Source organism: Hoyosella subflava DQS3-9A1, assembly GCF_000214175.1.
Lineage (GTDB): Bacteria > Actinomycetota > Actinomycetes > Mycobacteriales > Mycobacteriaceae > Hoyosella > Hoyosella subflava.
The window spans coordinates 1,842,394-1,957,736 of record NC_015564.1 but is presented as its reverse complement, the minus strand read 5'-3'; the positions used below and the strand labels follow the sequence as shown (position 1 = coordinate 1,957,736).

The 115,343-nt window shown below is 62.5% G+C and carries 115 protein-coding genes, 4 tRNA genes and 1 pseudogene (2 of these 120 only partly in view); 34 read left to right on the top strand and 86 right to left on the bottom strand.

Annotated features, from left to right (window positions below; all coding sequences use genetic code 11):
* The 11 genes from gap to rpe form a co-directional block, all read right to left on the bottom strand.
* Nucleotides 1–376 carry the start of a type I glyceraldehyde-3-phosphate dehydrogenase gene (gene gap / locus AS9A_RS09130; protein ID WP_013806686.1) on the bottom strand. Its footprint begins 641 nt before the window's first position, so 376 of the gene's 1,017 nt are visible here — the first part of the coding sequence; the start codon lies at nt 374–376; the stop codon falls past the left edge of the window.
* Between the two features lie 143 nt (nt 377–519).
* Nucleotides 520–1,503 carry a DNA-binding protein WhiA gene (gene whiA, locus AS9A_RS09125; RefSeq protein WP_013806685.1) on the bottom strand — a complete coding sequence of 328 codons (984 nt, stop codon included), beginning with the start codon at nt 1,501–1,503 and terminating at the stop codon, nt 520–522.
* Nucleotides 1,494–2,540 (bottom strand): gluconeogenesis factor YvcK family protein, encoded by a 1,047-nt coding sequence (locus AS9A_RS09120; RefSeq protein ID WP_013806684.1) that lies wholly within the window; start codon nt 2,538–2,540, stop codon nt 1,494–1,496. The genes whiA and AS9A_RS09120 overlap by 10 nt, the downstream gene beginning before the upstream one ends.
* Nucleotides 2,537–3,421 (bottom strand): RNase adapter RapZ, encoded by an 885-nt coding sequence (rapZ, locus tag AS9A_RS09115; RefSeq protein ID WP_013806683.1) that lies wholly within the window; start codon nt 3,419–3,421, stop codon nt 2,537–2,539. The genes AS9A_RS09120 and rapZ overlap by 4 nt, the downstream gene beginning before the upstream one ends.
* Before the next feature lie 62 nt (nt 3,422–3,483).
* Entirely contained in the window at nt 3,484–5,478 is a 1,995-nt protein-coding gene (uvrC, locus tag AS9A_RS09110) for an excinuclease ABC subunit UvrC (RefSeq protein WP_013806682.1), read from the bottom strand.
* A 59-nt stretch (nt 5,479–5,537) separates the two neighbouring features.
* The gene (locus tag AS9A_RS09105; protein WP_013806681.1) at nt 5,538–6,005 is read right to left on the bottom strand and encodes a PH domain-containing protein; all 468 of its coding nucleotides are present in this window, start codon (nt 6,003–6,005) and stop codon (nt 5,538–5,540) included.
* Nucleotides 6,002–6,493, bottom strand: coding sequence for a 6,7-dimethyl-8-ribityllumazine synthase (gene ribH / locus AS9A_RS09100; protein ID WP_013806680.1), 492 nt, complete (start codon nt 6,491–6,493; stop codon nt 6,002–6,004). Before ribH ends, AS9A_RS09105 begins: the two co-directional genes overlap by 4 nt.
* The gene (locus tag AS9A_RS09095; protein ID WP_013806679.1) at nt 6,490–7,758 is read right to left on the bottom strand and encodes a bifunctional 3,4-dihydroxy-2-butanone-4-phosphate synthase/GTP cyclohydrolase II; all 1,269 of its coding nucleotides are present in this window, start codon (nt 7,756–7,758) and stop codon (nt 6,490–6,492) included. The genes ribH and AS9A_RS09095 overlap by 4 nt, the downstream gene beginning before the upstream one ends.
* Before the next feature lie 5 nt (nt 7,759–7,763).
* The gene (locus tag AS9A_RS09090) at nt 7,764–8,447 is read right to left on the bottom strand and encodes a riboflavin synthase (RefSeq protein WP_013806678.1); all 684 of its coding nucleotides are present in this window, start codon (nt 8,445–8,447) and stop codon (nt 7,764–7,766) included.
* Between the two features lie 35 nt (nt 8,448–8,482).
* On the bottom strand, nt 8,483–9,487 hold the full coding sequence (gene ribD, locus AS9A_RS09085; RefSeq protein ID WP_013806677.1) for a bifunctional diaminohydroxyphosphoribosylaminopyrimidine deaminase/5-amino-6-(5-phosphoribosylamino)uracil reductase RibD: 1,005 nt from the start codon (nt 9,485–9,487) through the stop codon (nt 8,483–8,485).
* A 10-nt stretch (nt 9,488–9,497) separates the two neighbouring features.
* The gene (rpe, locus tag AS9A_RS09080) at nt 9,498–10,187 is read right to left on the bottom strand and encodes a ribulose-phosphate 3-epimerase (RefSeq protein WP_083826503.1); all 690 of its coding nucleotides are present in this window, start codon (nt 10,185–10,187) and stop codon (nt 9,498–9,500) included.
* 41 nt (nt 10,188–10,228) lie between these two features.
* On the opposite strand from rpe, the gene AS9A_RS09075 reads away from it, so the two are divergent.
* The 3 genes from AS9A_RS09075 to AS9A_RS09065 all read left to right on the top strand — a co-directional run bounded on the left by AS9A_RS09075 (nt 10,229) and on the right by AS9A_RS09065 (nt 11,400).
* Complete coding sequence (locus tag AS9A_RS09075; protein WP_013806675.1) at nt 10,229–10,609, top strand: hypothetical protein; 381 nt, start codon at nt 10,229–10,231, stop codon at nt 10,607–10,609.
* The gene (locus tag AS9A_RS09070; protein WP_013806674.1) at nt 10,606–11,031 is read left to right on the top strand and encodes a hypothetical protein; all 426 of its coding nucleotides are present in this window, start codon (nt 10,606–10,608) and stop codon (nt 11,029–11,031) included. Before AS9A_RS09075 ends, AS9A_RS09070 begins: the two co-directional genes overlap by 4 nt.
* 156 nt (nt 11,032–11,187) lie before the next feature.
* Entirely contained in the window at nt 11,188–11,400 is a 213-nt protein-coding gene (locus AS9A_RS09065) for a hypervirulence associated TUDOR domain-containing protein (protein ID WP_013806673.1), read from the top strand.
* A gap of 2 nt (nt 11,401–11,402) precedes the next feature.
* On the opposite strand, the gene AS9A_RS09060 is transcribed toward AS9A_RS09065, so the two are convergent.
* The 6 genes from AS9A_RS09060 to AS9A_RS09040 all read right to left on the bottom strand — a co-directional run bounded on the left by AS9A_RS09060 (nt 11,403) and on the right by AS9A_RS09040 (nt 17,021).
* Nucleotides 11,403–12,845, bottom strand: a complete 1,443-nt coding sequence (locus AS9A_RS09060) for an amidase (RefSeq protein WP_013806672.1) — start codon at nt 12,843–12,845, stop codon at nt 11,403–11,405.
* Between the two features lie 21 nt (nt 12,846–12,866).
* Complete coding sequence (locus AS9A_RS09055) at nt 12,867–14,210, bottom strand: RsmB/NOP family class I SAM-dependent RNA methyltransferase (protein ID WP_013806671.1); 1,344 nt, start codon at nt 14,208–14,210, stop codon at nt 12,867–12,869.
* Nucleotides 14,210–14,344 carry a hypothetical protein gene (locus AS9A_RS24960; RefSeq protein WP_013806670.1) on the bottom strand — a complete coding sequence of 45 codons (135 nt, stop codon included), beginning with the start codon at nt 14,342–14,344 and terminating at the stop codon, nt 14,210–14,212. Before AS9A_RS24960 ends, AS9A_RS09055 begins: the two co-directional genes overlap by 1 nt.
* A gap of 53 nt (nt 14,345–14,397) precedes the next feature.
* A complete protein-coding gene (gene fmt / locus AS9A_RS09050) occupies nt 14,398–15,333 on the bottom strand; it encodes a methionyl-tRNA formyltransferase (protein ID WP_013806669.1) in 936 nt (311 codons plus the stop codon).
* An 88-nt stretch (nt 15,334–15,421) separates the two neighbouring features.
* Nucleotides 15,422–16,402, bottom strand: coding sequence for a lipase family alpha/beta hydrolase (locus AS9A_RS09045; RefSeq protein ID WP_013806668.1), 981 nt, complete (start codon nt 16,400–16,402; stop codon nt 15,422–15,424).
* 217 nt (nt 16,403–16,619) lie between these two features.
* On the bottom strand, nt 16,620–17,021 hold the full coding sequence (locus tag AS9A_RS09040) for an alpha/beta fold hydrolase (RefSeq protein ID WP_013806667.1): 402 nt from the start codon (nt 17,019–17,021) through the stop codon (nt 16,620–16,622).
* 17 nt (nt 17,022–17,038) lie between these two features.
* Here AS9A_RS09040 and AS9A_RS09035 point away from each other — a divergent pair, with 17 nt between their 5' ends.
* On the top strand, nt 17,039–17,371 hold the full coding sequence (locus AS9A_RS09035; protein WP_083826502.1) for a LysR substrate-binding domain-containing protein: 333 nt from the start codon (nt 17,039–17,041) through the stop codon (nt 17,369–17,371).
* Nucleotides 17,372–17,406: 35 nt separating this feature from the next.
* Here the strand turns inward: AS9A_RS09035 and AS9A_RS09030 are convergent, their stop codons facing one another.
* The 18 genes from AS9A_RS09030 to AS9A_RS08945 form a co-directional block, all read right to left on the bottom strand.
* Nucleotides 17,407–17,787, bottom strand: coding sequence for a nitroreductase family deazaflavin-dependent oxidoreductase (locus AS9A_RS09030; RefSeq protein ID WP_013806665.1), 381 nt, complete (start codon nt 17,785–17,787; stop codon nt 17,407–17,409).
* Between the two features lie 24 nt (nt 17,788–17,811).
* Complete coding sequence (locus AS9A_RS09025; RefSeq protein ID WP_013806664.1) at nt 17,812–18,423, bottom strand: PadR family transcriptional regulator; 612 nt, start codon at nt 18,421–18,423, stop codon at nt 17,812–17,814.
* Between the two features lie 74 nt (nt 18,424–18,497).
* Nucleotides 18,498–20,453 (bottom strand): primosomal protein N', encoded by a 1,956-nt coding sequence (locus AS9A_RS09020; RefSeq protein WP_192808182.1) that lies wholly within the window; start codon nt 20,451–20,453, stop codon nt 18,498–18,500.
* Nucleotides 20,454–20,512: 59 nt separating this feature from the next.
* Nucleotides 20,513–21,727: a methionine adenosyltransferase gene (metK, locus tag AS9A_RS09015; protein WP_013806662.1), complete on the bottom strand. Its 1,215-nt coding sequence runs from the start codon at nt 21,725–21,727 to the stop codon at nt 20,513–20,515.
* Nucleotides 21,728–21,825: 98 nt separating this feature from the next.
* Nucleotides 21,826–23,097 carry a bifunctional phosphopantothenoylcysteine decarboxylase/phosphopantothenate--cysteine ligase CoaBC gene (coaBC, locus tag AS9A_RS09010; RefSeq protein ID WP_013806661.1) on the bottom strand — a complete coding sequence of 424 codons (1,272 nt, stop codon included), beginning with the start codon at nt 23,095–23,097 and terminating at the stop codon, nt 21,826–21,828.
* Between the two features lie 12 nt (nt 23,098–23,109).
* Nucleotides 23,110–23,403, bottom strand: coding sequence for a DNA-directed RNA polymerase subunit omega (rpoZ, locus tag AS9A_RS09005; RefSeq protein ID WP_013806660.1), 294 nt, complete (start codon nt 23,401–23,403; stop codon nt 23,110–23,112).
* Nucleotides 23,404–23,470: 67 nt separating this feature from the next.
* On the bottom strand, nt 23,471–24,055 hold the full coding sequence (gmk, locus tag AS9A_RS09000) for a guanylate kinase (protein ID WP_148262575.1): 585 nt from the start codon (nt 24,053–24,055) through the stop codon (nt 23,471–23,473).
* Nucleotides 24,056–24,098: 43 nt separating this feature from the next.
* Nucleotides 24,099–24,419, bottom strand: a complete 321-nt coding sequence (mihF, locus tag AS9A_RS08995; RefSeq protein WP_013806658.1) for an integration host factor, actinobacterial type — start codon at nt 24,417–24,419, stop codon at nt 24,099–24,101.
* A gap of 315 nt (nt 24,420–24,734) precedes the next feature.
* Nucleotides 24,735–25,571, bottom strand: a complete 837-nt coding sequence (pyrF, locus tag AS9A_RS08990) for an orotidine-5'-phosphate decarboxylase (RefSeq protein ID WP_013806657.1) — start codon at nt 25,569–25,571, stop codon at nt 24,735–24,737.
* Between the two features lie 4 nt (nt 25,572–25,575).
* A complete protein-coding gene (gene carB / locus AS9A_RS08985; RefSeq protein ID WP_013806656.1) occupies nt 25,576–28,902 on the bottom strand; it encodes a carbamoyl-phosphate synthase large subunit in 3,327 nt (1,108 codons plus the stop codon).
* Nucleotides 28,902–30,068: a glutamine-hydrolyzing carbamoyl-phosphate synthase small subunit gene (carA, locus tag AS9A_RS08980; RefSeq protein ID WP_013806655.1), complete on the bottom strand. Its 1,167-nt coding sequence runs from the start codon at nt 30,066–30,068 to the stop codon at nt 28,902–28,904. Before carA ends, carB begins: the two co-directional genes overlap by 1 nt.
* Nucleotides 30,065–30,628, bottom strand: coding sequence for a PH-like domain-containing protein (locus AS9A_RS08975; protein ID WP_013806654.1), 564 nt, complete (start codon nt 30,626–30,628; stop codon nt 30,065–30,067). The genes carA and AS9A_RS08975 overlap by 4 nt, the downstream gene beginning before the upstream one ends.
* Complete coding sequence (locus AS9A_RS08970; protein ID WP_013806653.1) at nt 30,625–31,941, bottom strand: dihydroorotase; 1,317 nt, start codon at nt 31,939–31,941, stop codon at nt 30,625–30,627. The genes AS9A_RS08975 and AS9A_RS08970 overlap by 4 nt, the downstream gene beginning before the upstream one ends.
* Nucleotides 31,938–32,888 carry an aspartate carbamoyltransferase catalytic subunit gene (locus tag AS9A_RS08965; protein ID WP_013806652.1) on the bottom strand — a complete coding sequence of 317 codons (951 nt, stop codon included), beginning with the start codon at nt 32,886–32,888 and terminating at the stop codon, nt 31,938–31,940. The genes AS9A_RS08970 and AS9A_RS08965 overlap by 4 nt, the downstream gene beginning before the upstream one ends.
* Nucleotides 32,885–33,526 (bottom strand): bifunctional pyr operon transcriptional regulator/uracil phosphoribosyltransferase PyrR, encoded by a 642-nt coding sequence (pyrR, locus tag AS9A_RS08960; RefSeq protein WP_013806651.1) that lies wholly within the window; start codon nt 33,524–33,526, stop codon nt 32,885–32,887. The genes AS9A_RS08965 and pyrR overlap by 4 nt, the downstream gene beginning before the upstream one ends.
* A 66-nt stretch (nt 33,527–33,592) precedes the next feature.
* Entirely contained in the window at nt 33,593–34,195 is a 603-nt protein-coding gene (nusB, locus tag AS9A_RS08955) for a transcription antitermination factor NusB (RefSeq protein WP_013806650.1), read from the bottom strand.
* A complete protein-coding gene (gene efp / locus AS9A_RS08950; protein ID WP_013806649.1) occupies nt 34,192–34,749 on the bottom strand; it encodes an elongation factor P in 558 nt (185 codons plus the stop codon). Before efp ends, nusB begins: the two co-directional genes overlap by 4 nt.
* 68 nt (nt 34,750–34,817) lie before the next feature.
* Nucleotides 34,818–35,963 (bottom strand): M24 family metallopeptidase, encoded by a 1,146-nt coding sequence (locus tag AS9A_RS08945; protein WP_013806648.1) that lies wholly within the window; start codon nt 35,961–35,963, stop codon nt 34,818–34,820.
* A gap of 221 nt (nt 35,964–36,184) precedes the next feature.
* Here AS9A_RS08945 and AS9A_RS22670 point away from each other — a divergent pair, with 221 nt between their 5' ends.
* A complete protein-coding gene (locus AS9A_RS22670; protein WP_013806647.1) occupies nt 36,185–36,838 on the top strand; it encodes a B-4DMT family transporter in 654 nt (217 codons plus the stop codon).
* Between the two features lie 4 nt (nt 36,839–36,842).
* Here the strand turns inward: AS9A_RS22670 and aroB are convergent, their stop codons facing one another.
* From aroB to AS9A_RS08895, 9 genes are all read right to left on the bottom strand, one after another.
* Nucleotides 36,843–37,955, bottom strand: a complete 1,113-nt coding sequence (aroB, locus tag AS9A_RS08935) for a 3-dehydroquinate synthase (protein ID WP_013806646.1) — start codon at nt 37,953–37,955, stop codon at nt 36,843–36,845.
* Nucleotides 37,952–38,563, bottom strand: coding sequence for a shikimate kinase (locus tag AS9A_RS08930; RefSeq protein ID WP_013806645.1), 612 nt, complete (start codon nt 38,561–38,563; stop codon nt 37,952–37,954). The genes aroB and AS9A_RS08930 overlap by 4 nt, the downstream gene beginning before the upstream one ends.
* Nucleotides 38,564–39,799 (bottom strand): chorismate synthase, encoded by a 1,236-nt coding sequence (gene aroC / locus AS9A_RS08925; protein ID WP_192808172.1) that lies wholly within the window; start codon nt 39,797–39,799, stop codon nt 38,564–38,566.
* A gap of 63 nt (nt 39,800–39,862) precedes the next feature.
* Nucleotides 39,863–40,324, bottom strand: a complete 462-nt coding sequence (locus AS9A_RS08920; RefSeq protein ID WP_013806643.1) for a prepilin peptidase — start codon at nt 40,322–40,324, stop codon at nt 39,863–39,865.
* Nucleotides 40,325–40,330: 6 nt separating this feature from the next.
* Nucleotides 40,331–41,161, bottom strand: a complete 831-nt coding sequence (locus tag AS9A_RS08915; RefSeq protein WP_013806642.1) for a shikimate dehydrogenase — start codon at nt 41,159–41,161, stop codon at nt 40,331–40,333.
* Nucleotides 41,151–42,485: an endolytic transglycosylase MltG gene (locus AS9A_RS08910; protein ID WP_013806641.1), complete on the bottom strand. Its 1,335-nt coding sequence runs from the start codon at nt 42,483–42,485 to the stop codon at nt 41,151–41,153. Before AS9A_RS08910 ends, AS9A_RS08915 begins: the two co-directional genes overlap by 11 nt.
* Complete coding sequence (ruvX, locus tag AS9A_RS08905; protein ID WP_013806640.1) at nt 42,482–42,994, bottom strand: Holliday junction resolvase RuvX; 513 nt, start codon at nt 42,992–42,994, stop codon at nt 42,482–42,484. Before ruvX ends, AS9A_RS08910 begins: the two co-directional genes overlap by 4 nt.
* Nucleotides 42,994–45,669 carry an alanine--tRNA ligase gene (gene alaS, locus AS9A_RS08900; protein WP_013806639.1) on the bottom strand — a complete coding sequence of 892 codons (2,676 nt, stop codon included), beginning with the start codon at nt 45,667–45,669 and terminating at the stop codon, nt 42,994–42,996. The genes ruvX and alaS overlap by 1 nt, the downstream gene beginning before the upstream one ends.
* 115 nt (nt 45,670–45,784) lie before the next feature.
* Nucleotides 45,785–47,170, bottom strand: a complete 1,386-nt coding sequence (locus AS9A_RS08895; protein ID WP_013806638.1) for a replication-associated recombination protein A — start codon at nt 47,168–47,170, stop codon at nt 45,785–45,787.
* Between the two features lie 123 nt (nt 47,171–47,293).
* On the opposite strand from AS9A_RS08895, the gene AS9A_RS08890 reads away from it, so the two are divergent.
* Together AS9A_RS08890 and AS9A_RS08885 are read left to right on the top strand one after the other, a co-directional pair.
* Entirely contained in the window at nt 47,294–48,964 is a 1,671-nt protein-coding gene (locus tag AS9A_RS08890; protein ID WP_013806637.1) for an alkaline phosphatase D family protein, read from the top strand.
* 7 nt (nt 48,965–48,971) lie between these two features.
* Nucleotides 48,972–50,234 carry an alkaline phosphatase family protein gene (locus AS9A_RS08885; RefSeq protein ID WP_013806636.1) on the top strand — a complete coding sequence of 421 codons (1,263 nt, stop codon included), beginning with the start codon at nt 48,972–48,974 and terminating at the stop codon, nt 50,232–50,234.
* Nucleotide 50,235: 1 nt separating this feature from the next.
* Here AS9A_RS08885 and AS9A_RS08880 read toward each other — a convergent pair whose 3' ends face one another.
* Genes AS9A_RS08880 through aspS form a run of 4 tightly spaced genes read right to left on the bottom strand, consistent with a single transcriptional unit; the run spans nt 50,236 to nt 56,684 of the window.
* Entirely contained in the window at nt 50,236–51,375 is a 1,140-nt protein-coding gene (locus AS9A_RS08880) for a phosphotransferase family protein (protein ID WP_013806635.1), read from the bottom strand.
* Between the two features lie 53 nt (nt 51,376–51,428).
* The gene (locus AS9A_RS08875; RefSeq protein ID WP_013806634.1) at nt 51,429–52,325 is read right to left on the bottom strand and encodes a transglutaminase family protein; all 897 of its coding nucleotides are present in this window, start codon (nt 52,323–52,325) and stop codon (nt 51,429–51,431) included.
* Entirely contained in the window at nt 52,322–54,862 is a 2,541-nt protein-coding gene (locus AS9A_RS08870) for a circularly permuted type 2 ATP-grasp protein (protein ID WP_013806633.1), read from the bottom strand. The genes AS9A_RS08875 and AS9A_RS08870 overlap by 4 nt, the downstream gene beginning before the upstream one ends.
* A gap of 52 nt (nt 54,863–54,914) precedes the next feature.
* Nucleotides 54,915–56,684 carry an aspartate--tRNA ligase gene (gene aspS / locus AS9A_RS08865; protein WP_013806632.1) on the bottom strand — a complete coding sequence of 590 codons (1,770 nt, stop codon included), beginning with the start codon at nt 56,682–56,684 and terminating at the stop codon, nt 54,915–54,917.
* 144 nt (nt 56,685–56,828) lie between these two features.
* Between aspS and ypfJ the strand changes: the two genes are divergently transcribed.
* The gene (ypfJ, locus tag AS9A_RS08860; RefSeq protein ID WP_013806631.1) at nt 56,829–57,722 is read left to right on the top strand and encodes a KPN_02809 family neutral zinc metallopeptidase; all 894 of its coding nucleotides are present in this window, start codon (nt 56,829–56,831) and stop codon (nt 57,720–57,722) included.
* Nucleotides 57,723–57,742: 20 nt separating this feature from the next.
* Here the strand turns inward: ypfJ and AS9A_RS08855 are convergent, their stop codons facing one another.
* Entirely contained in the window at nt 57,743–58,612 is an 870-nt protein-coding gene (locus AS9A_RS08855; RefSeq protein ID WP_013806630.1) for an Fpg/Nei family DNA glycosylase, read from the bottom strand.
* Between the two features lie 252 nt (nt 58,613–58,864).
* Here AS9A_RS08855 and AS9A_RS08850 point away from each other — a divergent pair, with 252 nt between their 5' ends.
* The gene (locus AS9A_RS08850; RefSeq protein ID WP_041450977.1) at nt 58,865–59,272 is read left to right on the top strand and encodes a hypothetical protein; all 408 of its coding nucleotides are present in this window, start codon (nt 58,865–58,867) and stop codon (nt 59,270–59,272) included.
* A gap of 7 nt (nt 59,273–59,279) precedes the next feature.
* Here AS9A_RS08850 and AS9A_RS08845 read toward each other — a convergent pair whose 3' ends face one another.
* The 6 genes from AS9A_RS08845 to AS9A_RS08820 all read right to left on the bottom strand — a co-directional run bounded on the left by AS9A_RS08845 (nt 59,280) and on the right by AS9A_RS08820 (nt 65,602).
* On the bottom strand, nt 59,280–60,572 hold the full coding sequence (locus AS9A_RS08845) for an MFS transporter (protein ID WP_013806628.1): 1,293 nt from the start codon (nt 60,570–60,572) through the stop codon (nt 59,280–59,282).
* Nucleotides 60,573–60,651: 79 nt separating this feature from the next.
* Nucleotides 60,652–61,890, bottom strand: coding sequence for a hypothetical protein (locus AS9A_RS08840; protein ID WP_013806627.1), 1,239 nt, complete (start codon nt 61,888–61,890; stop codon nt 60,652–60,654).
* Nucleotides 61,891–61,959: 69 nt separating this feature from the next.
* On the bottom strand, nt 61,960–62,985 hold the full coding sequence (locus tag AS9A_RS08835) for an Rv2578c family radical SAM protein (protein WP_041450976.1): 1,026 nt from the start codon (nt 62,983–62,985) through the stop codon (nt 61,960–61,962).
* 21 nt (nt 62,986–63,006) lie between these two features.
* Nucleotides 63,007–63,651, bottom strand: a complete 645-nt coding sequence (locus AS9A_RS08830; protein WP_013806625.1) for a hypothetical protein — start codon at nt 63,649–63,651, stop codon at nt 63,007–63,009.
* Nucleotides 63,644–64,906 carry a histidine--tRNA ligase gene (gene hisS, locus AS9A_RS08825; protein WP_041450975.1) on the bottom strand — a complete coding sequence of 421 codons (1,263 nt, stop codon included), beginning with the start codon at nt 64,904–64,906 and terminating at the stop codon, nt 63,644–63,646. Before hisS ends, AS9A_RS08830 begins: the two co-directional genes overlap by 8 nt.
* Before the next feature lie 24 nt (nt 64,907–64,930).
* Nucleotides 64,931–65,602, bottom strand: a complete 672-nt coding sequence (locus AS9A_RS08820; protein WP_013806623.1) for an MBL fold metallo-hydrolase — start codon at nt 65,600–65,602, stop codon at nt 64,931–64,933.
* 119 nt (nt 65,603–65,721) lie between these two features.
* Between AS9A_RS08820 and AS9A_RS24335 the strand changes: the two genes are divergently transcribed.
* Entirely contained in the window at nt 65,722–66,600 is an 879-nt protein-coding gene (locus tag AS9A_RS24335; RefSeq protein ID WP_013806622.1) for a peptidylprolyl isomerase, read from the top strand.
* A gap of 7 nt (nt 66,601–66,607) precedes the next feature.
* A complete protein-coding gene (locus AS9A_RS08810) occupies nt 66,608–67,399 on the top strand; it encodes a peptidylprolyl isomerase (protein WP_013806621.1) in 792 nt (263 codons plus the stop codon).
* An 88-nt stretch (nt 67,400–67,487) separates the two neighbouring features.
* On the opposite strand, the gene AS9A_RS08805 is transcribed toward AS9A_RS08810, so the two are convergent.
* From AS9A_RS08805 to AS9A_RS08710, 20 genes are all read right to left on the bottom strand, one after another.
* Nucleotides 67,488–69,842, bottom strand: a complete 2,355-nt coding sequence (locus tag AS9A_RS08805; protein WP_041451725.1) for a RelA/SpoT family protein — start codon at nt 69,840–69,842, stop codon at nt 67,488–67,490.
* Nucleotides 69,843–69,988: 146 nt separating this feature from the next.
* Nucleotides 69,989–70,537 carry an adenine phosphoribosyltransferase gene (locus tag AS9A_RS08800; RefSeq protein ID WP_013806619.1) on the bottom strand — a complete coding sequence of 183 codons (549 nt, stop codon included), beginning with the start codon at nt 70,535–70,537 and terminating at the stop codon, nt 69,989–69,991.
* A gap of 24 nt (nt 70,538–70,561) precedes the next feature.
* Complete coding sequence (locus tag AS9A_RS08795; RefSeq protein WP_013806618.1) at nt 70,562–72,298, bottom strand: ABC transporter substrate-binding protein; 1,737 nt, start codon at nt 72,296–72,298, stop codon at nt 70,562–70,564.
* A 28-nt stretch (nt 72,299–72,326) separates the two neighbouring features.
* A complete protein-coding gene (gene secF / locus AS9A_RS08790; RefSeq protein ID WP_013806617.1) occupies nt 72,327–73,589 on the bottom strand; it encodes a protein translocase subunit SecF in 1,263 nt (420 codons plus the stop codon).
* Entirely contained in the window at nt 73,586–75,178 is a 1,593-nt protein-coding gene (gene secD / locus AS9A_RS08785; RefSeq protein ID WP_041450974.1) for a protein translocase subunit SecD, read from the bottom strand. Before secD ends, secF begins: the two co-directional genes overlap by 4 nt.
* Nucleotides 75,179–75,230: 52 nt before the next feature.
* Nucleotides 75,231–75,608, bottom strand: a complete 378-nt coding sequence (yajC, locus tag AS9A_RS08780; RefSeq protein ID WP_013806615.1) for a preprotein translocase subunit YajC — start codon at nt 75,606–75,608, stop codon at nt 75,231–75,233.
* A 103-nt stretch (nt 75,609–75,711) separates the two neighbouring features.
* Nucleotides 75,712–76,800, bottom strand: a complete 1,089-nt coding sequence (gene ruvB, locus AS9A_RS08775; protein WP_013806614.1) for a Holliday junction branch migration DNA helicase RuvB — start codon at nt 76,798–76,800, stop codon at nt 75,712–75,714.
* Nucleotides 76,797–77,402: a Holliday junction branch migration protein RuvA gene (gene ruvA / locus AS9A_RS08770; RefSeq protein ID WP_013806613.1), complete on the bottom strand. Its 606-nt coding sequence runs from the start codon at nt 77,400–77,402 to the stop codon at nt 76,797–76,799. Before ruvA ends, ruvB begins: the two co-directional genes overlap by 4 nt.
* Complete coding sequence (gene ruvC / locus AS9A_RS08765) at nt 77,399–77,998, bottom strand: crossover junction endodeoxyribonuclease RuvC (RefSeq protein WP_013806612.1); 600 nt, start codon at nt 77,996–77,998, stop codon at nt 77,399–77,401. Before ruvC ends, ruvA begins: the two co-directional genes overlap by 4 nt.
* Before the next feature lie 107 nt (nt 77,999–78,105).
* On the bottom strand, nt 78,106–78,858 hold the full coding sequence (locus AS9A_RS08760; protein ID WP_013806611.1) for a YebC/PmpR family DNA-binding transcriptional regulator: 753 nt from the start codon (nt 78,856–78,858) through the stop codon (nt 78,106–78,108).
* Between the two features lie 85 nt (nt 78,859–78,943).
* The gene (pdxT, locus tag AS9A_RS08755) at nt 78,944–79,561 is read right to left on the bottom strand and encodes a pyridoxal 5'-phosphate synthase glutaminase subunit PdxT (protein WP_041450973.1); all 618 of its coding nucleotides are present in this window, start codon (nt 79,559–79,561) and stop codon (nt 78,944–78,946) included.
* Between the two features lie 170 nt (nt 79,562–79,731).
* Nucleotides 79,732–80,556, bottom strand: coding sequence for an acyl-CoA thioesterase (locus tag AS9A_RS08750; protein ID WP_013806609.1), 825 nt, complete (start codon nt 80,554–80,556; stop codon nt 79,732–79,734).
* Between the two features lie 59 nt (nt 80,557–80,615).
* Nucleotides 80,616–81,536 carry a pyridoxal 5'-phosphate synthase lyase subunit PdxS gene (gene pdxS / locus AS9A_RS08745; RefSeq protein WP_013806608.1) on the bottom strand — a complete coding sequence of 307 codons (921 nt, stop codon included), beginning with the start codon at nt 81,534–81,536 and terminating at the stop codon, nt 80,616–80,618.
* A 110-nt stretch (nt 81,537–81,646) separates the two neighbouring features.
* Nucleotides 81,647–82,684 (bottom strand): NUDIX hydrolase, encoded by a 1,038-nt coding sequence (locus AS9A_RS08740; RefSeq protein ID WP_013806607.1) that lies wholly within the window; start codon nt 82,682–82,684, stop codon nt 81,647–81,649.
* Between the two features lie 16 nt (nt 82,685–82,700).
* Entirely contained in the window at nt 82,701–83,834 is a 1,134-nt protein-coding gene (locus tag AS9A_RS08735; RefSeq protein ID WP_041450972.1) for a glycosyltransferase family 4 protein, read from the bottom strand.
* A 107-nt stretch (nt 83,835–83,941) separates the two neighbouring features.
* Entirely contained in the window at nt 83,942–84,868 is a 927-nt protein-coding gene (locus tag AS9A_RS08730; protein ID WP_013806605.1) for a phosphatidylinositol mannoside acyltransferase, read from the bottom strand.
* Nucleotides 84,865–85,515, bottom strand: coding sequence for a phosphatidylinositol phosphate synthase (pgsA, locus tag AS9A_RS08725; protein ID WP_013806604.1), 651 nt, complete (start codon nt 85,513–85,515; stop codon nt 84,865–84,867). The genes AS9A_RS08730 and pgsA overlap by 4 nt, the downstream gene beginning before the upstream one ends.
* A gap of 103 nt (nt 85,516–85,618) precedes the next feature.
* Complete coding sequence (locus AS9A_RS08720) at nt 85,619–86,173, bottom strand: HIT family protein (RefSeq protein ID WP_041451721.1); 555 nt, start codon at nt 86,171–86,173, stop codon at nt 85,619–85,621.
* A complete protein-coding gene (gene thrS / locus AS9A_RS08715) occupies nt 86,173–88,230 on the bottom strand; it encodes a threonine--tRNA ligase (protein ID WP_013806602.1) in 2,058 nt (685 codons plus the stop codon). The genes AS9A_RS08720 and thrS overlap by 1 nt, the downstream gene beginning before the upstream one ends.
* 92 nt (nt 88,231–88,322) lie before the next feature.
* On the bottom strand, nt 88,323–88,781 hold the full coding sequence (locus tag AS9A_RS08710) for a TIGR02611 family protein (protein ID WP_083826501.1): 459 nt from the start codon (nt 88,779–88,781) through the stop codon (nt 88,323–88,325).
* 242 nt (nt 88,782–89,023) lie between these two features.
* Here AS9A_RS08710 and AS9A_RS08705 point away from each other — a divergent pair, with 242 nt between their 5' ends.
* The 7 genes from AS9A_RS08705 to AS9A_RS08670 all read left to right on the top strand — a co-directional run bounded on the left by AS9A_RS08705 (nt 89,024) and on the right by AS9A_RS08670 (nt 93,954).
* Nucleotides 89,024–89,221: a CsbD family protein gene (locus AS9A_RS08705; RefSeq protein WP_013806600.1), complete on the top strand. Its 198-nt coding sequence runs from the start codon at nt 89,024–89,026 to the stop codon at nt 89,219–89,221.
* A gap of 294 nt (nt 89,222–89,515) precedes the next feature.
* Nucleotides 89,516–89,791, top strand: coding sequence for a hypothetical protein (locus AS9A_RS08700; RefSeq protein WP_013806599.1), 276 nt, complete (start codon nt 89,516–89,518; stop codon nt 89,789–89,791).
* A gap of 560 nt (nt 89,792–90,351) precedes the next feature.
* Nucleotides 90,352–91,452 (top strand): hypothetical protein, encoded by a 1,101-nt coding sequence (locus AS9A_RS08690; RefSeq protein WP_013806597.1) that lies wholly within the window; start codon nt 90,352–90,354, stop codon nt 91,450–91,452.
* 221 nt (nt 91,453–91,673) lie between these two features.
* Nucleotides 91,674–92,210: a hypothetical protein gene (locus tag AS9A_RS08685; RefSeq protein ID WP_148262430.1), complete on the top strand. Its 537-nt coding sequence runs from the start codon at nt 91,674–91,676 to the stop codon at nt 92,208–92,210.
* The gene (locus tag AS9A_RS08680) at nt 92,182–92,715 is read left to right on the top strand and encodes a hypothetical protein (RefSeq protein WP_013806595.1); all 534 of its coding nucleotides are present in this window, start codon (nt 92,182–92,184) and stop codon (nt 92,713–92,715) included. The genes AS9A_RS08685 and AS9A_RS08680 overlap by 29 nt, the downstream gene beginning before the upstream one ends.
* Nucleotides 92,715–93,278, top strand: a complete 564-nt coding sequence (locus AS9A_RS08675; protein ID WP_013806594.1) for a hypothetical protein — start codon at nt 92,715–92,717, stop codon at nt 93,276–93,278. The genes AS9A_RS08680 and AS9A_RS08675 overlap by 1 nt, the downstream gene beginning before the upstream one ends.
* 208 nt (nt 93,279–93,486) lie before the next feature.
* Nucleotides 93,487–93,954, top strand: a complete 468-nt coding sequence (locus AS9A_RS08670) for a hypothetical protein (protein ID WP_013806593.1) — start codon at nt 93,487–93,489, stop codon at nt 93,952–93,954.
* A 316-nt stretch (nt 93,955–94,270) separates the two neighbouring features.
* Here the strand turns inward: AS9A_RS08670 and AS9A_RS08665 are convergent, their stop codons facing one another.
* The 3 genes from AS9A_RS08665 to AS9A_RS24785 all read right to left on the bottom strand — a co-directional run bounded on the left by AS9A_RS08665 (nt 94,271) and on the right by AS9A_RS24785 (nt 95,964).
* Nucleotides 94,271–95,119 carry a hypothetical protein gene (locus tag AS9A_RS08665; RefSeq protein ID WP_013806591.1) on the bottom strand — a complete coding sequence of 283 codons (849 nt, stop codon included), beginning with the start codon at nt 95,117–95,119 and terminating at the stop codon, nt 94,271–94,273.
* Nucleotides 95,120–95,573: 454 nt separating this feature from the next.
* Complete coding sequence (locus AS9A_RS23815) at nt 95,574–95,825, bottom strand: hypothetical protein (protein ID WP_148262429.1); 252 nt, start codon at nt 95,823–95,825, stop codon at nt 95,574–95,576.
* Between the two features lie 4 nt (nt 95,826–95,829).
* Nucleotides 95,830–95,964 (bottom strand): hypothetical protein, encoded by a 135-nt coding sequence (locus AS9A_RS24785; RefSeq protein ID WP_013806590.1) that lies wholly within the window; start codon nt 95,962–95,964, stop codon nt 95,830–95,832.
* A 170-nt stretch (nt 95,965–96,134) separates the two neighbouring features.
* Between AS9A_RS24785 and AS9A_RS08660 the strand changes: the two genes are divergently transcribed.
* From AS9A_RS08660 to AS9A_RS25050, 4 genes and pseudogenes are all read left to right on the top strand, one after another.
* Nucleotides 96,135–96,509, top strand: a complete 375-nt coding sequence (locus tag AS9A_RS08660) for a hypothetical protein (RefSeq protein WP_013806589.1) — start codon at nt 96,135–96,137, stop codon at nt 96,507–96,509.
* A gap of 227 nt (nt 96,510–96,736) precedes the next feature.
* A complete protein-coding gene (locus tag AS9A_RS08655; protein ID WP_148262428.1) occupies nt 96,737–97,168 on the top strand; it encodes a hypothetical protein in 432 nt (143 codons plus the stop codon).
* A 233-nt stretch (nt 97,169–97,401) separates the two neighbouring features.
* The gene (locus AS9A_RS08650; protein WP_041450966.1) at nt 97,402–97,671 is read left to right on the top strand and encodes a hypothetical protein; all 270 of its coding nucleotides are present in this window, start codon (nt 97,402–97,404) and stop codon (nt 97,669–97,671) included.
* 375 nt (nt 97,672–98,046) lie between these two features.
* A pseudogene (locus AS9A_RS25050) lies at nt 98,047–98,201 on the top strand (site-specific integrase); the annotation flags it as partial.
* A 173-nt stretch (nt 98,202–98,374) separates the two neighbouring features.
* Here the strand turns inward: AS9A_RS25050 and AS9A_RS08640 are convergent.
* Nucleotides 98,375–98,446 (bottom strand) — tRNA-Val (locus tag AS9A_RS08640).
* 233 nt (nt 98,447–98,679) lie between these two features.
* Here AS9A_RS08640 and AS9A_RS08635 point away from each other — a divergent pair.
* The 4 genes from AS9A_RS08635 (at nt 98,680) to AS9A_RS08620 (ending at nt 99,972) form a co-directional block, all read left to right on the top strand.
* A tRNA-Gly gene (locus tag AS9A_RS08635) sits at nt 98,680–98,752 on the top strand.
* 25 nt (nt 98,753–98,777) lie between these two features.
* Nucleotides 98,778–98,848 (top strand) — tRNA-Cys (locus tag AS9A_RS08630).
* A gap of 15 nt (nt 98,849–98,863) precedes the next feature.
* Nucleotides 98,864–98,938, top strand: a tRNA-Val gene (locus AS9A_RS08625).
* 452 nt (nt 98,939–99,390) lie between these two features.
* Entirely contained in the window at nt 99,391–99,972 is a 582-nt protein-coding gene (locus AS9A_RS08620; RefSeq protein WP_013806587.1) for a GNAT family N-acetyltransferase, read from the top strand.
* Here the strand turns inward: AS9A_RS08620 and zapE are convergent.
* Entirely contained in the window at nt 99,969–100,994 is a 1,026-nt protein-coding gene (zapE, locus tag AS9A_RS08615; protein WP_013806586.1) for a cell division protein ZapE, read from the bottom strand. The genes AS9A_RS08620 and zapE overlap by 4 nt on opposite strands.
* Nucleotides 100,995–101,028: 34 nt before the next feature.
* Here zapE and AS9A_RS08610 point away from each other — a divergent pair, with 34 nt between their 5' ends.
* The 5 genes from AS9A_RS08610 (at nt 101,029) to msrB (ending at nt 106,244) form a co-directional block, all read left to right on the top strand.
* Nucleotides 101,029–101,796, top strand: coding sequence for a pyrimidine reductase family protein (locus tag AS9A_RS08610; protein WP_013806585.1), 768 nt, complete (start codon nt 101,029–101,031; stop codon nt 101,794–101,796).
* Between the two features lie 63 nt (nt 101,797–101,859).
* Nucleotides 101,860–103,416, top strand: a complete 1,557-nt coding sequence (locus AS9A_RS08605) for an alpha/beta hydrolase (RefSeq protein WP_049793697.1) — start codon at nt 101,860–101,862, stop codon at nt 103,414–103,416.
* A 57-nt stretch (nt 103,417–103,473) separates the two neighbouring features.
* Nucleotides 103,474–104,739 carry a glycosyltransferase family 87 protein gene (locus AS9A_RS08600; RefSeq protein ID WP_013806583.1) on the top strand — a complete coding sequence of 422 codons (1,266 nt, stop codon included), beginning with the start codon at nt 103,474–103,476 and terminating at the stop codon, nt 104,737–104,739.
* 93 nt (nt 104,740–104,832) lie between these two features.
* The gene (locus AS9A_RS08595) at nt 104,833–105,801 is read left to right on the top strand and encodes a TIGR00341 family protein (RefSeq protein WP_041450964.1); all 969 of its coding nucleotides are present in this window, start codon (nt 104,833–104,835) and stop codon (nt 105,799–105,801) included.
* Nucleotides 105,802–105,818: 17 nt separating this feature from the next.
* Nucleotides 105,819–106,244, top strand: a complete 426-nt coding sequence (msrB, locus tag AS9A_RS08590; RefSeq protein WP_013806581.1) for a peptide-methionine (R)-S-oxide reductase MsrB — start codon at nt 105,819–105,821, stop codon at nt 106,242–106,244.
* Here msrB and hemQ read toward each other — a convergent pair whose 3' ends face one another.
* Genes hemQ through hemE form a run of 3 tightly spaced genes read right to left on the bottom strand, consistent with a single transcriptional unit; the run spans nt 106,245 to nt 109,406 of the window.
* Nucleotides 106,245–106,940: a hydrogen peroxide-dependent heme synthase gene (gene hemQ, locus AS9A_RS08585; protein WP_013806580.1), complete on the bottom strand. Its 696-nt coding sequence runs from the start codon at nt 106,938–106,940 to the stop codon at nt 106,245–106,247. It lies immediately after the preceding gene.
* A 5-nt stretch (nt 106,941–106,945) separates the two neighbouring features.
* A complete protein-coding gene (hemG, locus tag AS9A_RS08580) occupies nt 106,946–108,313 on the bottom strand; it encodes a protoporphyrinogen oxidase (RefSeq protein ID WP_013806579.1) in 1,368 nt (455 codons plus the stop codon).
* A gap of 13 nt (nt 108,314–108,326) precedes the next feature.
* A complete protein-coding gene (hemE, locus tag AS9A_RS08575) occupies nt 108,327–109,406 on the bottom strand; it encodes a uroporphyrinogen decarboxylase (protein ID WP_013806578.1) in 1,080 nt (359 codons plus the stop codon).
* A 156-nt stretch (nt 109,407–109,562) separates the two neighbouring features.
* On the opposite strand from hemE, the gene AS9A_RS08570 reads away from it, so the two are divergent.
* The 3 genes from AS9A_RS08570 to AS9A_RS08560 all read left to right on the top strand — a co-directional run bounded on the left by AS9A_RS08570 (nt 109,563) and on the right by AS9A_RS08560 (nt 111,759).
* Nucleotides 109,563–110,159, top strand: a complete 597-nt coding sequence (locus AS9A_RS08570; RefSeq protein ID WP_083826500.1) for a DUF3000 domain-containing protein — start codon at nt 109,563–109,565, stop codon at nt 110,157–110,159.
* A gap of 62 nt (nt 110,160–110,221) precedes the next feature.
* Entirely contained in the window at nt 110,222–111,475 is a 1,254-nt protein-coding gene (locus tag AS9A_RS08565; protein ID WP_013806575.1) for an HRDC domain-containing protein, read from the top strand.
* On the top strand, nt 111,475–111,759 hold the full coding sequence (locus tag AS9A_RS08560) for a hypothetical protein (RefSeq protein WP_013806574.1): 285 nt from the start codon (nt 111,475–111,477) through the stop codon (nt 111,757–111,759). Before AS9A_RS08565 ends, AS9A_RS08560 begins: the two co-directional genes overlap by 1 nt.
* 16 nt (nt 111,760–111,775) lie before the next feature.
* Here AS9A_RS08560 and dxs read toward each other — a convergent pair whose 3' ends face one another.
* The 3 genes from dxs to AS9A_RS08545 form a co-directional block, all read right to left on the bottom strand.
* Complete coding sequence (dxs, locus tag AS9A_RS08555) at nt 111,776–113,707, bottom strand: 1-deoxy-D-xylulose-5-phosphate synthase (RefSeq protein ID WP_013806573.1); 1,932 nt, start codon at nt 113,705–113,707, stop codon at nt 111,776–111,778.
* A gap of 104 nt (nt 113,708–113,811) precedes the next feature.
* Nucleotides 113,812–115,122 (bottom strand): class I SAM-dependent RNA methyltransferase, encoded by a 1,311-nt coding sequence (locus AS9A_RS08550; protein WP_013806572.1) that lies wholly within the window; start codon nt 115,120–115,122, stop codon nt 113,812–113,814.
* Nucleotides 115,122–115,343, bottom strand: partial view of a DUF3159 domain-containing protein gene (locus tag AS9A_RS08545; RefSeq protein ID WP_041451717.1) — the 3' end only. The gene runs 486 nt beyond the window's last position; 222 of the gene's 708 nt are visible here — the last part of the coding sequence; its start codon lies off the right edge, out of view; the stop codon is at nt 115,122–115,124. The genes AS9A_RS08550 and AS9A_RS08545 overlap by 1 nt, the downstream gene beginning before the upstream one ends.

Below are 115,343 nucleotides of genomic sequence, written 5' to 3'. Positions count from 1 at the left end.
AGATGATGACCTTTTTCGCACCCGCGTCGATGTGGCCCTTAGCCTTGGCCGCATCGGTGAAAATGCCGGTGGACTCAACCACCACGTCCACTCCGAGGTCGCCCCATGGAAGCGCCGCCGGGCCCTCGCGGAGGCTCAGGGCCTTGATCCGCTGCTCTCCCACAACGATCTCGTCGCCTTCAACCGACACGTCGTACGGCAAGCGCCCTAGAATTGAGTCATATTTCAGCAGGTGAGCGAGTGTCTCCGTGGCTGTGAGATCGTTGACCGCAACGATTTCGATATCGCTGCTTCCAGCAGAACGCAATGCGTCGACTGCCCTGAAGAAGTTACGTCCAATTCGGCCGAAACCGTTCACACCTACACGAATCGTCACTGTGAGCTCCTTTTCAATCTGTCGTGAATATCTGCCGTGTATTCTCAGCGGCTTACTGGGTAGTTCTTTTGGGTGGGTTCTTTGGGTTCGTGCTCTGGCTTTTCTTCACCCTAGTCCCAACCCTGGTCCAATCGGACCGGCATTTATGCTTCGTCGAGAAGTTCGGGCGTGACCGCTGAATCCGTGTCTGGAATGCCCAGTTCACGTGCTCGGCGGTCGGCCATAGACAGTAGTCGGCGAATTCGGCCCGCAACGGCATCTTTGGTCAATGGCGGGTCGGCAAGCTGCCCTAGTTCTTCGAGCGACGACTGCCGATGCTTGATACGCAGCCGCCCCGCTGCAGCCAAATGCTCCGGGGCCTCGTCGCCCAAGATCTCCAATGCGCGCTCAACCTTTGCTGCGGCTGCCACAGCAGCCCGCGCCGAACGTCGCAGGTTTGCGTCATCAAAGTTTGCCAGGCGATTAGCCGTTGCGCGCACCTCACGGCGGATCCGGCGCTCCTCCCACACCAAGCGAGTGTCCTGAGCGCCCATACGGGTGAGTAACGCACCAATGGCATCGCCATCACGAACAACGACACGGTCGGCGCCTCGCACCTCGCGCGCTTTCGCTGCGATCCCCATCCGCCTCGCGGCTCCTACCAGCGCCATCGCCGCCTCCGGGCCGGGACAGCCGACCTCGAGGGCTGCTGAACGGCCGGGTTCAGTGAGGGAACCGTGCGCAAGGAAAGCTCCCCGCCAGGCGGCTTCCGAATCCTGAATACCGCCACCAACGACGTGGGCGGGCAGACCGCGGACCGGACGTCCGCGAAGATCGAGCAGACCAGTCTGCCGGGCGAGCGCTTCCCCGTCTTTCGCGACCCGAACAAGATATCGGGTGCTTTTCCGTAGTCCGCTCGCGCCAACTACGTGAATATCTGCGTTGTATCCGTACAGGTCGTGGATCTCCCGCCGCAGTCGGCGAGCTATCGAACCCATGTCTACGTCTGCCTCGACAACGACTCGTCCGGCGACAATATGGAGTCCCCCGGAGAATCTGAGCAGCGAAGAGACCTCTGCCTTTCGCGCGCTCACCTGGGTGACAGACAGACGGCTGAGTTCATCCTTGACCTCCGCAGTCATTGCCACGGCGCCGATTCCTTCCGGTCGATCCTTACTTCACTATCTTTCCGTAAATCCGTGCGCTGACTACTGTCCCCCAGCAATTCGCCTAGCACCGCGCCGAGCTTGAAAATGTCGTGCTTAGCGGTACCTGGTACGCCCACGTCGGCGTAACGCACTTCTGCACCCAGTTGCGCGGCTGCCCGGCATAGGTGAGCTCGCTCGCTGCCAGGCGGCACCGTGCCCGCATCAACTATGACCTGATCTACCCGGAAACTGGGGGCGTGTTGCGAGAGTACGTGAAGATGCCGCTCGGCGGAGAATCCAGCGGTCTCCCCCGCTTGTGGACCGAGGTTGAGCACCAGCGCGCGCTTGCCCCGGCTCTCGATCAGCGCGTCCCGCTGCGCCGGTACGAGCACGTGCGGAATGACGCTGCTGAACCATGATCCCGGCCCCAGCACCACCAGATCGGCATCCGTTATCGCCGCGACCGCTTCGCGGCACGCAACTGGTTCGCTCGGTAATAGGCGTACACGGCGCACCCGGCCGGGCGTCGTTGCGACCGCGACCTGCCCTCTGATGACCCTATTGATGCGCGGGTCTTCCTCGAGCCCAACTACGTCGGCTTCAATCTGCAAGGGGATTGTGGCCATGGGCAGCACGCGGCCTCGCACCCCCAGAATTCTGCCAAGTTCGTCAAGGGCGCTGATGATGTCCCCTAGTACATCTGTAAGCCCCGCCAGGATGAGGTTCCCAACGGCGTGACCCGCGAGTGCGCCCGTACCGCGGAACCGGTGCTGTACGACATCGCGCCACAGTTGCGCATGACTGTCGTGATCCGCGAGTGCAGCCAACGCCATCCGGAGGTCACCTGGAGGCACCAGATCCAGCTCAGAGCGAAGCCGGCCCGACGATCCCCCATCGTCAGCGACAGTCACCACGGCTGTGATGTCGTCGGTGAGCTGCCGCGCGGCACTCAGCGTCGCGTACAAGCCATGACCGCCGCCGAGTGCAACAATCGATGGTGGCCGGGGCGTTTCCGTGTGTGAGTTCGGCGCTGTCATTCCCTGCCTAGATCCCGGTGACGAGTACGAACAGTGACCCCGTCATCTTCAGACAGTATCTGTGCGATCGCTTCCGTCATCGCGACACTCCGGTGTTTCCCACCAGTGCAGCCCACCCCAATCGTCATATAACGCTTACCCTCCGTCCGATAGCCCTTCAGCACCGGAGTGAGCAAGTCGCGGAGCGTCTTCAGAAACTCACCCGCACCCGGCTGGCTGAGCACATACTCCCGCACACCATCGTCACGTCCCGTGAAGGGGCGGAGTTCTGGAATCCAATGCGGGTTGGGCAGGAAGCGTACGTCAAGCACCATGTCCACGTCGATCGGCAGGCCGTACTTAAACCCGAAAGAAAGCACCGCGATCTTGACCTTGCGAGTATTCGCATCCTCGAACACCGGTTCTATGCGCGCCCGCAAATCGTGCACCGACAAACTTGACGTATCGATCACGACGTCAGCCATCGCGCGTACAGGCGCCACGAGCTTCCTTTCGGCCGCGATCCCTTCGAGAAGGGTGCCGTCCCCCTGGAGCGGGTGGCTCCGGCGGACTTGCTCGTACCTCCGTACCAGGACAGCGTCTGATGCCTCCAGAAAGAGCACGCGGGGCGTGATGTTGCGCGTTGCAAGCTCCCGCACTACGGAATCGAGGCCCCCAGCGAAGGCCCGGCTTCGTACATCGAGCACCACGGCGAGACGTTTTGTCGGGTTATCGGCGGCGAGGCTCAGGTCCACGGCTTGAGGCACGAGTTCAGCCGGAACATTGTCGATCACGTACCAGTCGAGATCTTCGAGCACCTTCGCCGACGTTCCGCGGCCCGCTCCGGAAAGCCCCGTAATGAGAGTGACGTCAATATCGGGCGGGCTTTGTAGCTCACTCACGTGTGTTCCTGTCCCTCGCAGTCGTCTGAGGTTCGCCGGGCGCGGAAGCGCCACAGCTGAGGTTATTCGACTGAGGCCCGCCCTGGGGAGCGCTCGGGCGAAGAATCCCTATTCAGTGCCTCGTGCACGGCGCGCGCCGTCATGTCACCGATTCCTGGGACCTGGGTGATCTCGCCCAATGAGGCGGCTTTCAGGCGCGCGACGGAGCCGAAGTGGGTGACGAGCGCGGTCTTCCTCGTTTGCCCAAGTCCTGGGATGGTGTCGAGGACAGATTCGGTCATGCGGCGAGACCGTTTGCTGCGGTGGAACGTGATCGCGAACCGGTGCGCTTCGTCGCGGATTCGCTGCAGCAGAAAGAGCGCTTCACTCGTACGCGGAAAAATGACCGGGTACTCCTCACCAGGCAGCCACACCTCTTCGAGGCGTTTCGCGAGCCCGATGACCGCGATGTCGGTGATCCCCAGCTCCTCGAGCGCCGCGGACGCGGCATTAACCTGAGGCAAGCCACCATCCACGACGAATAGGTTCGGCGGATAGGCAAATCTTCGCGGCCGACCAGTTTCGGGGTCCAGCGCCTGGAAAGCGGCCACGTCGGCAGGCGCGCCGGTTTCATCAGCCCTCCGGTACCTCGCGAACCTGCGGTGCGTCACCTCTGCGATGCTCGCGACGTCGTTGGAACGGCCCTCACCGGCAGCTTCCTTGATCGTATAGTGCCGATAATCCGATTTCCGTGCCAGGCCATCTTCGAACACGACAAGCGAACCGACTACGTCAGTCCCCTGCACGTGGCTGATGTCGATACATTCGATGCGCAGCGGCGCCGTATCGAGACCCAATGTGTCCTGCAGTTCCTGCAATGCGGCAGAACGCGCAGTCAGGTCTCCGGCACGGCGCAGCTTATGCTGTGCGAGTGACTCGTGCGCGTTGCGCTGCACAGTCTCAGCCAGCGCCTTCTTGTCACCGCGTCGCGGTACCCGGACGCGCACCGCTGACCCCCGCAATTCACTGAGCCATCGCTCCAGACCGTCAGTGTTGGGTGGCAGCATGGGAACGAGCACCGTCTTGGGAATTGGGCTCGCGCTCTTACGCGCACCTTCAGGCAAATCGTGGGCGAGAGCCTGCTGCTCGCCATAGAACTGCGTGAGGAATTCCTCCACCATCTCGGAATCGTCCTGCTCACCGACGCGCTCGATTACCCAGCCGCGCTGGCCTCGAACCCGCCCGCCGCGAACATGGAATACCTGCAGGGACACCTCCAGATCGTCAGCGGCGAAAGCCACAACGTCCGCATCAGTGCCGTCACCCAGCACAACGGCCTGTTTTTCCAGTGCGCGGCGCAGTGCGCCAATGTCGTCACGCAAACGCGCCGCGCGCTCGAAGTCGAGCGCCTCCGACGCCTCATTCATATGCCGCTCAAGCTCGCGGACCATGCGATCTGTCTTGCCGGAAAGGAAGTCGCAGAAATCCTCGACTATCCGGCGGTGTTCCGCCGCGCCAACTTGCCCCGTGCAAGGAGCTGAGCACTTGCCGATATAACCGAGCAGGCACGGCCGCCCTAGTTGCTGATGTCGTTTGAGGACCCCCGCCGAACAAGTTCGGGCCGGGAATACGCGCAGCAGCAGATCAAGTGTCTCTCTGATCGCCCACGCATGGGAATACGGCCCGAAATACCGCACGCCCTTCTTTCGCGGCCCCCGATACACGAACAGGCGGGGATACTCCTCGTTCAGCGTCACCGCGAGTACGGGATACGACTTGTCGTCCCGGTACCGAACGTTGAAGGGCGGGTCAAATTCTTTGATCCAGTTGTATTCCAGTTGCAGCGCCTCGACTTCGGTGCCAACAACTGTCCACTCCACACCGGACGCCGTGGTCACCATTTTGCGGGTCCGGGGCTGCAACCCGGTGAGGTCCGCGAAATACGAGTTCAGCCTACTGCGCAGGCTCTTCGCCTTACCTACATACAGCACCCGTCCGCTGGCATCACGGAAGCGATAGACCCCCGGTTCTAGCGGGATCGAACCAGGGGCGGGCCGGTAGGTCGACGGATCAGGCACGAGCCCAGGTTAGCGGCACGATCCGACAAACTCCCGTCCGCAGCACACCAGAAGGCAGCTCACACCGCATCGATGCGGGGCAATCCGTACCGCGCCTCCAGATCGCGGTACTTCTCGACCGCAGCGACCGCGTGCCGACCGTCCTTGGCCTGGATCGCCAGCACCGGAATGTACTCGTCTTCGGGCAGTTCCAGGCGAGCCCAGCTGCCGCCGCTCCGGAAGCTGAGTCCGTCCACGATTTCCCACGGGATCAGGCGCTCCGAGAAGAAGTTACGCACACCCACCCCGGCCCGGCCTACCCGCAATCTCGGACGTGCGAGAAGCAGGAACAGGCCACCGAAGAACGCGCCCAGCAGCACCATCGCAATCTGATCCGCAAGCCGGAAGTACACGCCGGTATTGGCACTGCCGAGCAAGATCCCGAGCACCACAAAGGTGAGGAACATTGAGAGCGCGGCAACCGCAGCCCACTTCGGCATTTTCCGCGCCCGGACGACCAGTTCCCATTCGCCGGTCTTCGCTGTCATGCCTTCACTCCCCCAGTCTGGCGCAGCCGGCGCAGTGTAACTGCCGTATCCAGTGCTGCGCTGCACGCCTGCGCCCCTTTATCCTCCGACGAACCTGGCAGTCCGGCACGATCGCGCGCCTGCGCTTCCGTGTTGACCGTCAGCACACCGTTACCAACCGGGGTTGCCTCGTCCAGCGAGACCCGTGTCAAACCGTCCGTGACTGATTGGCAGACGTACTCGAAGTGCGGCGTCTCACCACGAATGACAACACCCAGCGCGACCACCGCATCATGGGTTCGGGCGAGTTCCTGGACCACGACCGGGATCTCCATCGAGCCGGCCACTCGAACCAGCGTCACCTTCCGGACTCCGGCTTCGTCGACGATTCGCTGTGCCCCAGATACCAGAGCTTCGCAAATCTCGGTATGCCATTGCCCCGCCACAATCCCGAGTTTTACGTCGAACGCCTCGTCGAGGCGAAGTTCAGGCTCGCCACCGCCACTCATGTCGCGCCCCCTTCGATCCCGCGCGGGTCAAAATGCTCATCGAGACCCTCGAGTTCGTGACCCATCCGGTCACGCTTCGTACGCAGGTAGTGAATATTCTCCTTGTTGGCACGGATCGGCATCGGCACTCGGTCACTGATGGCAAGCCCGTACCCATCCAGCCCCGCCCGCTTCGCTGGATTGTTCGTCAGCAGCCGCATGGTTGTCACACCCAGGTCGACCAAGATCTGTGCGCCGATTCCATAGTCACGCGCATCCGCGGGAAGGCCGAGCGCCAGGTTCGCGTCCACGGTGTCAGAACCGGCGTCCTGCAGCTGGTAGGCCTGCAGTTTATGCATCAGACCAATTCCGCGGCCCTCGTGTCCACGCATGTAGAGGACGACGCCGCGGCCTTCCTCAGCCACCATCCGCATCGCGGCGTCAAGCTGTGGACCACAGTCACACCGGAGCGAACCGAAGATGTCTCCTGTTAGGCACTCTGAGTGCACCCGGACCAGAACGTCCGTGCCTTTGCCGTCGGGACCTGGAATATCCCCCAGAACTAGCGCGACATGCTCGACCTCGTCATAGATGCTGCGGAAGCCGACGGCCCGGAACTCCCCATAAGGCGTGGGGATTCGCGCATCTGCGACTCGTACGACGTGCTTCTCGTTCTTGCGCCGCCAGGAGATCAGATCAGCGATCGAAATCATCGCGAGATTGTGGTCGTCGGCGAAGACTCGGAGCTCATCAGCCTTGGCCATATAGCCTTCGTCCTTCTGGCTGACGATCTCACAGATCACGCCTGCAGGCCGGAGTCCGGCGAGCCGCGACAGGTCCACAGCAGCTTCGGTGTGCCCGGCGCGCCGCATGACGCCGCCCTCTTTCGCCCTCAGCGGTACGACATGACCGGGTCGCGTGAAGTCTTCGGGGCGGGCAGCCGGATCCGCTAGCAGCTGACACGTGATCGAACGATCGGCCGCAGAAATCCCTGTCCCAACGCCCTCTTTCGCGTCCACCGTTACCGTGTACGCGGTCTGATGCTTGTCCTGGTTTGTCGCAAACATCGGCGGTAGGCCGAGGCGGTCACAATCAGCACCGTCGAGCGGCACACACACGTAGCCTGACGTGTAGCGCACCATGAACGCCAGCAACTCCGGCGTGGCTTTCTCGGCGGCGAAGATCAAGTCACCTTCGTTTTCACGATCTTCATCGTCCACGACGACAACCGCCTTGCCCGCGGCGATGTCGGCGATCGCGCGTTCGACACTGTCGAATCTGATCACTGCACTTACTCCTCGACCCCGCCCGAGGCGGTGTCCTGTAGGGCGGCACCGCCGTAACGGAACCCTTCACCGGAGGAGCCTTCACTGCTGACGCTGTGAAGCCGCTCCACATACTTCGCGATCACATCGACCTCGAGGTTGACGGTCGCTCCGACGCTGGCACTGCCCAGCGTGGTCAACTCTCGCGTCGTGGGGATCAGAGACACTTCAAAATAGTCGCCGGACTCATCCCGGCCGACGGCCGATACCGTCAGGGAGACACCGTCAATGGTGATCGACCCCTTCTCAACGACGTAGCGCGCCAAGTGGGTGGGCAGCGAAAGCCGCACGACCTCCCAATGCTCCATGGGGTTCCTGCTGATGACGGCGCCGGTGCCATCCACATGGCCCTGCACAATATGGCCGCCCAGACGACCGCCAACGGCCAGCGCACGTTCGAGGTTGACCCGCCCGCCTGCGCTTACGCCACCAAGACTGCTGCGCCGGAGGGTTTCGCCCATGACATCCGCAGTGAAGCTGCCGTCTGAAAGGACATCAACCACAGTGAGACACACACCGTTGACCGCGATCGAGTCACCGTGCGACGCGTCGGACGTAACCAGTGGTCCCCGCACTGTCAGGCGCGCAGAATCACCCCGCACCTCCGTAGCGACAACCTCACCCAGTTCTTCGACGATCCCTGTGAACACTCGCCTACGCTCCTCACCGCTGTCCGTCAACCACGTTATCGCGGTATGAGGCTTATAAGCACATCGTCCCCAAGCCGATCAACGCTCTCACACTGAAACCGAATTGCGCCGCTGATATTTCCTACCCCAGCATCCGCCACCGCTGCAGGGCCGGCCCCCAGCACAATCGGAGCCACATAGGCGGTAATTCGATCGACCAGACCTGCGCGCAGGAACGCACCCGCGACGGTCGGTCCGCCTTCCACCACGACGTCCAGACAGTCGTCGAGCGCTTCGATCACGTCCATGGGATCACGGGACCGTACGATGCGCGTCGGGGCGGCATCATCAGTTACCCGCGAGCCACTCGGGAGGTCCCGCTCGCCCATCACCACCCGGATTGGCTGGTGATCGGCGAGCGTCCCGTCTGGCGCGCGCGCCGTGAGCCACGGATCGTCGGCGTAGACAGTGCCGGTCCCGACGACAATGGCGTCAACCCGGGTACGTTCGAGCCGGTCCCGGGCACGAGATTCCACGCTGGAAATCCATTGGCTTGAACCGTCTGCCGCTGCGCACCGCCCATCCAGGCTCGCCGCGTACTTGTACGTGACGTGCGGCCGTCCTGTCCGCTGGCGGTGCAGCCAGGCCCGCAGCGGTCCTTGCGTCACCGGGGCCGGGTCATGCCAGGCCGTGACCACGATGCCTGCGTGCGCCAGTGCCCGCGCCCCGCCCGCTGCTTCCGCGACAGGGTCGGAAACAGCGTAGTGCACCTGGGCGACTCCAGATTCAATGAGCGCCTTGGTGCACGGCGGGGTACGGCCGAAGTGGTCGCACGGCTCCAGCGTCACGACCGCGGTCCCGCCAAAAGCCCGGGCACCCGCCTGTTTCAGCGCCACAACCTCAGCGTGCGGTCCGCCAGGCGGCTGCGTCGCTCCTACCCCGACGACATTGCCGCCCACGTCGAGGATGACAGCCCCAACAGGCGGGTTTGGGCTGGTCGTGCCCCGAACCTGCTCCGAAGCCTGGACGGCGAGCCGCATCGCATCACTGAGATGAAGCATGAGTCGCCCGCTATATCGCCAAGTGCGGGGACGAGTGGCGCGCTCGCGAACGCAGCTTCTCCACTGCCGCGGAGGGGTCGTCGGCACCGTAGACAGCAGACCCTGCGACGAAGCAGTCAACCCCGGCTTCCGCGGCCGCCTCGACGGTGTCCATGTTGATACCTCCGTCGATCTCCACGAGGAGTGTAAGTTCACCAGAATCGACAAGATTGCGAACACGTCGAGCTTTGTCCAGCACTTGCGGCATGAACTTCTGACCGCCAAAGCCTGGCTCGACGCTCATCACAAGCAGTGTGTCGAACTCACGGAGAATCTCGAGATACGGATCCAGGGGTGTATTGGGCTTAATTGACAGGCCCGCTTTGGCGCCTGCGGCACGGATGTCCCGTGCGACCGCTACCGGGTTATCGGTGGCTTCCGCGTGGAAGGTCACGTTGTACGCACCCGCTTCCGCGTACGGTGGCGCCCACCGGTCTGGATTTTCGATCATCAGGTGGCAATCGAGTGGGATGGTGGTCGCCTTAAGCAAGCTTTCGACGATGGGGAGGCCGAGCGTGAGGTTTGGGACGAAATGTGCGTCCATGACGTCGACATGCAGCCAATCGGCGCCCTTGACGGCGTCGGCCTCATCGGCGAGATGCGCGAAGTCCGCGGACAGGATCGAAGGGGCGATCATCGGACCCTTTGGGTGTGCAGCCATGGTGCGAGTCTAAGAGGTGCGGTGTTAAAGTCTTAAACCCGATGATCACCGCACTTTCCATCGCCATCACAGTGCTCGCTCTCACCGCCGCGCTGTGGGCGCTGATCAAACTCATAGCCGATCGGCCCGTCGATCTTCGCCGGCTGAGTGACAAGGCCCTCTTTGGCGTGCTCGCACTCACTGAGGCGCTCACCATCGTGCAGGCATTCGCGGGGTTTATGCTGCTCCTGACAAGTGACCGCGAAGTGTCGGCACTGACGTTGGTGCTTTATTTGATCGGCGTTCCGTTCATCATCCCGATCGCCACCTGGTGGGCGCTGGGTGACCGGAGTCGCGCTGGTGCTGGAGTACTGACGGTAGGCCTCGTTGCAGTACCCGTGATGGTGCTTCGAATGCACGAACTATGGAGCGCAGGAGTATGACAGTCAGCACATCTGGCAGCGACGAAGACGTGGTGCGCGAACGCACCCGTACGGGGACTGGCCGCATTCTCATCGCCGTCTACGCGGTGTTCAGTCTCGCGGCGGCAGCGCGCTCGTTCGTACAGATCGTGGATCGATTTCACGTCGCACCGATCGCCTTCATCCTGTCCGCTGTCGCTGCTGCGTTCTACATCCTCGCGACGTTCGCGCTCGCGCGCGCCAGCTCGGTTTCCCGGCGACTTGCCACCTGGTCCTGCATCATCGAGTTCGTCGGCGTTGTCACCGTCGGAACAATCAGTTTCGTTGTCCCAGAATGGTTCCCGGAGCCAACAGTGTGGTCACATTTCGGCCAGGGATACCTCTTCATCCCGCTTGTGCTGCCCATCGTCGGACTGTGGTGGCTGCGCCATACCGCGCGCTGAGGGTGCTGCCTGCCGCCCCACCCCCACCCCCACACGAATCCATCTGCCCAGGTCAACAAAGCATGCCCAAATCGGGGGGTTTTGTTGACGTTTACAGATGGATTTGTTGGGGGACATCATTACCTAGCAACTCACCTCGAGCGAGTTAGGCAAGAAATGAGCAAAAGTTACAAAGCCGGTGACATGGTCGCGTGGAAATGGGGCAATGGAACCGCCTCAGGCGAGGTTGTGCGGATTGCGCCTGAGAAGACGAGTATTCAGAGCAAGGGACAGACCATTACTCGCAATGGCAGCTCGGACAATCCCGCCGTCGTCATCACGCAAGATGACGGCACACGAGTGATCAAACTCCAGAGTGAACTCGAGTGAACTCAGGCACTGATCTTCCGGAAGGGAACCGCGGCTTCGATTTCCAGTGCCAGTGCCAGGAGTACGCGCTCTTGTCCCTCGTGAGCCGAGAACTGCACTCCGATCGGCAGCCCCGCTGCCGTACTCGCGAGCGGCAGGGACAGCGCAGGAGTACCCGCCACGTTGTTCAGCGGTGTGAATGCGACGTACCTTGTCAGCCGTTCGATCAACTCGCTGAACGGCTGACGCGGCGATAGATAACCGATCGGCGGCGTCGTATGACTGACCACGGGACTCAGAATGACGTCCCACCGTTCGAGCTTCGCCCGAACGAGGTCGCCGGTCCGGCGCAAACGGTATAGCACGGCCGGTGTCAGGTGGGCGTTGCGCCAGAACCGTTCGACTAGGCCGCGAGTCAGTCCGTCGATGCGATCCATGCTGAAATCCCGGCCATGAATCCACCTGCCCGGGACCGTGAGCATCACCGAGAGCAACGCCCAGTAGTGCAGAAAGTCCTCCGCGAAGCCAGCATCCACTGGGGTTGGTGCCTCGCCGACGTGGTGGCCGAGGTCTGAGAGCAATTCGGCCGTCGCCAGCACCGCTGCTGTCGTCTCGCTGTCGGTCTGGTGTCCGAGGACCGAATCCGTCACCACGCCGATTCTCAATCGTCGCTGGCCAGCCCGATCAATTTCGCCTATCGGCGGAAGGCCCTTGTTGCAGTAAACGCGTTCGGCGGCGGTGAAGAACGCAGCCGTGTCCCGGACACTCCGGCTCAGCACGCCGTCCGAAATGATCCGGACCGGTAGCGCATCGTGTAGCGGCTCTGACCTCAGTCGCCCACGGCTTGGCTTCAGCCCCACAAGCCCACAGGCCGCAGCCGGGATCCGGATGGAACCGCCACCGTCGTTTGCGTGTGCGATTGGGACCGCCCCGCTGGCAACAAGCGCCGCGGCCCCGCCCGACGATGCCCCCGCCGAGTACTCGCGATTCCACGGGTTCCGCGTCGGCTCGTCGTCCATAAATTCAGTCGACGCGTTGAATCCGAACTCCGGAAGACGCGTCTTTCCGAGAACACTGAAACCAAGCGAAAGAAACTGCGTCACAAAGCGGTCATCGCGGCGGACCGGAGTCGGAGAGAACGCGACCGAGCCACGCGTTGTGGGCAGCCCCGCCATATTCACGTTGTCCTTCAGAAATGTCGGCACGCAACCGAACTCACCATCGGGGTGCGTCCCGACGCGCAGCGAATCCCGCGCACGCGCAAAGGCAGGCACCTGTATCGCATTCAGTTGCCCGTTGACAGACTGCGCCCGTAATACCGCCGCCTCGAGCGCCTCTTTGGGGCTAATCTCCCGGTCACGGATCCGTTGCGCGATACCGACCGCATCCGCATCTCCGAGTACATCATCTGTGAACGCATGTGTTCGCTCGGTGCCGCTCCCAGGGAACGTCCGCTTCTCCAGCACTCCCGCGATGCTACCCGTCAGCTAGCTGCTTGGATGCTGCGGCTTTTTCAGCACCGCGACGAACATCGCGTCGGTGCCGTGCCGGTGCGGCCACAGCTGCACGCTCTTCCCGTTGGACGCACGTTGGATATCACCGAGGACGGCGGAAACGTCGAGTTCCGCTAGCTTGTGCTTGCGGACGGCGTTCGCCACGATCATCGACGTTTCAGCAAGATGCGGTGAGCACGTCGAATACACCACTACCCCACCTGGGCGAACAAGCTTGACCGCTGAATCCAGTAGTTCGCGCTGCAGTTTCGCGAGTTCCCGGATATCGCTTGCCTGCCTCCGCCAGCGCGCTTCGGGTCGTCGCCGAAGCGCGCCGAGGCCGGTGCAGGGTGCGTCCACAAGGACCCGATCGAAGCCCGGCGCCAACTGCGGGTCACGGCCGTCCGCTTCGTGCACCGTGACGGGTAAACCGTCAACAGCCTGACGGACCAGCTTCGCCCGGTGTGGGGCAACCTCCACGGCATCGAGGTGAGCGCCGTCGATCCGCGCAAGCGATCCCATAAGGACGGCTTTCCCGCCGGGGCCTGCGCAGAGGTCAAGCCAGCGTCCTCTGTCGTCACCGTCGACTTCTGCTCGAACCGCCGCGAGCGCGACCAGCTGGCTCCCTTCGTCCTGAACGAACGCGAGCCCATCGCGTACCGGCTCCAGCCCGGTGGGGTCACCGCCAGATTCGAGGCGCACAGCATACGGCGAATACGGGCCCTCTTCCCCGCCTGTGATCAGCGCGAGCTCTTCACCAGTGATTTCCCCTGGACGCGCGGCAAGATGGACGACCGGTCGTGCGTCGTCGGCAGCGAGAGCATCTGCCAGTTCGCCCGCCTGCGCTCCAAGGGCGTCAGCAAAAGCCTGGGCGATCCACCGAGGATGAGCGTGCGTGAACGCGAGCCGTCCGATCGGATCAGGCGGCGACAGTTCGGCAACCCACTCCGCCTCAGTCTTCTGGGATATCCGGCGCAGCACAGCGTTGACGAATCCCGTGATGTGCTCGCCCGACTGTTCCCTTGCGAGCGCTACTCCAGTACTGACAGCAGCATGCGCGGCCACCCGGGTGCGGAGGAGCTGATACCCGGACAATCTCAGCACATCGAGGACGTCACCATCGATGGTAGACACATCGCGGTCCGCTGCCGCGCCGATAATCGCGTCGAGGAGACCGAACGCGCGGCAGGTTCCATACGTCAGTTCCGTCGCGAACGCGGCATCCCGGCCGGTGATTTTTCGTTCCCGCAGCAGTGCGGGCAGCATCAAGTTTGCGTACGAATCGCGCGTACGAACTGCGTTCAGGACGTCCCAGGCCACATGGCGCGCTGGGTCCACTAGTGATTTCGGCTCACTTCGGCGTGGCCCGCGCCGACCGGGATCTTCACCGCTGCGCCGGGGTCCCGGTCGCGTGTTTCCCGCTTGCCGCCCCCCGCGCGGAACATCTTTCCGGTTGCGGCCCTGTCGGCCACGGCCCTGCTCCCGGCCGCTATTTGACTCGTCCGCGTTCACTGGATGATCCCTCTCATTGGGCAACTGTTCCTTCGGTAAGCCGCGCACCCCGAGACCAATCGGCCGCTGCCATCGCCTTCTTCCCCTGCGGCTGAACAGTTCCGAGCCGCACGGCCGCGGTAGCTGTGCCGATGAAGACCGCGGACTTCATCGCCGCAATGCCCCCTGGCGCGAGCTGCGGAGCATCTGGATGGTCCGTCACCATGACCGGCCCGACCTTCATCCGCAGGCCGTCGACCAACGTCCACGCGCCCGGCTCCGGAGTCATAGCCCGAATGTGACGATCGACTGCGTACGCGGGCTGATGCCAGTCGATGTGCGCTGCATCGACAGTGATCTTCCCGGCGTACGAGCTGCCGTCTGCTGGTTGCGGAACTGGGCTGAGCGATCCGTCAGCGATGCCGTCCATGGTCTTCTCCAGCAGGGCGGCACCCGTTTCCGAAAGCCGGCCGAGAAGCTCACCCGCAGTGTCGGACTCGCGCACAGTTTCAGTCACCACCCCGAAAACCGGACCCGTGTCCAGCCCCGAGTCGATCAGGAAGGTACTGGCACCGGTGATGTCGTCGCCCGCCCTGATCGCAGCCTGCACTGGCGCTGCTCCCCGCCAGGCCGGCAGCAACGAAAAATGCAGGTTGATCCAGCCGTACCGGGGTATGGCAAGCACGGTCGGCGGCAAAAGCGCGCCAAACGCAACTACAGGGCAGCAATCAGGCTCAAGTTCCTTCAGCGCTGACACGAACTCCGGATCGCTCGGACTACGCGGCGTGAGGACGGGAATTCCCATCTCATCAGCGAGGACACCCACAGGCGAACGTTTCTGCTTACGTCCACGGCCCGCGACTGCGTCAGGTCGGGTGACGACAGCAACGACGTCGTGATTCCCGCTTTCCACAAGTCGGCGCAGCGATGGAACTGCAGGTTCGGGGGTGCCCGCAAACACGAGCCGCATCGGTCTCCTTGGTGTGGCTGAGCGGATCTGACCGCACCAGTCTAGGGACCGCTTGCGCGAGCTCGTACAGCCGCCGGTCTCTGATGCTCTAGAAGTTGTTGACGATGATGGTTTCGAGCAAGCCCAGCCCTGGCGGCACGAAGGTGCAAACGTCGCTCCGCTGATAACCAGGGTCCAGTGCTTCCAGTACGAGTTCGCTGACCAGAGGACTGTAGGGCAACTGGAAATGGCCGCTCATGTCGATTTCGCACACATCTTGGATGAAGACGTTCCGAGCGCCCGCGCCCTTGAGGTGAATGTTGCGCACCGGCTGAATCACTTCGTCGTGCCTCGTGCCGATCGTCGTGTACCGCACTCCTTCCACGGTGTCCGTGGGCGAGTTAAGATCGCGGAGGAACTCCGAGCCCTCGATCTGCTGTACCAGGGCCGGGGCGAAAAAGTCGTCAGCGAGAGTTTCACCCCCCGGTAACTGCGCCACCGTTGGCGGCGCGGCGCTGCCGTACGAAGGCGACGCGATCCCCACCCAGGCGTCAACATGCCCGGCACCTCCGAGCTTATTGATGTAGTAGCGGGTTACGTTCGCACCCTGGGAAAAGCCAACCAAGTGAACCTTCTCGGCGCCGGTCGCAGACCGGATTTGGGTCACTGCGTCCGCAACTTCTTGAGCCGATTGCCGCATGTCGGTCGTCCCGTAGGTATCCGCATCAAGTCCCGTGGCGGGACTGAAATTAACGCCGGGCTTTCCCAGTCCGTAGTTCAGCGCGAACACGCAATAGCCATGATCTTTCAGAAAAGGCCCCAGCCTCGCATAGTCCGCGTATGCAGTCGCATCCGTGCCGTGGGCAAGCAGCACAGGGTACGGCGCGGTTTCCGACGGTGAACAATCGAATTCGTTGGTTCCGGCGGGCACATAGCCCGGATTCTTCTTGTCAAATTGTTTCGCCTCAGTAGCCGAGGTTTGTCGCGGACCGTTCTCTTCCGGCATAGCGGGTCCCCGGACCTCTGCACCGGTCGGCTGCGCCACCAGCACGGCCAACAGGCTCGCCAGAACAAGAGACGCCCATGCCATTCTCGCGCGCACCCCTGAGAATAAACTCCCCGAATTTCTCACAGACCGCCCTCCGCAGCGCCGAGCTGAAACATCCTGGCACGGGATACTACGGGGCAAAAAAGATCAAATGGGTTACTTATCAATTACCACAGTGTGTGCAATTTTAATCAACAGTTTGTTGCCATAAGAATGGCACACAAATGATCTTGAAAATCGCACGGGTACCGCAATTTCGCTAGTTGCGGTGCAAGTGCCTGTGCAGTTCCGGCATGACCACATCCCATACGGCAGGCGGCGGGATTTCATGACCTACTCCTTCTAGCCGCACGAGTCGGGCACCCGGGATCGCCTGGGCGAGGGCCTCGCCGTGCGGGAGAGGAAACATCGGGTCGGCGGCGCTGTGCAGAATCAGAGTCGGCACACGAATCCCGGCGGGGTCCACCGCGGCCCCTGATTCGGCAATGAAGTGGTTCGTCATCGCCGACTCCATGTTGCGACTCCGGTGCACCTCGAGCGTGGCCAGCGCACGCACACGCTCCTCGTCGAATCCGAGCGATCCGGCGTAGGGGCGCTCGACGTCGACTCGGTAATTGATGACCGCCGCCTGATCGGCCCAATCGATTTCGGGCGCGGGCAACTCCCAGGCCGCACCCCATGGTGGGCTGGCCTCTCACCTATCACCAAAGATGGCTGGAGCGGGTCCTCGCCAGCGGTAGCGCGCGTCCACGGTTCGTATTTCGCACCGCCGGCCACGAAACAATCTTGTCAATGGTCCGTGCAGGCATAGGCTCCGCGGTGCTGCCATGGCTTGCCCTCCGCGGATCCGATGCTTGGTCCGACAACCGGCTCAGCATCCACCAACTGCGGCCATCGCCCGTCCGTGAGGTGCATCTGCACTGGTCGGCCGAGCGCAGGCAATCGCCACTGGTGACCCGCGCCATCGACATCGCCATCGACTCCGCCAACGAGCTAGCAAACCAAATGTGACACCGAGCATCTGATGCGCCGACTTTCGGTTGCCGCTACTCAGCCCGGCAATGGAGACAATGAGGCGCGTTGATCGCCCTGAGCACGAGCCGGGCGAACGGAGGCGCCCACCCGTACCGACGGTCGGTTTCAACGACGGGGTTCACGAGAGTTACTGCAGTACCGCGGGTTTCCAGCGTGCACTCCCCCGCAGCAAGAACGTTCTGAACCCAGTCGCTGCCCGTCCCGTAGGTGAGCGCAATTCGGTATCCGCCGCTGCCGTCGGGAAACACATTCACGGGCGTCTGATACACGTTGCCCGAACGGCGCCCTTTGTGCACCACGATCCCATAGCCCGGCACGCGGCCGGCCGCGAGCATCGCCAGCCTATTCGTGACGTGACGGTTGAATCTGGCAAGAACCACAGGAAACGGCACAGCTACCCCCTCTGCCTTTTCTTTCTACTCGCCTTGACCGCTGTCTTCAGCGAGGAGCCGATAGAGCGCCTTCCGGGCGTCGGTGAGGATGGTCGATGCCTGATCGTATTGTTCAACTGTGCCGACCGCTGCGACCTGGCGTGCTGCAGCAGCGAGCAGGCGGGCCAGTTCACGCAAGTCGCGCGCCTGAGTGGCGCCTGCACCGTCAGAGAGGAACGGGTCGCCAAGTGTTTCACGCTGCGCACCCACGTACTCTGTGCCTTCGGCGGTCAGACGAGCGGTCTTGCGGCCTTCGATCCGTTCGATGACGAGGAGACCTTCGTCTTCAAGCGCGGATAACGTCGGGTAGATGGAACCTGGGCTTGGCTTCCATTCGCCACCGCTGCGCTCCTCGATCTCCTGAATCAGCTGATAACCATGCATCGGCGACTCAGCGAGCAGCAGCAGGACCGCGGATCGGACATCCCTGCGACGTCCCCTCGTCCGCCGTGCAACAGGCCCACCAATCCTGATCAATCCTGGACCTGCCCCGAAGCCTTCGATGTGCAGGCCACCGCGGGGGCGTTCCTGACGTGCACGCCGCTCCGCGCGACGCTCCTCCACTCGGCTGTTGCGATTGCGATGTTCGTGGCGCATTAGCGCACCTCCTTGAATAGTTCCGATATATCGCACTTCTAACGATATATCGGAACCTATCGCATTGCAACACCTTATCCGATGTGAAGTGGGTCAACCTGCACCCGTACGGGACCCGCCCCCTTCTGCGCGCTCCGGACGGCCTGCACTTTGCGCACTTCCCCAGCCAATGCGGCCCCAGATCTCCGGCCCGTTCGAAGCAATACACGTTCGACGTCCTCGGGATCCGCGCCCGCGCCCTGAACTGGCATCCGGGCCCCTGCGGGAAGCGGCACTGGCCCCAGCACATCCGTACCCTGCGGCATGTCACCGTGAGCCACGAAATCCGCAACTGCCGTCGAGTCACCGTCAATCGCGATCATCTTTACCGCTGGCGGGAAGCCCACCTCTTCACGCTGCCGCAACTCCACATCAGCAAATCCAGCTGGATCCCACCGAATCAGCGCCTGAACAACAGGAATGCCTGAGTCGGCCACCACCACCACCATCCCGCCCGCCGACGCCGGCTTCACGAGCGTGCAAGCCAGCATCCATTTCCGCAAAGCATCCTCCGACACTCGCAGGTCAGCACGGCCAAGAAGAGCCCAGCCATCGAGCAGCAGCGCAGCGCCATAACCAGCATCTGCCACCGGTTCGGCTCCGGGTGTACACACCACAAGTGATTTTCGTTGCTGCACCGACGCGAGCACTGCCTCCCCACCCGAGGTCAGGACTGGGACACCCGGAAATGCCCGCCCCAGTTCCTCTGCAGTCCGGCGTGCACCGACAACTTGCGCCCGAATGCGGCCTGAGCCGCACGCATCACACTTCGGGGCACCGACCCTCGTAGCACACCACCTGCAACGAAACGCCTGACGGCCATCCTCGCTCACCATCTCCATCGGCCCCGCACACACTCGGCACCGCAACGGCGCCCGGCAGTCCTGACATGCCAAAGCAGGCACGTATCCACGGCGAGGCACCTGGACAAGCACCGGTTCATCGCGGGCTAGTGCATCGCGGGCAGCGGCGAACGCAATCGCGGGCAGCCGGGCCGCTCGGGCTGCGGGGTCCCGCACAAGGGCTGCCTCGCTATCGGCAAGCGCAACGATCCGCGGTGCATGCGCACGAACCTCCGCGCGCGGCGCGACGACTTCCTGGGCCCACCCAGACTCGACAAGCAACTGAGATTCACACGTCCTGGCGAAGCCCGCCGATACGAACGCTGCACCCGACAGATGAGCCCGCTGGATCGCCACGTCCCGCACATGCGGGTACGGCGACCGAGGTTCAGCGTGAAGATCATCACCGTCATCCCAGACCACGACAAGCCCCAGATTGTGCACCGGCGCGAACATTGCACTACGCGTGCCAACCACAACGCGCGCGTGCCCACGCAGCGCAGCGAGCCATCGGCGATAGCGCTGCGCTGGACCCAGCCCGGCAGAAAGCACCGAGACGGTACCACCACCGATGATTTCGTTACACGCGTTAGCCACACGATCGAGGTCACGTTGATCGGGGACCACGATGAGTGCTCCGCGCCCCGTCACGGCCACTTGCGCGGCGAGTTCCGCGCAACGGCGCGGCCATTCCTCCCCCGGCACAGCCTGCCACACAGCTCGAGCGGCCTTACCTTCGCCGAGAGCTTCGCACAGCGCCCGGCCTAGCGTATATGTGGACCATGCCGATACGTCGGGGGCTGCGATGACCGGCGGATCGACGGGTTCCCTGTTCTCGGATTCGATGCGGGCGTGACGCGGTGGTATTGCCAGCCGCAGCACATCGGCGCGAGTGCCGGCATATCGTTCGGCTACGGCGTCGACGAGCCTGGAGATCTCGGGCGTCAGGACCTGAACAGGAGAAACGACACGATCGAGCCAGCCGAGCTTTCCCTCGCGCTCGCTGGTTTCTGCGCGGTCGACGAGGTAACCATCGACGAGCCGCCCGGCAAAACGGACACGAACACGCACCCCCGGCTGTGCCTGCTCATCGAGTTCGGCGGGGATTAGGTAGTCGAACTCGCGATCGAGGTGCGGCAGCGGCAGCATCGGCAGCACCCGGGCAATCGGCCGCTGCACTGCCGCTGTTCGCTCCAGCTTTGCTCCGCTCAGAGACCTGCTGCCGCGCGCAGCGCATCAGCCCGGTCAGTCTGCTCCCACGGCAGGTCGATATCGGTGCGACCGAAATGACCGTAAGCAGCGGTCTGGGCGTAAATCGGTCGAAGAAGATCCAGGTCACGAATTATCGCTGCAGGCCGCAGATCAAAAACTTCGACGATCGCTGACTGAATCTTGAGGGGGTCGACTTTCTCGGTGCCGAAGCTCTCGACGAAAAGGCCAACGGGTGCAGCTTTGCCGATTGCGTAGGCGACCTGAACTTCAAGGCGGTCTGCAAGCCCAGCTGCCACCGCATTCTTCGCGACCCAGCGCATGGCGTAGGCAGCGGAGCGATCAACCTTTGACGGATCTTTCCCTGAGAACGCCCCACCACCGTGACGCGCCATGCCACCGTAGGTATCCACGATGATCTTCCGGCCAGTGAGGCCGGCGTCCCCCATTGGGCCACCAAGAACGAAACGCCCCGTCGGGTTGACCAGCAGCTTGACTTCAGACGTGTCCAGGTTGGGCAGATCGAGATCCTTCAGGACCGCGCCGAGCACATGGTCCCGGATATCAGGGGCGAGCAGATTATCCAGATCGATGTCTGCGGCATGCTGAGTGGAGACCACTACCGTGTCGAGCCGGACGGGCCGTTCGCCGACGTATTCGATAGTGACCTGGGTCTTGCCATCCGGCCGGAGGTACGGCAGCACACCGGTTTTCCTGGTCTCGGTAAGGCGGCGGGACAGCCGGTGCGCGAGCGCGATCGGCAGCGGCATCAACTCAGGTGTGTCCTGGCATGCGAAGCCAAACATCAAGCCCTGATCGCCGGCGCCTTGCCGATCGAGATCGTCCTCGCTGAGGCCTTCCACGCGCGATTCGTATGCATTCTCGACGCCCTGGGCGATCTCTGGAGACTGAGCGCCGATCGCCACATTCACGCCACAGGAGTTCCCGTCGAAGCCCTTGGATGACGAGTCGTAACCGATTTCGAGTACGCGCTCTCGGACGATTGTCGGGATATCGGCGTAGGCAGTCGTGCTGACCTCACCCGCGACGTGCACCTGACCGGTCGTCACCAGAGTCTCGACCGCGACACGAGCGCGGGGGTCCTCTTTGAGTATCGAATCGAGGATGGAATCGCTGATCGCGTCGCAGATCTTGTCAGGATGGCCTTCTGTTACCGATTCACTTGTGAACAGTCTGCGACTGGACGGGCTCACGTCGTCTGCCTCTCGGTTGTTTACCCTGTGGTTGTTACGCCCAGTCTAGGCACGGCTGAGGTATTTTGCCGTACTCGCCGAGCGACGTCTGAGTGCCTTTATCCGGCGTACAGCAAGCCGCTGACCGCATCGAGAATTCGGCTTGCCATCAGATTCTTCGACCCCAACGGGAGCGCCTTCTCGGCCCCATCCCGCGACAAGATCCACCCCATATTGGAATCGACCTCGAAGGCTTTGCCTTCTCCGACCGCGTTAACGACAAGTAGTTCGCACCCTTTTCGCTCCAACTTGCTTCGCGCGTGAGTAAGCACGTCACCGTGCTCGTCTCCGGTCTCGGCGGCGAACCCCACGATGACACGTGTCGCCGGGAGTTCACCCTCGTCGCGACGCTGCACAGTCTCAGCAAGAATGTCTATGTTTCGCACCAGCGGAATGGTGTCTGGCTCGTCAGCGCCCTTTTTGATTTTGCTTTCGGCAATCGATGCTGGCCGGAAATCTGCAACTGCCGCAGCCATGATCACGACATCGGCGTTGTCACTGTGTTTCCGTACCGCAGCGCGCATTTCCTCGGCGGTGGAAACTCTGATCATCTCCGCGCCCGCGGGATCCGTCAGGCCCCCTGTCGGGCCGGTGATCAGTGTCACAGATGCTCCCCGCTGCACCGCCAGGCGCGCCACAGCGTAACCCTGCTTGCCCGAACTCCGGTTACCCAGAAAACGAACCGGGTCAAGCGGCTCTCGCGTGCCACCAGCGGAGACCACGACCCTGCATCCCACGAGATCCCGCGGCAATGCGTCTGCTCGCTCCAGCAGCATGCTGCCGAGGCCGAAGATCTCATCAGGCTCGGGAAGCCGTCCCGGACCCGTGTCTTCTCCGGTCAGCCGCCCAGCTGCGGGCTCCATGACGAGCGCACCGCGCCCCCGCAGCGTTCCGACGTTGTCTACGGTCGCCGGATGCTCCCACATTTCAGTGTGCATCGCGGGAGCGAAGAGAACCGGGCACCGCGCCGTCAGCAGTGTCGCCGTGAGCAAATCGTCCGCGCGGCCGTGGGCGGCGCGCGCGAGAACGTCAGCCGTCGCCGGAGCCACGACGACGAGGTCAGCCTCCTGTCCGAGGCGCACGTGCGGAACTTCGTGAACGTTTTCGAACACCCCGATGTGAACCGGGTTACCCGAAAGCGCCTCGAAGGTCGCGGCACCAACGAACTGCAGGGCCGACTGTGTTGGGATGACCTGAACGTTATGGCCCGCCTCAGCAAACGATCGCACCAGCGCACATGCCTTGTACGCTGCGATACCGCCGGTCACGCCAACGATGACGCGCTTGCGAGGAGGGGTGTCGTCCAGCGCGCCAGCTTCTGTCGCGGACACTGGGGTACCCCGCTATTCGCCTTCGTTGTGAATGAGAAGGTCCCCATGAATCTCGCGCAGTGAGATTGAAAGGGGCTTCTCGTGCATTCCAGGGTCAACGAGCGGGCCGACATACTCGAGCATCCCGCTGCCGATCTGGTTGTAGTAGTCGTTGATCTGGCGGGCACGCTTCGCAGCGAAGATCACCAGGGCGTACTTCGACGACGTGCGCGCAAGCAATTCGTCGATCGGCGGGTTCGTCAAACCGACCGGCGGATCATACACAGGTAGTGCACTGGCAGTGGCGTCAGCGCTAGGCGTTGTCACACATACTCCTCTTGATACTGCGGTCGGGGCCAATCTGGGCCAACCAGGGGCGGCAACTGCTGCGCAGTCAAGCCCCAACGAGCAAGGATACCAATTCCTCGACCGCACGTTCCACGTCGTCATTGACGACGACATGATCGAACTCATGTTTCGCTTCGAGTTCCCCGCGCGCCGTCTCTAAACGACGTGCGACAACCTCGGGCGGTTCCGTTCCCCTGCCCGACAGCCGATCCACCAGAACTTGCCAGCTCGGCGGGGCTAGGAACACCAGGGTCGCCTCGGCCAGCCGTTCACGGACCGCTCGCGCGCCCGCGAGATCCACCTCCAGCAGAACAGGTTTTCCAGCAGCGAGTGCCTCAGCGACCGGCGTCTTTGGCGTCCCTGAACGCTGGAGGCCTCCGTGCACGTCCGCCCATTCAAGAAGTTCACCGGCTTCGATCATCCGATCGAACTCAGCGCGCGACACAAAGTGATAATCCCTGCCTGACACCTCGCCAGGGCGTGGATCTCGCGTTGTCGCCGACACACTGAACCACAGATCTGGCACCACCTCGCGGAGACGGTTCACAACTGTCGACTTGCCTACAGCGGAGGGACCGGCTAGCACAACCAGCCGACCCCTCCGCTGTACTGCCGATTCGGTGCCAGACACGGCTGCGCCTGACGAGTCGTTCACGGCAGCAAACACCTCACACTCACGCCTCGAAATCGAACCGCTGCAGCAGCGCTTTACGCTGACGCTCGCCGAGGCCACGCAGGCGTCGTGTTGGTGCAATTTCCAGCTCGGTCATGATGTCCCGAGCCTTCACCTTGCCAACCTTCGGCAGGGCTTCGAGCAGCGCAGAGACCTTCATTTTGCCGAGGATCTCATCGGTTTCCGCATCGGCGAGAACCTGCTTGAGGTCGGTTCCACCGCGCTTGAGCCGATCCTTGAGCTCTGCCCGGGCCCGGCGTGCCTCCGCCGCCTTCGCCAGAGCAGCGGCTCGCTGCTCATCGGTCAACTGGGGAAGGGCCACGATTCCTCCGTCTCATCTACCTTCGTTGTTCTCACCGCAACCCCGCGGCGAGTGCGACCGTACACACGAAGCCAACGGTTCGCTAAGCCACTTCGGGCCAGCGTGTCGGCCTGGAGCACTGAAACGCGCATCGACCATACCGCGACAATCGCCGGTCACCGTGGCAATCCTTGCGACACGCAGGGAAAACGTCAAACGAAACCGGGAACTTTCCGCAAATCTCGCCGATTTGTGATCCAGATCACAGAATTACACCGTTTTCTTGGGCTTTCAGTCCATGAACTACTGCACTGCGCAACTTCAGCCTGGGCCCAATCAGCTTTGTTTCAGGAACGCAAAACTCTCGGCTGCCTGGGTTGTCGCGGTGCGCAATCGTGCCACATCCGGTCCTGATCTCAGGATGTCACGGGACACCGCTGGCACCGCGAGGTGGCCATACTCCCCCATGAGCTTCGCCACAGACCCCGGAGTGCCGCCCTGCGCGCCGACGCCGGGCAGCAACACTGGCCCGTTAAGGTCTTTCAGATCTGGAATCTCACTCAGGGTCGCGCCGATCACCACACCGACTGACCCCATAGGCTCAGCTTCCCGATTCCGGCTTCCAGCTTCATCGACAATCATCTGCGCGACGGTGGTTCCGCCGCTGCACCGAGCGCGCTGAACCGTGCGGCCTTCCGGATTGGATGTCGCCGCCAGGGCGAAAACTCCCCGGCCCGTTTGCTGCGCCAACTCCAGTGCCGGCTGCAACGAACCGAAACCCAGATACGGGGAGAGGGTTACCGCGTCGGACGCGAGCGGAGACGCGTCGTCGAGCCACGCGCGGGCGTATGCCGACATCGTTGATCCGATGTCGCCTCTTTTCGCGTCAGCCAGCACCAAGGCACCACCGGAGCGCAGCGCCGCTATCGTCTCTTCGAGCACAGCGAGTCCCGGCGACCCGTACGCCTCGAAGAATGCAACCTGGGGCTTCACGATCGCTGCAGTCTCCGCGAAAGCGTCTGCGCACCGCCGACTGAACTCCGTGAGCCCCGCTATGTCCGTCGAGAGCCCCCACGCATGCATCAGCTGAGGGTGCGGGTCTATACCAGCGCAGATGGGGCCGCGCTGATCCATCGCGACCCTCAGCCGCGCACCAAACGGTGCCCTCACCACGTCGTCATCCCCGCAGGACGGCGTGCAGCACCTGGAGTGGCTGAACCCCGATATCACCGCGCCGGAGCGCCTCGATGCCCTGCACAGCCGCAGCCGCACCCTGCACTGTCGTGATGCACGGAGTCGAGGTCGCCACCGCCGCGCTGCGGATCTCATAGCCGTCGATTCGCGGGCCTGAATTGCCATAAGGCGTGTTGATCACCATGTCAACCTCACCATTACGGATCTGATCGACGATCGTCCGTTCGCCTTCGGCCAGCACTTCACCCGACAGTTTGCGCACTTCGGTACAGGGAATACCGTTGCGGCGCAGCATCTCCGCGGTCCCCTTCGTGGCGAGAATGGTGAAGCCGAGGTCGGCTAGCCGTTTGATGGGGAAGACCAGCGCACGCTTGTCACGGTTGGCGACCGAGACGAACACCTTCCCCTCGATGGGCAGCGAGCCATACGCCGCGGTCTGGCTCTTGGCGAACGCGGCCCCAAAGTCTGCGTCGATCCCCATCACTTCGCCAGTCGACTTCATCTCGGGGCTGAGGAGAGAGTCGATCGCCGCGCCATCGGCACGGCGGAACCTGTTGAACGGAAGCACCGCTTCCTTCACCGCGATTGCTGAGTTCACCGGCATCGTGCCGCCATCACCGGCCGACGGGAGCAAGCCACTGCGGCGAAGGTCTGCGATGGACTCGCCGAGCATGACGCGCGCGGCCGCTTTCGCAAGCGGGACGGCGGTGGCCTTCGACACGAAGGGCACCGTACGACTTGCCCGCGGATTTGCCTCGAGGACATAGAGAACATCGTCTTTAAGCGCGTACTGGACGTTCAGGAGGCCTTTAACGCCGATTCCAGCAGCAAGCGCCTCGGTCGACCGGCGTACCGCGTCGAGGTCCGCCCGGCCGAGCGTAATCGGAGGTAAGGCACACGCCGAGTCGCCCGAGTGGATACCGGCTTCCTCGATGTGCTCCATTACGCCACCAATGAACACCTCGGTGCCGTCGCACAGCGCGTCCACGTCGATTTCGATCGCGTCGTCCAAAAACCGGTCGACCAGTACCGGATGTTCTGGGGTGAGTTCCGTCGCCCTGGAAATGTAGTCCTCCAGAGACTGCTCGTCATAAACGATTTCCATTCCCCGGCCGCCGAGCACATACGACGGGCGGACCAGCACCGGGTAGCCGATGCTCGCCGCAACCGCGCGTGCCTGCGCGAAGCTCGTCGCGGTGCCGAAGCTGGGCGCGGGCAGGCCTGCAGCCTGCAGAACATCCCCGAACTCCCCACGATCTTCTGCAAGGTTGATAGCTTCCGGCGTCGTCCCCACAATCGGAACCCCGGCGTCTTCCAGCTGCTGCGCCAGCTTCAGCGGCGTCTGCCCGCCGAGCTGCACAATCACACCTGCTACGGTTCCCGACTGCTGTTCGACGTGCACCACCTCGAGCACGTCTTCCAACGTGAGCGGCTCAAAGTACAGCCGGTCAGCTGTGTCGTAATCGGTCGAGACGGTTTCGGGGTTGCAGTTCACCATCACTGTCTCGTAACCGGCCTCCGACAATGTCAGTGCGGCGTGGACACACGAGTAGTCGAACTCGATGCCCTGGCCGATCCGGTTCGGCCCAGAACCGAGAATGATGACCTTGTCACGCTCGCGCTGCGGCGCTACTTCGCTCTCGGCCGCCGGATCCAGCTCGTACGTCGAGTAGTGGTACGGGGTCTTCGCCTCGAACTCGGCCGCGCAGGTGTCAACCGTTTTGTAGACGGGCCGCACCCCCAGGCGGTGACGCAAGACCCGGACGCCCTGTTCACCCGCGAGCTCGGGACGCAAAGCGGCGATCTGCCGATCCGATAAACCCGAGTTCTTCGCCCTGCGCAGCAGTGACTCCTCGATGACGGGCGCAGCGAGTAGCTCCGCCCGCAAGTCGACTAGTGCGGCGATCTCCGCGAGGAACCACGGATCGATACCTGTCGCTTCATAGACCTGCTCGACGGTGGCACCCATACGCAACGCAATCTCTACGCGATAGAGCCTGCCGTCAAGCGGCGTACGAATATCGTCGAGGACCTCTTCGACCGAATTGAAATGCTGATCCGGGCCGGTCCAGAATCCGGTTTCCTTGGTTTCCAGCGATCGCATGACTTTGCCGAGCGCCTCCCGGAAGTTACGTCCGAGCGACATGGCCTCGCCGACAGATTTCATCGTCGTTGTCAGCGTCGCATCCGCGCCGGGGAACTTCTCGAACGCGAACCGCGGTGCTTTCACAACGACGTAGTCAAGCGTGGGCTCGAAGGAAGCAGGTGTCTCCTTCGTGATGTCGTTGACGATCTCGTCGAGGCGGTATCCGATGGCCAGTTTCGCGGCGATCTTGGCGATCGGGAAACCTGTCGCTTTCGACGCAAGCGCGGACGAACGAGAAACGCGAGGGTTCATTTCGATCACCACGATGCGGCCATCGTCGGGATTCACCGCAAACTGAATGTTGCAGCCGCCGGTATCGACCCCCACCTCGCGGAGAATTGCGATACTGAGGTCACGAAGATCCTGGTATTCACGGTCCGTGAGCGTCATCGTGGGAGCGACGGTGATGGAATCGCCAGTGTGGACGCCGAGTGGGTCGAGGTTCTCGATGGAGCACACGATCACGACATTGTCGCGACCGTCGCGCATCAGCTCGAGCTCGAACTCCTTCCAGCCGAGAATCGACTCTTCGATCAGCACGTTTGCTGTGGGTGACGCAGACAGGCCGCCTCCCGCGATGCGATCAAGATCGTTGTAGCTGTACGCCATCCCCGAACCGAGGCCGCCCATCGTGAAACTCGGCCGGACAACCACAGGAAAACCCAGTTCCGCGACGGTGTCGTGAACCTCGTCCATGGTGTAACACACACGAGATCGGGCTGACTCCCCGCCCACCTTCGCCACGATGTCTTTGAACTTCTGGCGATCTTCGCCGCGCTGAATGGCGTCGAAGTCGGCGCCGATTAGCTCAACTCCGTACTTTTCGAGGATGCCGCGCTCGTGCAGTGCCACCGCTGTGTTCAGGGCAGTCTGACCGCCAAGCGTCGCCAGCAGGGCATCCACGGGATGCCCGTTATCGCGTTCACGCGCGATGACGAGTTCAACGAAGTCTGCGGTGATGGGTTCGATGTAGGTCGCATCGGCGAACTCGGGATCCGTCATGATCGTGGCCGGGTTCGAGTTCACCAGCGTGACGCGCAGGCCTTCTTCTTTGAGTACTCGGCATGCCTGGGTACCGGAATAGTCGAACTCACATGCCTGGCCGATCACGATCGGCCCAGAGCCGATCACGAGCACGTGGGAGAGGTCAGTGCGGCGTGGCATTACACAGCGCCTTTCTTGGCCGAAGCTGCGTCGAGCGTGGAAATGAACTGGTCAAAAAGGTACGCGGCGTCGTGGGGCCCCGCTGCCGCTTCTGGGTGGTACTGGACGGAGAAAGCTGAGCCATCAAGGAGCCTCACACCCTCGACTGTCCCGTCGTTCGCACATGTGTGGCTGATGACGGCGCGACCGAAAGGCGTGTCGAATTCCTGGCCAGCCTCACCTTCAAGGGCGAAACCGTGGTTCTGTGCCGTGATCGATATTTGCCCAGTCGCGTGATCGATGACCGGGATGTTGATCCCCCGGTGGCCGAATTTCATCTTGTAGGTCGACAGCCCCAGCGCGCGTCCCAAGATCTGGTTACCGAAACAGATCCCAAAGAGTGGGAGCTGCTGGCCAAGAATGGCCTTCGTCAGCTGAACAGCGGTGTCTGCGGTGGCAGGATCGCCTGGCCCGTTGGACAGGAACACTCCGTCCGCATCGAGCTCCAGGAGGTCCTCGATGGTGGAGTTGCCCGGCACTACGTGCACGCGCACTCCCCTGCGGGCGAACATCCGGGGGGTGTTCGTCTTGATGCCAAGGTCAACAGCAGCAACAGTGAACCGTGCTTCCCCCTCCGGCTCGATGGTGTAGCCGTTAGCGGTGGACACCTCGCCGGCGAGACTTGCACCGAGCATCTCCGGCTGATTGCGGACACGGTCGACAAGTTCGGCGGGCGGGGCAATCGCGTCGCCGGAAAAGATGCCCGCCCGCATCGAGCCCAGCGACCGGAGATGACGCACCACCGCGCGGGTGTCTATGCCCTGAAGCCCGACGACGCCCTGTCGGACAAGTTCGTCTTCGAGCGACCCCGTGGCCCGCCAGTTCGAAGTTCGATTCGTCGCCTCGCGAATCGCATAACCAGCGACCCAGATCTTGCCGGCTGGTCCTGCAGTCTCGAAACCGCGGGACCCAAACGATTCGCTGTCATCGAGGTTCCACCCGGTGTTGCCGATCTGGGGCGCTGTCGCCACAACGATCTGCCGGTGATAGCTCGGGTCTGTCAGCGTCTCCTGGTATCCAGTCATACCGGTGCTGAACACTGCCTCACCGAAGGTCTCACCTACTGCCCCGAAGCTTCGGCCGCGATAGACCTTGCCATCCTCGAGAACCAGTGCTGCTTCGCTCACCCGTTCACACCGTTCTTTCCGTCTTGTACGTTGTTGTCACTTGAGTTGCTGCTTCTGTTGTCGTCGTGACTGGTCTCCGCATCCCAAACGGTCAGCCACTCGTCGTACTCGTATTTGTCGACCGCGCGGAAACCGGTGTCAATTTCGGCGCCAGTGCTCGTTCGCCATCGAATCACGAGCAGGCCGTCACGGGTGATGACTTTCCCCGCAAGGCCTCGGTCTGTCCTGATGTGCAGCACCAGATCGCGCGGAATCCAGATGGTGCTCGCGCCTTCCCTGGTAAGGAGCAAGCCCTCGTCGAAGGCGCTGAGTTCGCCGTCTGCACGGTTCCCAAAGTCACCGACAGCAACACGATTGATCCAGGAGGGCGCCAGTGTTGACCCCACATACAGCCCATAGCTTGGGCCAAGTAACGGTGCGCCGAGCGCGTCGGGCACTTCCGGGAGAGGGCCAACGAGCGCGCTCTGCCGCTCCCCACGCCGCCGCCACGAGCGGATCATCAGCCACACGAGCAGCACCCAGATAGCGAACAGGAGGACAGTGAGCAAAGTCCTAGTCACAGGGGGTTCACCTTCCCTTCCTGCGCGGTGACCCGGCCACGCAGCATCGTCATTCGCACCTGCCCTGGCAGCGTCAGTCCTTCGAACGGCGTGTTGTCGGAGATGCTCACGAAATCGTCGCCCCGGACAATCCACTCGACATCCGGATCGACCATTACGAGGTTGGCCGGTTCACCGACCGCGATTGGGCGGCCCTGATCTGGCAGGCCCACGATCTGCGCGGGCCGCTCGCTCATCACGCGGGCAACGTCACGCCAACTCAGCAAACCGGGCTTGACCATCACATCGATGACGATCGACAGAGCCGTCTGCAGGCCGAGCATTCCAGGCCGCGCGGCCGCGAATTCACAGCATTTGTCTTGCGCTGCGTGGGGCGCGTGGTCCGTTGCGACACAGTCAATTACACCCTCAGCGAGCGCCCGCCGAAGGGCCGATACATCGGAGTTCTCCCGCAGCGGCGGGTTCACCTTGTTCACCGCGTCGTACGTTTCCAGGCGCGAATCATCGAGCATCAAGTGGTGCGGAGTTACCTCCGCAGTGATCTGGATGCCCTGCGACTTCGCCCATTTGACCAGTTCAGCGGTGCCCGCGGTAGACGCGTGACAGATGTGTACGCGGTAGCCCGCGTCCCTGGCCAGCAGCGCGTCGCGGGCGACGATCGATTCCTCCGCGGCACGTGGCCAGCCGGTCAGGCCCAGTTTCGCCGCTGCCGCACCCTCGTGCGCTACAGCACCAACGGTGAGCCGCGGCTCTTCGGCATGCTGCGCAATCAGCACACCCAGACCGCGAGCATATTCCAGCGCGCGCCGCATGATGAGGGGGTCTTCAACGCAAAGGCCGTCATCGGAGAACATCCGCACGCGTGCCTCGCCGCTCGCCATCGCCCCGAGCTCCGCCAGCTGCTTGCCCTTCAAACCGACTGTGACAGCCCCGACGGGGTGGACATCAACCAAGCCGATCTCCTGGCCGCGCCGCCACACGTGGTCAGTAATGAGCGCTGAGTCCGCGACGGGGTCCGTGTTGGCCATCGCGAACACCGCCGTGTAGCCACCCAGCGCCGCAGCAGCGGATCCCGTCGCGATCGTTTCCGTGTCCTCGCGGCCAGGCTCGCGCAGATGAGTGTGCAGATCCACGAAGCCCGGGAGCAGAATGCCACCGCGGCCATCAATCACAGACGCGTCCTCCGCACTGAGCCCAGCGCCTATGTCCGCGACCTGCCCATCATCGACGAGCACGTCCACCAGGTCGCCTTCGCCGTAAAGGTGGACCTGCGTGATCAAGACCGCTGCGGATGGGTTGGGACTGTCCCTCACACTGCCTCCCCTGCGTCATCGACGCCTATCAGCAGGCGGAATAGCACTGCCATCCGGATGTGTACCCCATTGGTAACCTGTTGCAGCACGGTCGAACGGGGTGAGTCGGCAACCGAGAAGCCGATCTCCATTCCTCGTACCATCGGACCTGGGTGGAGCACTACTGCGTGCTCAGGGAGCATCAGCATTCGCTTTTCATTGAGGCCATAACTAATTGCATACTCCCGCGCTGACGGGAAGAACGAGCCGTTCATTCGCTCGGCCTGCACACGAAGCATCATCACTGCATCGGCCGCGGGGAGCTCGGCCTCGAGACTGTGTCCGACAGTCACCGGCCACGAGTCGATACCGACCGGCAGCAACGTCGGTGGTGCAACGAGCACAACCTCAGCGCCGAGCATCGCGAGCAACTGGGCGTTGGAACGTGCGACCCTGCTGTGCAATACGTCGCCCACGATCACGATGCGACGGCCCGCGATCTCGCCGAGCCGCTGCCGGAGCGTGTACGCGTCGAGCAGCGCCTGGGTCGGATGCTCATGGGTGCCATCACCCGCGTTGATCACTGCGGGGCCAGTCCCGTCCGGGCCGCGAGTCCAGTTCGCGATCTGTGCTGGCGCGCCCGACGCGGGATGCCTCACTACCAGCGCATCTGCTCCTGCTGCGTGCAGCGTCATCGCAGTGTCGCGAAGAGACTCACCCTTGCTGACCGAAGATGCGCTGATGCCGACGTTGATGACGTCGGCGCTCATCCACTTCCCCGCTACTTCGAAGGACACGCGTGTGCGGGTCGAATTCTCGTAGAACACCGTCATGATCGTGCGCCCGCGCAGTGTGGGGAGTTTGCGCACTTCGCGGCCGACCAGTGCTTGTTCGAAACGGTTCGCCTCGTCTAGGAGCTCAAGCGCCGTGTCCGGAGTGAGATCGGAAACCGACAGGAGGTGCTTCACTGGACCTCGCCCCCTGAGCGGAGTTCCACAGCGTCTCGACCGTCGTGCTCGCTTAGCAGCACCAGCACGTCTTCGGAACGCGCCGTAGGTATGTTCTTCCCGACGTAGTCAGCGCGAATCGGTAGCTCGCGGTGGCCCCGGTCGACGAGCACCGCAAGCTGGACGATCTGGGGCCGGCCCACGTCGCGCAATGCGTCAAGTGCGGATCGAACGGTGCGGCCGGAGAACAGCACATCATCGACCAAGATGACGAGGCAGTTGTCGACGCCGCCTACAGGCATCGACGTCCGCTCGAGTGGGCGGTGCGGTTTCGATCGCAGATCATCGCGGTACAGCGTCGTATCGAGCGACCCGACAGGAGGCGCGATACCGGTGAACTCTTCGATCTTGGTCGCGAGCCGCTGCGCGAGTGTCGAGCCGCGGGTGGGAATTCCTACGAGAACGACCTGTCGCCCACTGTCGGACTGGTCAAGAGCCGTCTTCTCAATGATCTGATGCGCGATTCGCGCGATCGTCCGGCTGACGTCCGCTGCACTCAGCAACTCGCGGCCGCCGCTTCGGCCGGGTTGCCCTGTGCCACGACCAACGCTTGAAGCGCGCGCCGCGGAGCCGTCCGCCGGATTGTCTTCTGGGGGCATCCCCAGACCTCCTTCTCCGCCTCACGGGACGGATCGTTAAAGGATGCCGTTATGCCGCGATCGACTTTACCAGTCGGCTCGCGAGGTGCCCGGGCCGCTCTCGCCCGGCTGGCTACCCTCACTTCCGGTGCCCTCAGCATCGCCAGCTGCGGCGCCGTCTTCGTTTTCAGGCCCCACGTCGGAGTCAAGCGCAGCGACTGCGGCAGCGGCCTGCTCCTCGGCAGCCCGGAGCTGGGGGGCGACGAGGACCAGCTGCCCGAGGACTCCGTTGATGAAACCTGGCGAATCGTCGGTCGAAAGTTCCTTTGCCAGCTCGACAGCTTCATCCACCGCAACAACGGACGGCACGTCCGTAGCGTAGAGCAGCTCCCAGGTCGCAACTCGCAAGATCGCCCGATCGACCGCCGGCAGGCGCTCGAGAGTCCACTCGTGCAAGTGAGTGGAGATTACGTCGTCGAGTCGCTGCTTATTCTGCTCGACACCACGGACAACGGTGTGCGTGTATTCCGCAACCGGCGGCATTTGATCGTTTTCCGCGGCCAGCGCAACCCGTTCGGATGCCACTGCGGTTGGCTTACACGACCGGGCCTCCGCTTCGAACAGGAAGTCAACGGAGCGGCGGCGCGCCTTGTGCCTCGCGCCGAACTTCTTGAAACGGTTGTTGCTCACGCGCGGCCGAGGTAGTTGCCGTCACGAGAATCGATCTTCAGCTTCTCGCCCGTGTTGATGAACAGCGGAACCTGCACTTCGGCACCTGTTTCGAGCACCGCAGGCTTCGTGCCGCCCGTCGATCGGTCCCCCTGGAGACCGGGGTCGGTGTGCTGAACAAGCAGCTCCACCGTTACCGGCAGTTCCACATACAGCGGCTCGCCTTCGTGCATCGCGACCTGTACCTCGGTGTTTTCCAGAAGAAAACGGGCGCCCGTCCCCACGGTGGCATCACTGATGTGGATTTGGTCATATGTCTCACCGTCCATGAACACATAGTCAGCACCATCGCGATACAGGTACGTCATGTCGCGACGGTCGACCGTGGCGGTTTCGACCTTGACGCCCGCGTTGAACGTCTTGTCCACAGTCTTTCCGGAGAGGACGTTCTTGAGCTTGGTACGCACGAACGCTGGACCCTTGCCCGGCTTGACGTGCTGGAATTCGATGATCTGCCACAACTGGCTGTCCATCTTCAGTACAAGCCCATTCTTGAAGTCAGCGGTCGTGGCCACGACGATTCTCTCCTCAGTTCTTCCGAAAAAGTGCACTACCGCTATCGGCAACGCTCAAGCATGTCCAGCTAGACCACGGTGAGGTCTTTGCTGGTGTGAGTGAGCAGCTCAGGCCCACCCTCGCGGACAATCAGCGTGTCCTCGATTCTGACGCCACCGCGTCCCGGCAGATACACCCCGGGCTCAACCGTGACGGCAGTGCTGGAGAGTAGTCTACCGGTCGCTGTCTGCGCCAATGCCGGTGCTTCGTGGATTTCGAGCCCCACTCCATGACCCAGGCTGTGAACGAAGCGTTCCCCGTACCCGGCGTCCGAGATCACCGCGCGTGCCGCGCCGTCCACATCAGCGCCCGCCACTCCGGGGGTGAGCGCTTCGCGGCCAGCCGCCTGCGCGGCGTGTACAAGTTCGTACACATCGCGCTGCCACTGCTGCGGCTCCGTCTTCAGGACGAACGTGCGTGTCATGTCGGAGTGGTAGCCGCGTGCTACCGCACCGAAATCGATTTTGACGAAGTCACCTGCCTGCAGTACTGAGCGCGCTGGCCGATGATGCGGGATGGCGGAATGCGCTCCCGCTGCCACGATCGTCTCGAACGCGACCGCATCTGCACCCGCATCGAACATCAGGGACTCCAGTTCCCTAGCGACATCGAGTTCTGTGCGGCCCGGCCGCAAGGCCCCGCTGGTAATGAGCTCCGCTAGCGCAGCGTCACCGATCGCACAGGCTCGGCGTAACAACGCAGCCTCGGCGTCGTCTTTCACCATTCTCAGCGTTTCAACTATCCCCGGCGCAGAAGTCCAGGTGAGCGTGGGAGCCTCCGCGATCAGCTTCGTATGCTGATCGACGGTGACGAGATGGCTTTCGAACCCCAGCGTGACCCCGCCTAACCGGCTCGCCGCGCACTTCGCGAGTGCCACTGCGCTCGCGCGTGCGATCTCAACATCGATGTCTGGCGCCTGCTCGGCAGCTTGCGTGGTGTAACGCCCATCAGTGCACAGAATCGTTGCATCGTCGCCTCCATGCTCCTCGTCCACTATGAGAAGGGCACCGTTTGAACCGCTAAAGCCCGATAGATACCGGATGTTGACAAGTCCCGTCACGAGCATTGCCGCGACTCCCCGTTGTGCGAGCTCCTCGCGCAACCGCTTGCGCCGATCGCCGAAGTGCGCGCGCGTAACCTCGGGCAGACCGGGAACCGAGACGAACTCCACCATCACACTCGCTTTCTGACGACGCCCTCCTGGCCAATCCTTTCACGGAGTCGACTCCATCAAGCTGGTGCGCGTCACGCGCATCGCGCCACAAGCACGCGAGACAAGGCTAAAACATTGTTCAAACGCGGAAACTCAGCATTTTTCGGGTGGGAATTGGCCTTCCGTGTCCAAAACGTGTGGGTTGTCGCACATCGCGCGGAGCGGGTCGTTACTCTGCATGCATGGATTTGTGGCTTCTTCGTGGCCTGTTGCTGGCTGCCGTGATTACATTCGTGCGCGCTGTACTCGGGATCGGGATCTATACCTGGCCTGAAAGTGGCGGTGTGCAGCGGACAATCGCGCTCATCGTGGTCCTTCTCGCTGCGCTCGCCTGGCCGTTCTTCGACGGTCGACGGGACGCCCAAGAGAACGAAGACCCCGAGGACCGCGCGGATCTCACGCTGTTCTGGCTGAAGGCCGCCCTGGTGGCAGCCCTCGTTTCCGGCGCCGCCTCATGGCTGCTGAGCTTCGTGATTCCTGGCGCCAGCGTTCAGTCGCTGATCTTCGAGCTCACAATCGGTACTGGCTTCGTGACGCTGCTTCTCTCGATTCCTGCACAGATCGGCATTCTTACCGGCCGCGCGTACGGCGAATACTCGCGCAAGCGGTCCGCCCCGGCCGAGGAGGAGGACGAGTTCGGACGCCATCACATTCAGGCGCATCACCAGAAGGAACCTGTCGCCGTACACCACTCCTCCGGGATAGATGGCGAATACAGTTCCCGCGCCGAATCCCACTCTCGGTCATCCACGATTGAGGACGACGAGTACAGCGATCAGGACTTCGCTGCCGAGCAGGCGCGCATCGACGATGATGAGCGCCGCACCGGCAGATAGCGTTCTACAGCAGGACGGCCCCGCTCTGCGGGGTCTCCCCTGACCGTGCCACTTCTGAATAAGCCGCTGCGAGCAGAGCCGGGTCTGGACCTTCGAGCCGACCCGGCTTCGCTAGTCCGTCGAGTACCACGAACCGCAGCATCCCCGAGCGGTTCTTTTTATCGGACCGCATGCCCTCCATCAACTGGTCGAGAACGCCGTCCTCGTACGTCGTGGGCAGGCCGATACTGGTGAGCACACGGGCATGCCGATCGGCAGTTTCATCGTCAAGCCGACCTGCCAGACGACCAAGTTCTGCCGCGAACACCATGCCGACTGCCACTGCGGCGCCATGCCGCCAGCGGTACCGCTCACGGCGCTCAATCGCATGGCCGAGAGTGTGACCGTAGTTGAGGATCTCGCGCAGATTCGACTCTCGCAGATCGGCCGACACGACGTCCGCCTTCACCTGGATTGAGCGGCGGATCAACTCCGGCAGCACCGCGCCCGACGGGTCGAGTGCCGCATCCGGATCTTGCTCGATCAGGTCCAGAATCACCGGATCGGCGATAAACCCAGTTTTGATCACCTCCGCCATGCCCGCAACAATCTCGTTGCGCGGCAATGATTCGAGTGTCGCGAGGTCCACATACACCGCGGCGGGCTCATGGAAGACGCCGACGAGGTTCTTGCCCGCTTCGGTGTTGATCCCGGTCTTACCGCCAACGGCCGCATCGACCATGGCAAGCAGAGTGGTAGGAATGTGCACGATCTTCACGCCGCGCATCCACGTACCGGCGATGAAGCCTGCAAGATCGGTAGCGGCGCCGCCCCCGAGGCTGACGATCGTGTCCGTCCGGGACAGGCCGATACGACCGAGTACCTCCCAGCAGAACCCGGCGACTGCGAGTTCCTTGCCCGCCTCTGCGTCTGGGATTTCGATCCGGTGCGCGTCGGTGCCGGACTTTTCGAGCGCCTCCCGGAGCGCTTCGGCGGTCTGTGCCAAGGAGGGCTGGTAAAAGATCGCGATCGTGGAATTACCTCGGAGGCGTTCCACAATGTCCCCGAGCAGACCACGGCCAACTATGACCGGATAGGGGTTCTCTGTGCGCACATCCACCTGCACGGGTTCAGTCACCGGTTGTCCTCCGTTTTGTGCTCGTCTCGCGGGGGTTGCGACGACCGTATCGGCCGCCCTGGCCGCATAGGGACCGGCCACCGAGTCCGCGGTTGTTGTTGTTCGCCACCGATCCTGCGCAGGATGTACTGCACAGACCGCCCCGGACTGCGGCCATTTGTGCGCACACGCAGTGTGGAGACTTTCTTGTATATCGGACGCCGCCGCCGCATCAACGCGCGGTATTTCGCGCCCGGGTCGTCACCGTCGAGCAACGGTCGCGACTTGTTGGCCCCTGTGCGGCGCAGGCCCTCCGCAACCGTTATCTCCAGATAGATGACCGTATGCCCGCGCAGTGCCTGCTGCGTGACGGGCGAAAGAACTGCACCGCCGCCAAGAGAAACAATTCCAGTCTGTTCGGCGATGGCACGTCCGACGACGTCCTCTTCGATTTTTCGGAAACCCGCTTCTCCGTCGGTGCTAAAAATCTCGCGGATGCTGCGTCCGGTTTCCCGTTCGATCGCGGCATCCGTGTCATAAAACGGCACGCCTAGAGCGGACGCCAGCCGTCGGCCGATCGTCGACTTACCCGCGCCCGGCGGGCCCACCAAAATGGCTCTGGGCGGCACTCAGATCGCTTCTCCCGCGGTCGAACCGCTTCGGGATTCCTCCCAGCGCATCCGGGTTTCTACTTCCTGCTGGTACGACTCAAAGTTACGCCGTGTCTCGCCGAGTGAGTCGCCACCGAACTTCTCCCGGACAGCTTGAGCAACGACCAATGCGACCATGGCTTCCGCCACCACACCGGCCGCGGGCACCGCACACACGTCCGACCGCTGATGGATGGCGACAGCTTCCGAGCCTGAACTCATATCGATTGTTTTCAGTGCTCGCGGCACAGTCGAAATCGGCTTCATCGCCGCACGGACACGCAATGGCTGCCCGTTCGTCATACCGCCCTCGAGACCGCCGGCGCGGTTTGAGAGCCGGAGCACGCCATCAGGACCGGGGACCATTTCGTCGTGCGCTGCGGAGCCACGACGGCGGGCTGTTTCGAAACCATCCCCTACCTCGACGCCCTTGATCGCCTGGATGCCCATCAGGGCCCCAGCAAGGCGTGAATCAAGACGGTCCTCACCACTGATGAACGAGCCGAGCCCAATGGGCAGACTATGAACGACCACCTCGACGACCCCGCCGAGCGTGTCACCCGCCCGCTTCGCGGCCTCGATCTCCTTGATCATCGCATCGGCAGCGGCCGCATCAAACGCGCGGACGGGACTTGCATCGACCGCAGCCAGATCAGCCGGCATGGGCAGCGCATCGGACTCGGTCGCCGCCGCTCCGATCGATACCACATGCGAGACGACATCGACGCCGATGGCCTGCTTGAGGAACAGCCGTGCCACGGTACCCAAAGCGACACGGGCCGCGGTTTCCCGGGCACTCGCACGCTCCAGAACTGGGCGCGCATCATCGAATCCATACTTCAGCATGCCCGCAAAGTCGGCGTGTCCGGGGCGTGGTCGCGTCAGTGGCTCATTCCGGGCAAGGTCGTTGAGAACGTCCTGGTCCACTGGGTCTGCGGACATGACCTGTTCCCACTTGGGCCACTCCGTGTTGCCCACCTGAATCGCAATCGGGCCACCGAGTGTTTTCCCGTGCCGGACTCCACCCAGGATCGTCACTTGATCAGCTTCGAATTTCATGCGTGCACCACGCCCGTAGCCCAGACGGCGGCGAGCTAGGTGTTCAGCAATGTCAGCTGACGTGACGTCAACGCCCGCGACCATGCCTTCCAGCACAGCAACGAGGGCAGGGCCATGTGATTCTCCGGCAGTTATCCAGCGCAGCACGTGTCTCATCTTCCCACGAGTTGAGGACCATTCCAGCATCGTCCCGCTCGCGGCGGCGATGCCACCCGCTCGCTACTCACCTGCCGCCACAGCGAAACCGATCGCCACGACAGCAGCTGCACACATTGAGGGGCCGTGAGGCAAGCGTATACGGCGCGCTTGCGATAGCGCAGACGCCCTGCGCACAAACGCCACAGAGACAACACCAGCAACGACGGTCAGCAGTGGCGCGCCGACGGCACAAAGGAACCATGCACCAAGCCCAAATGTCCCAGTGAGTGCGCCGATACCGAGGGCAAGCTTGACATCGCCGGCACCCATTCCACGCGGAGAGAGGAGGTGAGTGACGAGATACACGCCAGCCAGGCCGAGGCCGCCGGTCATCGCTTCATACCCATGTCCGCTCACAGTCGCCACCGTCAGGATGACCGCAGCACCGGGAAGCGTGAGCCAATTGGGCAGCCTCCGCGCTCTGATGTCGATAATGGAGAGAGCGGCCATCCACGGCACCGTGGCGACAGCTAGCCACAACATCGCGTGTCAGAGCGCGGAGAGACCTAGCGCCTGTGCCATCTCAGCACGCGGCGCAGGCCTTCCCGTAAACTGCTCGACCTGGCCATACGCTTGGTTCAGCAGCATCGACAAACCACCGGTCACGCGACCGCCCCGTTCCCGTACAGCGGCCGCCAAGGGCGTGGGCCACGGGTGGTAAATCACATCGAGCACGTGTGGGGCCGTCGCCGCTGCCTCTAGATGCCCGGACATCGCGTCCGCTGGAATCGTGCTGATCACGGCCGAAGCGTCAGGACAAAGGCGCGCCAGGTCCGAGAATGGCGCGTACGTCACACTGAGCCCTGCACGGAGGCCGCACTCGACGGCACCCTCTGCGCGTTGTTCATCCCGAGCTACAACGACAGCTTCGCTGGCGCCGAGTTCCGCGAGCGCGACTAGCGCAGGTCGCGCAGTACCGCCCGCGCCAATAACAATTGCTGGCTTTGACGAGACATCGGTTACACCCAGCTCTGCCAGCGCGCCAGTGACGCCGTCGACGTCCGTACAGTCCGCCCGCCACCCAGAGGCGGTGCGAACCAGCGTGTTGGCAGACCCGACCACAACCGCACGTTCAGTGCGCTCAGTCGCGAACTCGAGCGCCTCAAGCTTTCCAGGCATGGTGACGGAAACGCCCACCCATTCGGCTCCGAGACCGGAGACAATGCCGGCGAGTTCACCGGCGCGGCATTCGATGCGCTCGTAGGTCCAGTCCCTCAGTCCGAGCGCGCGATACGCCGCCAAGTGCAGCTGCGGGGACCGCGAGTGCGCAATCGGGCTGCCAAGAACTCCAGCCCTCCGGCGCCGCACCTCATCGGCCACTTGCGAGGACCCCGTTCCGGATCGCAACCTGTACGTTCTCCAAGTGCTCGTCGAAGGTCTCCGTGAAGACAGTCGTTCCCTCGAAATCGATCGTCACGAAAAATCGCCAATCCCCGTCTTCCGGGTTTTCAACTGCTTGGAGCGCCTCAATGCTCGGTGACGAGATCGGTGTTTGCGGCAGTCCTGTCATCGCATAGGTGTTCCATGGAGTGCGCGCAGCGCGAGCGTCATCCGTGGTCGCGATCTCGATTGAATCGAGGGCGTAGTTGACGGTCGAATCGAACTCGAGCTGCATACCAGCATCGAGTCGGTTCAGAATGACTCGTGCGACTTTGCTGAAGTCGCCGGGCAGCGCTTCGTGCTCAAGCAAAGAGGCGATGGTGAGCATTTCGTAGGGAGTGACACCCACGGCCCCGCTCGCTTCGATAATGCCGGTCCGCTCGTAGGCTTGCGCGCTGCGCGAGATCAGCTCCGAGAGGATCTCCACTGGTGTCGCATCTGGATCGACATCCCATTGCCCGGCACGAATCAGCCCCTCGATCCGCCGTTCGGGGTCCTCAGCCTGGCTGACTTCCTCGCGTGCCCATTCGGGTACGCCCAGCTGCGCCAGGTCAGCGGTCGCGGCCGCAGCTCGCAGTGCCTCTTCGGTCAGGCACGTCTCGTCACCGTTGAGTTCCACACAGCTCGCACGGGCTACGAGGGCGTAGATGCCATCAGTCGTGTGGTCGCCGCCCACCGAAACGGAGGTGTGCAGCTTGCGGCCCTCCGGAATGATGAAGGATCCGACCCGGGTCTCTGGGCTCGTCAGCATGTCAACGGCCATCGCGGCCGGAATCTGAGTGCGGACCTTGTAATACCCGGGCTGGATAGTGCCGAGATCGTCACGGCCATGCGCTGCGGTCATGAAAGCAGTGGTGCTTTGGATCACATCATTCTCGAGCAAGGTGGCTGCGATGTCAGATCCAGCGTCCCCTTGCTGGACGCGAACTACGATGTCGCTCTCGCCGGTCCCTGTGTAGTCCGGTATCGGTGCGGGCCGCCGCCCGTCCAGGAAGGACTGGACGAGGTACACCGCTCCACCAAGAACCAACACAGCGATGAGTAGGAAAACGGCGATGCTGCGCCGTCTTCTCCGCTTCCTCGCTGCTTCGCGCTGCCGGCGAACATGCAGGGGCGTGCCGCCCTCCCCCGCTCCGACCCAGGCTGGCTCGGCCCGGCTGGTGTCGTCGAACTCGGAATCGTAATTCGTGTCCCAATCGTCGGGCTCATGCCCTGCGGGACCAGGATGCGATCCCACTGGATCATGCTCTCGATATTCGTTCACTCACGATCCTCCGTTGTGGGTCGATAGCGCGCGCGTTCGTCGAGCCATCCCTGCAGTATTGCGACCGCTGCGGCCTGGTCGATGATTGCGCGCTGCTGTTTCGCTTTCCTTCCGGCAGCACGCAAGTCCCGCTGAGCAGTCACAGTGGTCATACGCTCGTCGGAGAGCCTGATGGGGATCGGCTGAATCCGGCCCCTGAGCTGCTCCGCGAACGTCAGCGCCGCATCGGCCGCGTGGCCCTGTTCGCCACGTAACGTGCGCGGCAGTCCCACGACAACTTCCACGGCGCTGTACTCCTCGATAATGGCAGCTATCTGGTCGAGTTCCCGGGAATCGGACACCACCCGTGTGTTGCGTGTCACTGTCTCAACAGGCGACGCCAGAATCCCGTCAGGGTCGCTGACGGCGACGCCGATCCGCACAGACCCCACATCAATACCGATTCGCCGCCCTCGACCTGGATCATCGGGCCCCGGCCGGTCGGGGGTGACACCTTGCGGGCCTGCCACTAGCTTGCCCGGGTCGCGAGCGCGGCCCGAATGGCATCGATGGCTTGCGTGACCCCGCCTGGCTGTGATCCCGATCCCTGCGCCATGTCTGGCTTACCGCCACCACGCCCATTGATATGCGGAGAGAACTCGCGAACCAGATCTCCCGCTTTGATGCCGAAATCGCGCGCCGCTTGGGTTGTCGCCACCACAAACGGGACCTTCTCAGCAGTGGTGCTGAAGAGCGCAACCACTGCCGGTTCGCTGCCGAACCGTCCGCGCACATCGGCGGCCAGCGTCCGCAGGTCTCCCGCGCTCACCCCGTCGGGGGCGGCCTGTGCGACGAGAAGGATATTCCCGACTCGTTCCGCTGCGGACGTGAGGGAACCCGCAGATGCGAGAATCGCTGCCGCTCGGTGCTTCTCGAGCTCCTTCTCGGCGGCCTTGAGGCGCTCCACGAGCGCTTCGACCCGGGCGGGAACGTCCTCCGGGGTCACCCGCAGCGCGGTAGCGACACCGGCGAGCAGCGCCCGCTCACGAGCGAGATATCTGTAGGAATCAAGCCCCACATACGCTTCGACACGGCGCACGCCAGAACCCACCGAGGATTCGCCGAGAAGTGTCACAGGCCCCACGTGAGACGAGCTCGCGACGTGAGTTCCCGCGCACAACTCCATCGAGAATGGTCCACCCATCTCGACGACACGGACACGATCGCCGTAGTTCTCGCCGAACAAGGCGAGCGCGCCCATTGCCCGGGCCTTGGCGAGATCGGTCACGAAAGTATTGACCGGATAGTCAGCGAGCACGGCCTCGTTGGTGACTTCCTCGATCTCGTGTCTCGCTGCCTCCGATAACCCGCCCTGCCAGGAGAAGTCGAAGCGGAGGTAACCCGGCTTGTTCAGCGATCCCGCCTGAACGGCGTTGGGCCCCAGAATCTGGCGGAGCGCGGCGTGCACCAAGTGTGTGCCGGAATGTCCCTGGGTTGCGCCCTTGCGCCATTCGGGATCCACCTGGGCGAGAACGTCCGCCCCCTCGGTGATCTCCCCTTCTTCGACAGTCACCTTGTGGACCCAGAGCTTCTTGCCGATCTTCTGGACGTCCTTCACCTTCAGACGGACACCCGACGCGGTGATCCTCCCGATGTCAGCGAGCTGCCCTCCGGACTCAGCGTAGAGCGGACTCCGATCGAGGATCACCTCGATTTCGTCACCGGCTTGAGCACTCGAAACGCGAGACCCACCGGCGATCAGTCCAATCACCTTGGCTTCAGAATTGAGTTCGGTGTATCCCGTGAACTCCGTAGAGCCTCGGTCAAGCAGTTCACGATAAACAGCCTCATCCGCGTGTGCCTGCTTACGCGAAGCAGCGTCCGCCTTGGCCCGGTCACGCTGCTCGGCCATCAAAGTCCGGAAACCCGCTTCGTCGACGCTGAGGCCTGCCTCGCTCGCCATCTCCAGGGTCAGGTCAATCGGGAAGCCGTAAGTGTCATGCAGAGTGAACGCTTCGGTCCCGCCGAGAACGGTGTGGCCGTGTGATTTCACATCCGCGACTGCCGACTCGAAAAGCCGGGAGCCCGTGTCCAGCGTGCGCAGGAACGCCGCCTCCTCACCCGAGGCGACCCGCTCGATTCGGCTGAAGTCCGTGGAAAGTTCGGGGTACGACTCCGCCATGGTCTCGCTGACCACCTTCATAAACTCCGGCATAACCGGCTTTGATGCGCCGAGGAGGCGGGCGGCCCGCACGATCCGGCGCAAAAGGCGCCGCAGGACGTAGCCGCGCCCGTCATTGCCGGGATTGACACCGTCGGCAATCAGCATCGCGGACGTCCGGGCATGGTCGGCGATCACACGGAAACGGACATCATCTTCGTGGTGATCGTCACTTGAGTGGTAGCGGCGCCCCGTGAGTTCTTCGGCCTTCGTGATGACAGGTCGTACGAGATCAGTCTCATAGACGTTGTCCACGCCCTGGAGCAACAGCGCTACGCGCTCGACACCCATGCCGGTATCGATATTCTTCTTGGGTAGCTCACCGACCGGTGGGTGGCCGGCTTTCGGACTGAGCTCCCCACGCTCATCCTGCATGAACACGAGATTCCAGATCTCGAGGTAGCGATCCTCGTCGACCACAGGACCGCCTTCTCTGCCATATTCGGGGCCGCGATCGAAGTAGATTTCCGAGCACGGACCACCGGGACCAGGAACCCCCATATCCCAGTAGTTGTCCTTGCCGTCGCGGTACTGGATCCGCTCCGCGGGGATGCCCGCGACTCGCTGCCAGATTTCCGCTGCCTCAGGATCGTCCTGATAGACCGTGACCCAGATACGCGCGGGATCGAAACCGTAGCCACCCTCGTCCTGTGACGCGGTGATCAGCGTCCAGGCGTGGGTGATGGCGCCTTCTTTGAAGTAGTCGCCGAACGAGAAGTTGCCGGCCATCTGGAAGAACGTGTTGTGGCGGGTGGTTTTGCCCACTTCTTCGATGTCGCCCGTCCGAACACATTTCTGCACACTGGTCGCGGTCGGGTACGGAGGTGTCTGCTGGCCCAGGAAGTAGGGCTTGAACTGAACCATCCCAGCGTTGACGAACAGCAAGTTCGGGTCGTCGAGAATCAGGGACGCGCTGGGAACCTCAACGTGGCCAGCCTTGACGAAGTGGTCAAGAAAGCGTCTGCGGATCTCGTGGGTCTGCACTGCTCGTCCTCACTTGAATACGTGACCGAAGTACTAGTCGGGTGTGCGGTTCAAATCGCACCGTTCAGGGTACCGCGAGGCGGACATTCAGCCGCATCGCGATGCGAAGGGCCGTCTACTTCCCCCGGATGATCTTGCGGAGCTTCGAGACCCGGACGACCAAGTCCCGCTCGGTGCCGCGCCCGGCCGGCCGATAGTAGTCCACCCCAACCAGTTCATCCGGCGGATACTGCTGCGGAAGCACCCCTTCCACGACGTCGTGCGGGTAGCGGTAACCGACGGCGCTGCCCAGCGACGATGCTCCCGAATAGTGACCGTCACGGAGGTGAGCAGGCACGGGCCCCGCTTTGCCCGCGGCGACGTCCTTCATTGCCGCGTTCAGCGCCGCCACCACACCGTTGGATTTCGGGGCCGTCGCCAAATGAATCGTCGCGTGCGCCAGCGTCAGGCCGGCCTCCGGCATTCCGATCAGCTGTACCGCTTGCGCAGCAGCCGCCGCCGTCTGCAGCGCGGACGGATCAGCCATGCCGATGTCCTCACTGGCATGCACTACAAGCCTGCGCGCGATGAACCGCGGATCCTCTCCCGCGGTGATCATCCTCGCGAGATAGTGCAGCGCAGCATCGACGTCGGAACCACGGATTGATTTGATGAAGGCACTGATAACGTCATAATGCTGGTCGCCATCTCGGTCATAGCGCACAGCCGCCCTGTCTACGGAAGCTTCAACTGTTTCCAGGCCGACAGCCACCGGCGCAGACGCCGTGTCTGGGTTGCGCGCCACTGCCGATTCTGCCGCCGCCTCCAGCGCCGTCAGACCACGCCGCGCGTCACCGGCGGACAACGCGATCAGATGGTCCCGGGCTTCGGCCGTCAGACGTACTTGCCCAGCGAGCCCGCGTGAGTCTGAAACCGCTCGGTCGATCAAGGTTCCAATCGCGGGCGCGTCGAGTGGCTTTAACTGCAAGATGAGCGACCGCGACAGCAATGGTGCGACCACAGAGAAGGAAGGGTTTTCGGTCGTGGCAGCAACGAGCAACACCGTTCTGTCTTCGACGGCGGAGAGAAGGGCATCCTGCTGAGTTCGGGAAAAGCGGTGGACCTCGTCGATGAAAAGCACCGTTTGCTCCCCGTTGACGAGGCGGCGGCGCGCGAGATCGATCACGGCGCGGACGTCTTTGACGCCCGCCGACAACGCGGAGAGCGCCTCAAACCGGCGGCCCGTGGCCTGGGAAATCAGCGATGCCATCGTCGTTTTCCCGGTGCCCGGAGGGCCGTAGAGGATCACCGATGCGGCACCAGAACCTTCGATGAGGCGGCGCAAGGGCGACGCATGAGCAAGTAGATGTTCCTGCCCTACGACCTCATCCAGCGATTCCGGCCGCATGCGAACCGCCAGCGGCCGCAGCGCACCACGCGATGTTCCGGCCGGCCCGCGCTGCTCAGTTCGCCCCGGTACAGAGGCAGTACTGAAGAGGACGTCGTCAAGCTCTTCGCTCACCTGTGCGAGGATACCGGAAGTTCTGCAATCCCCGAGTTGGTGCTGTGCCGCGCTCGGGCTGAACTCTCCGTGAATTCGCCCGCTTCCACGCGCACGAATTGCCACATAGTGTGTGATTAGCCAATGGTGATCTCACGGCGAGCGTTGCTGCGCTCAGCTGCAGCGTTTTCGGGTGCGGGAGCGGTCGCCGCAGCATCACATTCAGTAGCGTTCGCACAAGCGGGCCCTGCGTTCAACCATGGCGTCGCTTCGGGTGATCCACTGCCCGATCGTGTCGTCCTCTGGACCCGGATCACACCCTCCTCAGAAGCGCTGCCCGGTTCCGGTCTGGGTCCCGCGGTGAGCGTGCGTTGGGAGGTGTCGCGGGATGCCGCTTTCGCGTCACTGGCCGCGCAGGGCACAGCGACAACCGGCCCGGAGCGAGACCATACCGTCAAGATCGATGCAAGCGGACTCGAACCTGACACCGTCTACTTCTACCGCTTTACTGGGCTCGGTGCCGCCGCCCAAGTGACCTCGCCGGTGGGCACCACACGTACTGCGCCTGCGCCTTCGGCCGGCGTTTCACGGCTGAGGTTTGGTGTGGTTTCCTGCTCGAATTGGGAGGCCGGGTATTTCGCTGCGTACCGGCATCTCGCGGACCGCGGCGACCTCGATGCGGTCATCCACCTCGGAGATTATCTGTACGAGTATGGCGCTGGCGAATACGGCGGTAAGGCCGGGTCGGTCAGGTTCCATCAACCTGCCCATGACATCGTCTCGCTCGCCGACTACCGGATCCGTCACGGACAGTACAAGGGCGATCCGGACCTGCAGCGTCTCCACGCGTCAGTGCCGTGGATTCCCATCTGGGACGACCACGAATCGGCAAATGACGCATGGCGCGGCGGCGCTGAGAACCATGACGCCGCTTCGCAGGGGCCGTGGGAAACGCGATACCGCAGCGCACTGCAGGCCTATCTGGAATGGATGCCGGTGCGGCCTGGAGGAACCGGAGACCGGCTGTATCGCCGCCTTCAGTTCGGTGACTTGTGCGAATTGTCGATGATCGACCTCAGAAGCTATCGCGATGAGCCGGCCGCCGCCGGTACAGGCTGGCCTGCGGTGGACGCGACCGAGCGTACGATCACCGGTTCCGATCAAATGTCATGGCTGGTCACAGGACTGACAACCGCCGCGGCGCGGTGGCGGCTGATCGGCAATCCAGTAATGATTGCTCCGCTGGTGGTCCCGCCGCTCGAACCGGCGACAACGGAGGCCCTCACCACGATGCTCGGTCTGCCACGCGGCGGTATCCCGATCAACACGGATCAGTGGGACGGTTATACGGCTGACCGGCGACGGATCATTGACGCCATCACAACGACCGGGACGTCCAACGTCGTGTTCCTGACCGGGGACATTCACTCGACGTGGGCCAGTGAACTGCCGATAAACCCGGCGAACTACCCCGCCGCCGGGACGGCAGCCGTTGAATTCGTCGTTCCCTCGGTGACATCGAAGAACATCGACGACATCCTCGGCGTGCCCGAGCGCTCTGTCAGTCCCGCGGCTGAAGAAGCAATCCGCCAGGTGAACCCTCACGTCCGTTACGTCGAACTGGATTCTCACGGCTACGGCGTTTGTGAGGTGACTCCTGGCCACGTGCAGATGGACTGGTTCTTTGTGGGGAACCTTGCGAACCCCGCCACTGCTGCCCGGCACGCCCTGTCATATCGAACGCGCGACGGCAGTCCCACGATCGAGCCCGCCCGTGTCCTCGATCCCGCCACGCACCGCCCAGGAAGGTCCTGATACCACGATGCCGTCCCAGAACCCACGAATCACGCGTCGCACTCTTATCGCGGGAACCGGTGCTGCTGCCGCGGGCCTCGTCGCGACACGAGCGAATGCTGCGCCACCACCAGGTGGCGCAATTGACGTCCACGTGGTGGTTGTCGACGGACTCCGCGTCGACGAGGTCAACGGGGCGCTCATGCCGGTGCTCTCGGCGCTCGCCCGCGAGGGCAGCCGCTACGTCACCGCGAACGCTATACAGGTCGCGGAAACGTTGCCAAACCACGCGGCGATGATGACTGGGGTCCTCCCACACCGCAATGGCGTACCCGCGAACAAGATCTTCGACCGCACTGAGGGACAGTTCCGCTATCTCGAGCGGCCAGATGACCTCACCGTGCCGACGATGCTGGATCTCGCCCGGACCCAGCGGGGCCTCACGACAGCAAGTGTCCTCTCCAAGGAGTACCTGCACGGGCTTTTCCAGGGCCGCGCATCTGTGCACTGGAACCCGTCTCCGCTGATTCCGCTCACTGATCACGCGCCTGATCAGTCGACGATGGACGCGCTCCTGCGGACTCTCGCCGAGCACCACCCCCGACTCACGTTCTCCAACCTCGGCGACGTCGACCGCGTCGGCCATATCGATGTCACTGGCACCGGCTTCCGGTATGCGCGCACGGCTGCTGTGCGCAACACCGACGAACAACTTGGTCGCTTCGTTTCCTACATGCGGGACTCTGGAAGCTGGAACCGAAGCGTCATCATCGTCGTGGCCGACCACTCGATGGACTGGTCAGCGCCACTATCGCTGATCAGCTTGCAGATCCCGTTCGCGCTCGACCCGCTCCTCCGGGATAACGTCATGATCGCCGACAACGGCGGCGCGTCGCTCTGGTACTGGACCGGTGCGGCCCAGAGCCGTGACGAAGCGGTGCAGCGTATGCGCCGCATCGCAGAGGGACATGCCGGGGTGGCCTCAACTCACGAAACCGCACAATTCGGGCTCGGCGAGCGGGCAGGCGACCTCGTGGCGTTCTGTCACCCAGGGTGGCGCTTCACCGATCCCACTGTGCTGTCAAACCCGATACCTGGCAACCATGGCCACGACGTGACCCTGCCGATTCCACTCATTGTGAGCGGCGGCCATCCGTCAGTCCCGCGCGGACAAACGTTCACATCGGCGGTGACCACGATGGACGTGGCGCCAACGGTGGCGTCGCTCTTGAGTATCAGCGCGCCACCGGGCGGTTTCGACGGAGCCGTACTTCCCGGCTTCTCCGGCTGAGCTAGCCGGTGAAGCCAGTCCGGCGATTGAGTGCGTCCATCACCTGATCTGCGTGATCAGCTATCGCGTCGGCGCCAATCTGGTCCGCGGCCAGCGCCAAACCGGCCCATCGGCTCGCCAGCGCCTGCGCAGGCGGCACTGCTAGGACGTGATCGCGCTCCATGGCGCGGCGCGCGTAGTCCTCCGGAAGGTGCCATGCGGTTGACAGCCACACCCATAACATTCGGGCGTCGAGCAACCGCGGGTAAAGGACATCGTCGTCGAGCAGTTGCGGCCACAGCCCTGCGATCTCCGCTCGCCACGCTTCGACCATCGCGTCGGACTGCTCAACGGTGAGACCAAGGTCGCACAGGCACTGCGGGAATGAGACGAGCATGCAACCGAGGTCAAGTGTGGCGTCCCGGAACCCGCCCCACTCGTAGTCGAGGAACTTCACTCCGTCGGTGCTCACGACGATATTGTCCGGGCACAGATCTGCAGGGGTGAACGCGCGGAACGACCCATTCGAGAGGAGTTGCGAGGCGGACTCCACAGCACTGACCACCTCTACGGGCGTGCTCACTCCGAGTACGTCAGAAAGCAGCGTCGGGACTGAGGGCAGCACCGCCTCTACATCGTCGGCAGTCGCCTGCGGGGACAGTGTGCCGCGGGCCCGGCGCAGTAGCGCCGCGAAATCATCGGCACGGCCGGCTGTCGCGGCATGCATTCGCCCAAGCGCTTGGGCGAGGGCCATGAGGAGGTGGGTGGCCGATGCGGGATTCTCACCGGTCAGCAGGACACCGAGCGTTCGGGCGTCTCCGAGGTCCGACAGAATGAGCAAGCGCTGGTCCAGGTCGTGTCCGAGAAGTTCCGGCCCTGGACGCTGATCGCGTGCGAGCGAGTTGGCGAACTGGTAGGACGCGGCCTCCCGGATAAAGCCTTCAACACCGCTCGCACGGGAGTCCCACATCTGTTTGATGATGAGAGTGCGGGGAAGGCGGATCGGAGATTCAGCAACGCGAACGCGAAGCACAGCTGCTTGACCGCTTCCCCCCAGATCCTCTGGATCGGCCAGATGGACGTTCACGCCGTAGCGCTTCGTCAGCACACGCTGGGCGGCAGCCACCACAGCCGTCATTGAATTGGTAAAAAGTGCGGTCATCGCATACCAGGCTACCTGCTTTGGGCCCAGGTTTTTGCTTGCTCAGCGGGCTCTCAGGAAGTTCCCACGGACGCGACCGGAGCCACGTCGACGGACACCGACATCGAACTCGTCTTTGCTCGGGTGTAGATGATGCCGCGCAGCGGGGAAACGTCAACGAAATCTCGACCCCGCGCGACGGTGACATAACGTTCGTCCACAAACTGGTCATTCGTGGGATCAAACGCCAGCCAAGCGCCTCCCGGCAGCCACACCGCGGCCCACGCGTGCGTCGCGTCCGCGCCGACCATCCGCTCCTTGCCAGGAGGTGGCGTCGTGGCAAGATACCCCGATACGTAACTCGCCGCGAGACCCTGCGCACGCAAGCAGGCGATCGCTACTCGGGCGAAGTCCTGGCATACCCCCGACCGGCGATGCATCACCTCCGCCACCCGCGTTGACACGGTCGTTGATCCGGAGTGATATGTGAAGTCGGTGTAGATCCGGTGGGTAAGGTCCCATATCGCCTCGGCCAGGGATCTGCCGGGCACGAATATTGGCGCCGCGTACTCGCGCACAACGTCGGTCACCTCTGGTGGGTCGTTGTCGAGCCGGAAGTCGACGGCCCGTGCCGCTTCCCTCCCGACTGGCCGTGAAAGCTCCCACGGCGCACCCGCCGGTCCCGTCGTCAAATGCCCCTCCTGCGGCGCATCGACTTCAACGAGCGACCGGCCCGTCACGACGAGTTCGTCGTGGTCCGACGTGACGTGGAAGTAAAAGGCGGTGTTTCCATAGAAGTCAGTCATGAACGACTGATCCGAGGGCTCGGGAGAGACACTGACGGCGTGTTCACGCCGCCGCTGTTCCGGGAGTTCCAGCGGAGTCAGGTAACCGCGTCCGTAAGAAGACGTCACCGGCTCCGGGTAGGTGTACGTCGTAATGTGCGTGACTTCGTACAGGCGGTCGCTCACGCCGTCACACCGCCTGGGAATTCAGCCCTCTCCGCCGACCCCCACAGTGGCTGCATATCTACGGGCGGGGCAAGCAGACTTGATTCGACGATCTCTGACAACTCGCCCAGCCCTGTGCCGATCGCGTGCATCAAGGAGCGCAGCACGGTTCTGTGCCCTTCTTCGTCCGTCGCTCCTAGATTGGACGGGTCGGCCCGGCGAATGTGCGTGATCAGATCGGTGATCAGCCGCGTTACTTTGACAGGGACTGTTTCCTCCGGCAGGCCCGCAAAATCCGACTGCAGCCGCTCGAGCTGGTAGATCAGGGAACGCGGGTTCGAGCCGTCGAATACCAGCAGTTCGGCCATTGGCGCTACCCGTACGACGCCGTGCTGGCGGCGACGGTACATCACCGATGATTCGCAGGCGAGCAGTACAGACTCGATCACCGCCCGCTCCTCCGCCGCAGCGAGCTGCTTCGTCAGTGAGGCCCCGATAAGACGTGTGAGTTGGAGGCCGCGCTCGATGCGCCGGCCGATATCCAGGAGATACCAGCCTGGGTCACGCACCATCGACTCCGCGCCGAGGCCCGCGAGGGCAAGCATTCCATGCAGCACCGCGGTGTGCGCGGCCGCCATAACAACCGGATCCTTGGATTCGTCCTCGCAGAACTCGCTGATCGCCTCACGCACACCCGTCAGCACCATCCACGTATCAACGGAAAGCTGATCGCGAACCCCGCGGGCTGCCGACTCCAGGTGGCGCACCGAGTAAGCGAGGGAACCAGCACGCTCACCGTCACCCGTCAAGGAACGCATCTCAGCGAGCGCGAAAGATGCATCGGCCGTCGCATCTGTCACCGAATCTGCAGCCACGAGCGAGGCCCCGGACTGGGAGTCGGCAACGGTCGCCAGGGCGGACACAAGCACGCCCAGCGAACCGCTTCCCGGGAGCCAGGGGCGAAAGCGGTAGTCCTGATAGCGTTCGCGCACCGCATTCAACAGCCGTGCCGTGTCTTCAGCATGCTCGGCGTACCTGCCGAGCCAGAACAGATCGCTAAGAACCCGGGGGGAACTGACTCCCTCCCAGGGCAATCCGTGCTGGGCGGCGATCAGGTCCGGGAACGAATCGGGGAGTTCTCCGGCAGCGCCGGGATGCGTCCCTTCCCCACGTTTGTCCGCCTGCACCCAGATGTCCTTGGCTGCGCCGATCCCTGGCACCGTCACACCCGCTGACTGTTCGATCGGGACATAAGCGAAGCCACCAGCCATGGTCGTGTATCCGGCACGCTGCGCCACGGAGAACAACCGGAGCGTCACAGGCGCAGTGGATACTCCCCCCGCCCCTGTGACGATGGGTTCACGTTCGTAATCAGGGCGCTCTTGCGCGCACCACTGCCAGTCATCGGACCCGATGCGTTGCGTCAGTTCTTCGCGCTGCGCACGGCTGAGATCGCTGCCCACATAGGACTCGCCGGTCCGGATGTTCTCGAGTAGCAGATTCGGCAGGTGGTCACTAATGTACGACAACCCATCGCTAGTGCCCGCCCACCACCCGGGCACCGATTCAAGGAGGAGGTCCTCGTCGATGAGGGCCCGGGAAATCTGCGGGAGGTACGAACCCAGAGCGACGTTTTCCACCACGCCGCACCCCACTGGATTGACGATGCTCACCACGCCGCGCCGCGCCATCTCCGTGAGCCCCGCAACCCCAGTTCGTGATGCTGAACGCTGGTCCAACGGATCCGTCGCGGCGGAATCAACAAACCGAACGACAACATCGATCGGGAGGCGTTTGCCTAGCGCTCGCATCCAGAGCCTGCCATCGCGCACCGTGAGGTCCGTGCTCTCCACGAGCGGATACCCGAGCACGGAGGCGAGGAACGCGTGATCGAACGAGGCCGGGCTTTCGGGACCTGGGCTCAGAATCGCCACCAGGGGATCTGATATATGTCCTGGGGCCACAGAAGCCAATGCAACACGCATCACCTGAACGAATGCCGAGAGCGGTCGCGGCATTGCCTTCTGGTAGAGCTGCGGCATGGCGCGCGACAGCACTTTGCGGTCAGCGAGCGCATAACCCACTCCGAGGGGCGCCTGCGCGTGATCGGTGATCACGGCAAACTCGCCGCCCGGTAACCTCGCTAGATCCGCGGAATGAAGAAATAGAGCTCGGACATTCGCAGTGAACGCGGCGTGTGCCCCGCGCAGGTAACCGCGATGACCGTAGACCATCTCCGGAGGGAGCAGTCCGCGGCTGACAACTGACTGCTCTCCGTAAAGGTCAGTGAGGAGGGCGTCGAGGAGGCGCGCCCGCTGCGCCATCGCGGCCTCGAGCCGGTTCCACTCCTTGGCGGACACGACGAGCGGGATCGGATCGAGATTCCACGCAGAATTTTCAGCCTCAAAAGTGATGCCGTCGTTGGCGACAAGCCGCCGCACACGTCCGCGCAAGCGCCGCAGCCCCTCTCCGCCGAGCGCGAGAATCGAGTCAGCCTCATTTAGCTCACGCCGATCCTCGCTCAGCCCGTCAGTGGGTGCGAGTCCTTCGCCGGCCATTGTCACCGCCCTTGAAATGGTGCCGGGCACTCAGGTCAGTAGCACGCTGGCATCATGTGCGGGCCGGGCGCGCGTCAATTCCCGACTCCTTGCGCTGCTGCTCGGTGATTGGGGCCGGCGCGTCAGTGAGTGGGTCGACTCCTCCACCGGTCTTCGGGAATGCGATGACGTCCCGAATCGAATCCGACTTCGACAGCAGGGCGACGATGCGGTCCCATCCGAATGCGATACCGCCGTGCGGCGGGGCACCGAAAGCGAATGCGTTCAGGAGGAAGCCGAACTTCTCCTGCGCCTCCTCGTGCGAAATGCCCATGACCTTGAAGACACGCTCTTGGACGTCACGGCGATGAATACGGATGCTTCCGCCGCCAATCTCGTGTCCGTTGCAGACGATGTCGTAAGCGTAAGCCAGCGCCGAGCCTGGATCAGTGTCAAACGTGTCGACACTCTCTGGTCTTGGCGAGGTGAACGCGTGGTGGACAGCCGTCCACGCGCTGTAGCCCAGTGCCACGTCGCCACTGGCCGTCGCTTCTTCCACTGGCTCGAACAGCGGTGCGTCGACCACCCAGACGAACGACCACGCGTTCTCGTCGAGCTGCCCGGTGCGCTTGGCAATCTCCACGCGAGCTGCGCCGAGGAGTGCGCGCTGTGCCTTTGGGGCGCCGGCCGCGAAGAAGACACAGTCGCCGGGCTTCGCGCCGACGTGTTCCGCCAGCTTCTCACGTTCCGTCTCGGACAAATTCTTCGCAACGGGCCCACCGAGAGAACCGTCCTCGGCAACCAGCACATACGCGAGCCCCTTGGCGCCCCGCTGCTTCGCCCACTCTTGCCAGGCATCAAGCTGACGCCGCGGCTGGCTGGCACCGCCCGGCATCACAACCGCGCCGACGTAGGGCGCTTGGAAAACGCGGAATGGGGTGTCCTGAAAGAACTCGGTGCACTCTACGAGTTCGAGCTCGAAACGCATGTCCGGTTTGTCAGTGCCAAAACGGCGCATCGCGTCCGCGTACGTAATCTGCGGAACCGGAGTGTCCATCTCGTACCCGATGAGTTTCCATAGCGCGGAAAGAATCTCCTCGGCGAGCAGAATGACGTCCTCTTGACGGACAAAACTCATCTCGAGGTCAAGCTGGGTGAATTCCGGCTGGCGGTCCGCGCGAAAATCCTCGTCCCGGTAGCAGCGGGCAATTTGGTAATACCGCTCGACGCCCGCCACCATCAGCAGCTGCTTGAACAGCTGCGGGCTCTGAGGCAGGGCATAAAAGCTGCCGGGCTGCAACCGCGCGGGAACCAAGAAGTCACGCGCGCCTTCCGGTGTTGAACGAGTAAGCGTCGGGGTTTCGACCTCGACGAATTCATGCCGCGCGAGTACGCCCCGGGCAGCAGCGTTGACACGTGACCGCAACCGGATCGCCTCGCCTGGCCCTTCGCGGCGCAAATCGAGGTAACGGTAGCGCAGGCGCGCCTCCTCACCGACGTGGTCCTCGTCAAGTTGGAACGGCAATGCCGCGCTTTCGTTCAGCACGTCCAATGCGGTGACGTTTACCTCGATCTCCCCCGTAGGGATCTCGTAGTTTGCGTTACCTTCCGGACGCAACTCCACCGTCCCGGTCACGCTGATGCAGAACTCGGAACGCAGCTTGTGGGCGCGCTCCAGGATCGCCTCTTCGCGGAACACCACCTGGCACACTCCGGAGGCGTCCCTGAAGTCGATGAAGATCACACCGCCGTGGTCACGCCGACGTGCCACCCAGCCAGCGAGGGTGACGGTATGCGAGGCATGTTCGGCGCGAAGCGAACCGGCCAGATGAGTGCGAAGCACAGGGATCCTTCCTTATCTGCACAAGCGGGAGCATGAGCCCCCATATGATCCTAAAGGGTGCCCGACAGCGATCCTCGGTCGAGGCGTCGCGGGAGAAAAGCGATCTGGCCGAGAGGCGAGGATCTTCGTGGAAAACTGATCGTCATGACGTTCAACCCGAACGCGCGCATCGATCAGAACCGAGTGCGCACGAGTGGCGGCGCAGGCAAAAAGATGGCTATTGGCGGTGGCGGTATCGGCGCCCTCGTCGTGCTCGCCATCGTCTTGCTGACGGGCGGTGACCCCAGTCAGCTGCCCGGGCTTACCGACCCTGATGGAGCTCCCGCGGGAGGCGGTACGGGACCCGACATTTCCCACTGCGTCTCGGGCGAGGACGCGAACCGCGATATCAACTGCCGCGTCGTGCTGGCTGCGCAAAGCCTCGACCAGATCTGGGCCGGTCAGCTCCCCGCTGCGGGGCTGCAATACCAGCCGCCCGGTGTCACCCTCTTCGCCGGCACCGTTGCGACAGCCTGCGGGAACGCGACGAGTGCGGTTGGCCCTTTCTACTGCCCTGCTGACCAAACCACCTATTTCGACACTTCGTTCTTCGACGTGCTGAGCAGCCGTTTCGGAGCTTCAACGGGCCCACTCGCTCAGCAGTATGTTGTCGCGCACGAGTTCGGGCACCACATTCAGAACATGTTCGGCAACCTCGAGCGTTCCAGAACGGACCCACGCGGGCCAGAATCTGGTGCGGTACGCGTGGAACTGCAGGCCGACTGCTACGCGGGGATATGGGCGCATCACGCCGATAAAACTCCAATGCCCGGGGAGACCGAGCCGTTCTTGCTCCCGCTCACCGATCAGGACATTGCTGACGCGCTGTCCGCCGCATCGGCTGTGGGCGACGACCGCATCCAGGAAGCGGCAGCCGGAAGGGTGACTCCAGAGTCGTGGACCCACGGCTCATCCGAACAGCGGCAGCGCTGGTTCAGTCGCGGCTACCAGAGTGGCGACATAGAAGCGTGCGACACGTTCACCGCTACAGAACTGTAAGTTCTGGCGCGCTGGTAAGACTATTTCAGTAGTCGAGACATCCTGCGGTCAGCCAGAACCTTCCCGCCGGTCTGGCATTGCGCGCAGTACTGAAATGAACGGTCGGCATAGGCAACCTCCCTAACGGGAGCACCACACTCTGGGCATGGCAACCCTGTCCGGGCATGCACTCGCAAGCCTGACCGCTTCTCCCCCTTCAGCCTGGCAACACTCTCGCCCACGCACCTTGTCACTGCATCGGAGAGGACCGCGTAGATGGCCGTGTGCAGATTCTGGGCGGCTTCCTCGGACAACGAATTCGCCTGGGCGAATGGCGATAGCTTGGCGAGGTGCAGAATCTCGTCGGAGTAGGCATTTCCGATGCCCGAGAGAACTGTCTGGTCGGTGAGAAACGTCTTCAACCGTGCTGACGAACCCTGGAGTTTTCCGCTGAGTTCCGATTCCGTGATCTCGAGCGCGTCAGTTCCCAATCTCTCGATTTGATGAAGTGCAGCGAGATCACGGGTCACCCACACGGCCAGATTCTTCTTGGTCCCGGCCTCGGTGAGGTCGAGCCCGCCTCCGCCGCTCAGGTGAATTCGCAACGCAATCGGTCCGCGGCCAGGTTTCGGCGCTGCAGGGGACAACGCATCGGACCAGCGCAGCCACCCAGCGCGCGCAAGGTGGAAGACCAGGAAGATCTCACTGTCTCCAGGTTGAGCGCACACTAGCGCCAGGTACTTTCCGCAGCGCTGTACGCCCGAGACCGTACGTTCACGGAGCGCATCGATTGGCGGGTCGAACGTTTTCAGCACGCTAATCTGAGAGACATCAATACGCGCGATCCCCATCCCCACGGCGTGCTTGCGCAGAAAGTGCGCGATAGCTTCTACTTCAGGAAGTTCAGGCACCCACTCAGTGTGCCTGGCCAGCGCCGTCCCGAGAAGCGCTTTAGCTGACCTCGGCCGACGCTACTTTACCATTCCTTGAGTTAACATTACCGGAAATTTGCCTGTGATCCGCGTCCGTTACGACGCGAGTCCTTTCATCTGGAATATAATTGATGGACGGACCCAAATCGGGGAAGCTGGAATTTATGGTCCAGCAGCACGGGCACGGCGGCAGCCATAAGCCACCGTCAGGCCTCGGGCAAAGGGGGAACAATGGCCGCGGTGAGGCTCGACACTATATGTAGCGCACTTCGGATTCCGCATGACTTTGTGCGGCGGGCGGTAAGCAGCGCTCCCCTCCACGCGGAGACCTTCGCCACACACTGGCTTGGGCAGCGCCTCGATCCACTCGACGCGCCTTTCGCCACCTACTGGGGCAAATACGGCTCCCGGATCATCGTGGTGCACGGCCCGCAGCGCGTCTATCCGTCAGGACTGAAGTACTACTTCAGCGATGAACTGGGCTCGCGGTACGTCTTCTCGGGCGACCTAGACTGGATAGCGACCCCACTAATGACGAGGGCGGCGGAAACCACCCAGCAGTGGGCAACCCAGAGCAGGCAGATGTTCAGCAATCTGCGCCGCAACACATCGGAGGCACACCGCCGCGCGGCCGCATAATCGGCGCTCACGGCCTCGATTTCCGGCGCAGAACGTCACGTATACGCCTAGGAACAACGCCCTGTGCAGCGAGGTCCCGGCGTGCTTTCCGGCGAGTCGCCAGCACCCCAATTATCGCGACCGCCCAGATCGGGTACTGGACTAGCCAGGCAGCACGGAAGGCCTCAGCGGAGAATTCACCGAACAGCGTGAGCACGAGACCGACCGCACCCACGGTAACGAGGGTGCCGCTGAATCCCCCCTGGTTGACCATGCCCTGAGCAACTCCGAGCGTGCGAGGATCGTTGAACGTGCGCGCATAGTCGAAACCGATGATCGAGCCGGGACCGCCCGCAGCCATCGCAATCACTAACAACAGGATCAGCCAGTACGGCGCCGGCCACGGGACGAGCAGCACGAGAGTCCACATGACGACGTTGACGCCGATTATCGCGATTACCAGCCACGACCGGCGAAGTGGATACCGCGCCGTAAGTGCACCTACCGTGGGACCGATGGCGATCGTCGCGACCACGAAGACTGTAAGCAGCACGCTTGCAGCAGGTTCACTGAGCTCCTGCGCGGTAACGAGAAATGGAAACCCCCACAGCAGCACGAAAACGTTGCCGGAGAATGATGTCCCCATGTGCGCATAAAACCCGAGGCGCGTGCCCGGCTGGCGCCACACCGAGAAAATTGTCCTCCCGACCTCCCGAAGGGAGGATGCCCTGCTCGTCACTTCCCGCCCAAGCGGATCGTTTCGCACAATCACCAAGGCCAGGATCGCCACCAGCACCGACAACGCCGCCACCGACAAGTAGGCGGTGAGCCAACCCGGTCCACGCAACAACAAGAGCAGCGGCACCGCCGACAGCACCTGACCGCTTTGGCCGAGAATACCTGTGAGCTGAGTTACTACCGGAACCTGCCGACTCGGGAACCATTGCGGAATGAGCCTGATGACTGCGATGAAAATGAGCGCATCACCAAGCCCCACGAGCACGCGAGCGAGTATTGCCCACTCAAGATCGGTACTGAGCGCGAGCAGAACTTGACCGGCACCCATGATCACCGCACCCGTCGTGATCATGATCCGTGAGCCGTATCGGTCGAGCAGCACACCAGAAGGTATTTGCATCGCCGCGTAAACGACCACCTGCAGGACAACAAACGACGAGAGAATCCCTGCCGTGATTTCGTAGCGCTGCGTCGCCTCGAGCCCAGCTACTCCCAGCGACGTCCGGTTCAGCACTGCCACGACATACGCGATCAGGCCAGCACCCCAGACGACCAATGGTGAGCGGAGAAAAGCGGGGCTCACCAGACTTCCCGGAGGGCTAGAGAATCGTTGACCACACAGATAATCATGGTGGTTGTCGAACGATTCCGCACAACGCAGGTCACGTAGTGGGACGCTCGGACCGGCCGCGTATGTGCGAGAGGGCAGACACCTGGTTGCCTACGCTGCCGAGCGTCGATCGCGCGACGCGGCCCGCCCCGGCAGCACGCCGACGCACTTCCCCGAGCGTGGCGGGACGCTCGGGGGCGTCCTCATCGAGCCAGCCAGCGAGCTGCCCTTCACGTGCCTGCGCAAACTGATCAAGATCATCACGCAATCCTGATACAGCTTTCCGGAGTTTAGACGCCGCTGCCCACCTCGGCACGTCACGCACCCGGATCGCCCCGGCACCCGCAAGCTGCTCCCTGATCGCTCGCACAACGTCGCTGTCCCGATCTCTGTGTTCTTGTAACTGCTGCTGCACAGACTTCAGGATCGGTTCCAGGTGCTGAGGTTCCTCCGCACGCACGCGTTCCGTCCGCAACTGCTGCCATACGTACACGGACTCTTCAGCCACAGCGAGAAGCTGAAGTGTTTCGCCCAGACGATTTTCGACAGCCGCGGCGCCGAGGTGCCGGGCGCGAGCTGAGACTGGCGCGTCAGCGGGAACCGAATCCAGTGTTCGACTCGCATGAGCACGCAGTCGTTCGACCGTGACCTCCAGCATCGGCCCCAGCGGGGCCACAGCCTCCCAATCAGCTGAAGCGAGCACTCCCGACTCGTCGACCGTATCGAGGAGACGACACAAACTGCGATGGTGACCAATGACGTCACCGGCGCGTGAGGCCTGCGCAAGCGCGAGGACACTGTCCGCTGCGTTCCCCACCCGCTCCACCGCGCTTTCCGTGTCGCGCACGGCCGTCCGCAGGGACATTAGCGAATAGATCAACTGCGCACTGAGGACGCTTTTAGGGCTCAGCATCGACGCCACCCAGTGCAGGTGCGCGGACCGGACCGCAGTGGCGCCTTTGATCGCTGTCCGGAAGATCCCGGTGCCTGACGGCAGCACTCCGCGCGCAGCCAGTATCTCGCGCGCATCCGGTGCGACCTTGACGAAAACTGCTGTTCGCCTGGCCAATGTCTTTGAGCCCGTGACAGCAGGCAGCAGGCGGGCGGGGACTGCCACGGCGGAGGCAGCGCCCAACGATTCACCGATTACCCTGCCAGTGAAGCCGTCAACCTCGGATTCCCGACCGGACACGAGGTAGCCATCCGGGCCAGACACCACTTCGAGTGACCGCCGGAGTACCGCATCCTTGCGCTCAGCGACAACGTGCTTGAGCGCATCCGCGCGCCCCATAAGTCGATCATGCCGCACTCACGCATGCTGGGACGACGTTCGGTCGAACCTGGCCTCCCAGAGCGGAGGTCAAAACAAAGTCAGAGCCGTTGCGGGATGCACCGCCCGCCGATCTTTGCCGATCCGCGGCTCGCAATCGCCACTTGATCTCTTCGCCCCGAGGCAATGTTTCCGCACGAGGGGTGCGACGCGCGCCCGCAGCCACTCCTGGTAGTCCGTACTGGCGTAGGCGCCACGCCCGTAAACCGCGCGATACCTGCGGATCAGCGCGGGGTGCTGTTCGCCGAGCCAATTCATGAACACATCCCGCGTACTCCCCCGCAGGTGCATGGGAAGAACGGTGACTTTCGTCGCTCCCGCTTCAGACACGGCGCCGAGCAAGTCATCGAGTTGCTGCGCCGAATCAGTCAGATACGGAATCACGGGAGCGATCATCACGCCACAGGGCATACCCGCTTCGCGAATTGCCCGGATTAGGGAGAGTCGCGCACGTGGCGTGGGGGTGCCCGGCTCCACTGATTGCTGCAGTTCTTCGTCCAGCATTGCCAATGACACCCCGAGGCTGACGTCAACGTGCCGCGAAACGGCGCTCAGGAGCGGCAGGTCACGGCGCAGTAGCGTGCCCTTCGTCAGCACGGAAAACGGAGTTCCGGACTCGGCCAGAGCCGAGATGATCCCCGGCATCAGCTTGTAACGGCCTTCGGCTCGCTGATAGGGGTCGGTGTTCGTCCCGAGTGCCACGTTTTCACGCCGCCACGAGGCTCGCCGGAGTTCGCGCCGCAAAACTGGCACAATGTTCGTCTTGACGACGATCTCACTATCGAAATCGCTTCCTGCACTGAGATCGAGATACTCGTGTGTCGGACGCGCGAAGCAGTACTTACACTGATGCGTGCACCCACGTGTGGGGTTCACCGTCCAGCGAAATGGCATCCCCGACTCCGCTGGTACCCGGTTCAGCGCGGACTTGCACAAGACCTCATGAAACGTGACCCCGTCGAACTCTGGTGACCGGATACTGCGCACCAAACCCGCCCGTGTCAGCCCAGGCAGCGCACCGTCGTCAACTGCCACCGACTGAGCATCCCACCTCATCCACCGATTCGAACATGTGTTCTACTCAGTGTCAAGGAGGCTGACCAGATCGTCCTCTGTGAGCGCAACTCTGCCGTTCTTCGCATGCTGCTCAGCGCGGTGAACTGCACGATACAAAGGGCGCTCGGTAAGTCCCGCACCGCGTGCTTCCGCTCGGAGGTGTTCGACAAGTACCCGCGATACGGTGGCGGCGTTGATCGATTCACTCATCGCAAGGACGTCAGCGAGGCGGCGCATCGCCATCACATCGAGTTCAGCTCCCCGGTCCGATCCGTAAAGCGCGAGCAGCACCGTGACAGTGGTCTGACGATCCTGCAAGGCCAGGTGGATCTGCCGAAACCGCCCCGGCTGCACAGTCAGCTCCGCGCGCTGAAGCCCTCCAGTCTCCACGCCCTTTGTCGTGACGCTGCGAGAATAAACGGTGCGGCCATCCAGCCAGCAGGCGCGGCGGGCCGCGAGCAGCGCACCCAAACCTGGCGGTCCGCCGATTCCCAGGCCGACTAGGACCGCGATCCACGTTTCAGTCATGAGAGAGACGAGCAGCGCCACCACGATGCCGACTGCGAAACAGACCATCGCGACGCGCCGCAGTTTCGGCACAACAACATCGCGGCGCACTAGATCCAGTGCAATCGGTGGCTGAGTTTGTTCTGGCCGGTCACTCACGGGTCGCCACCACCTCGTCGCACACCGCGGTGAGCAGGATCGGCCGCTGTTCACCCGTGCGGAGATCTTTCAGCCCGACCACACCTTCAGCGAGGTCACGATCACCCAGAACAAGCGCGACGCGTGCGCCGGATTTGTCTGCGGCCTTCATCGAACCTTTGAGTCCTCGTCCGCCGTACGCGATATCGACCGCGATGCCGGCGCCACGCAGTTCATGGGCGAGGACGACCATGCGTTCGCGGGCCGCCTGTCCGAGAGGCACGCCGTACACCTCACACCGCGAGAGGCTGGCCGCTGTAACGTTCTCTGCCCCCAACGCAAGGACCGTCCGGTCAACGCCAATACCGAACCCAATGCCGGAGAGTGCTTGTCCGCCAAGTTCCGCCATCAACCCGTCGTAGCGCCCGCCGCCGCCGATTCCGGACTGCGATCCCAACCCATCGTGCACGAATTCGAACGTCGTCTTTGTGTAGTAGTCGAGGCCGCGGACCATCCTCGGGTTGATGACGTACTCCACACCCAGACGGTCAAGATGGCCGAGAACCTCATCGAAATGAGCCTTGGCGCTATCCGAAAGGTAATCCAGCATCAGCGGAGCGCCAGCCGTCATTTCCTTAACGTGCGGCCGCTTGTCGTCAAGGACACGTAACGGATTCAGGCGGGCTCGCTCACGAGTCTCCTCGTCGAGATCAAGCCCGAAGAGGAACTCCTGGAGACGTTCACGGTACTGCGGGCGGCACGTGTCATCTCCAAGCGAGGTCAGTTCGAGCCGGAACCCGGTCAGTCCCAGACCGCGGAAACCCTGGTCGGCGATTGCGATCACCTCAGCGTCAAGGGCTGGGTCATCCACACCTATCGCCTCGATGCCGACCTGCTGAAGCTGGCGATATCGCCCTGCCTGCGGCCGCTCATACCGGAAGAACGGACCCGCGTAGCTCAGCTTCACCGGAAGCTGACCGCGGTCGAGTCCATGTTCGATCACCGCGCGCATCACTCCTGCGGTGCCCTCCGGCCGCAGCGTCACGGATCTGTCGCCACGGTCAGCGAAGGTGTACATCTCCTTCGACACCACATCCGTGGACTCCCCCACACCGCGCGCAAACAGCGCGGTATCTTCGAAAATCGGGAGTTCAATATGCCCGTACCCGGCAAGTCTCGCAGTGCGGAGCAACCCGTCGCGTACCGCAAGGAATTCCGCTGATGCGGGCGGCACGTAGTCAGGCACCCCTTTAGGGGCGGAGAATCTTGTTGTCACGTTCGCTCGTTCGACTTTCTGCTGCTACCGGATGTCCTGTAAGAACGGGTTGGCAGCCCGTTCACGGCCAATGGTCGAGGTGTCGCCGTGCCCAGGCAGGATCATAGTGTCGTCACCTAGCGGCAGAAGTTTATCCGCGATCGACGCCAGAAGCTGCTCATGGCTGCCGCCGGGCAAGTCGGATCTGCCAACCGAGCCGGCGAACAGGGTGTCACCTGTGAACGCGATCTGTCGCGGCCCCTCACCAGTCTCCACCTGCACGCGCGCCACCACCGAACCGCGAGTATGCCCCGGCGTGTGGTCAATCGCGAACTCGATGCCAGCTAGCTCGATCTTCTCACCGTCAGTGAGGTCTTTCACCGTGCCCGGCTCTGTGAAATCAGAATCTTGCACAAATCCACTGAGCTGCGGCCCGAGACCAGCCGACGGGGTTGCGAGCATTTCGCGGTCGTCGGGATGGATGAAGGCTGGAATGCCATACTCATCGCACAGCGGCTGAGCAGTCCATGTGTGATCAAGATGTCCATGCGTGAGCAAGACAGCCACAGGCTCGCAGGAGTGTTGCGAAAAGACCTGCTTCAGTGGCTCGAGAGCCTCTTGGCCAGGATCGATGACGACGCACTCGGCCCTGTCGTCGAGCGCAACCACATAACAGTTCGTCTGGAACATCCCGGCGGGGAAACCCATCACACGCACACGCCACTCCTAGCTTTCGCTGCATCCACAGACCTTTTGGGCCCAGTTGGTCTGACTTCTCAGGGTAGGCGGCTAGCCTGTCAAGCGGTAATTCCGCCTATGAGGGAGGTAATGCGTCGGTGTCGTCGAACCAGGAGCGCAGAGAGGCCGCCAAGCAGAAGCTCGAGCGCCAGCTGAAGGAACGCGCTGAGCACGATCGGCGAAGGAAACAACTCACCATCGCCGCGGCAGTCGGTGGTGTCGTACTCGTTGTGGGCGCTGCAGTCGCGGTCTTCGCTGTCACACGCGGCGATGACACCGATGTGGCGGCAGAGGATGAAATCACCAATATCACCGACGAGCAGGACCCGTTCGAAGCACCCGAACCCGAGCCGCTGCCCGAAGCGCGGTCTGAGGCGTTACCTCCTACCGTTGACTGCGATTACGCTGAATCCCCTATGGAGGCGGCGCGGGAGGCCGAGCTGCCACCCACGAGCGACGTTCCCACTGAGGGCACTGTCGATGTCACCCTTGAGATGAGTGGCGGTCCGGTCACGCTCACTCTTGACCGTGCGAAGTCGCCGTGCACCGTCAACAGCTTCGTAAGCCTCGCGGAGCAGGGCTACTACAACGACACTGAGTGCCATCGCCTGACCACGGGCGGGATCTTCGTACTGCAGTGCGGCGACCCGTCCGCTTCCGGCGCTGGAGGGCCCGGGTACAGCTTCGCCGATGAGTTCCCCGCTGACCAGTACGAGTCGCCAGAAGAAATCATGTACGCGCAGACCGTTTACGCTCGGGGTACCGTGGCGATGGCCAACGCGGGACCCGGTACGAACGGCAGCCAGTTCTTTCTTGTCTACGACGAGTCACCGCTGCCTCCCGCCTACAACGTTTTCGGCACGATCGACGACGAAGGATTGCGTGTAATCGACGAGGTCGCGGAGGGTGGTGCGCCAGGCAACGATGGTCCGCCCAACAACCCCGCCGACATCGCAACAGTGACCGTAAGAGGATGAGCACAACATGAAGCGTGCACGTCGAGTGGCCGCCGCCATCGTGGCTCCAGCATTGCTGCTGGCCGCGTGCTCAGGCGGCGACAGCGACAATGCTGACGCCACCGGCGTGCCCGCTAGCCCCTTCGCGGAACAGGTACCTGCCGACGAGAGCGTGATCCTCGATGCTGAACCGTTCGATGTCAGCGGCGCGCGCACCGATCAACTTCCTGAGCGGGTGGACTGCACCTACGATCGCGCCGGAAATTCAGCGCGTCCAGTCACGCTTCCGCCCACATCGGCAGTTCCCGCGACCGGCGTTATCAGCGCAAGGATCGAACTCCGCGAAGGCGTGGTCGAACTGTCGCTTGACCGCGCCAAGTCACCCTGTGCCGTCAATAGCTTCGTCAGCCTGGCCGAGCAGGACTACTTCACGAGCACAATCTGCCATCGGCTGACCACGCGCGGCATCTTCACGCTGCAATGTGGGGACCCGACTGGCACTGGTACAGGTGGGCCCGGGTACGCATTCGCCAACGAGTTCCCCACCGATCAGCTCGCCTTAGACAGCGGTGAAGCGGAGGTCACCACCGTCTATCCGCGCGGCACGGTGGCGATGAGAGATCAGGGTACAGGCAATAACGGCAGTCAGTTCTTCATCGTCTACGACGACTCACCGCTCCCGCCTGTCTACACCGTCTTCGGCAATGTTGACGACGGGCTCTCACTCATCGAAGACATCGCTGCCGAGGGAACAACTCCTGAGCATCAGGGGGCGCCGCGGCAGACCGTGCAGATTATGAGCATCCAGATCGGCTCGTGAGCCGGGCTCGCAGCGATAGAAATGTAGTTGGTACCGGCATCGGTCGCGAACAACAAATCCTTCTTCTCGCCACCGGTGCCACCGATGCCTAAGTTGCTGACGTGACGCGGTAAACGTCGTACACACCCTCCACATTTCGGACAACGTTCAAAACATGGCCCAGGTGCTTCGGGTCACCCATTTCGAACGTAAACCGGCTGATCGCGACGCGATCGCCAGATGTTGTCACCGACGCCGACAAGATGTTTACCTTCTCGTCCGCGAGCGCTTTGGTGACGTCAGAAAGAAGCCGGTGACGGTCGAGCGCTTCTATCTGGATTGCCACCAGGAACATGGAATGCGGGGATGGCGCCCAGCGGACGTCGATCAGCCGCTCGGACTCAGTTCGCAACGACGACGCGTTCGTGCAGTCGGTCCGATGCACACTGACACCGCCGCCGCGGGTAACAAACCCCATGATGTCGTCGCCGGGAACAGGAGTGCAACACTTCGCGAGCTTGACAAGGATGCCCGTCGCTCCTGGTACCTGAACACCGACATCGCCTGCTGTTCTCCGGTGCCTCTTCGGCGTCGATGACGGAGTGGCTCGCTCGGCAAGTTCTTCCTCCGCGTCGTCGACACCGCCGAATTGCGCGACCAGACGCTGCACCACGTGTTGCGCGGAGACGTGATGTTCGCCGACCGCCGCATACAGCGCGTCGACATCTTGATACCGCAGTTCCCGCGCCGTTGCCGCCATCAGATCGCCGCTCAGAATCCGCTGCAACGGAAGGCCGCTGCGACGTACTTCCTTCGCGATGGCATCTTTGCCCGCTTCGAGTGCTTCCTCCCGACGTTCCTTCGCGAACCACTGCCGAATCTTTGTTTTCGCGCGTGGAGATACGACGAACGTCTGCCAGTCACGACTAGGCCCGGCATTCTCAGCTTTCGAGGTGAAAATCTCGACCACTTCACCGTTGTCCAGATTGCGCTCGAGTGGTACCAGCCGGCCGTTCACGCGCGCACCGATACACCGATGCCCAACCTCGGTATGCACCGCGTACGCGAAATCTACGGGCGTAGACCCGACAGGCAAGGTCACGACGTCACCCTTCGGGGTGAAAACGAAGATCTCCTTCAGCGCAAGGTCGTAGCGCAGTGATTCCAGGAACTCCCCCGGGTCCGCTGCCTCCCGCTGCCAGTCAAGCAGCTGCCGCATCCAGGCGATGTCGTCTACCTCGGTGGCATCGTTCGAATGCTTCCCTTTGGTTTCCTTGTACCGCCAATGCGCAGCGATTCCGTACTCCGCGGTCCGGTGCATCTCGTGAGTCCGGATCTGCACCTCGAGCGGCTTCCCCTCGGGGCCGACGACCGTGGTGTGCAGCGACTGATACACCCCATACCTCGGCTGGGCGATGTAATCCTTGAATCGCTGAGCCATCGGCTGCCACAGCGAATGAACGACACCGACTGCTGCGTAGCATCCGCGTACCTCATCGCACAGCACCCGTATTCCTACGAGATCGTGAATCTCGTCGAAGTCCTTCCCCTTGACGATCATCTTCTGATAGATCGACCAGTAGTGCTTGGGCCGGCCTTCGACAACCGCGTTGAGTTTGGCTGCGGATAATGCGTCGTCTATCTGCTTGCGAACCTTCTCCAAGTAGATGTCGCGGGACGGGGCACGGTCAGCAACCAGCCGGACGATCTCCTCATAGCGCTTCGGATGCAAGATCGCGAACGCGAGGTCCTCGAGTTCCCATTTAACGGTGGCCATGCCGAGTCGATGCGCCAGCGGAGCAATAACTTCGAGGGTCTCGCGAGCCTTCCGCGCCTGCTTCTCCGGCGGCAGGAATCGCATTGTTCGCATATTGTGCAGCCGGTCAGCGACCTTGATGACGAGCACACGAGGATCACGCGCCATCGCGATGATCATTTTCCGGATCGTTTCTGCCTCTGCCGCAGAACCGAGCACGACCTTGTCAAGCTTGGTGACGCCGTCAACGAGGTGCGCGACTTCCTCACCGAAGTCCTCGCGCAACTGTTCTAGGCTGTAACCAGTATCTTCGACCGTGTCGTGCAGCAGTGCCGCTATGAGAGTCGTGGTGTCCATGCCGAGTTCGGCAAGAATGGACGCCACTGCGAGCGGATGCGTGATGTACGGATCGCCAGACTTACGGACCTGCTCGGAATGTTTCGATTCAGCGACGTCGTAGGCGCGCTGCAATGTGGCCAGCGGGGCTTTCGGGTAGAACTCGCGGTGAATCGCCACCAACGGCTCGAGTACCGGCTTCACGCCCACGCTTCGGCCCGCGGTCATGCGCCGCGCGAGGCGTGCCCGGACGCGTCGTGACGCCGACGTGGGGGCACTTACTACGGGCGGTGCCGGGCTGGAGGGCGGAACCGGAGACTGACCGCTCCCTCCGCTTACGCTGGCGTCCCGCTCCGGTCGTGATTCGCTCACAGATGCGCTGGAGCCCGAGCTAATGTCGGCTCGCGTCGATCCGGGATCCTGACCCACACGATCACCTCCCGCGCGTTCGTCAGCCGTCACTCGTCGGCGCCTGGCTTACGCATCGATGTCCTATCACTCTCATGCAACTCTAAACCTCACTGGAGCGACAGCGCTGTCAGTGGTACCCCTCCGAGAAGATCGCGGCCCCGGAGCTGCGCAATTTCGACCACCACCGCAGCTGCAACGACCTCCGCACCGGCGCTTCTCAGTAGATCCACCGCAGCACACAGCGTCCCGCCCGTCGCGAGAACGTCGTCGATCACGAGGACACGGCGCCCCTCGAACGCTATGCCGTCGGCGGGGATCTCGAGAGCAGCGTTGCCATACTCGAGGGTGTACTCACGGCTGTGTACGGGAGGCGGTAACTTTCCTGCTTTACGGATCGCCAGCACTCCAGTACCAAGCATCAGAGCCACGCCGGAGCCGAGCAGGAAACCGCGGGAGTCGATACCGGCGACGAGATCAACCTCACCGACGCCCGGAGCGTGTACCGCCTCCACCAGGCCATTCACAATGACCCGCAAACCCGCTGGATCCGCGAATACCGGAGTGAGGTCTGCGAATGTCACGCCTGGCTGGGGGAAGTCGGGCACCGTGCGGGTGAGGCGGGCAATATAGTCTCCCGCCGACTCGTCAGCGCTCATCGGCGGCTCCGTGTCTTCCCGGCTTCACTCCCGCGCCCACTTGTCCATATTCCACCCCGCGCCTGCCTTGGACCCATTGGGAACCACCCCGACTACCACGTCATCGTGAGCGGTCACGCGCGGCTGCACGGACAGAGGTACCGACGGAAGTTCGCCCCACATGATTCGCTCGGCCTCCGCAAGCCTCTCGAAGCGAGCATCCTGCTGTCCTGTGATAGCGAGTTCGGCGATGACCCCGTCCAGCGCCTCGAAGCTGAACGCACCGATATTGAGCGGGCTGCGTGAATGCAGGGTCACGAGTTGCGCGCCCGCAGACCGCAGTCCACCGGGTCCTTGAACTCCACCGCTGCCGCCCACGACAATGTCGACCTCGCCTGCCTGCATTGCCTCGCTAGGGTCAAACGCGGGAGAGCTCACGTTCTGCACGATGATGCCTGCTTCACTGCATGTCCGTGCAAGAAACGACACGATCTCCTCGCGTCGCCGGTCAGGCCCCGTGTAGCCCACCCGGATACGTGCACCGTCAAGTTCAGGGAACGCACGCGCCGCCTCGATATCAGGCTGCAGATAGGCCTGCTGCGCGGGTCCGGCAATGAAGTCGTACCCTGCCGCGCCGACCGGAACTACACGCGAACTTGCAACCGGCCCGTACCGCTCGCCGAGATTGGCGGAATCTTCGTACACCGGCGCCACGATGTCATCAGCGATCCGCTGCCGCGGGACACACGCGGTGAACGCGCGTCTCGCATCGACATTGCCGAAGATGCCCCTGGTGTTGAAGATCAGCTGCTCGATATTGAGCGCTGGCACCAGCTGTTCGGTGAAACCGCCGAGGTCTAGCCCCGCGACGGACCCCGCCCCGACATCAACCACATGAGCGTCATCCCGAGCGACCGCGTCACGAATTTCCCTGCCGGTCCACACCGCAATCCTTGGCGTCCTTGGCGGCTCGCCCCACCACTGCGGATTGCGCTCCAGAATCAGACCGTTCTCTTCGGAGAACGACTCGATCATGTACGGCCCAGACGACGGATAAAGGGAGAGATCCAGCGCCCCGGGCTCGAGAGTCCACCCGGTGTTCCAGAACTCTGCGAGCCGCCCGAGTGCGTCAAGATCTTCCGAGGCGACTGCCCCAACGATGTCCGGTACATCGGCCGCACGACCTGCCACATGGGAAGGCATCACAGTGGTCGCGGAAAACAGCGCCCGCCAATCAGTGAACGGGCGTCCCGCACGCAGTTCCACTCGTGCCTGTTTCGTCCCCGGCTCGCACGCGACGTTCTCGACATCAGCGAAGCCCCAGTCGCTGGCTGCGTCGAACAGGGGACGCGTCTCTTCCGAGTCAGGGTCGTCGACGGTGAAGCGGCCACTACCCGCCGCCCACGCCAGCACGAGATCGTCACACGTGATGGGCTCGCCATCAGAGAAGACGGCTTCGTCGCGAATCGTCACCTGGAACGTAAACGCTTCGCCTGCTATCTGTTCGATTGTCCCGAAGTCCCGGTCCTCAAGGGGTGCACCTTCTGGTCCGGGATAGCTCAATCCGGTGAGCACGCGTCCGAATATGGCTGGGCCCGCGGACAGAGCGCCAGTGACAGTATTTGCGTTGTATGTGGTGATTGGCGCGTCAACGGCGTAGCCGAGAGTGACTTCACGCAGCGGATCTGAGGTTGCACAACTCGCCAGGCTGCCCGTGGTCGCCACCACCGCAAGTCCAGCGATCCCCGCTTTCGTCCTCCGCATTCTGGACCGTCCGCTCATTCCCGGCCATCCTTCCAGGACAGAATTGTCACCGCTTCCGCTTGCCTGTGGGCCGGGCTCCTGGGCTCGGGGCGCGGCCCCTACGCCCACCTGGAGCGATGCCCCCTGCTGGTGGAGACGCTTCTTCACCACTGACTGTGCCGCTTGCGCTTTCCGGAGTCCTGGCCGCAACAGGATTTCCGGTGACCGCAGTGCCAGCGCCAACCGTAGCTGCGGCGAGTGCCCCCGTGCGTTCGGCACGTTTCTCCATCACCCGGCTGGTGTGCTCTTTGATTTCTTCCGTTCGCTGCTTCATCCACACCAGCAGCGGAGTTGCGAAGAAGATCGAGGAGTAGGTTCCGACGAGGACACCGACGAGCTGCACGAGCGCCAGATCCTTCAGTGTCCCCACACCGAGCATCCAGACCGCCACGATCATCAGCGACGCGATGGGCAAGACGCTGATAAGGGACGTGTTGAAGGAACGCATCAGGGTCTGATTCACGCCGAGATTGGCCTGTTCAGCGTAGGTTCGCCGCGTAGTCTGGGTAACGCCGCGCGTGTTCTCCTGAACCTTGTCGAACACAACGACCGTGTCGTACAGCGAATAGCCCAAGATCGTCAGCAAACCGATGATGGTTGCCGGGCTGACCTCGAAACCGACAATCGCGTAAACCCCGGCCGTGACAGTCAGATCAAAGGTCACGGCGGCCATCGCCGCAAGCGCCATGTACCACTCGAATCGCAGCGCGATATACCCGCATACGATCACGAAGAAGACGATTAGCGCAATGATCGCCTGCTCAGTGACCTGGTCGCCCCATGTTTCGCTAACTCCCGCGACGCTGATCGCGTTGATGTTCGGTGTTCCAGTTTCGTCTAACGGCTGGAACGCCTCAAACAACGCCCGCTGTACTGCCTGGATCTGCGGCTCCTCAAGAGCTTCGGACCGGATCTGGATCGACGCGGTGGCACCTGTACCTACAACCTGCGAGGTCGTAGGCGAAATTCCCAGCGTGTCAGTGAAGACCTCTTCCGCTTCTTGCACACTTACCTGACCAGCAGGGAAGTCAACCCGCGTTCCACCGGCGAAATCAATGCCGAAGGTGAAACCACGGATGAGGATCCCCACGATCGATATGGCCACGATTGCGCCAGCAATCAGGAAGAAAAGGTTCTTGCGCCCGACAATGTTGAACGCACCCGTTCCGGTATAGAGCCCGTAAAAGAAGCCGTGGCGTGGAAGCTCATCGGCCCGGGGCGCCCCGGGCGGTACCGGGGCCGGTGATGTGGCCGCATCGGGACTGGTCATTGCTGCGCCTCCTTCGACGCACTCGGTGCCTCCGCAAGCGCCGCACGCTCACGAGCGACTTGAGTGATTGCACCAAGCCCATTGAAACGGGGGTTGGACAGGAGCTTCGACTTGGTCGCCAGGGCCAGAATCGGATACGTGACCATGAACACCACTACCAGGTCAAGAATGGTGACCAGGCCTAGCGCGAACGCGAAACCCTTCACCTGTCCCACAGCGAGGGCGTACAGAATCGCCGCAGCGATGAAAGACACAGCATTACCCGTCAGAATTGTGCGGCGGGCCCGCTGCCAGCCCCGCTCCACCGCGGAACGGAAACTTCGTCCCTCCCGCATCTCGTCCTTTATTCGTTCGAAAAAGACGATGAACGAGTCGGCCGTCATACCGATACCGATGATGAAGCCGGCTATCGCCGCCAGATCTAGCGTGAAGTTCACGTATCTGCCTAGCAGCACAAGAATGCCGTACACGATCATGCCGGCCAGTGTCAGTGAGAACGCTGCGACAACACCGAGCAGGCGATAGTAGAGCAGCGAGTAGAGCAGCACGGCGACCATCGCGATCCCGCCCGCGATAAGCCCTGCTTCTAGGGAGGCAAGACCGAGAGTCGCCGAGACTGTCACCGCCTGTGACGAGTCGAAGGACAACGGGAGAGCACCGTAGCGTAGCTGGTTCGCGAGGTCGCGAACTTCATCTTGCGTGAAGTTTCCAGAAATCGAGGTCGCACTGCCTGCAGGGGTTGGTTCCCGAATAACGGGTGCACTCACCACCGCGGTGTCCAGCACAAATGCGGCCTGCTGCCCAACGTTTTCCCGTGTGAACGTAGCCCAGTCGCGGCCTGCATCGCCGCCGAACCGGAACGAGACCTCCCAGCGTGCCTGTTGCTGGTTGTAACCATCACTCACACTGCCGCTATCAATGTCTTCGCCCTCGATGAAGACCGGACCGAGCAGGTAAACCATCGCCCCGTCATTGCTGCAGGTCACGAGTGGACGATCCGGAAGATCATTGCCAGCAAGAATGTCCGTCGGGGCGCACTCGTGTGACGTGAGGGCCTCCTCCTGCACCGCGGGATCGTCGCTCTGCCTCAGATCACGGGCCTCACTTATCTGAGCCGCGAGTTCATCCGGATCGAGAACCTCTGAAACAGGCTCGCTATCGTCGTCCGCAGCGCCTTCATCGTCCTCGCCCTCAGCCGGCGCATCTGGGGCAGGCTGCGATCCGATGACTGGGCGCACGAACATTCGCGCGGTCTCACCGAGGGTTCGCGCCTGAGCGCCGTCCTGCCCAGGAACGGTGATGACGAGGTTGTCACCGTCGACAATCACCTCGGAGCCAGCGACACCGAGCCCGTCGATTCGAGTCGAAATGATCTGCTGTGCTTGCCGGAGCGCGTCCTCGCTTGGCCTCGACCCGTCTGGCGTGATCGCGGTAAGCACGACACGGGTACCACCCTGGAGATCAACGCCCAAGCGCGGAGTTGCTCCACGGTCACCGGTGAAGAGGATCAGTGTGTAACACAGTACAAAAAGAACTCCGAAGGCGCTCAGCACCCGGAGAGGGTATTTCCGTCTACTCGACGATGCCACGAACGATTCTCCTTGAAAGTGACCGGCGCGTGCCGGTCACGGGTGCCGGTTACTACCTGCCGGGTTCGGGTCCCCGCTGATTGAAACCTTCGGGCGCATTCCCCTCGGGTGAACCCGGACCGGCGGAAGAATCATCAGTTCCGGCCTGCTCGAACGTGTCACTCAGTTCGTCCGTGTCTTCTGTCACGATGTCGCGCACCACTACACGCAGCCACGTCGTCACCACGCCGGGAGCGATCTCGAGGTCAACTGTGGTGTCCGCGATTGCCACGACATCGCCGTACATGCCGGACGTAGTCATGACACGGTCACCGATCGTGAGCGCGTCCTGCAGGGACCTTTGGCGGTCGACTTCCTTCTTCTGCCGCCGCACCGAGAGAAACAGTGGAACGAGTAGCAGGAGCACGAGAAGCGGCAGGAGCAGTTCCATCAGTGTGTCAATCCTTGAGTCGAGGTATGCGTGGTCAGGCGCTGCTCGCCCAACCAGTACACCAGTGTGCCATCAACAGTGGCCGATGCCGAGTTATCACGGCTCACAGGTCATCAGAGTCGAAAAGGGAAATAGTTTCTTCCTTCTGACGCACCGCGATCCCCGCGATGGCGGTGTCGGCTGGAGGCACAAGTCCCAGATGCTCCCACGCCGTCACCGTCGCGACACGGCCACGGGGTGTGCGCGCGAGCATACCCGCTCGCACTAGGTAGGGTTCACACACCTCTTCGACCGTCGCTGGTTCTTCACCGACCGCTACGGCAAGGGTGGCTGCGCCGACCGGCCCGCCGTTGAAGCTGCGCACCAGCGCCTGCAGAACTGCTCTGTCGAGCCGGTCAAGGCCAAGGTCATCGACGTCATACACCGCGAGTGCGGCGCGCGCGATATCAAGAGACACGACGCCGTCAGCACGCACCTCCGCATAATCGCGGACACGGCGCAGGAGCCGGTTAGCGATTCGCGGTGTCCCACGTGACCTGCGCGCGATCTCCGCGCCCGCATCGTCTTGGAGGCTGACACCCAGAATTCGTGCCGAGCGCGCGAGGATGCTCTGCAGCTCCCACGGTTCGTAGAAATCCATGTGCCCGGTGAATCCGAAACGATCGCGCAAAGGCCCCGTCAACGCGCCGGACCGGGTGGTCGCGCCCACGAGCGTGAACGGTGCGATTTCCAGCGGAATCGACGTAGCTCCTGGCCCTTTCCCGACAACAACATCGACTCTGAAGTCTTCCATCGCCAAGTAGAGCATTTCCTCGGCCGGCCTGGAGATTCGGTGAATCTCGTCGATGAACAGAACGTCGCCTTCGACCAGGTTGCTGAGCATCGCAGCGAGATCACCGGGGCGCTCGAGTGCCGGCCCTGAGGTCAGCCGCAGCGATGTCCCGAGTTCACCGGCGATGATCATGGCGAGGCTGGTTTTGCCCAGGCCGGGCGGCCCCGACAGCAAAATGTGGTCGGGAGCCGACCCGCGCTGCTTCGCGCCCGAGAGGACGAGATCTAACTGCTCCCGCACCTTTGGCTGGCCGGTGAAGTCGCGGAGACTCTTAGGCCGCAGACTGCCTTCAACATCGTTGTCGCCCTCGACAAGTTGCGACGACATCGGGATATCTGGGTCATCAGCAGTCTCGCTCATTTGTTCTTCCCCAGGGAAGCGAGAGCGGTACGCAGCAGCGTTGAGTTCGACGCCTCGGGCTGCAATTGCGCCGCTTCAGCCGTCGCCTGTTCTGCCTGCGCTGCGCTGAATCCCAGCCCGACCAGCGCTTCAGCCACCTGGTCTTGCACAACGCTACTACTCCGCGGGCCCACGATCGGTGCGTCCGTCGTACTCGGGTGCACAGGACCAACTTTGTCACGGAGGTCGACGACCAGACGCTCAGCCACCCGCTTACCTACCCCTGGGACCCTGGTCAATGCTCGGACGTCACCCTCCGCCAGCGCAGTACGCAGTAGCTGCGGCTCGAGCACTGCGAGCACGGCCATGGCGAGGCGTGGCCCCACCCCGGTAACTGTCTGCAGCAAGGTGAACAACTCACGTGATTCCTCATCAGGAAACCCGTAAAGCGTCATCGAGTCTTCGCGAACCACCATCGTGGTGAGCAGGCGAGCATCCGAACCTCGTGACAACGTTGACAGCGTCCCCGGAGTCGCATTGATGCGGTACCCCACGCCAGCAGCTTCAAGGACGGCGTGATCGAGACCGATAGAAAGCACCGGCCCCCGGATCGAGGCAATCATTTCGTTCCCCTGGCTTTGCTCTGGCTGACTTTCTTCTGGGCGCGCCGCTCTGCAGCCAGGCGGGCCTGGTATTTCTTGCGTGCAGTAGCCGCCAGTGCCTCAGCTTGTGCCATTCGGTCGAGCATAGGCGCGCGCCAGCAGTGACAGATTGCCAGCGCAAGTGCATCAGCCGCATCGGCGGGCCGTGGCGGTGTGGGCAAATTGAGGATCCTGGTCACCATCGCGATGACCTGCTCCTTCCCGGCGGACCCGTTTCCGGTTACCGCCGACTTCACCTGACTTGGTGTGTGAAACGCAACCGGAATGCCGCGTCGCGCTGCCGCCAGGGCCACAACTCCCCCGGCCTGCGCTGTCCCCATCACGGAGCTGACGTTGTGCTGGGAAAAGACACGCTCGATGGCGACCACAGACGGCCTGTGCAGATCCATCCATTCCTCTGCCGCGGTGGCAATCCGCAGCAGGCGGGCGGACAGTTCGAGGTCAGGCGGGGTTCGGACGACATCAACCGCAATGGGCGCAACTTCCCGGCCACTGCCGGCATCAACAATGCCCAGGCCGCACCGAGTCAGACCCGGGTCAACCCCCATGACACGCATGCCACCTCCACGACCTACCCCAGCCACCAGCTACGAACATTCGTTCGATAGCGTAACGGAGACCGGGCATGAAAACGTGACGCAACGCCTAGGGTGACATCGGGTCGTTACTCTTCGAGTTGCTCGAGCACCTCATCTGAGACATCCACGTTCGAGTACACGTTCTGCACGTCGTCGCAATCCTCAAGAGCGTCGATCAGCTTGAAGACCTTCCTCGCGCCATCGACGTCGACGGCGACGCTCACGGAGGGCTGGAAACTCAGCTCTGCTGAATCGTAGTCAATCGCGTCTTGCTGAAGCGCGGAGCGCACCGCAACCAGATCTCCAGGCTCCGACACGACCTCGAAGCTGTCACCGAGGTCATTGACTTCCTCTGCCCCCGCCTCGAGCACCGCCATGAGGACATCATCCTCGGTGCGGTCGCCTTTCTCCAGGACGACGACACCCTTGCGAGAGAAGAGGTAGGCCACAGAACCGGGGTCAGCCATGTTGCCGCCGTTGCGGCTCATGGCTGTACGCACTTCACCGGCAGCGCGATTGCGGTTGTCTGTTAGACATTCGATCAGCACTGCCACGCCGTTCGGTCCGTAGCCTTCGTACATGATGGTTTGCCAGTCGGCACCGCCCGCTTCCTCGCCGGAACCGCGTTTACGTGCCCGCTCAATGTTGTCATTGGGCACTGACGCCTTCTTCGCCTTCTGTATCGCATCGAAGAGCGTAGGGTTGCCAGCTGGATCACCGCCACCCGTACGCGCGGCTACCTCGACGTTCTTGACCAGCTTGGCGAAAAGCTTGCCTCGCTTCGCGTCGATCGCGGCCTTTTTGTGCTTTGTGGTGGCCCATTTGGAGTGGCCGCTCATCCTGGCGCATCCCTTCCGGCGTTCGTGCTTCTCCCCGAGTTCCTGTGGTACCAGAGAGTAAGCGGAGTGCTTCAGTCAGCCGATGTTACCCGCTGTTAAGGGTAGATCCACGGACCGTCTGTACGAACAAGTCATGTATTCGCAGATCCCCCGTCACCTCCGGATGGAACGACGTGGCGATTACCGCGTTTTCGCGCACAGCAACGATGCGCCCTTGCGCGGGGCCCGCCTCGACCCTGGCAAGCACCTCGACACTCGCGCCTACCCGCTCAACCCAGGGAGCGCGAATGAACACAGCCCGAACCGGCCCGCCCTCGATACCGTCGATGTGCAGATCCTCCTCGAAGGAGTCGACCTGGCGACCGAAAGCATTGCGCCGCACCGTGATATCAAGGGCATCTAGGTGCTGCGCATCCGGCCGCGTGTCGAGGATTTCACTCGCGAGCATGATCATTCCGGCACACGAACCGAGAGCGGGGAGCCCTTCTTTCAGCCGTGAACGCAACGGGTCGAGGAGCTCAAACGCAGTGAGCAGCCGACTCATCGTCGTGGATTCGCCGCCCGGAATCACCAGGCCGTCGATAGCATCGATTTCTTCTCGGCGGCGCAGACCGATCGCGCGGGCACCGCACGCCTCAACGGCGGCGATGTGCTCGCGGAAATCGCCTTGCAGCGCAAGTACGCCTATCAACGGTGTGGACATCACCGAGCCAGGATAGTCGTCCAGCGATAGTGGCCTGACTCACATATGACCGCGAGAACCCATGCCGACCGCAAAATCGTTTGCCCACCTCCGAGCGACATCGCCTCAGGAAGTCGACATTGTCGCTCGAAGGTGGGCAAACGGTTAGAAGCGCTGGAATCTGCCGACGGTCATCCCTGTTCTTGAAGCCAGCGTGTGAGCCCCTCCTGGACCACCGCGGCGACCATATTGCCCTGCGCGTCGAAGATCCGGCCTTGCGTCAGAGACCGGCCGGATCCAGAAAACGGCGAAGTCTGGTCATAGAGAAGCCACTCGTCCGCCCGGAACGGCTGGAAGAACCACATCGCGTGGTCAAGGGACGCCATTTGAACCTTTACACCACGGTGCGGGACCAGCGCTGAACCAAGGAGCATCATGTCGCTCATGTAGGCGAGCGTGCAGACATGGGTGGTTTGGTCGTCAGGCAACGGTGCCCGATACCGCATCCACACCCGCTGTTGAGCAGCCAGGCGCGGATGCATTTCGGTCTGGTCACCCGGGATAATGCGCAAGTCCCAATTCGACCACTCCTTCAGCTCCCAGCGATCACGGAACTCTGCCGCGTCCGCTGAGTCGGGCAGATCCTCTGCTTTGGGCACCGGCGGCATCTCATCCATATGCTCGGGGCCCTTGTCACCGCGATGAAATGAGGCCGACATCACGAAGATGATCTCGCCGTCCTGAAGCGCATTAACCCTGCGCGTGCAAAACGAGCGGCCTTCCCTGATCCGCTCCACCCGGTACACGGTCGGGATCTTCGGTTTGCCCGGCCGAAGAAAGTACGCGTGGAGTGAGTGCACGGTGTACTCCGGATCGACAGTGCGCACGGCTGAGATCAGCGATTGCCCCGCCACCTGCCCACCGAACGTGCGCTGGAGTATCGTTTCGATCGGTGCTCCACGGTAGATGTCACGGTCGATCTGCTCGAGCTCTAGGACTTCTTCGATCCTCGCCATGTACTCGTGCTCCCGTCAGTGAAGTTTCGTGGCACTTCTCAGATATCTTGCTGCGTGCGTTACCAGCCACGCTCCGCGAGCCGGTGCGACTGTGGGAGGTCGTCGACATTGATCCCCACCATGGCTTCGCCGAGCCCTCGTGAAACACTTGCCAGCGCATCTGGGTCGTCGAAGTACGTGGTTGCCTTGACGATCGCGGCGGCACGCTTGACGGGGTCACCGGACTTGAAGATCCCGGAGCCAACAAAGACGCCTTCCGCGCCGAGCTGCATCATCATCGCCGCGTCAGCGGGCGTAGCAATACCACCTGCGGTGAACATCACGACGGGAAGTTTGCCCGCCGCAGCGACCTCGGCTACGAGTTCGTACGGCGCCTGCAGCTCTTTCGCCGCGACAAAAAGCTCATCCTTGCTCAAGGACGTCAGCCGACGGATGGCTCCGCCGATCTCTCGCATATGAGTGGTCGCATTTGACACATCACCGGTCCCTGCCTCGCCCTTCGACCGGATCATCGCCGCGCCTTCGGTGATCCGGCGCAGCGCCTCGCCAAGATTGGTCGCACCGCATACGAACGGCACCGTGAACTGCCACTTGTCGATGTGGTTGGCGTAGTCGGCGGGCGTGAGCACCTCCGACTCGTCAATGTAGTCAACGCCCAGACTCTGCAAGATCTGGGCTTCGACGAAATGCCCAATTCGCGCTTTCGCCATCACCGGGATGGATACCGCGTCAATGATTCCCTGGATCATGTCAGGGTCGCTCATTCGGACGACGCCGCCCTGGGCCCGGATGTCAGCGGGTACCCGTTCGAGTGCCATGACGGCAACTGCTCCGGCGTCCTCCGCGATCTTGGCTTGCTCGGGCGTGACGACGTCCATGATCACGCCCCCCTTGAGCATTTCGGCCATACCGCGCTTTACGCTGGCCGTGCCGGTAACAGGCAAACCGGCGTCAATTGAATTGGTAGGGGTTGCGCTCACGAAAGTCTCTCCTGCATATGGCGTCAAGTTGGGTGGTCTAAAGTTCTCGGGGTTTCATCCTAGGAGGTCGGCTCCGCAAGTGCGAAGGCCGACCCATCCACATACCCGAGTTAGTGGATCCGGCGGGGCGTCACGACCTCGCGCTCACCCTCAAGTACGGCTGCCGCTTCGCCGACGAGGCGAGGCAGTTCCTCCGGGTATACCTTCTCGCCAGCCATCGCGAGCGTTTCCATTTCAGAAGGTGTGCACCATTTGTAATCGCTGACCACGCGATTCTCCAAGTCCGTCAAACCAGTCATCGACGGGACGAACTCCCCGGTGCGCACCACAAAGAACTCCTCTTCGCTGCGCATCACCGTTCCGTTGAACGAGAAAACCTCTGAGCGCTTCCATAGCGGGCCTCGGAGCGACCTCACCGGCACGTCACGCCCGGTTTCCTCACGCAACTCGCGGACCGCGGTCTCCCGGAGCGATTCCCCCGGTTCAACTCCTCCGCCAACAGTGAACCAGAAGAACTCCCCACTCCCCTCGGGGTCACGGCCGCGCAACAGCAATACTCGATCATGCTGGTCGAGTACCACAACTCGGGCTGAGCTTCGCGGCGCAGCGGCCTCGAACTGCGGGGACAGTTGCCGTTCGGCGATCTCGAAATGCAGCGGTTCAGACGCGGTGCCAGCAAGACGGAGCCAGCGCACCGGACGACGTCGGCGTAGCGTCGCGATGTCTCGGACAGCATCATTGTGGAAGCGGCGCGCGATGAGGACTCGCGCCTCAGCATCAGCGAGTTCCGCAGCGAGCTGCGGACTCAGTGATGCAGGCCGAATTTGTGCGAGCGCCGCGGAGAGCGCGTTCTCCGCGTCCTCGCGGTCATCGCGGTCAGCGCGCTCCGCGCGCAAAGACAGACGCTTCAATTTGTCGGCATGCCGGATAGAGGTGTCAGTATCCGTGGGAGCGCGGGTAAGTGCATCGGAGATCGAGCGCGCCACGACGGCGCGGCGGCCCAGCGCAGAGTCGAGCGCCTGCCATGCCTTGTCATACCGGATGTGGAGCCGGTCGAGCCGACTCGCCGTCGTCATGATCCAGGCAACAGTGATGACGACAATCGCGACAACGGCCGCAGTGAGGAGGAGAAACCACCACGAGGTCATCGATCAGCCTCCCTTGTCATGCCCGCCGAAGCGGCTTCGGTGGCACTGGCGCTGTCATGACGACGGTTTCGTAAACGCGCAGTACCTGGCGTGAAACGACGCTCCAGTCATAATGGAGGACAGCTACACTCGCGCCGGAGATGATTTCCTCACGGTATTCATCGTCGGTAAGCACCCGGTCGATTCCGCGGGCAAGATCGTTGGCGTTGCCGGTTCGTGTCAGGCATCCTGCTCTCCCGTCACGGAGAACTCTGCGGAATGCATCGAGTTCACTCGCTACCACCGGTGTGCCCGCGGCCATGGCTTCGACGAGAACGATGCCGAAGCTCTCACCGCCCAAATTTGGTGCGCAATAGACATCGGCGCTGCGCAAGGCTGCTGCTTTCTCCGCGTCTGTCACTTGCCCAAGAAAGCGAAAATGACGCTCAAGCGGACCGAGTTCCTCGCGCAGCTCCGCTTCGTCGCCACGGCCCACGACGAGGACCTCAAGATCTGGGTGCCGCTCTACCAACTGGGGCAACGCCTTCACCAATACAGCCATGCCTTTTCGGGGCTCGTCGTAGCGACCGAGGAAAAGAATGGTCTTCCCAGCGCGTGGATAGCCTGGAAAAGGCCGCGCGGTCGCGAAGAACCCGACATGGACACCGTTGGGGATCTCCACAGCGTCTGATCCCAGAGACTCGATCTGCCAGCGCCGGGCCAATTCAGAGACCGCGATTTTTCCGTTGATCTTCTCGAGCAAAGGCTGCAGGACGGGCTGGAATGTGCTGAGTACGAGCGATTTGGTTGTCGACGTGTGGAAGGTGGCCACGACTGGAATATCCGCGAGGCTCAATGCGAGCATCGACAGGCTCGGCGCGTTGGGCTCGTGGAGGTGCACCACGTCGAACTGATTCTCAGTGAGCCAGCGGCGTACCCGCGCGTAGGCGACGGGACCAAAGCTCAGCCGCGCCACCGAGCCGTTATACGGGATCGGCAGTGCTCGCCCAGCTGAGACGACATACGACGGGAGTTCAACATCGTCGGAAGCGGGCGCGAGCACGCTCACGGTGTGTCCCATCTCGATGAGGACTCCAGCGAGTTCAGCCACGTGCGCCTGGACACCGCCGTGCACATCAAACGAGTAAGGACAGACCATCCCGATCTTCACAACGCATGCTCTTTCGCCGGCATATCTTCCCATCCGCTACGGATCCCGGCTCCCCAGTCGCCCGGACTCCCCTACTCGATTGTCTCTCCGCTCCTGTACGCCATGCACTAAGTCTCTTCGGTCGACACTCCCATCCGGGCCAGTCGTTCCTTCGACAGGTCTTCCCACCAGAGCGGCTGCAGCATGTGCCAGTCTGCCGGATATCGCACAATGTTCAGGGAAAACACGTCTGCCAGTTCCTGCGTTGCCGACGCGACGCCCTGGGCCAAGTCGATCTCAGGCTCCACTTTGAAGCCCCAGCCGTTTGGCGTAAACCAGCAGTGTACGGGCACCAACGCGGCGCCCGTTTCCTGCGCGAGCTTGGCCGGACCGGCGGGAAAACTGGTCCGGCCACCGAAAAAGTCCACCGGGATTCCCGCCGCGGTCAGATCGCGATCCGCTAGGAGACACACGACTTTGCCTTCGGTCAGCCTCTCCTTCAGCACCTGTGAAGGTGGTCGCTCGCCACCGCTCGTGGGGAAGATCTCGAACCCCAACGACTCGCGGTAGTCGACGAAGCGCTGATAGAGCGATTCCGGCTTGAGCCGCTCGGCCACGGTCGAGAATCTGCCTAGGGTGTGCACCAGCCACACCCCCGCGAGATCCCAGTTGCCACTGTGAGGCAGCGCGAGCACAACGCCGCGGCCGTCCGCGTGCGGGTTCAGTAGATTCTCGCGGCCGTGGACACTCTCGTCGATTGACCGCGCCACCTCAACTAGGTCCATAGAGGGCAATCGGAACGCTTCGCGCCAGTACCGCGCGTAAGAGCGCATAGCAGCGCGCATCAATACGCCTGGGACCGCGACCGGGTGGACGCCGAGCACCCGGGCGAGGTTTTTTCGCAACTGGTTTGGGCCGCCGCCGCGTGCCGCATAGTCAGCGCCCATATTGAACGTTCCCGCTGCAACTGGCTCTGGCAACGAACGAACGAGCCGCCACCCCGTCGCAAATGCGTAGTCCGAAAAAGTGTCTACCAGCGCGGGCGAGTCGCTCATTGAGGCTCCTGAGGGGTTTCAGGCTGAGTTTCGGTCATCACAGCGAGCGCTCCGGGTGAGCGCCGAACGGCCGCCACACGCTGAATGACGGTGACGATGCTGCCGATGGCGAGCAGCCACATTGCGACGTGAATTGCCCAGAACACGCCAATTCCGGTGAAGCCCGCACCGAGAAGCACGATGACCAGACGATCTGACCGCTCAATCAGTCCGCCGTCCGCCGTCAGGCCACTCGCTTCCGCGCGCGCCTTCGCGTAGGAAACTACCTGCGAGGTCACCAGACAGATCAGTGTTGCAGCCACGAGCGGCCTGGACTCTTCGTGGTATACGGCCCACCATGCTAGTGCTGCAAAGATCGCACCATCCGCGATACGGTCGCACGTCGCATCGAGCACAGCCCCATACGGCGTGCCTCCGCCCCGGGCCCGGGCCATTGCTCCATCAACGAGATCGAACAGAACGAATAAGGCGATAACCACGGCACCCCAGAAGAGGTGGCCCGTCGGGAACAGCGTGAGTGCAGCGGCAACCGTAGCGGTTGTGCCGGCGATAGTCACGGCATCTGGGCTAATACCCGCACGAACCAGCGCCCTTCCGAGTGGCGCGGTGACTTTCGACACCGACGGTCGCCCGAAAACGCTAAGCATGACAGCCCTTTTCCGTGATGAAATGGATGAACGTTACCGAGAGCCTATAACCGGACAGGCGCGAAAGCGCGCCGGGCCCGCCGACGTTCGCGTGGCACGCGAGTTAAGTCTCAGTTTGCGGCGTATCCCAGGCCAGGGAGAGAAGCGACCGCGTTTCCCGCAGAAGCTGCGGCAAAACTTTCGTTTCACCGGTCACGGTGATGAAGTTCGCATCTCCCACCCAGCGCGGGACCAGATGCTGATGGAGGTGCGCAGACAATGAGCCTCCGGCGGCGGCACCGAGGTTCAGCCCGACGTTGAATCCGTGAGGCTGCGACACCCCACGGATTACTCGTAGTGCCACCTGCGTGAACGCGGTGAGCTCATTGCTTTCCGATTCGTTGAGTTCGGTGAGGTCGGCAACATGACGGTAGGGCACGATCATCAGGTGCCCAGGGTTGTACGGGTAGAGGTTCAGCACGGCGTACACCGTGCGGCCCCGTGCAATAACCAGCCCTTCCTCGTCGCTCATCTGCGGGATCCTGCACAGCGGGCATCCCTCGTCTTTTTCCGGGACCGACGAGTCTGCAATATAGGACATGCGGTGCGGTGTCCAGATACGCTGCAGCCGGTCGGGCACACCTACCCCGGAGTCGACGAGCTGGTCGTGGTCCACGATCAAGGTGCCCCGTTTGCGCGCAGCGTCGCCGCGGCAGGGGCTGCGTTAATCCGGCCCGACACCCAGCCCGTAATAATCTCTATCGCTTGATCTGCGGGTACCCCGTTTAGCTGCGAACCGTCGTGGAATCGGAAGCTCACTGCTCCAGCTTCTACGTCACGGTCACCCGCGAGAAGCATGAACGGAACCTTGCCGGTGGTGTGGGTACGGATCTTCTTCTGCATCCGCTCATCGCTGACGTCTACTTCGGCCCGGATGCCAGCCGACTTGAGCTGCGAGATTACCGAAAATAGGTGCTCTTCATGCTTCTCCGCAACTGGGATGCCCACTACTTGCACCGGCGCAAGCCACGCGGGAAACATGCCCGCGTAGTGCTCCGTCAGCACCCCGAAGAACCGCTCGATCGAACCGAACAGCGCACGGTGAATCATCACCGGGCGCTGGCGGCTCCCATCGGGGCCGGTGTACTCCAAGCTGAAACGCTCCGGCATGTTGAAGTCGAGCTGGATGGTCGACATCTGCCACGTGCGTCCGAGTGCGTCCTTCGCCTGCACGGAGATCTTCGGTCCGTAGAACGCGGCCCCGCCTGGGTCGGGCACGAGTTCCAGACCAGAAGCCTTACCGACCTCTTCGAGCGTGCGTGTGGCCTCTTCCCACACCTCGTCCGAGCCGACAAACTTCTCCGGATCCTTAGTGGACAGCTCAAGGTAGAAGTCGTCGAGACCGTAATCCTTGAGCAAGTCGAGGACGAACCGCAAAATGCTGGTCAGCTCATCGTGCATCTGCTCACGAGTGCAATATATGTGGGCGTCGTCCTGGGTCATCCCGCGGACCCGGGTCAGGCCGTGCACCACACCAGAACGCTCATACCGGTAGACCGACCCGAACTCGAACATTCGCAACGGCAGCTCACGGTAGGAACGGGCACGCGTGGCAAAAATCAGATTGTGCATCGGGCAGTTCATCGGCTTGAGGTAATAGTCCTGGCCGGGCTTGCGGACTTTCCCGTCGTCATCAAGCTCCGCGTCGATCTGCATCGCCGGGAACATGCCGTCTTTGTACCAGTCGAGGTGACCCGACACCTGATAAAGATCCGATTTGGTGATGTGCGGGGTATAGACGAACTCGTAGCCGGCCTCGATGTGGCGCTGACGGGAGTAGTCCTCCATCTCTTTGCGGACGATGCCGCCTTTCGGATGAAAGACCGGCAGACCGGAACCTAGTTCGTGCGGGAAGCTGAACAAGTCGAGTTCGTTGCCGACTCGGCGGTGGTCGCGCCGCTCCGCTTCGGCCAGGAGTTCGAGGTGGCGGTCGAGCGCTTCCTGGGATTCCCACGCTGTGCCATAAATGCGCTGCAGATCCTCGCGGCTCTGATCGCCACGCCAATACGCGGCTGAAGTGCGGGTCAGTCTGAACGCTGGGATGTGTTTCGTCGTAGGCGTGTGGGGCCCGCGGCACAGGTCGCCCCACACTCGCTCCCCACTGCGGGGGTCGAGGTTGTCATAGATCGTGAGCTCACTGCCGCCGACCTCCATCACCTCAGGGTCATCCACGCCCGATTTGTCGTCGATCAGTTCCAGCTTGAAGGGCTCCTTCGCCAGTTCCTCCCGCGCTGCCTCCACCGATTCGACCACTCGGCGAGAGAACCGCTGTGACTGCTTGATGATCTTCTTCATCCGCGTTTCGAGCCGGGTGAGGTCTTCGGGTGTAAACGGCCGGTCCACCCGGAAGTCGTAGTAAAAACCATCCTTGATCGGCGGGCCAATACCGAGCTTCGCTTCGGGGAACTCGTGCTGCACGGCCTGCGCCAACACGTGAGCGCACGAATGGCGAATTACGCTGCGACCTTCTTCGGTATCCGCCGCGACAGCTTCAACCTCCACGTCCGAGTCTGGCGTCCACGAGAGATCCCGCAAGGTTCCGTCCGCGTCGCGCACCACGACTATGCCGTCCGCGCCTTTAGTCGGCAGGCCGGCGTCGAATACCGCCCGCCCGGCCGCCGTCCCGGCCGGCACGGCTACGCGCTGGGCCTGGGAACGAGTCACGGGCGTGGTCACAGTGCGAATCTCCTCATCTGCGTCTGTCCAGAGTGGACGGCATCACTCACGCCCATTGCGACCGCCACCTTCAGCAACGGCTGCGCCGGGCATTACATCAAAACACCTTCGAGCCACGGCCAGTCGATACCGAACCACTCGGCAAATAGTCCGAGCACTCCGAAGAACCACAGCGTCACCACCGTGACGGCGACCGTGACAAGAGCGCCCAGGATGCGGATCAGCAGATGCTGGCGCGAATACCACCCGCGTAGCGCGTGATATCGGGCCAGACCATATCCGAGGACACGCCGGGCCCAGGCGAACTCCGTGGAAAGGATACCTAATCCCGTGAAGACGATGAGCCAGCCTGGTCCCGGGTACGGAATCAGAATGATCCCGACGATCACTACCACCGCGCCCAGAACGCCGATGAGTATGCGGTAGGCGAGTGCCGAAAGAGGGTGGCTTTTGATAAACGATCGCACCGACAGAGCACCCGCAAGCAAGGGACGATGACGGGGCGTATCGGTTGGTTGAGTCGCCAGTTCAGGGCCGGTTGCGCTACTCATGCCCCGGTCGACCTATGGAGCGAAATCGTGCGGAACCACAGTTCGACCGCGGAATCATGAACCCATTGTGCCGGTACTTCGAAAACGTAGCCACCCCAGCCGGCACTCCGCCATGTTCCGACATATCGGACATACCTTCGATACCTCGCGAAATTGTGGCGAAAAGCTGTCCGTCTCGGCAGACTGGGCGCTGGCGCTCAAAGCGCCATGCACGAACCAATCGATCGGAAGGATTCCGAAGCATGGGTATCGGCGACAAGATCAGCAACAAGGCTCAGGAACTCGCTGGCAAGGCGAAGGAATCGGCCGGGGCTGCGAAGAACGATGACGAGCTGAAGTCCGAAGGCAAGGCCGATCAGGCCGAATCCTCAGTCAAGAAGGGCGCCGAGAAGGCCAAGGACAAGGCGAACGAAGTCGCCGACAAGGCGACCGGAAACTAACTGGTCAAAAAGCGTAAGGCCCCCGGCTGCCCATAAGGTCCGGGGGCTTTACGCTTATTTCGTGTGGTCCCGACTGGGATTGAACCAGCGACCTTTCCGGTGTGAACGGAACGCGGGGGGACCCACTACTCGCCAAAATGCCGTTGGAACAGCGATTTCACTACCCGGCCGTCGACGGGTTTCACGACTATTTGTGGGCAAAATGTGGGCACAACCACGGTTCTGGGGTTAGAGATGCGCTACCGCACAGGGGACGTATGCCTGCGGTCTCATGCCGCAAGCGCGGACAGCTCGATGTCGCCGTCGACCGGAGTGGTCAGCGTCGCCGACAGGATCAGCCCGGACTCGAGGACCGCGCTGATCGTGAACCGGAAGTCGTTCGGGGTGATATCTGGGGTCCTCGGTCGCGGGCACGACGATGTTGGGCTTCCCGAGGTCGCGGCTCATTACCCCGTCGAGCCACAGCACTCGCGGCCACGCCTGCACCAGGGTCAGCGGGTCCCCCGCCAGATGAACATGCGAAACATCACACGAGAAACGGGTCTCCTCCACCCGCGTGCTTTCCGGTGAAATCCCGGATTCGCCTGCGCAGCCGGCATTGGTCCCAGGATTGGATGCCCGGCACGTGAGGGTGTCGTCATGGTGTCCTCCTCCCAGCTGCCCCGGTCACTTAGAGCCGCACTCGAAGTGACTCAGCCCACTCCGTCGAAATGGCTGCGATGGATATTCGCGAACGATCCGCCGTAGGTGCTGTCGGTGTATTTCTACAGCGGCCGGTCATTGAGGTACGCCGTGTACACGTTGGTCTCATTGACTCGGAAGGCGATCCAATCATTGACCTGCAGCGGCCGGATCAGCTGCCCGCTCGCGACGCAGCGGTGACAAACTGCATCGTCACGAGGATGTGCAGCAACCTTGTAGGCGTCCTGACGACAAACCATACAGACCGCGCGACCCAGGGACGCAACAACCACTCCGCACTCCACGGTTCCGTCCGCTGTTTGGCCATTGACACGCCCTCGCAGGGTCTTGAGTAAACGCGCTTTTACGTCGTTGATCGTAGCCTTGGATCGGGCAAACCTGGTGCGGAACAGTGTGTTTCTGTCGGTGTATGCTGGCACGATAAGCGAGTGACAACCGACGACTCTGCAATCGCTCCCTTGGCCGAGAAGGTGGAGGAATCCCCCGACGATCTCTCGGACATTCCATCGCTCTACGCCATCGAACAGGACCCCGCAGCGGTCAGGACTGCGCTCGAGGAGGCGGCAAAACTGCTCAAGGTAGGACTCGCGGAACCGATCTTCAAGCCATACGCGGATGTTCTGCGCGACATGTTCTTCACTGAATACACGGTCAGCGCACCTGACCGGGACGATCTGCAGCCAGTCCGAATGGTCCGGCTAATGGAACGCCATGAACTCAGAGATTTTGTGATTTACGCGAGGTCATTCGGTGAGCCAGCAAAGGACGCGGACCGAATGACGCAGTACCTCCGCAACTGGACCGTAGAAACGGCAGTCAATGCGACCGAGATCCTTGCCGATCAACTGGCCGAAAATGCCAACAATTCCAGCATTGACGGACTAGCTACTTCGGGCCGAACACTGCTGGAATCGTTTGGAGACGTCGCGGAACGCGCTAAGCAGTTAACCCTGATCGACGGCTCTGACGTCCTCGTGCACAGAGCCGCCCATTTCGTAAGCGAAGCACAGGGCGCCGCGAAGAAGGCGCAGGACGCCGCCGGAATGGCTGGGACCGCGAGCCTCGGTGCATACTTCGCAGACTTCGCGACGACAGAGCGCACATCCACCACCCGATGGACCATCACAGCTGCGGCAGCACTTGCGCTGCTGGTCGTTTACAGCGCCGCGCTCGTCAACCGCCATTTCACGACTGACTACGAGTTCACCTGGCAAGACGCCGCGCTGCATGCGTGGGTTGCGGTGCCGCTGCTCGCGCTAGCCGGATATGCGGCGCGGATCGCGAGTCATCACCGGGAGGCGCGCATGTGGGCGCAAACTGTGAGCGAACAGCTTAAAACCGTTGGCGCCTACGTTGAAGGACTCCTGGACGATGAGTCTAGATCAAAGGTTATGCTTGCGCTCGCGGACCGGGTGTTCGCGACGCCGGATTACGGGTCCGGGACGCGGACGGACAAGGTGAATGTGTCGGCGGATGAGTTGGTGGAGTTGGTGCGGAAGCTGCTCGAAGCGACACGGCGTAACCAGTAGGCGGCGGGCTAGAAGCTGATTCGCCGCGTCACCCTCACTAGGCCAAGTGAGTTGTGTCGAGTCTCAGGAAGTCACTGCGAAGTCAAGCCCATCCGACTAAAGGCAAGGCGGCTGCTTCGTGCGTAGACGCGCGGTCAATCGTCAAGCAAGATCGTAAGCAAGATGAGGTCGGCCATACTTTTCCGACGAGTAGTACCATGAGAGGCCCGGGTGGTTTAGTCTTGGCTAAAGATGAGAGAGGCAGGGAGGTGATTGCTGAAGGTGCGCGACACAGGATTACCTTCGCCTTCACCAAGAACCGGCACGAACCGGCACGGGAGGCCTGGCAGGCGCTTGGACAGGGGACCTGGACAGACAGTGGGGCTCACAACCTCAACGTTGACGAGCAGATCGACTCATATGCCGCGCTACTGGAACTATTCAGGTACTACGCGGAGCATAGCGAGGGTAACCGCCCTAAATCCATGAACGGGCTCGGAGATGGACTATTTGAGTTCAAGTTCCGACGCGTCAGATTCGCGTTCTATGACACACCTGGCAACGGTGCGTATAAGAAGAAGTATTGCTACCGCACTCCCGAGACCAGTCCCTATTCACATTCATACACATGGATGATTCCGGATCTTGATGAGGAAATCCGCTTAACAAACGGGTTCCCGAAGCTCACCAGACAAACTGAAGAGCGATACAAACGAGACGCCAGTACGTGTCGTCGTGAGGATGTTAAACATGACCAATCAGCCCTACTCGATGGTTGAGCAGTACGCGAAAACGTCGCGTGGCGCGGCCGAACTCGCTGCTGCGGAGTTCACTGCATCGATTTCCCGCCTGCTCTGGCGTGCGGCGAAGGCTTCGCCGGTACGGCAAGGGACTGTGGCAGAAACGTTAGGTGTCTCGGAAGGACGAGTGTCACAAGTCATCAATTCCGACGGGAACATCTACACCGCCGCATTCGCTAAGTACATGATGACGCTCGGATATCGCGTCAAGGTGGTTGTCGAGCCGATCAATAGCTCCTACCCGACCATCGATTCAGAACCGTCCCGAGGTCGGCCTCGGCGCTCGCGCACTGGGCACCGAACGACAGTTCACGCCGCTAAGCCTGACGAAATGAAGCACACGTACTCAGTCGACCTACCGGAGGGACGGCGCGGAAAGCAAATCAAATCCAAAAAAATGCGGAAGTTCGAGCCCGCGAAACGCGGGCGAAAGCCGGAGTACCGCATCGATACGCCCACGGAACGCACATTGGAGCGACTTTGATGCGAGTCATCGAGACCGGCGAAGCGATCGCCAATGTGGAGTCGATCGAAGTTGAGTTTATAGAAAGATCGGCTATTCGGGTCGCCGATGAATGGGACGATGCTCACCAAGGTAGCGACGCACCAGAAATTGACGAACCAGAACCCGAAGCAGATGACTCTTCAGCTGAAGCGCCAGACGACGATCAACTGCCAGGCGACAGAGAACCCCTTGTTGTATCGTTCCGTGCTCAGGACAGACCAGAATTCGCACGCTTCAGGCTCCGGCTGCAACTTACTACCGAATCAGTCGCACTCTCGGTCGACCTCTACACGCAGTGGAACTGGCGTGAACAGCGCAAGGTCAACGAGATCCTTCCCCTAGAATTCTTCGCCGACTACGCCTACCCGCGGACGTTCGCAATGGGCAACAGCACCCTAAGCGAGCTGGGTCGAAGCATCGGAGTCTACATCGGTGGGCCGACCGGAGAACTCGAAAGCAACATCGCAACAGACATTCGCAACGATCTTGGAAAAGAGATCAGAGCTCAACATCAGCAGCTCAGTTCGGACGAATCAGCCTAAGCTAGTGCTCTTTCGGTAAACCCTGCTCCCCACGCGGCCCTCCCCCCTTTGTTTTGGGCAGCACGGGAGTGATGGCGAGGAAGCCCGGCACACCTCCCCCGAGAACTGTGCCGGGCTTCCGCCTAATCCGGCCGTCCGCGTGGGCCACTGCGCTACAACCGCCGCGAATCCCCGCCGCCGCTCCGCTGCCAGTGCGATAGTGCCCCGTATGCGCAGAACGTTCGCCGCCCTCACGGCAGCGTGCATCAGCATCACCGGCTGCGGCAGCGTACCCGCACCAACACCCGAGACAGACACCTTCCCCACCGAGGGGGCCTTCATCGGCGCATCAGGAAATCTCATCAGCACCAGCGGCCGGGAAGCGTGCCAGTTCCCTGACGGCCGGATCACAACCGGGGATCAGGTCGTGCTGCGCGGCGCCGACAACCGCGTCCTCGCGCTCGCCGAGCTCACACCGCTTCCCGGGTTCGTCAAGGCGCTCCAGAACTCAGACCAGCCCTTCACCTGCGCATGGTCGTTCACCTTCGATGCGGTCCCGGCTGGTGAAGCCGGCTACACGCGCGAACTCACCGGCTTCGACTCTCTCGTGGTCTCCGAAGCGGACCTGCGGGAATCGCCGACCGTCGCGGTGCGTGGCCTCGCCGCCGAACCGAAGGTCCTGCGCCTCGACAAGTAGACGGCACCGCCGGCCCTCGCGGCGTGTCAGATCACCGGCCTACACTCGGCCAGTATGCGGCTCATCGAGAAAGCCTCCTCGCACTGCCCCAACGGGCACCCCTGCGCGCGAACACGAACCTCGCCGGCTGGCAAACCATAACGGAACCCGACTACCGCACCTGGGAATGCCACACCTGCGGCGCCATCATCCACGACCGGGCCACAGCGGAGGAAAAGTCGGCAACGCCAGGCGTCGGATATCCCGGACGCAGCCGGCCAGAAGCTCGCGCACCCTTTAGCACGCCGCGAGTGCGTCCGCCGGGAGTCAAGTCGGATTAGCAGACCACGGGCATGGGAGAACCCGGGACCGCCGTGGCACCCTCGACGCAGACTCCGGCTATCCCACCGCCCATACCGACCGCTCGAAACGGTGCGCCGTCGTCGTCGATAATCATTGTCCCGGTCCGACCCCGGGCAGCCCAATCCAGATCGAACACATACGCGCAATCGCACCGTTCAGTGAATACGAACACGTCGAAAGTCTCCGGGTCCGAAATTGACACGGAGTACGGGAACATGGCGGGTACCCTGCGCGCTTCGCGCAAGCCGTCCGGTACCTCAGGGGCGATCCTTTGCCCGGTGTCTAGATTGAACGCGATACTGCGATTCTCCGCGATCTCAAGTCCCGGCGGAAAGTGCTCAGGTCTGGCGTAGAGAACCACTGCAGGGGCGGGACTCGCATCTACGACGTTGACACGGAGATCTGTCAGCCGAACCGTTTCGTCTGACACCCCATGCACCGTGATCGATACGAAGTGGCCCGGAGAGTGTGCTCCATTGGCTTCGGCCCAGCCAGTGACATCTCCGTTGTCCCACGCGCTGACGTGCCGCGGGTCCTCCCACGGCGGTGTCGGCATGTCATCGTGGTCCGTGGCGGGGATCAGCACCATGGCTGGGTACAGCTGCGGCTTGACTGCATACGCAATTGGGGGCTTCCTTTGAGAGCACCACTCCGAGACCGCCTGCGTCACGAGTGACCCGACTACCGTGATGATCGTAGCCCCAACTAGCGTCCCTAGCGCTAGCAGCGCTTTCTTGCCCAGGCTAAGTTTTCTGACGAAGCGCCACGACCTCGCAACAAGCCCTGGTCGAGTACTGACCGGATGCGCAGCATCGCCCTGCACGGACCTCCGTACTGGTTTCGAATGTCTACCCATTGATGCTTCCCCGACACTGAAGGCCGATGCCCGAAATGTCGGCTAGAGCAACGATACTCCGAGATCCGGAATACACAGGTACACCCAAAGACCCGGAGGCAGAAGGCGTCCATTCGCCTATCTAGCCAAGGAATTAGACACTAGAAATCGATTCCCTGCTACAGCCCCGGCGAAACCGGCACCCAAACCCGGCATACACCACTCCATCCCTGCAGAAACACCACGCATAACCACTAGATACTAGGCACACCTCGCACCGCTACCCATACCTCCAACAACCAATCCACAGTCCCCCCGCAACCACGCCGCCAGCCCACGCGCACACACGTGCGAAAGACACCCGCTCAGCTATGCCTCCCCGCCCGTAACTCCTCCACCAGCGTGTTCATTGGTGCGGCTGGCCGTATGACCGGGGTGATGGCTATGCACACCGCCCCCGCCAGCGTCTCGCATCCCCAGACGGCGGGAACCCCCGCAGGCCCCGGCCGTGCCCAGCACCCACACGCGGAGCCAGACAACCGTTGTCGAACAGCGCCGGGACACCGTCGTCCCCGTCTCTGGGCGAGATCGACTCGTCGGCCGCGAATGTAGTCGTGTCTGCCGGGCCGGGCAGCAGGTCGGCGACGACATAGCTGGCGCGCCGACCGGGTCGCACACCTCGATGTGGTGCCACGGCCCTACATGGGCATCGGTACGGTCTCTTGCAGCTCGCTGACCCACCGCGCGGTCCGGTCTGCCTTCTCCCGGATGCCGGCTTCGATGTCAGTCGCGCGGTATGAGGACCTGGCATGGGTGAGAGATCGCTGTGTCATTCAGTCGCTTAAAATTAATTCGATTGGCTGACAAGGGAGATCGTTTTCGGAGCGTAAGCTTAACAAGCCTGGCACGCACGCTTACCCTCGTTTTTCGCTCTCCAATCTGAATTTCACAACGAAGTCAGAATGGTTGGTCTCCTTTACCCATCGAGAGAATTGAAACGACCATGAAGAATTTCGGCAGGATCGGATCGGCCGTAGCGCTGTCACTGCTGTTGGGGATATCTGTCAACACCGGAATCGCCTCCGCTGGATCGACCACATACGTGTACAGCGGCAACTACGAATTCCGAGATCGTGATCTGACGACGACGATCCACTTCACACCCGGCCATCCGAAGGAGAATGTCCTGCTATGGGCGAACAACCCCAGCGGATACCTGCTCTACAGCGTCACAATGTACGAAGGGAACAAGGTCGTGTGGTCGGCGACCAATCAGACTAATCGCGTCTATTCCGCCGGAAGTAACGTCTCCCGGATCGTGATGAAGAGGAATTGTGATTGTGGAGGACGCAACGGTGTCCAAGCACGAGCACGGTGATGGTTGTTCGCAACCGGCAAACCGAACGGGTAGACGATAGGCTGCTTTCCTGAAACGAGTCTCATCATTTCCCCAGTTCACATGCCCGGCACTATGATGTTCCCTACATCAAATCTGCGCAATTTCCCGCGCTTTCTACCTCCTGACCTGCGAAATGGCTCTTTAGGGCCCAATTTGAGGTGAGCCGTTCCGCGAAGGTCTCGGGGCTATTCCAAAGGCTGTCCACAATGACCCAGCCCATTGGGGAAAAGCATGGACGCCAACTGGGCTGGAACGGGAGATCTTCGATTGGGCGGAAAGCTGGTGGCTCTAGCCGTGCGATGAACTACCACCGCCGATTGGGATATATCGATGGCTGGAATGACTCATTGGCCTTCCCCTGGGGTGTCGAGTTCGCGGATCAGCCGCAGACAGGTCGCGGGGAGACGCACACGTGCCCCGCGATGTCACCGAGCTGGACGCGGGAAATGGTCACTGGCCGGCCGAGCAGGTCCTGCAGCACGGGCCTCCCACATCACCTCGGCGACGGCTCGCTCATCTGCTCCATTTACGGTACCGCAGTGGGCTCAGAACCGGTCCCACAACTCCGTCTCGGTGATACCGGGAGTGAGGAGCCAGCCGGGTCGGTGCGGCCGGGAACACCCTCAGGCGACGTCTGAGCGAGCGTAGTGTCAACATGGGTCATTGCGTGTCGTTCGCGGGGTCGAGGAGGTGCCGACCAGGTCGTTGAAGATACCGGGCAGAGTGAGCGCCGCGGGCGAGAGGGCAGCGGGACAGCACTGATGTGTGCCCGACACTTCCCGGACCGATCTTAGGATAAGCTCTCATTCCCGCTGCTAGCCAGGAGAACTCACATCACACGGATTGGTCCCTTCCGCAACAGTCCAAGCGGATGCCGGACGAAATGCGCCGACAGTACCTTGCCATCGCACTCAACAACGAAGTGAGCCAGGGCGCGCGCGTCGAGTCACAAACCGACTTCAGTGCAATCGTGGTCTACGGCAAGCCCTGCAACCACGTCCTGCACGCGCTCATCACACTGCTAGGCGGGCTACTCACCTGCGGCTTGCTGCTCCTGTGGGGCATCGTCTGGATCGTGTTAGCGATGCAGAAGGAGCAGCGCGTCTCCGTGCAGATTGACGAATACGGATACTCGCACTGAAAGCGACTCACATAAGTAAGAGCCCCGCCCCGGAGAACTTATTCCGGGTTCGCTGCGTCTCTGAGACTGGCGCGCACGCGCGCCGTACCCGCGGACCGGCACCAGGGGTCTCTGGCCGCACCGGCTAGGGCGGACGCATGACTACGCTCTGCTCGGCCTCTTGGCGCGCCATATTTCGCGGATCGCCCGCGCGATTGCATCAGTGCGGTCGACGAATACGGAGATAAACGCCTCCCGGTAGGTCTGCGTGCCGCCGCGGCGAGTCGCGCAGGCGCGTCTTCGTCCCGGGCCGTCCACGCGTGCCAGCTCCCCGTCGGGACGGCACGCGCGAACTGAGGTCGAAGCGACCGGGCACGCGGTGACCCCGGGTTCACGCGCAGCACCCCGCATGATCTTCATCACACTGCCGCGTCGCTTGCGCTGTCCGCCGACGCGAACGTCAAAGCGGCCCAGACGTTGCTCGGGCACGCCTCGGCTGCCCTGGCACTAACACGTACGCCGACCTGTTCCCGGACGATCTGTGGCGGTAACGGGCGCGCTGGACCGCACGGGAGAAGGAGCTGCGGTACCTGCTCGTTCCCGGCCGTGGTCGGCTGAACGCCGCGGGCCAACATCCGAAAATTGCAAAAGTCACGAACCCCGGAACAGCAAAGGAAATTCCCGGAAATCCCGGAAAGGGTCTCTCATCTGCAGTTTTCCAGTGTGGTCCCGACTGGGATTGAACCAGCGACCTTTCCGGTGTGAACGGAACGCTCTCCCACTGAGCTACGGGACCAAAGAGTGCCATGCGTCGAGCTCTGACGCGGACGAAACGATAGCACGGGGCGACGTTAGCCACCAACCGTCCGAGCAATGTCCGTTCGCCGCTGCACCGCAACCGGTGGGCGCGCAGCTCAAGGCGGATCGCAACACACCGCCCTCACACTTTGGATTTGTCTCAGCGGCTGGGTTCAGCTAATGTTCTCAACCGCACCGCCGAACGGAACCAACCCGGGAGGCACGGAGCATGCGGATGTAGCGCAGCTGGTAGCGCATCACCTTGCCAAGGTGAGGGTCGCGGGTTCGAATCCCGTCATCCGCTCAAGACGTTGGGCTTGACCCCCTACGGTGGAGTGGCCGAGTGGCGAGGCAACGGCCTGCAAAGCCGTGTACACGGGTTCGATTCCCGTCTCCACCTCTTTACGAGGTTCCCGCGCGATTAGCTCAGTGGGAGAGCGCTTCCCTGACACGGAAGAGGTCACTGGTTCAATCCCAGTATCGCGCACCATAGTGAGAGCAGCTAAGCCCCGGTGAAGCCGGGGCTTAGCTGTTTTTCCAGTGCGCGGTCAGCTAGTCGGCTCCTCCTCCGTTGTTGATTGCATCTCCTCGTCGTCAAACGAACCCGCCGGCCTGTCTGCCGGTCCCCCTCCGGGGCCGGCGCTCCCTTTGTCCCGCGAGCCTGGTGCCCCGCGTTCCTCCTGCGGTTCCTCCGTCAGCCGTTCGCCGCCGTTGTCAGCCATGACTACTCTCCCTACTCCCCGCCCCATAGCCGGGGATAACCTTGAATTACCCGCAACCGTGCCCTTAAACCCCCCGCACCCATTGCTGGCGCCCCAAACATCTGTCGAGAAACGCATCTCCCGCGCGGCCGATCGACGTTGCTTTCTCTGCACGTGACGGGTGCAAGATTTTCATGCAAGGTTTGAGGGAACACTATGAGTTCACGAAAGGGTCCCGCAGATGACGGACGTTGCTTCACCCGCGCCAGCCGACGTGATTCCAGCGGACCTGGAAATTGAGCGTGCAGCGCCTTCCGACGCCGGTGAACTCGCCTACGTCGCGGCAGTCACCTTCCCTCTGGCCTGCCCGCCCCACACGACCAGAGCGGACATCGCAACGTTCATCACACGTAACCTCTCCCCCGCGCGGTTCAGCGAGTACCTACACGACGTCGCGGTCGCGGTTTTTGTCGCGAGAGAGCGGGGCGAAGCTATCGGCTATGGGCTCTTGCGTGAAGGTCTGCCACCTGGCGAGAGTACCTACTCACTGCCGGAAGGGCGCACGATCGAACTCAGCAAGCTGTACGTCCTCCCCCACCACCACGGAAACGGTGCGGCGACGCTGCTGATGCGCAGTGCAATCGAGTACGCGCGCCAGACGAGCGCAGCCACGCTGTGGCTCGGGGTCAACCAACTTAACGTCCGGGCTCAGCGCTTTTACCAGAAAAGTGGCTTCGCCAAGGCCGGCACAAAGACGTTCACCGTCGGCGGGGAAACTGAACACGATTTCATATTCGCTTTGCCGCTGCAGATAACGCCTTAGGTGTTGTTGTTCGCTGCGGCACCGAAACGAGACAGGGCAAGCAAACGTGACGTCGCACGCAGGTACTTCTTGCGATAGCCGCCTGCGAGCATTTCCTCGGTGAAGATCTCGTCCAGCCGTGCACCCGACACGATCACAGGGATGCTCGAGTCATACAACCGGTCTGCGAGCACTACGAAACGAAGCGCGACGGCCTGATCGTCAGCAGGACCGACATTGTCGAGGAATACGGTGGAAACGCCCTCGACGAGCTTGCCGTAACGGGACGGATGCAGCTTGCTAAGGTGCTCGCACAGCTCGTCGAAGTCATCGAGGGTGGCGTCGGGCGTTTCGGCCGCTCGTTTCTCTAGGTCAGCGGGATCCGTAGGTTCGGGGGCCGGCGGCAGGTCGCGGTGGCGATAGTCAGGCCCGTCAACACGTACCGTCTCGAACACGGACGCCAGCTTGCGTATCTCTCTGAGGAAATCCTGCGCAGCGAAGCGGCCCTCGCCGAGTTGGCCCGGCAGCGTGTTGGAGGTCGCTGCGACTGAGACGCCGCGCGCCGAAAGCTCCGTCAGAAGCCGCGACACCAGCATCGTGTCACCGGGATCGTCAAGTTCAAACTCGTCGATGCACAGCACCGAGTGGCTGGCCAGTTCATCGACCGCCTTCATGAAGCCGAGAACGCCGACGACATGGGTCAATTCCACAAACGTGCCGAAGGCTTTCGGTTCGGGGGCAGCGTGGTAGATCGATGCGAGCAAGTGTGTTTTGCCGACGCCGAAACCGCCATCGAGATATAGGCCGCTGCCGGTCGTATTCTTCGATTTGCGCCCGAACAGACCTCGCTTGCCCTTTTTGCTTTTCGCCACTTCGCTGGCGAACTCGCTCGCGGTCTGGACTGCTTCAGACTGAGATGGTTCCTTGGGATCCGGAATGTACGAGTCAAAACTGACGTCGTTGAACATCGGCGGCGGCACCATTTGAGCCACCAGTTGATCAGCGGGGATCACCGGTTTCCGGTCAATCAGGCGCTCAGTCATTCGTGCATCGTATCCGCGTGGTCAGATAGACACTGTGCAGTACCTCAAATGTGCGACAGATTTCACAGCTACCTGCGACGATGCCGAGCTCCGCCAAATCTACCGCTACCCCGAATCTTCATGGCTCCGAGTGAACTTCGTTTCGAGTATCGACGGAGCTGTCACCTCAGGCGGTTTGTCTGGGGCGCTCTCCAGCGGAACGGACAAGCACCTGTTCGGTCTGCTGCGGGAACTCGCCGACGTCGTCGTTGTAGGCGCGGGAACGGTTCGGGCGGAAAACTACGGGGGCGTTGCCCTCAGTGACGATGCTCGGCAGCGACGACTCGAGGCTGGGCAGTCAGCTGTCCCGCAAATCGCAGTCGTGAGCGCAAGCGCGAACCTTGACCCGCACTCACGGCTCTTCACTGACACTGCTGTCCCGCCGCTGATTTTCACCAGTGAGAACGCGCCACACGGCGCCATCGCAGCGCTGCGCGCGGCGGGGGCCGAGGTGAACGAAATCAGACTTGACCCGACCGGCACCCTCGATAGCCATGAGATCCTCCGGATTCTCCGTTCTCAGAACCGTGGAAAGGTCTTATGCGAGGGCGGACCCAGCCTGCTGGGCGCGCTGCTGGCCGCAGACCTCGTAGATGATCTCTGTTTGAGCATCACCCCTGTGCTCACGGCCGGGAGCAGCGGCAGGATCGCAACTGGTGAACTGCCACAGCAGCGGAGAATGCGACTCGCGCATACGCTGTCAGGGGATGACGGAACGGTGTTCACGCGCTGGGTCCGATCCCGGGAGTCGCCAGGCCAGTGAAAGGGGTGCGCGCAGGTGCAGAACCGCGCCACGGTCGACCACTCACCGCTAAGGTGCAGAGCAGTGCTCGCCCTGTTGTTGGGGGCCTGCTTGTTCGCCTCGGCCTGTGGGGCGGTTCCCTCGAACAGACCTGACGTCGCAATTGATTACGGCCCTCCGCCAGCTGGGACGCGCGACGACCCGATTGACGGAACACCGCCGGAACTGGAAGCGCCCCAGACTGCGATGCGCTGGCAGGACTGCACGGCGACGGTTCTGGCGCACTACAACCTCGACATCGACCTGCCCGGTGTCACTCTCGAATGCGTGTCCTTCGCGGTACCTTCAGATCCGGACGGGCAGGTAGCGGAATGGCTGAACATCGGGCTGACACGGGCGCGATTAGCTGAAACTCCTGAGGACGTAGCGCCGCTAGTTCTGACGACGGGTGCCTCACAGCCCGCCTCCCGTGCGCTCGCGACGATGGTGGAGACGAGCGGTGCGATCCTCGCTGAACGGCCCATTGTCGCGGTAGACAGGCGGGGAACTGGCCTTTCAGATCGCGTCAGCTGTTTCACCCGCGCTCTGGAGGAGCAGCAGATCGACCTCGGTGCGGGCACGCCCGGCCGCGACCCTGTTGACGCTGCCGCAACTGTGGGGCGGGACTCGACGTTAGCGTGCACCGACCACATCGAACCTCTGGAAACCCTCTTCACCGCGACCAACGCGGCCCATGACCTGGATGCTTTGCGTGATTTCTGGGGTGTCGACACGCTGGCAGTCGCGGGAGTGGGAAATGGCGCCGTGGTGGCGCTGGCGTATGCTGCGCTGTTCCCGAGTGGCGTCTCGCGGCTGGTCATCGACTCGGCACCAGCGGTGGCCGAATCGGGTCCTTCGATGCCGGGTGCTGACTCACTCGCTGTTGCGGCCCAGCAAGCGGAAGGGGCAGAAGCTGCCTTAGGGACGTTCGGTTCGTACTGCCAATCCATCGATTGTCCGCTGGGGCCAGACCCCCTCGGCGAGATTCGCAGCCTCCTCGAGCGAGCCGCAACCGGCGAGGCAGGACCGCTGACACCGGGGGCCGTCGTCACCGCGATACTCGGATCTCTCGGCGAAAGCAGCGAGCCCCCAAACGACCGGATGGAGCGGCTCGCCCAGGAACTTGCCGCGGCCCGCGGGGGCACAGCTGATGGGCTGATTCAGCTCAGCTACGACATGCACTCGATCATGGGTGATGATGGTCAGTTCATCGGCCAATGCAGCGACGCGACCACACGTGCGGTCCCCGAGAACATCCGCGAACTTCTCGACGGCTGGCGCAGTGACTATCCCCACGTTGGCGAGGTTCTCGCGTTGCGGCAGTTGCTCTGTGCAGCGTGGCCCGCGATCGACCCGGTAGAACTCCCGGACGAACTGTCCGCGCCCACCCTCTTGGCGGAAGGGGAAAACGACCCTTGGTCTGGGCGTGGAACAAGCGCTGATCTGCGAGGATCACTGCTGGCAAGCGGCGCCCCAACCTTCCGGCTCGGCTGGCAGGGCATGGGGCACGGCGTACTTCTCCACTCCCAGTGCGGCGCTCAGCTCATCGCAGCGATGATCACCAACGGCCGGGTGCCCGAGGACAATACCTGCCCGGCGTAAATGTGACGTGCGGCGGGGCATACCGCATCCGCGTCCGACTTGGGGTAGTTTACCTGCGTGTTTCCCTCACAGTTGAAGTCAAGGTCGCCTTTGAGCACGGCGGACATCATCAGCATGGTGATGTGGCCGCTCGCCGTGATGACGGTCATTCACCGCACTGTCATCCTCGCGTTCAACGGCGCAGTGACCAACGACTTTCTGCCGATCTACACGGCAGCTGTCAACTTCATCAACTACACCGATGTCTACCTCGGCAACTTCAACTGGACAGACCCGCACTATCTCTACCCGCCCAGCGGCACCCTGATGATCGCTCCGCTCGGTTATCTCGACTACGATCTTGCGCGGCGCCTGTACATCGTGATCAATGCCATCGGGATTTTGGTCGCCGCATACTACCTGCTGAAGATGTTCGGCTACGGCCTGAAGTCCGTCGCGATGCCCATCACGATCTTCGCGATGTTCTCCACCGAGACGGTATCTAACACGCTCATTTACACGAACATCAACGGGCTAATCTTCCTCGCACAGATTCTGTTTCTCAAGTTCCTCCTCGAGCGCCGCTTGTGGTGGGCGGGGGTGCCGATGGGGCTAACGATCGCGATAAAACCGATCTTGGCGCCGCTGCTGATCTTCCCTTTCATCAAGAAACAGTGGCAGCCATTTGTGGCGTCCCTCGGGATTCCGCTGGTGCTGACAGCCATCGCCTGGCCGTTGTCCAAAGATCCAGGGCGATTTGTGCGCGAAACCGTCCCCTACCTTGCCGAATCAAGGGACTACTTCAACAGTGCAATCTCCGGCAACGCGGTCTACTACGGCTTGCCTGACTGGATGGTCCTCGGACTTCGCGGACTCTTCGCGGTCATCACCCTGACGTCGCTCTGGCTGCTCTACCGCTACTACCGCGACGATGAACTCTTCTTCCTGTGCACAGCGTCGGGCGTGATCCTTACCGCCCAGTTCCTGCTCGGGTCGCTCGGCCAGATGTACTACTCGATGCTGATCTTCCCACTGCTCATGACAGTGGTCATGAAGCGCTCGGTCATGCGGAACTGGCCCGCATGGCTCGCGGCGTACGGCTTCCTCACGTTCGACATGTGGTACTCGGTGCCGTGGCGCCAAACGGGTGAAGCGCTGCAGTTCCTCCGCACGACGCTCGGGTGGAGCCTCCTGCTGATTGTGGTCTGCACAGTGCTCGTGAACCGTTACCTCGATGCACGGAAAGCGGGCACTCTGGATCAGGGACTCGACCCGCCCTATATTCGCGATGACGTGGAGTACGCGGGCGTGCCCACGAAGTACCGGACACCGCCAGCCCCCTGAGCAGGTCTTCGAGCCCACACAGCAGATTTGCTGCACGATCGCGACCAGTTCCAGGCTCTTCGGGCGAGGTGATTCAGCGATACTCAACACGTGATGTCGGCGAGCGCACTTCGTACCCTGGATGAACTGCACGATCGACTCGATCTGCATTCAGGCGATATACAGGCCAAACGTTCTGCGTTCTGGACAATGCTTGCCCTCTCCGGGGTGATCGCAACCGCCGGTGTCATTACCGATTCAACCGCAACAGTAATCGGCGCAATGATCATCGCGCCGCTATCCACGCCCATCCTGGGGATGGCCCTCGGGGTTGTCACCGGCTCACTTCGACTGATAGCGCGGTCGGCCACGGTAGTGGCACTTGGCGCGCTTGTGGTCATTCTTATTGGTCTTGTCGGTTCTGCCGCGATGTTCGACGTCCCGGACATCATGCAAAACTCGCAGATTAGTTCGCGCACTTCGCCTCGCGTCATGGATCTTGTCGCTGCGATCGCGACTGGGCTCGCAGGGTCATTCGCCATTGCCCGGCGTGATCTCGGAGATGTCCTTCCGGGTGTGGCCATCGCCATCTCGCTAGTGCCTCCGCTCGCTGTGGCTGGAGTATGCTTCGGATCGGGGGATTTCCTTCATGGGCTTGGCGCACTGCTTCTTTTTCTCTCGAACGTTGCTGCCCTTGTCACCGCATGTGTCCTCGTTCTCGCGATCTCTGGTTACACCGCCGCGGCACAGCACGACGGCGCATTCCGGCGCGGACACGCGTATCTCGCGGTAGGAGCGTTCCTCGTTGTCGTTGCGATCCCCATTACCGTGAACACGGTGACTCAGATTGTTGTTGCGAAGTGGGTCTCGGACGTGCGGGCGGCCGCCACCATTTGGATAGCCGACACTCCTCGGGGCCATATTGAGAACGTGGACTCGAACGGTGCACGGATCACCGTCGATGTGCGAAGCCCTGATCTTCCGCCCCCGCTTGAGGTGCTGATGTCTGATCTCGAGCGGACGGTGCCATCGTGGCTCGAAGTGACGATCGTGCACACCCAGGGCGAACGCATTCCCGAATAACGTATTAGCGTTGAAGCATGAGTAATGAGGATTTACCCGCGCCGAAGGTTCAGCTCACAAATTCGGAGTGGCGTCAGCGCCTCACCGCGGAGGAGTTCGTCGTCTTGCGGCAGGCGGGTACGGAGCGACCGTTTACCGGTGAGTACACCGACACGAAGCAGCCAGGAGTGTACGAATGCCGTGCATGCGGGGCTGAGATCTTTCGCAGCACAGAGAAGTTCGAATCCCACTGCGGCTGGCCGTCGTTCTTCGACCCAGCGTCATCCTCTGCGGTGATCCTGAGGGAAGACAAGTCGCTTGGTATGCGCCGCGTCGAAGTGCTGTGCAGCACGTGCCACAGTCATCTCGGCCACGTATTCGAGGGCGAAGGCTACCCCACCCCCACCGACCAGCGTTACTGCATCAACTCGATCAGCCTGCGGCTGGTTCCTGCAGACAGCTGATCAAGGCAATGCGTGGATGAGGTTAGCGGCATCCACGCGCGGGCCGGTGAAGAATGGAATCTCTTCGCGAACGTGGAGCCTCGCCTCAGTCGCTCGGAGATCCCGCATCAGGTCGACAATGCGATGCAGTTCTGGAGCTTCGAAGGCGAGAATCCACTCATAGTCACCGAGCGCGAACGAGCTGACGGTGTTGGCGCGGACGTCAGGGTAACCGCGCGCAGCTTTGCCGTGGTCCGCGAGCATCTTGCGCCGCTCGTCGTCCGGAAGCAGATACCACTCATACGAGCGAACAAAGGGATAGACGCAGATGTAAGCGCCTGGATCTTCACCGGCGAGGAACGCAGGGACGTGGCTCTTGTTGAATTCTGCGGGCCGATGCAAGGCCACCGAACTCCACACCGGCGCACTTATACGCCCCAGTGTTGTGGTACGCCGAAAATCTTGGTAAGCGGCCTGGAGGTCCTCGACCTGTTCGGCGTGCGTCCAGATCATGAAGTCCGCATCTGCCCGCAGCCCAGAAACGTCATAGACGCCGCGCACGACGATTCCGCGTTCTTCGAGCGACGCGACGAACGCATCGAACTCCTTGATCGCCGCGTCCCGCTCGTCACCGAGAATTCCCGGTTCAACCTGGAACACGGAGAACATGAGGTAGCGGATCGTATCGTTGAGTGCCTTGTAATCAAGCCGTGCCATGGCCCCTATCCTGCCACGTCGCCAATTGCTTTCGTGACGGCAGCGTCCGCGGAGGCGATGCACGCTGGTACACCCACGCCATGCAGGTAGCCGCCCGCCACCCCGATACCCGGCAACTGGAGAACGCCTTCCTCGATAGCCTGCACGCGGCGCTGATGGCCTGGCTCGTACTGCGGGAGGCCGTCAGGCCAGCGCTGCACCGTCGACAACCGCGGATCCACATCGATTCCAGTTAGTACGCGCAGATCCGCACGCGCGACCCGGACCAGGTTCTCGTCCGGGAGCGCCGTGACAGGCGGATCGTCACCAAAGCGCCCGAGCGACACCCGCAGCAGCCCGCGACCGCCCTGATGCGGCCACTTGCGACTTGTCAGCGTGACTGCCTTGGCATCGAGCTTCTCCCCGCCCGCAACGAGCACCCCCGACCATTCAGGCAGCACCGAGTCGTCATCGAATGCGAATGTCACGACTGCGCTGCTCGCATGTCTGATCTCCGCGGCAGCTGCCGCAGCGGCAGGCGCATGACCGGATATGACGCCTGGGAGTGCGTGCGCCGGCAAAGCCAGAATGACGATATCCGCATCGCTCGCGACGTCTGTCCTCCAGCGTTTCCCCGCGCGGCTCAGCACTCGTGCCGAAGCAGAAAGCCGAACTTCGGCACCAGCCGCTCGCTCCAGCGCGTTCAGCAGCGTCTGGTAGCCGTTGCGGAAGGTCGCGAAAACCGGCCCACTCCCCGTAGCGGGTTTGAACGCGCCGCGGACGGCTGCTGTCAGACTCGCCGCACCTGAATCGAGTGCCCGGGCGAGTTCCGGAATCGCCGCGCGGATCCCCACCGTGCTTGAGTCACCGGCATACACACCAGCAATAAGCGGGTCGACAGATTTACGGACGACTTCCTCACCGAAACGCTCGCGAACAAGCTGCGCGAGGCTCCAATCCGCGCCAGTTTCCCACGTGAAGAGCCGCTTAGCTTCGCCTGCTGCGTAACCCTCAGCTGCCGCACTGACAAGGCCTTTCAAACCCTTGATGCTGGCCTCCGAGGCCGGGATACCCATGAATGCCCCTGGCGGCAACGGATGCGCGGATCCGTCCGCCCAAATCACAGGACGAACGCTCGACGGCGTCACCAGCTCGTCACCGAGCCCGAGTTCCTTGGCAAGGCTGAGGACCTCGGGGCGCCGCTGGACGAAGGCTTCGGCGCCGACGTCGACGGGGCCATCGTCGATCGTGAGGGTTCGGAGCTTGCCCCCTAGGCTTTCCGACGCCTCACATACAGTGATGGCGGCAGCTGGTCCCAACGCCTGCCGCAGCCGATAGGCGGCGGTGAGCCCTGCGATGCCACCACCGAGCACGAGAGCGTGACGCACTGGCATACTCACGGGAACCTCACAGCGAGTGAACGAGCTCCACAACGCGAGTGAGCACCGTCGGGTCAGTTTCCGGCAACACTCCATGCCCGAGATTGAAGATGTGCCCGCGCGCTCCGATTCCCACCGCGGCGTCAGCTTCCCGGACGATACGCCGCACTTCCCGCTCGATCGCGTCCCAGCCTGCGAAGAGCAGCGCGGGGTCGAGGTTGCCCTGCAGAGCCTTGCCCTTGCCTACTCGGCGCGCAGCCTCGTGCAGTGGGATGCGGAAATCGACACCGACGACGTCGGCCCCCGCCTCGCCCATCGCGCCGAGGAGCTCACCGGTGCCCAAACCGAAATGGATTCTCGGCACGCCAGCTTCCTCGAGCTCGTCGAAGATGCGGGTCGAGTGCGGCAGCACGAATTCGCGGTACTCAGCGAGCGACAGTGCTCCCGCCCAGGAGTCAAAAAGCTGCACCGCATCTACCCCGGCCTGCGCCTGCGTCTTCAAGAACACGATTGCGATATCCGTGAGCTTTCCCAGCAGCTGATGCCACACATCGGGCGCACTGTGCATCAGCGCTTTCGTCTGAGCGTGGTGGCGGCTCGGCCCACCCTCGACCAGGTAGGAAGCGAGCGTGAAGGGCGCTCCCGCGAACCCGATTAACGGGACGTCGCCCAATTCGCCCGTGAGCAGCGCTACCGCCTCCGCGACTGCCGCGACTTCATCAGGCTGCAACCGCGGAAGCCGCGCGACATCCGCACTGGAACGTATGGGCTCCGCGACAACTGGACCCCGACCCGCAACGATGTCGAGGTCAACTCCGGCGGCCTTCAGCGGCACGACGATGTCAGAGAATAAGATCGCCGCATCGACGTTGTGGCGGCGTACCGGCTGCATCGTGATTTCACAGACCAGATCCGGGCGAAAACACGATTCGAGCATACCGATACCGGCCCGGAGTTCACGGTACTCGGGTAGCGATCGGCCCGCTTGCCGCATAAACCACACTGGACGGTGCGTGGGCTGACGCCCGTCGACGGCAGCGAGGAAAGGCGCGTCGGTCAGAACCCGACGATGGGGGTAGGCGAGATTACTATGCGATGTGGCGCTCATGATGGCTCCATCCTCGCATGCGGCGCAGAGTGAGGTGCCACCAGATAACAGTAAGGACGCCGAAAAACTTCAATTCAGTACAGATCGGCTCCACTCAGGCGTGGGGTCGGCGCGCCTCCTCTAAGCGCAGTGTGATCCACACTACCGTCCGAACCTGTGACGACGCCAAGCCCTCATTCCGAGCCGGAGCAGTTCCGCACCGCGGTTGAATCAATGTCGAGTGCGGCAGTCCGCCCAGAGATCGTGGTCGGCCCCATCCGGCCGCCACAGCGACTCGCGCCCTACAGCTACGCGGTCGGAGCGGAAGTCAAACACCCCGGCAGTGACATCGTGCGGGAGTTCTCAGAGGGCGACGCGTTCGGCCGCCTCATTCTGCTGTACGACCCCAACGGTGACGAAGCCTGGAACGGGATTTTCCGGCTCGTCTCCTACATTCAGGCTGACGTGGATGCCGCGCTTGCCGAAGATCCCTTGCTTCCCGAGGTCGCGTGGAGCTGGCTCAAAGACGCACTCGATGCCCGGACACACGACTACACGGCGCTCGGGGGCACCGTCACTGCTACGACGTCAGTTCGGTATGGCGATATCGCTGGGCCGCCGAAAGCACACCAACTGGAGATGCGCGCCTCGTGGACACCTCAGACGCTGGACCTTAAGGCACAGGTTGAAGCTTTCTGCGAGGTGCTCGAATACGCGGCGGGTTTGCCGCCCATCGGGATCACCTCGATCAACGGCCGCTTTCGTACGCAGTGACGCGAACCCTCGTAGCCCAGTCCGCCTGCTCGCGGCTTATTCCTCACGTACGCTAGCGCCTTATGAGCGAGGTCAGATCAGGCGGTGACGGCAGCGAGCCCGTGCCGCTGTTAGCGCCGCGCGAGGGTCTGCCGCCGCTCATTGAACACGCGAACGCCCTTGCGGTGGCGGCTCGCGCAATCGAAGCTGGGACCGGGCCTCTCGCGGTTGACGCAGAACGCGCATCCGCATATCGATACTCCGCGCGGGCCTATCTCATCCAACTGCGCCGTGCCGGGTCCGGAACGTTTCTGATTGACCCAATACCACTGCGAGGTTCCTTCGAACCGCTCGCCGCCGTGATCAATCCCCTCGAATGGGTGCTTCACGCTGCGGACCAAGACTTGCCAGGGCTCGCGGAACTAGGTCTCACTCCGACGGCACTATTCGACACTGAGCTTGCCAGCCGACTCGCTGGCCTCGAACGCGTTGGGCTTGCGGCGATTTCCGAGAGCCTGCTCGGATTCTCACTTGCGAAGGGGCACGGGGCAGCCGACTGGTCCTCTCGGCCGCTGCCCACTTCCTGGCTCAACTACGCCGCTCTCGACGTCGAAATCCTGCTGGACCTTCGCGAGGCACTCGATCGAGAACTCACCTATCAGGGCAAACGCGAGTGGGCTACCGAAGAATTCGAGTTCGTGCGCACCCGGCCCGCTCTTGCGCCGTCACCCGAACGGTGGCGACGAACCGCGAATATTCACACCATCCGTGACAAGCGTGGGCTCGCTACGGCACGCGAACTGTGGTTCACGCGCGACATGATTGCTGAACAAGAAGACATCGCGCCGAAGCGGATACTTCCTGACGCCGCTATCGTGGCTGCCGCGGTACGGCGTCCGCGAACCGCAGCGGACCTGCGCGCGGTTCCCGGTTTCGGTGGCCCACGCCAGCGGCGCAGAGCCCACCGCTGGCTGGACGCCATCGAGCGAGCACGTACGCTCCCCGGTTCCGAGCTGCCACCGCTTCGAGCCCCCACCGATCACACAGCCCGCGGCGCGGCCCGGCCTCGCCCGGGTACGGACGCCGCGAACCGGCTGTCTGCGGTGCGGAAGGAACTCACGGTGGTCAGTGACGCTGTTTCAGTTCCGGTCGAGAACCTGCTCGCCCCCGACCTCGTACGGCGATTATGTGCTAGCCCGCCCGAGCCCGCCACCAGCGACTCTCTCATGCAGGCGCTAAAGGAAGGCGAGGCGCGGCCCTGGCAAATAGCACTCGCCGTACAGCCCCTCGCGAGGGCCTTATCGGCCCCTGGCTCCGCATACGAAAAGGATGCGTAATGACGCGAAGAATAGCCTCTTCCGCTCTCTGTGCGGCGCTAGCCGTCGTCGCCCTCGTTCCTGCATGTAGCGGGGGCATTCTCGGCAACCGCGGCGGTGACACGCGATGCGGGGACTTCCTGTCGCAGGACGAGCAGGCGCAGCGGGAAACTATCCGGGCCTATCTGAGCGAAAGCGGCGAAGATCCCGTCAACCTGCAGATTGACACCACACGGGTTGTCGTAATCGGCTTCTGCCGCACTCTCGGCCGTGACGATGACCCAATCCGCAGAATCGAGGGGTGATTCGGCCCTGACGAGGCTAGGAGCCGGTGACGGGCGCTGAGCTATCGAGCCCAGCCTCGCTGATCGCTGTGCTTCCCAGCCGCGCGGCCCACCCGGTCACCTGTCGCGCGATGTTCTGGGCCGTGATCCCGAGTTCATCCAGCACCTGGTCGCGTGACGCGTGGTCGAGGAAGCGCTGTGGGATACCCAGCTCACGGGTGCGGACATCGACCCCGCCCGCACGCAGCACCGCAGCGACCGAGGACCCAATTCCGCCGTGCACGCCACAATCTTCGATTGTGACCACGAGACGGTGCTGCTCGGCAAGCTTCACGAGCTCCTCGCTCACCGGCAGGACCCACCTGGGATCGATGACTGTGGTGCCAATCCCGTGTTTCTTGAGTAGGTCGACCACGTCGAGCGCAAGCCGCGCGAACGGTCCCACCGCAACAAGGAGAACATCCGCATCCGCGTCGCGATGGAGGACATCTATACCGTCACCAACGCGCTCGAGCGCGGGGATATCCGGCCCAACCGCACCTTTGGGGAATCGCAGCGCGGTAGGCCCATCCACTATCGACACTGCTTCCGCGAGTTCCTCACGCAGGGTAGCGGCATCGCGCGGGGCTGCTACGCGCATGCCGGGCACAATGCCCAGGATCGAGAGATCCCACATTCCGTTGTGGCTGGCTCCGTCGGCGCCGGTGACGCCCGCCCGGTCGAGGACGAGTGTGACAGGTTGCTTCAGCAGCGCGACGTCCATCAAAAGCTGGTCAAAAGCACGGTTCAGGAAGGTCGAGTAGACAGCCACCACGGGGTGCATTCCGCCGAGAGCGAGGCCAGCCGCCGACGTTAGTGCGTGCTGCTCCGCGATTCCGACGTCGAACATGCGGTTCGGATACTTCTTACCGAAAGCGGCAAGGCCGGTGGGACCAGCCATCGCTGCCGTGATCGCGACGATCTCTTCCCGCTCGCGCGCTAGTTCGATGAGTTCCTCAGAGAACACCAACGTCCAGTCACGAGCGGGTTTACTCTTCGCCAGACCTGTCTCCGGGTCGATCACGCCGGTCGCGTGCATCTGATCGTCGATGTGGTTCTCAGCATGGAGGTAGCCCATACCCTTACGGGTGACAGCGTGAACGATCACCGTGCCGCCAAAATCCTTCGCGCGTCGCAGCGCGGATTCCACTGCGCCGAGATCATGTCCGTCGACCGGGCCGAGGTATTTGATTCCGAGGTCAGAAAACAGGGCTTGTGGACTAACGGCGTCCTTGATTCCTGCTTTCATTCCGTGCAACATCGCGTACGCCGCATCACCGACCATCGGGATACCCTTGATCGCTTTTCGGCCGCTCGCCAGCATTTTCTCGTAGCCGGGCTGAAGCCGGAGCGCAGAGAGGTGATCGGCGAGCCCGCCAATCGTCGGCGCGTATGACCGGCCATTGTCGTTGACAACGATGACAAGGGGCCGCTGCTTGTCGAGTGCGATATTGTTCAGCGCTTCCCAGCACATTCCGCCAGTGAGTGCGCCATCGCCAACGATCGCAACCACGTGCCGGGAGTGCTGCCCGGTCAGGCCGAAGGCCTTCACAAGCCCGTCCGCGTAGGACAACGCCGCGGATGCGTGCGAGGACTCAACCCAGTCATGCTCGCTCTCCGAACGCGCGGGGTAACCCGACAGGCCACCCTGCTTGCGTAACGTGTCGAACTGGTCTGCGCGACCGGTGAGAATCTTGTGCACGTAGGCCTGGTGGCCGGTGTCGAAAAGAAGCGCATCGTGGGGGGAATCGAAGACGCGGTGCAGCGCGAGTGTGAGTTCAACGACACCCAAGTTCGGGCCAAGATGGCCACCGGTGGCTGACACCTTGCGAACCAGGAAGTCCCTGATCTCGCCCACAAGAACCAAGAGATCCTCGGGTGCGAGCTCCTTGACGTCACCAGGAGTTCGAACGCGCTCCAGAAACCCCAACGAGTAACTCCATTCGTTCGAGCGGCACGGACCTCACCGTCCCAGCGTCATGGTTCTGTCCAGTCTACGGATATAGCGGGCCGCTTCCAGCCAATGTGGGCCAATCAACGGTTTCTCACGAACATACCCACGCACTCGACGTGGTGTGTGAGTGGGAACGCGTCGAACGCACGCAACTCTGCCAGACTGTAACCTGCGGCGCGATACAGTGCGCAATCACGCGCGAAGGCGGCTGGGTCGCAGCCAATGTGAATGATCCGTCGCGGTGCCGCGGCGGCGACCTTGCTAATCACCGCGCGGCCAGCACCCACCCGCGGGGGGTCCAGAACCACCACGGCGGGGTTTGCGGAGAGGGTATCGATCACGCGCTCAGTCGCGCCCCGATGGAAGCGTACCTGCGGAAGGTCCGCGACCGCGGCCACCCCATCGCGAACAGATTGCGGCGCAGCCTCGACTGCCTCGACATAACCTCCGCTACCTGTCTGAGCTCCGAGGACCGAGGCGAAGACCCCAGCCCCGCTATAGAGATCCCAGGCGCCCTCGCCCGGGCGCAGATCGGCCCATTCCGCAACGATCCCAGCGTACTGTTCCGCTGCGCTTGTGTGCGCCTGCCAGAATCCAGATGCGGCGATCTCAAAAGCTCGTCCCTGCACGTATTCCACGGCGCGCCCCGAACCCTCGCGCACCGCCTCCGAACGGGGGCGGGCGCGTGCGGCGCGGCGTGCAGCCGCAGACCGGCGTTGCTGCTCCGCCGAGTCGGTACGGTTGGGTCGGCGCCTCCCCGCGTGAGCCGGTGCGATCTCAATGATGTGCCTGGTGCCGTCGCCGTCACGAACCACTTGGAGTTCCGCCCCCGCTGTCCATTTGCGGGCGCCGATGCCGGACAGAAGGCCAGGCACAGGCTGTGGGCAATCGAGGCGCGTTACGAGGTCGTTGCTCCGGTGGCGCCGGAAGCCAGCAGCGCCCGTGCGGTCCACGCCAAGCCGGACCCTCGTCCGCCAGCCACCGACGCTGACCGCTCCGGGGCTCAGGTCTCGCGGCAACGTCTCAACACCGACCGCACGGTCAATGTGCGCAATCCTCCGAAGCTGGCCTGATACAACCGCCGACTTCACATCGAGCTGCCGACTGGGAAGAATATGAGCGAGATCGCAGCAGCCCGCTCCCGCATCACTGACTGAACACACAGACTCAACCCGGTCGGGCGAAGGGTCCACGACATCGACCGTTTCGGCGAAGCAGTGGCTTCCGCCGCGGTCATCCGTGATCAGCGCCCGGACCCGTTCACCAGGGATACCGCGGCGCACAAACACGACGCGCCCATCGTGGCGCGACACGCACCACCCACCATGTGCCGGATCACCAAGTGTTACTTCGACGGTCTGCCCGCGCCAGCGCTCTGTGGCATCGTCCACTAGAGCCTGGTTCCTTGCTCACCGCTGTGCGGCGCAGCTTCGTCCGGATCGCTTTCACCGGAGGCTGACGCCTCGTCGCCACGGCTAGCGTCCTCGATCGCCTGATCAGCCTTGCGGACGGCGATCACGCAGACGAGGAATGCAACAGCCGCGAGTGGCCACCCCATCGCGAGCCGGGCGAACGCGAGCATGCCGGTCTGGTCAGTGTCGTAAAGGTGCGC

What these genes read in the sequence shown, in the direction of transcription:
- AS9A_RS09120 (WP_013806684.1), bottom strand. Translation starts at nt 2,540, where the DNA reads ATGACAGCGCCGAACTCACACACGGAAACGCCCCGGCCACCATCGATT.
- AS9A_RS09105 (WP_013806681.1), bottom strand. Translation starts at nt 6,005, where the DNA reads ATGACAGCGAAGACCGGCGAATGGGAACTGGTCGTCCGGGCGCGGAAA.
- ribH (WP_013806680.1), bottom strand. Translation starts at nt 6,493, where the DNA reads ATGAGTGGCGGTGGCGAGCCTGAACTTCGCCTCGACGAGGCGTTCGAC.
- ribD (WP_013806677.1), bottom strand. Translation starts at nt 9,487, where the DNA reads ATGCTTCATCTCAGTGATGCGATGCGGCTCGCCGTCCAGGCTTCGGAG.
- rpe (WP_083826503.1), bottom strand. Translation starts at nt 10,187, where the DNA reads ATGGCTGCACACCCAAAGGGTCCGATGATCGCCCCTTCGATCCTGTCC.
- AS9A_RS09075 (WP_013806675.1), top strand. Translation starts at nt 10,229, where the DNA reads ATGATCACCGCACTTTCCATCGCCATCACAGTGCTCGCTCTCACCGCC.
- AS9A_RS09070 (WP_013806674.1), top strand. Translation starts at nt 10,606, where the DNA reads ATGACAGTCAGCACATCTGGCAGCGACGAAGACGTGGTGCGCGAACGC.
- AS9A_RS09065 (WP_013806673.1), top strand. Translation starts at nt 11,188, where the DNA reads ATGAGCAAAAGTTACAAAGCCGGTGACATGGTCGCGTGGAAATGGGGC.
- fmt (WP_013806669.1), bottom strand. Translation starts at nt 15,333, where the DNA reads ATGCGGCTCGTGTTTGCGGGCACCCCCGAACCTGCAGTTCCATCGCTG.
- AS9A_RS09045 (WP_013806668.1), bottom strand. Translation starts at nt 16,402, where the DNA reads ATGGCATGGGCGTCTCTTGTTCTGGCGAGCCTGTTGGCCGTGCTGGTG.
- AS9A_RS09035 (WP_083826502.1), top strand. Translation starts at nt 17,039, where the DNA reads ATGGTGGGCTGGCCTCTCACCTATCACCAAAGATGGCTGGAGCGGGTC.
- AS9A_RS09025 (WP_013806664.1), bottom strand. Translation starts at nt 18,423, where the DNA reads ATGCGCCACGAACATCGCAATCGCAACAGCCGAGTGGAGGAGCGTCGC.
- AS9A_RS09020 (WP_192808182.1), bottom strand. Translation starts at nt 20,453, where the DNA reads ATGCTGCCGCTGCCGCACCTCGATCGCGAGTTCGACTACCTAATCCCC.
- carB (WP_013806656.1), bottom strand. Translation starts at nt 28,902, where the DNA reads ATGCCACGCCGCACTGACCTCTCCCACGTGCTCGTGATCGGCTCTGGG.
- pyrR (WP_013806651.1), bottom strand. Translation starts at nt 33,526, where the DNA reads ATGCCCCCAGAAGACAATCCGGCGGACGGCTCCGCGGCGCGCGCTTCA.
- AS9A_RS08945 (WP_013806648.1), bottom strand. Translation starts at nt 35,963, where the DNA reads ATGGTGGAGTTCGTCTCGGTTCCCGGTCTGCCCGAGGTTACGCGCGCG.
- AS9A_RS22670 (WP_013806647.1), top strand. Translation starts at nt 36,185, where the DNA reads ATGGATTTGTGGCTTCTTCGTGGCCTGTTGCTGGCTGCCGTGATTACA.
- aroC (WP_192808172.1), bottom strand. Translation starts at nt 39,799, where the DNA reads ATGAGACACGTGCTGCGCTGGATAACTGCCGGAGAATCACATGGCCCT.
- AS9A_RS08920 (WP_013806643.1), bottom strand. Translation starts at nt 40,324, where the DNA reads ATGTTGTGGCTAGCTGTCGCCACGGTGCCGTGGATGGCCGCTCTCTCC.
- AS9A_RS08890 (WP_013806637.1), top strand. Translation starts at nt 47,294, where the DNA reads ATGGTGATCTCACGGCGAGCGTTGCTGCGCTCAGCTGCAGCGTTTTCG.
- AS9A_RS08885 (WP_013806636.1), top strand. Translation starts at nt 48,972, where the DNA reads ATGCCGTCCCAGAACCCACGAATCACGCGTCGCACTCTTATCGCGGGA.
- AS9A_RS08880 (WP_013806635.1), bottom strand. Translation starts at nt 51,375, where the DNA reads ATGACCGCACTTTTTACCAATTCAATGACGGCTGTGGTGGCTGCCGCC.
- AS9A_RS08870 (WP_013806633.1), bottom strand. Translation starts at nt 54,862, where the DNA reads ATGGCCGGCGAAGGACTCGCACCCACTGACGGGCTGAGCGAGGATCGG.
- ypfJ (WP_013806631.1), top strand. Translation starts at nt 56,829, where the DNA reads ATGACGTTCAACCCGAACGCGCGCATCGATCAGAACCGAGTGCGCACG.
- AS9A_RS08850 (WP_041450977.1), top strand. Translation starts at nt 58,865, where the DNA reads ATGGCCGCGGTGAGGCTCGACACTATATGTAGCGCACTTCGGATTCCG.
- AS9A_RS08840 (WP_013806627.1), bottom strand. Translation starts at nt 61,890, where the DNA reads ATGGGGCGCGCGGATGCGCTCAAGCACGTTGTCGCTGAGCGCAAGGAT.
- AS9A_RS08835 (WP_041450976.1), bottom strand. Translation starts at nt 62,985, where the DNA reads ATGAGGTGGGATGCTCAGTCGGTGGCAGTTGACGACGGTGCGCTGCCT.
- AS9A_RS08810 (WP_013806621.1), top strand. Translation starts at nt 66,608, where the DNA reads ATGAAGCGTGCACGTCGAGTGGCCGCCGCCATCGTGGCTCCAGCATTG.
- AS9A_RS08800 (WP_013806619.1), bottom strand. Translation starts at nt 70,537, where the DNA reads ATGAGCGCTGACGAGTCGGCGGGAGACTATATTGCCCGCCTCACCCGC.
- AS9A_RS08795 (WP_013806618.1), bottom strand. Translation starts at nt 72,298, where the DNA reads ATGAGCGGACGGTCCAGAATGCGGAGGACGAAAGCGGGGATCGCTGGA.
- secF (WP_013806617.1), bottom strand. Translation starts at nt 73,589, where the DNA reads ATGACCAGTCCCGATGCGGCCACATCACCGGCCCCGGTACCGCCCGGG.
- yajC (WP_013806615.1), bottom strand. Translation starts at nt 75,608, where the DNA reads ATGGAACTGCTCCTGCCGCTTCTCGTGCTCCTGCTACTCGTTCCACTG.
- ruvB (WP_013806614.1), bottom strand. Translation starts at nt 76,800, where the DNA reads ATGAGCGAGACTGCTGATGACCCAGATATCCCGATGTCGTCGCAACTT.
- ruvA (WP_013806613.1), bottom strand. Translation starts at nt 77,402, where the DNA reads ATGATTGCCTCGATCCGGGGGCCGGTGCTTTCTATCGGTCTCGATCAC.
- ruvC (WP_013806612.1), bottom strand. Translation starts at nt 77,998, where the DNA reads ATGCGTGTCATGGGGGTTGACCCGGGTCTGACTCGGTGCGGCCTGGGC.
- AS9A_RS08760 (WP_013806611.1), bottom strand. Translation starts at nt 78,858, where the DNA reads ATGAGCGGCCACTCCAAATGGGCCACCACAAAGCACAAAAAGGCCGCG.
- pdxT (WP_041450973.1), bottom strand. Translation starts at nt 79,561, where the DNA reads ATGTCCACACCGTTGATAGGCGTACTTGCGCTGCAAGGCGATTTCCGC.
- AS9A_RS08750 (WP_013806609.1), bottom strand. Translation starts at nt 80,556, where the DNA reads ATGGCGAGGATCGAAGAAGTCCTAGAGCTCGAGCAGATCGACCGTGAC.
- AS9A_RS08740 (WP_013806607.1), bottom strand. Translation starts at nt 82,684, where the DNA reads ATGACCTCGTGGTGGTTTCTCCTCCTCACTGCGGCCGTTGTCGCGATT.
- AS9A_RS08730 (WP_013806605.1), bottom strand. Translation starts at nt 84,868, where the DNA reads ATGAGCGACTCGCCCGCGCTGGTAGACACTTTTTCGGACTACGCATTT.
- pgsA (WP_013806604.1), bottom strand. Translation starts at nt 85,515, where the DNA reads ATGCTTAGCGTTTTCGGGCGACCGTCGGTGTCGAAAGTCACCGCGCCA.
- AS9A_RS08710 (WP_083826501.1), bottom strand. Translation starts at nt 88,781, where the DNA reads ATGAGTAGCGCAACCGGCCCTGAACTGGCGACTCAACCAACCGATACG.
- AS9A_RS08705 (WP_013806600.1), top strand. Translation starts at nt 89,024, where the DNA reads ATGGGTATCGGCGACAAGATCAGCAACAAGGCTCAGGAACTCGCTGGC.
- AS9A_RS08700 (WP_013806599.1), top strand. Translation starts at nt 89,516, where the DNA reads ATGTCGCCGTCGACCGGAGTGGTCAGCGTCGCCGACAGGATCAGCCCG.
- AS9A_RS08680 (WP_013806595.1), top strand. Translation starts at nt 92,182, where the DNA reads ATGACCAATCAGCCCTACTCGATGGTTGAGCAGTACGCGAAAACGTCG.
- AS9A_RS08675 (WP_013806594.1), top strand. Translation starts at nt 92,715, where the DNA reads ATGCGAGTCATCGAGACCGGCGAAGCGATCGCCAATGTGGAGTCGATC.
- AS9A_RS08670 (WP_013806593.1), top strand. Translation starts at nt 93,487, where the DNA reads ATGCGCAGAACGTTCGCCGCCCTCACGGCAGCGTGCATCAGCATCACC.
- AS9A_RS24785 (WP_013806590.1), bottom strand. Translation starts at nt 95,964, where the DNA reads ATGACACAGCGATCTCTCACCCATGCCAGGTCCTCATACCGCGCGACT.
- AS9A_RS08660 (WP_013806589.1), top strand. Translation starts at nt 96,135, where the DNA reads ATGAAGAATTTCGGCAGGATCGGATCGGCCGTAGCGCTGTCACTGCTG.
- AS9A_RS08655 (WP_148262428.1), top strand. Translation starts at nt 96,737, where the DNA reads ATGACCCAGCCCATTGGGGAAAAGCATGGACGCCAACTGGGCTGGAAC.
- AS9A_RS08650 (WP_041450966.1), top strand. Translation starts at nt 97,402, where the DNA reads ATGCCGGACGAAATGCGCCGACAGTACCTTGCCATCGCACTCAACAAC.
- AS9A_RS08620 (WP_013806587.1), top strand. Translation starts at nt 99,391, where the DNA reads ATGACGGACGTTGCTTCACCCGCGCCAGCCGACGTGATTCCAGCGGAC.
- zapE (WP_013806586.1), bottom strand. Translation starts at nt 100,994, where the DNA reads ATGACTGAGCGCCTGATTGACCGGAAACCGGTGATCCCCGCTGATCAA.
- AS9A_RS08595 (WP_041450964.1), top strand. Translation starts at nt 104,833, where the DNA reads ATGTCGGCGAGCGCACTTCGTACCCTGGATGAACTGCACGATCGACTC.
- msrB (WP_013806581.1), top strand. Translation starts at nt 105,819, where the DNA reads ATGAGTAATGAGGATTTACCCGCGCCGAAGGTTCAGCTCACAAATTCG.
- hemQ (WP_013806580.1), bottom strand. Translation starts at nt 106,940, where the DNA reads ATGGCACGGCTTGATTACAAGGCACTCAACGATACGATCCGCTACCTC.
- hemG (WP_013806579.1), bottom strand. Translation starts at nt 108,313, where the DNA reads ATGCCAGTGCGTCACGCTCTCGTGCTCGGTGGTGGCATCGCAGGGCTC.
- hemE (WP_013806578.1), bottom strand. Translation starts at nt 109,406, where the DNA reads ATGAGCGCCACATCGCATAGTAATCTCGCCTACCCCCATCGTCGGGTT.
- AS9A_RS08565 (WP_013806575.1), top strand. Translation starts at nt 110,222, where the DNA reads ATGAGCGAGGTCAGATCAGGCGGTGACGGCAGCGAGCCCGTGCCGCTG.
- AS9A_RS08560 (WP_013806574.1), top strand. Translation starts at nt 111,475, where the DNA reads ATGACGCGAAGAATAGCCTCTTCCGCTCTCTGTGCGGCGCTAGCCGTC.